120 protein-coding genes and 1 riboswitch (2 of these 121 cut by a window edge) are annotated in these 109,597 nt (G+C 61.5%); of the genes, 81 read left to right on the forward strand and 39 right to left on the reverse strand.

Features of this window, described 5'->3' with window-relative positions; genetic code table 11:
* Window positions 1-462: the 5' end (the start) of a cobaltochelatase subunit CobS gene (cobS, locus tag RA29_RS11790; protein WP_039686238.1), read on the reverse strand. 525 nt of this gene lie to the left of the window's left edge; 462 of the gene's 987 nt are visible here — the first part of the coding sequence; its start codon is at window positions 460-462; its stop codon lies beyond the left edge, outside the window.
* A gap of 291 nt (window positions 463-753) precedes the next feature.
* On the opposite strand from cobS, the gene RA29_RS11795 reads away from it, so the two are divergent.
* The gene (locus RA29_RS11795; protein WP_152613000.1) at window positions 754-1,122 is read left to right on the forward strand and encodes a hypothetical protein; all 369 of its coding nucleotides are present in this window, start codon (window positions 754-756) and stop codon (window positions 1,120-1,122) included.
* Here the strand turns inward: RA29_RS11795 and RA29_RS11800 are convergent.
* Window positions 1,115-1,741, reverse strand: a complete 627-nt coding sequence (locus RA29_RS11800; RefSeq protein ID WP_039686242.1) for a J domain-containing protein — start codon at window positions 1,739-1,741, stop codon at window positions 1,115-1,117. The two genes, RA29_RS11795 and RA29_RS11800, sit on opposite strands and share 8 nt — an antisense overlap.
* A gap of 88 nt (window positions 1,742-1,829) precedes the next feature.
* On the opposite strand from RA29_RS11800, the gene RA29_RS11805 reads away from it, so the two are divergent.
* Entirely contained in the window at window positions 1,830-2,087 is a 258-nt protein-coding gene (locus RA29_RS11805) for a BolA/IbaG family iron-sulfur metabolism protein (RefSeq protein WP_039686244.1), read from the forward strand.
* 6 nt (window positions 2,088-2,093) lie between these two features.
* Here the strand turns inward: RA29_RS11805 and RA29_RS11810 are convergent, their stop codons facing one another.
* Window positions 2,094-2,573, reverse strand: coding sequence for a hypothetical protein (locus RA29_RS11810; RefSeq protein ID WP_039687709.1), 480 nt, complete (start codon window positions 2,571-2,573; stop codon window positions 2,094-2,096).
* Between the two features lie 66 nt (window positions 2,574-2,639).
* A complete protein-coding gene (locus tag RA29_RS11815; RefSeq protein WP_039686246.1) occupies window positions 2,640-3,113 on the reverse strand; it encodes a thioesterase family protein in 474 nt (157 codons plus the stop codon).
* An 85-nt stretch (window positions 3,114-3,198) separates the two neighbouring features.
* Here RA29_RS11815 and RA29_RS11820 point away from each other — a divergent pair, with 85 nt between their 5' ends.
* Window positions 3,199-4,377 carry a class I SAM-dependent methyltransferase gene (locus RA29_RS11820; RefSeq protein WP_039686248.1) on the forward strand — a complete coding sequence of 393 codons (1,179 nt, stop codon included), beginning with the start codon at window positions 3,199-3,201 and terminating at the stop codon, window positions 4,375-4,377.
* A gap of 107 nt (window positions 4,378-4,484) precedes the next feature.
* Here the strand turns inward: RA29_RS11820 and gatB are convergent, their stop codons facing one another.
* Window positions 4,485-5,999 carry an Asp-tRNA(Asn)/Glu-tRNA(Gln) amidotransferase subunit GatB gene (gene gatB, locus RA29_RS11825; protein ID WP_039686250.1) on the reverse strand — a complete coding sequence of 505 codons (1,515 nt, stop codon included), beginning with the start codon at window positions 5,997-5,999 and terminating at the stop codon, window positions 4,485-4,487.
* Between the two features lie 120 nt (window positions 6,000-6,119).
* Between gatB and RA29_RS11830 the strand changes: the two genes are divergently transcribed.
* Window positions 6,120-6,608: a hypothetical protein gene (locus RA29_RS11830; protein WP_052249630.1), complete on the forward strand. Its 489-nt coding sequence runs from the start codon at window positions 6,120-6,122 to the stop codon at window positions 6,606-6,608.
* Here the strand turns inward: RA29_RS11830 and RA29_RS11835 are convergent.
* Window positions 6,596-7,906 carry a hypothetical protein gene (locus RA29_RS11835; RefSeq protein WP_241462596.1) on the reverse strand — a complete coding sequence of 437 codons (1,311 nt, stop codon included), beginning with the start codon at window positions 7,904-7,906 and terminating at the stop codon, window positions 6,596-6,598. The genes RA29_RS11830 and RA29_RS11835 overlap by 13 nt on opposite strands.
* A 233-nt stretch (window positions 7,907-8,139) precedes the next feature.
* Between RA29_RS11835 and RA29_RS11840 the strand changes: the two genes are divergently transcribed.
* A complete protein-coding gene (locus RA29_RS11840) occupies window positions 8,140-8,808 on the forward strand; it encodes a transglycosylase SLT domain-containing protein (protein WP_052249631.1) in 669 nt (222 codons plus the stop codon).
* Between the two features lie 109 nt (window positions 8,809-8,917).
* On the opposite strand, the gene RA29_RS11845 is transcribed toward RA29_RS11840, so the two are convergent.
* From RA29_RS11845 to pepN, 5 genes are all read right to left on the reverse strand, one after another.
* On the reverse strand, window positions 8,918-9,802 hold the full coding sequence (locus RA29_RS11845) for an alpha/beta hydrolase (RefSeq protein ID WP_039686252.1): 885 nt from the start codon (window positions 9,800-9,802) through the stop codon (window positions 8,918-8,920).
* Window positions 9,799-10,230 carry a hypothetical protein gene (locus RA29_RS11850; RefSeq protein ID WP_039686254.1) on the reverse strand — a complete coding sequence of 144 codons (432 nt, stop codon included), beginning with the start codon at window positions 10,228-10,230 and terminating at the stop codon, window positions 9,799-9,801. The genes RA29_RS11845 and RA29_RS11850 overlap by 4 nt, the downstream gene beginning before the upstream one ends.
* Entirely contained in the window at window positions 10,227-10,970 is a 744-nt protein-coding gene (locus RA29_RS11855; RefSeq protein ID WP_039687717.1) for an SDR family oxidoreductase, read from the reverse strand. The genes RA29_RS11850 and RA29_RS11855 overlap by 4 nt, the downstream gene beginning before the upstream one ends.
* 21 nt (window positions 10,971-10,991) lie before the next feature.
* Window positions 10,992-11,507 carry a DUF1993 family protein gene (locus RA29_RS21930; RefSeq protein WP_052249632.1) on the reverse strand — a complete coding sequence of 172 codons (516 nt, stop codon included), beginning with the start codon at window positions 11,505-11,507 and terminating at the stop codon, window positions 10,992-10,994.
* A 75-nt stretch (window positions 11,508-11,582) separates the two neighbouring features.
* Window positions 11,583-14,126, reverse strand: coding sequence for an aminopeptidase N (gene pepN / locus RA29_RS11865; protein WP_039686256.1), 2,544 nt, complete (start codon window positions 14,124-14,126; stop codon window positions 11,583-11,585).
* Window positions 14,127-14,285: 159 nt separating this feature from the next.
* On the opposite strand from pepN, the gene RA29_RS11870 reads away from it, so the two are divergent.
* The 4 genes from RA29_RS11870 (at window position 14,286) to RA29_RS11880 (ending at window position 17,575) form a co-directional block, all read left to right on the forward strand.
* Window positions 14,286-14,663, forward strand: a complete 378-nt coding sequence (locus tag RA29_RS11870) for a GFA family protein (protein WP_039687721.1) — start codon at window positions 14,286-14,288, stop codon at window positions 14,661-14,663.
* 64 nt (window positions 14,664-14,727) lie between these two features.
* Window positions 14,728-16,257: an FAD-binding domain-containing protein gene (locus tag RA29_RS11875; RefSeq protein ID WP_052249633.1), complete on the forward strand. Its 1,530-nt coding sequence runs from the start codon at window positions 14,728-14,730 to the stop codon at window positions 16,255-16,257.
* Window positions 16,257-16,409 carry a DUF2256 domain-containing protein gene (locus tag RA29_RS22430; protein WP_082029525.1) on the forward strand — a complete coding sequence of 51 codons (153 nt, stop codon included), beginning with the start codon at window positions 16,257-16,259 and terminating at the stop codon, window positions 16,407-16,409. Before RA29_RS11875 ends, RA29_RS22430 begins: the two co-directional genes overlap by 1 nt.
* Before the next feature lie 368 nt (window positions 16,410-16,777).
* Window positions 16,778-17,575: a glycosyltransferase gene (locus RA29_RS11880; protein WP_039686258.1), complete on the forward strand. Its 798-nt coding sequence runs from the start codon at window positions 16,778-16,780 to the stop codon at window positions 17,573-17,575.
* Here RA29_RS11880 and RA29_RS11885 read toward each other — a convergent pair.
* Entirely contained in the window at window positions 17,572-18,321 is a 750-nt protein-coding gene (locus RA29_RS11885) for an FkbM family methyltransferase (RefSeq protein WP_241462598.1), read from the reverse strand. The two genes, RA29_RS11880 and RA29_RS11885, sit on opposite strands and share 4 nt — an antisense overlap.
* Before the next feature lie 208 nt (window positions 18,322-18,529).
* A riboswitch (cobalamin riboswitch) is annotated at window positions 18,530-18,744 on the forward strand.
* Window positions 18,745-18,865: 121 nt separating this feature from the next.
* Here RA29_RS11885 and RA29_RS11890 point away from each other — a divergent pair.
* The 8 genes from RA29_RS11890 to RA29_RS11925 all read left to right on the forward strand — a co-directional run bounded on the left by RA29_RS11890 (window position 18,866) and on the right by RA29_RS11925 (window position 26,399).
* Window positions 18,866-19,261, forward strand: coding sequence for a DUF1636 domain-containing protein (locus RA29_RS11890; protein ID WP_039686260.1), 396 nt, complete (start codon window positions 18,866-18,868; stop codon window positions 19,259-19,261).
* Complete coding sequence (locus tag RA29_RS11895; protein ID WP_241462599.1) at window positions 19,258-20,076, forward strand: ABC transporter ATP-binding protein; 819 nt, start codon at window positions 19,258-19,260, stop codon at window positions 20,074-20,076. The genes RA29_RS11890 and RA29_RS11895 overlap by 4 nt, the downstream gene beginning before the upstream one ends.
* On the forward strand, window positions 20,073-21,008 hold the full coding sequence (locus RA29_RS11900) for an ABC transporter substrate-binding protein (protein WP_039686262.1): 936 nt from the start codon (window positions 20,073-20,075) through the stop codon (window positions 21,006-21,008). Before RA29_RS11895 ends, RA29_RS11900 begins: the two co-directional genes overlap by 4 nt.
* 34 nt (window positions 21,009-21,042) lie before the next feature.
* Window positions 21,043-22,068 (forward strand): iron ABC transporter permease, encoded by a 1,026-nt coding sequence (locus RA29_RS11905; RefSeq protein WP_039686263.1) that lies wholly within the window; start codon window positions 21,043-21,045, stop codon window positions 22,066-22,068.
* A 166-nt stretch (window positions 22,069-22,234) separates the two neighbouring features.
* Window positions 22,235-24,376 carry a malate synthase G gene (locus RA29_RS11910; protein WP_039687728.1) on the forward strand — a complete coding sequence of 714 codons (2,142 nt, stop codon included), beginning with the start codon at window positions 22,235-22,237 and terminating at the stop codon, window positions 24,374-24,376.
* 104 nt (window positions 24,377-24,480) lie between these two features.
* The gene (locus RA29_RS11915) at window positions 24,481-24,906 is read left to right on the forward strand and encodes a heme-binding protein (RefSeq protein ID WP_039686265.1); all 426 of its coding nucleotides are present in this window, start codon (window positions 24,481-24,483) and stop codon (window positions 24,904-24,906) included.
* Window positions 24,907-25,017: 111 nt separating this feature from the next.
* Complete coding sequence (locus tag RA29_RS11920) at window positions 25,018-25,797, forward strand: gamma-glutamyl-gamma-aminobutyrate hydrolase family protein (protein ID WP_039686267.1); 780 nt, start codon at window positions 25,018-25,020, stop codon at window positions 25,795-25,797.
* Between the two features lie 35 nt (window positions 25,798-25,832).
* Window positions 25,833-26,399: a transposase gene (locus tag RA29_RS11925; protein WP_193743525.1), complete on the forward strand. Its 567-nt coding sequence runs from the start codon at window positions 25,833-25,835 to the stop codon at window positions 26,397-26,399.
* Between the two features lie 34 nt (window positions 26,400-26,433).
* Here the strand turns inward: RA29_RS11925 and RA29_RS11930 are convergent, their stop codons facing one another.
* Window positions 26,434-27,201, reverse strand: a complete 768-nt coding sequence (locus RA29_RS11930; protein WP_241462600.1) for an SDR family NAD(P)-dependent oxidoreductase — start codon at window positions 27,199-27,201, stop codon at window positions 26,434-26,436.
* Window positions 27,202-27,378: 177 nt separating this feature from the next.
* Between RA29_RS11930 and RA29_RS11935 the strand changes: the two genes are divergently transcribed.
* From RA29_RS11935 to RA29_RS21940, 6 genes are all read left to right on the forward strand, one after another.
* Entirely contained in the window at window positions 27,379-27,831 is a 453-nt protein-coding gene (locus tag RA29_RS11935) for a methyltransferase (protein WP_039686270.1), read from the forward strand.
* A 146-nt stretch (window positions 27,832-27,977) separates the two neighbouring features.
* Complete coding sequence (locus RA29_RS11940; RefSeq protein ID WP_039686272.1) at window positions 27,978-29,552, forward strand: Re/Si-specific NAD(P)(+) transhydrogenase subunit alpha; 1,575 nt, start codon at window positions 27,978-27,980, stop codon at window positions 29,550-29,552.
* Between the two features lie 15 nt (window positions 29,553-29,567).
* Entirely contained in the window at window positions 29,568-31,064 is a 1,497-nt protein-coding gene (locus RA29_RS11945; protein ID WP_039686274.1) for an NAD(P)(+) transhydrogenase (Re/Si-specific) subunit beta, read from the forward strand.
* A 287-nt stretch (window positions 31,065-31,351) separates the two neighbouring features.
* On the forward strand, window positions 31,352-32,107 hold the full coding sequence (locus RA29_RS21935) for a hypothetical protein (protein ID WP_152613001.1): 756 nt from the start codon (window positions 31,352-31,354) through the stop codon (window positions 32,105-32,107).
* Window positions 32,108-32,226: 119 nt separating this feature from the next.
* Entirely contained in the window at window positions 32,227-33,510 is a 1,284-nt protein-coding gene (locus RA29_RS11955) for a DUF3422 domain-containing protein (RefSeq protein ID WP_039686276.1), read from the forward strand.
* Between the two features lie 118 nt (window positions 33,511-33,628).
* Complete coding sequence (locus tag RA29_RS21940) at window positions 33,629-34,438, forward strand: transporter substrate-binding domain-containing protein (protein ID WP_082029527.1); 810 nt, start codon at window positions 33,629-33,631, stop codon at window positions 34,436-34,438.
* Window positions 34,439-34,458: 20 nt separating this feature from the next.
* Here RA29_RS21940 and RA29_RS11965 read toward each other — a convergent pair whose 3' ends face one another.
* From RA29_RS11965 to RA29_RS11975, 3 genes are all read right to left on the reverse strand, one after another.
* On the reverse strand, window positions 34,459-35,430 hold the full coding sequence (locus RA29_RS11965; protein ID WP_039686278.1) for an ABC transporter permease: 972 nt from the start codon (window positions 35,428-35,430) through the stop codon (window positions 34,459-34,461).
* A complete protein-coding gene (locus RA29_RS11970) occupies window positions 35,423-36,430 on the reverse strand; it encodes an ABC transporter permease (RefSeq protein ID WP_039686280.1) in 1,008 nt (335 codons plus the stop codon). The genes RA29_RS11965 and RA29_RS11970 overlap by 8 nt, the downstream gene beginning before the upstream one ends.
* Before the next feature lie 88 nt (window positions 36,431-36,518).
* Window positions 36,519-38,216 (reverse strand): peptide ABC transporter substrate-binding protein, encoded by a 1,698-nt coding sequence (locus RA29_RS11975; RefSeq protein ID WP_039687735.1) that lies wholly within the window; start codon window positions 38,214-38,216, stop codon window positions 36,519-36,521.
* A 294-nt stretch (window positions 38,217-38,510) separates the two neighbouring features.
* On the opposite strand from RA29_RS11975, the gene RA29_RS11980 reads away from it, so the two are divergent.
* On the forward strand, window positions 38,511-40,343 hold the full coding sequence (locus RA29_RS11980) for an ABC transporter ATP-binding protein (protein WP_039687736.1): 1,833 nt from the start codon (window positions 38,511-38,513) through the stop codon (window positions 40,341-40,343).
* Here the strand turns inward: RA29_RS11980 and RA29_RS11985 are convergent.
* Window positions 40,340-40,786 carry an HIT family protein gene (locus RA29_RS11985; RefSeq protein ID WP_039687737.1) on the reverse strand — a complete coding sequence of 149 codons (447 nt, stop codon included), beginning with the start codon at window positions 40,784-40,786 and terminating at the stop codon, window positions 40,340-40,342. The genes RA29_RS11980 and RA29_RS11985 overlap by 4 nt on opposite strands.
* 87 nt (window positions 40,787-40,873) lie before the next feature.
* Between RA29_RS11985 and argE the strand changes: the two genes are divergently transcribed.
* From argE to RA29_RS12005, 4 genes are all read left to right on the forward strand, one after another.
* A complete protein-coding gene (gene argE / locus RA29_RS11990; RefSeq protein WP_039686282.1) occupies window positions 40,874-42,028 on the forward strand; it encodes an acetylornithine deacetylase in 1,155 nt (384 codons plus the stop codon).
* A gap of 105 nt (window positions 42,029-42,133) precedes the next feature.
* Complete coding sequence (locus RA29_RS11995; RefSeq protein WP_039686284.1) at window positions 42,134-43,477, forward strand: FAD-binding oxidoreductase; 1,344 nt, start codon at window positions 42,134-42,136, stop codon at window positions 43,475-43,477.
* Between the two features lie 13 nt (window positions 43,478-43,490).
* Window positions 43,491-44,657, forward strand: a complete 1,167-nt coding sequence (locus RA29_RS12000) for a M20 aminoacylase family protein (protein WP_039686286.1) — start codon at window positions 43,491-43,493, stop codon at window positions 44,655-44,657.
* A gap of 15 nt (window positions 44,658-44,672) precedes the next feature.
* Window positions 44,673-45,839: a M20 aminoacylase family protein gene (locus tag RA29_RS12005; RefSeq protein ID WP_039686288.1), complete on the forward strand. Its 1,167-nt coding sequence runs from the start codon at window positions 44,673-44,675 to the stop codon at window positions 45,837-45,839.
* Window positions 45,840-45,889: 50 nt separating this feature from the next.
* Here the strand turns inward: RA29_RS12005 and RA29_RS12010 are convergent, their stop codons facing one another.
* The 3 genes from RA29_RS12010 to moaA are packed head-to-tail and all read right to left on the reverse strand — an operon-like array spanning window position 45,890 to window position 49,242.
* Entirely contained in the window at window positions 45,890-46,939 is a 1,050-nt protein-coding gene (locus RA29_RS12010; RefSeq protein ID WP_039687738.1) for a glycosyltransferase family 4 protein, read from the reverse strand.
* Window positions 46,932-48,227: a 3-deoxy-D-manno-octulosonic acid transferase gene (locus RA29_RS12015; RefSeq protein WP_039686290.1), complete on the reverse strand. Its 1,296-nt coding sequence runs from the start codon at window positions 48,225-48,227 to the stop codon at window positions 46,932-46,934. The genes RA29_RS12010 and RA29_RS12015 overlap by 8 nt, the downstream gene beginning before the upstream one ends.
* 7 nt (window positions 48,228-48,234) lie before the next feature.
* A complete protein-coding gene (gene moaA / locus RA29_RS12020) occupies window positions 48,235-49,242 on the reverse strand; it encodes a GTP 3',8-cyclase MoaA (protein ID WP_039686292.1) in 1,008 nt (335 codons plus the stop codon).
* Between the two features lie 77 nt (window positions 49,243-49,319).
* Between moaA and RA29_RS21945 the strand changes: the two genes are divergently transcribed.
* The gene (locus tag RA29_RS21945; RefSeq protein WP_152613002.1) at window positions 49,320-49,766 is read left to right on the forward strand and encodes a hypothetical protein; all 447 of its coding nucleotides are present in this window, start codon (window positions 49,320-49,322) and stop codon (window positions 49,764-49,766) included.
* 105 nt (window positions 49,767-49,871) lie between these two features.
* Here the strand turns inward: RA29_RS21945 and RA29_RS12030 are convergent, their stop codons facing one another.
* From RA29_RS12030 to glmU, 3 genes are read right to left on the reverse strand one after another with little or no spacing between them, the layout of a single operon-like run.
* Window positions 49,872-50,546, reverse strand: coding sequence for a DNA alkylation repair protein (locus RA29_RS12030; RefSeq protein ID WP_039686294.1), 675 nt, complete (start codon window positions 50,544-50,546; stop codon window positions 49,872-49,874).
* On the reverse strand, window positions 50,543-52,363 hold the full coding sequence (glmS, locus tag RA29_RS12035; RefSeq protein WP_039686295.1) for a glutamine--fructose-6-phosphate transaminase (isomerizing): 1,821 nt from the start codon (window positions 52,361-52,363) through the stop codon (window positions 50,543-50,545). Before glmS ends, RA29_RS12030 begins: the two co-directional genes overlap by 4 nt.
* Complete coding sequence (gene glmU, locus RA29_RS12040) at window positions 52,364-53,719, reverse strand: bifunctional UDP-N-acetylglucosamine diphosphorylase/glucosamine-1-phosphate N-acetyltransferase GlmU (protein WP_039686297.1); 1,356 nt, start codon at window positions 53,717-53,719, stop codon at window positions 52,364-52,366.
* A 126-nt stretch (window positions 53,720-53,845) separates the two neighbouring features.
* Here glmU and RA29_RS12045 point away from each other — a divergent pair, with 126 nt between their 5' ends.
* From RA29_RS12045 to RA29_RS12070, 6 genes are all read left to right on the forward strand, one after another.
* Window positions 53,846-54,511 (forward strand): HAD-IIIA family hydrolase, encoded by a 666-nt coding sequence (locus RA29_RS12045; protein ID WP_039687740.1) that lies wholly within the window; start codon window positions 53,846-53,848, stop codon window positions 54,509-54,511.
* Window positions 54,512-54,589: 78 nt separating this feature from the next.
* Window positions 54,590-55,789: an aminotransferase class I/II-fold pyridoxal phosphate-dependent enzyme gene (locus tag RA29_RS12050; RefSeq protein ID WP_039686298.1), complete on the forward strand. Its 1,200-nt coding sequence runs from the start codon at window positions 54,590-54,592 to the stop codon at window positions 55,787-55,789.
* 131 nt (window positions 55,790-55,920) lie between these two features.
* A complete protein-coding gene (locus tag RA29_RS12055; RefSeq protein WP_039686299.1) occupies window positions 55,921-56,649 on the forward strand; it encodes an EF-hand domain-containing protein in 729 nt (242 codons plus the stop codon).
* Window positions 56,650-56,728: 79 nt separating this feature from the next.
* A complete protein-coding gene (locus RA29_RS12060; protein WP_039686300.1) occupies window positions 56,729-57,892 on the forward strand; it encodes an isovaleryl-CoA dehydrogenase in 1,164 nt (387 codons plus the stop codon).
* Window positions 57,892-58,167, forward strand: coding sequence for a hypothetical protein (locus RA29_RS12065; protein ID WP_039686301.1), 276 nt, complete (start codon window positions 57,892-57,894; stop codon window positions 58,165-58,167). The genes RA29_RS12060 and RA29_RS12065 overlap by 1 nt, the downstream gene beginning before the upstream one ends.
* Complete coding sequence (locus tag RA29_RS12070) at window positions 58,164-59,630, forward strand: AMP-binding protein (protein ID WP_039686302.1); 1,467 nt, start codon at window positions 58,164-58,166, stop codon at window positions 59,628-59,630. The genes RA29_RS12065 and RA29_RS12070 overlap by 4 nt, the downstream gene beginning before the upstream one ends.
* A 14-nt stretch (window positions 59,631-59,644) precedes the next feature.
* On the opposite strand, the gene RA29_RS12075 is transcribed toward RA29_RS12070, so the two are convergent.
* Window positions 59,645-60,250, reverse strand: a complete 606-nt coding sequence (locus RA29_RS12075) for an OmpW family outer membrane protein (protein ID WP_052249638.1) — start codon at window positions 60,248-60,250, stop codon at window positions 59,645-59,647.
* 137 nt (window positions 60,251-60,387) lie between these two features.
* Here RA29_RS12075 and RA29_RS12080 point away from each other — a divergent pair, with 137 nt between their 5' ends.
* The 38 genes from RA29_RS12080 to RA29_RS12255 all read left to right on the forward strand — a co-directional run bounded on the left by RA29_RS12080 (window position 60,388) and on the right by RA29_RS12255 (window position 91,005).
* The gene (locus tag RA29_RS12080; protein ID WP_039686304.1) at window positions 60,388-61,992 is read left to right on the forward strand and encodes a carboxyl transferase domain-containing protein; all 1,605 of its coding nucleotides are present in this window, start codon (window positions 60,388-60,390) and stop codon (window positions 61,990-61,992) included.
* Between the two features lie 3 nt (window positions 61,993-61,995).
* Entirely contained in the window at window positions 61,996-62,355 is a 360-nt protein-coding gene (locus RA29_RS22865) for a hypothetical protein (protein ID WP_152613003.1), read from the forward strand.
* Window positions 62,348-64,288 carry an acetyl/propionyl/methylcrotonyl-CoA carboxylase subunit alpha gene (locus tag RA29_RS12090; protein ID WP_039686308.1) on the forward strand — a complete coding sequence of 647 codons (1,941 nt, stop codon included), beginning with the start codon at window positions 62,348-62,350 and terminating at the stop codon, window positions 64,286-64,288. The genes RA29_RS22865 and RA29_RS12090 overlap by 8 nt, the downstream gene beginning before the upstream one ends.
* Window positions 64,285-64,569 (forward strand): hypothetical protein, encoded by a 285-nt coding sequence (locus RA29_RS12095; protein ID WP_039686310.1) that lies wholly within the window; start codon window positions 64,285-64,287, stop codon window positions 64,567-64,569. The genes RA29_RS12090 and RA29_RS12095 overlap by 4 nt, the downstream gene beginning before the upstream one ends.
* On the forward strand, window positions 64,566-65,231 hold the full coding sequence (locus RA29_RS12100; protein WP_039686312.1) for a glutathione S-transferase family protein: 666 nt from the start codon (window positions 64,566-64,568) through the stop codon (window positions 65,229-65,231). Before RA29_RS12095 ends, RA29_RS12100 begins: the two co-directional genes overlap by 4 nt.
* Window positions 65,232-66,092 carry a hydroxymethylglutaryl-CoA lyase gene (locus tag RA29_RS12105; protein WP_039686314.1) on the forward strand — a complete coding sequence of 287 codons (861 nt, stop codon included), beginning with the start codon at window positions 65,232-65,234 and terminating at the stop codon, window positions 66,090-66,092.
* A gap of 5 nt (window positions 66,093-66,097) precedes the next feature.
* Window positions 66,098-66,886 (forward strand): crotonase/enoyl-CoA hydratase family protein, encoded by a 789-nt coding sequence (locus tag RA29_RS12110; protein WP_039686316.1) that lies wholly within the window; start codon window positions 66,098-66,100, stop codon window positions 66,884-66,886.
* Window positions 66,887-67,244: 358 nt separating this feature from the next.
* Window positions 67,245-67,610 (forward strand): NADH-quinone oxidoreductase subunit A, encoded by a 366-nt coding sequence (locus RA29_RS12115; protein WP_039687742.1) that lies wholly within the window; start codon window positions 67,245-67,247, stop codon window positions 67,608-67,610.
* Window positions 67,601-68,146, forward strand: coding sequence for an NADH-quinone oxidoreductase subunit B (locus tag RA29_RS12120; RefSeq protein WP_039686318.1), 546 nt, complete (start codon window positions 67,601-67,603; stop codon window positions 68,144-68,146). The genes RA29_RS12115 and RA29_RS12120 overlap by 10 nt, the downstream gene beginning before the upstream one ends.
* Entirely contained in the window at window positions 68,143-68,352 is a 210-nt protein-coding gene (locus RA29_RS22435; RefSeq protein ID WP_082029530.1) for a DUF2158 domain-containing protein, read from the forward strand. Before RA29_RS12120 ends, RA29_RS22435 begins: the two co-directional genes overlap by 4 nt.
* A complete protein-coding gene (locus tag RA29_RS12125) occupies window positions 68,349-68,960 on the forward strand; it encodes an NADH-quinone oxidoreductase subunit C (RefSeq protein ID WP_039686320.1) in 612 nt (203 codons plus the stop codon). Before RA29_RS22435 ends, RA29_RS12125 begins: the two co-directional genes overlap by 4 nt.
* 91 nt (window positions 68,961-69,051) lie before the next feature.
* Window positions 69,052-69,225, forward strand: coding sequence for a hypothetical protein (locus tag RA29_RS23225; RefSeq protein WP_039686322.1), 174 nt, complete (start codon window positions 69,052-69,054; stop codon window positions 69,223-69,225).
* A 121-nt stretch (window positions 69,226-69,346) separates the two neighbouring features.
* On the forward strand, window positions 69,347-70,561 hold the full coding sequence (locus tag RA29_RS12135) for an NADH-quinone oxidoreductase subunit D (RefSeq protein ID WP_193743544.1): 1,215 nt from the start codon (window positions 69,347-69,349) through the stop codon (window positions 70,559-70,561).
* A 76-nt stretch (window positions 70,562-70,637) separates the two neighbouring features.
* Window positions 70,638-71,789, forward strand: a complete 1,152-nt coding sequence (locus tag RA29_RS12140) for an NADH-quinone oxidoreductase subunit E (RefSeq protein ID WP_039686326.1) — start codon at window positions 70,638-70,640, stop codon at window positions 71,787-71,789.
* 26 nt (window positions 71,790-71,815) lie between these two features.
* Window positions 71,816-72,574 (forward strand): hypothetical protein, encoded by a 759-nt coding sequence (locus RA29_RS12145; protein WP_039686328.1) that lies wholly within the window; start codon window positions 71,816-71,818, stop codon window positions 72,572-72,574.
* Window positions 72,575-72,577: 3 nt separating this feature from the next.
* Window positions 72,578-72,796 carry a DUF5337 domain-containing protein gene (locus RA29_RS12150; RefSeq protein ID WP_039686330.1) on the forward strand — a complete coding sequence of 73 codons (219 nt, stop codon included), beginning with the start codon at window positions 72,578-72,580 and terminating at the stop codon, window positions 72,794-72,796.
* Between the two features lie 40 nt (window positions 72,797-72,836).
* Complete coding sequence (nuoF, locus tag RA29_RS12155) at window positions 72,837-74,117, forward strand: NADH-quinone oxidoreductase subunit NuoF (RefSeq protein WP_039686332.1); 1,281 nt, start codon at window positions 72,837-72,839, stop codon at window positions 74,115-74,117.
* A 149-nt stretch (window positions 74,118-74,266) separates the two neighbouring features.
* Entirely contained in the window at window positions 74,267-74,494 is a 228-nt protein-coding gene (locus tag RA29_RS22870; protein ID WP_152613004.1) for a hypothetical protein, read from the forward strand.
* Between the two features lie 9 nt (window positions 74,495-74,503).
* Window positions 74,504-74,947 carry a DUF3291 domain-containing protein gene (locus RA29_RS12160; protein ID WP_052249639.1) on the forward strand — a complete coding sequence of 148 codons (444 nt, stop codon included), beginning with the start codon at window positions 74,504-74,506 and terminating at the stop codon, window positions 74,945-74,947.
* Between the two features lie 29 nt (window positions 74,948-74,976).
* Entirely contained in the window at window positions 74,977-75,366 is a 390-nt protein-coding gene (locus RA29_RS12165; protein ID WP_241462602.1) for a hypothetical protein, read from the forward strand.
* Between the two features lie 122 nt (window positions 75,367-75,488).
* Window positions 75,489-75,887, forward strand: coding sequence for a DUF5333 domain-containing protein (locus RA29_RS12170; RefSeq protein ID WP_039686334.1), 399 nt, complete (start codon window positions 75,489-75,491; stop codon window positions 75,885-75,887).
* A 3-nt stretch (window positions 75,888-75,890) separates the two neighbouring features.
* Window positions 75,891-77,909 carry an NADH-quinone oxidoreductase subunit NuoG gene (gene nuoG / locus RA29_RS12175; protein WP_039686336.1) on the forward strand — a complete coding sequence of 673 codons (2,019 nt, stop codon included), beginning with the start codon at window positions 75,891-75,893 and terminating at the stop codon, window positions 77,907-77,909.
* Complete coding sequence (locus RA29_RS12180) at window positions 77,906-78,286, forward strand: hypothetical protein (protein ID WP_241462603.1); 381 nt, start codon at window positions 77,906-77,908, stop codon at window positions 78,284-78,286. The genes nuoG and RA29_RS12180 overlap by 4 nt, the downstream gene beginning before the upstream one ends.
* Window positions 78,283-78,663, forward strand: a complete 381-nt coding sequence (locus tag RA29_RS12185) for a hypothetical protein (protein WP_039686338.1) — start codon at window positions 78,283-78,285, stop codon at window positions 78,661-78,663. The genes RA29_RS12180 and RA29_RS12185 overlap by 4 nt, the downstream gene beginning before the upstream one ends.
* Window positions 78,664-78,669: 6 nt before the next feature.
* A complete protein-coding gene (nuoH, locus tag RA29_RS12190; protein ID WP_039686340.1) occupies window positions 78,670-79,707 on the forward strand; it encodes an NADH-quinone oxidoreductase subunit NuoH in 1,038 nt (345 codons plus the stop codon).
* Between the two features lies 1 nt (window position 79,708).
* Window positions 79,709-79,903: a hypothetical protein gene (locus tag RA29_RS12195; RefSeq protein WP_152613005.1), complete on the forward strand. Its 195-nt coding sequence runs from the start codon at window positions 79,709-79,711 to the stop codon at window positions 79,901-79,903.
* 2 nt (window positions 79,904-79,905) lie between these two features.
* Window positions 79,906-80,400 carry an NADH-quinone oxidoreductase subunit NuoI gene (nuoI, locus tag RA29_RS12200; RefSeq protein WP_039686343.1) on the forward strand — a complete coding sequence of 165 codons (495 nt, stop codon included), beginning with the start codon at window positions 79,906-79,908 and terminating at the stop codon, window positions 80,398-80,400.
* Window positions 80,397-80,780 carry a carboxymuconolactone decarboxylase family protein gene (locus tag RA29_RS12205; RefSeq protein WP_039686345.1) on the forward strand — a complete coding sequence of 128 codons (384 nt, stop codon included), beginning with the start codon at window positions 80,397-80,399 and terminating at the stop codon, window positions 80,778-80,780. The genes nuoI and RA29_RS12205 overlap by 4 nt, the downstream gene beginning before the upstream one ends.
* A complete protein-coding gene (locus RA29_RS12210) occupies window positions 80,773-81,192 on the forward strand; it encodes a carboxymuconolactone decarboxylase family protein (RefSeq protein WP_039686347.1) in 420 nt (139 codons plus the stop codon). Before RA29_RS12205 ends, RA29_RS12210 begins: the two co-directional genes overlap by 8 nt.
* Window positions 81,189-81,791, forward strand: a complete 603-nt coding sequence (locus RA29_RS12215) for an NADH-quinone oxidoreductase subunit J (protein WP_039686349.1) — start codon at window positions 81,189-81,191, stop codon at window positions 81,789-81,791. Before RA29_RS12210 ends, RA29_RS12215 begins: the two co-directional genes overlap by 4 nt.
* A gap of 35 nt (window positions 81,792-81,826) precedes the next feature.
* Complete coding sequence (locus RA29_RS12220; RefSeq protein WP_052249697.1) at window positions 81,827-82,294, forward strand: hypothetical protein; 468 nt, start codon at window positions 81,827-81,829, stop codon at window positions 82,292-82,294.
* Window positions 82,295-82,340: 46 nt separating this feature from the next.
* Window positions 82,341-82,646: an NADH-quinone oxidoreductase subunit NuoK gene (gene nuoK / locus RA29_RS12225; RefSeq protein WP_039686350.1), complete on the forward strand. Its 306-nt coding sequence runs from the start codon at window positions 82,341-82,343 to the stop codon at window positions 82,644-82,646.
* A gap of 6 nt (window positions 82,647-82,652) precedes the next feature.
* On the forward strand, window positions 82,653-84,719 hold the full coding sequence (nuoL, locus tag RA29_RS12230; RefSeq protein ID WP_039686353.1) for an NADH-quinone oxidoreductase subunit L: 2,067 nt from the start codon (window positions 82,653-82,655) through the stop codon (window positions 84,717-84,719).
* Window positions 84,719-86,260, forward strand: a complete 1,542-nt coding sequence (locus tag RA29_RS12235) for an NADH-quinone oxidoreductase subunit M (RefSeq protein ID WP_039686354.1) — start codon at window positions 84,719-84,721, stop codon at window positions 86,258-86,260. Before nuoL ends, RA29_RS12235 begins: the two co-directional genes overlap by 1 nt.
* A gap of 11 nt (window positions 86,261-86,271) precedes the next feature.
* Entirely contained in the window at window positions 86,272-87,708 is a 1,437-nt protein-coding gene (nuoN, locus tag RA29_RS12240) for an NADH-quinone oxidoreductase subunit NuoN (RefSeq protein WP_039686356.1), read from the forward strand.
* Between the two features lie 87 nt (window positions 87,709-87,795).
* Window positions 87,796-88,545, forward strand: a complete 750-nt coding sequence (locus RA29_RS12245; protein ID WP_039686358.1) for a biotin--[acetyl-CoA-carboxylase] ligase — start codon at window positions 87,796-87,798, stop codon at window positions 88,543-88,545.
* 11 nt (window positions 88,546-88,556) lie between these two features.
* Entirely contained in the window at window positions 88,557-89,330 is a 774-nt protein-coding gene (locus tag RA29_RS12250) for a type III pantothenate kinase (RefSeq protein WP_039686360.1), read from the forward strand.
* Window positions 89,331-89,334: 4 nt separating this feature from the next.
* Window positions 89,335-91,005 (forward strand): ribonuclease J, encoded by a 1,671-nt coding sequence (locus RA29_RS12255; RefSeq protein ID WP_039686362.1) that lies wholly within the window; start codon window positions 89,335-89,337, stop codon window positions 91,003-91,005.
* 42 nt (window positions 91,006-91,047) lie between these two features.
* On the opposite strand, the gene RA29_RS12260 is transcribed toward RA29_RS12255, so the two are convergent.
* The 5 genes from RA29_RS12260 to RA29_RS12275 form a co-directional block, all read right to left on the reverse strand.
* Window positions 91,048-92,448 (reverse strand): DEAD/DEAH box helicase, encoded by a 1,401-nt coding sequence (locus RA29_RS12260; protein WP_039686364.1) that lies wholly within the window; start codon window positions 92,446-92,448, stop codon window positions 91,048-91,050.
* A gap of 124 nt (window positions 92,449-92,572) precedes the next feature.
* On the reverse strand, window positions 92,573-93,217 hold the full coding sequence (locus RA29_RS12265; protein ID WP_241462604.1) for a hypothetical protein: 645 nt from the start codon (window positions 93,215-93,217) through the stop codon (window positions 92,573-92,575).
* Window positions 93,184-93,525 (reverse strand): glycosyltransferase family 2 protein, encoded by a 342-nt coding sequence (locus RA29_RS23580; protein ID WP_241462605.1) that lies wholly within the window; start codon window positions 93,523-93,525, stop codon window positions 93,184-93,186. Before RA29_RS23580 ends, RA29_RS12265 begins: the two co-directional genes overlap by 34 nt.
* Complete coding sequence (locus RA29_RS12270; protein ID WP_039686366.1) at window positions 93,522-94,259, reverse strand: hypothetical protein; 738 nt, start codon at window positions 94,257-94,259, stop codon at window positions 93,522-93,524. The genes RA29_RS23580 and RA29_RS12270 overlap by 4 nt, the downstream gene beginning before the upstream one ends.
* A 4-nt stretch (window positions 94,260-94,263) precedes the next feature.
* Window positions 94,264-95,874, reverse strand: a complete 1,611-nt coding sequence (locus tag RA29_RS12275) for a peptide chain release factor 3 (protein ID WP_039686367.1) — start codon at window positions 95,872-95,874, stop codon at window positions 94,264-94,266.
* Window positions 95,875-96,044: 170 nt separating this feature from the next.
* Here RA29_RS12275 and RA29_RS12280 point away from each other — a divergent pair, with 170 nt between their 5' ends.
* Window positions 96,045-96,419, forward strand: a complete 375-nt coding sequence (locus RA29_RS12280) for a BrnA antitoxin family protein (RefSeq protein WP_039686369.1) — start codon at window positions 96,045-96,047, stop codon at window positions 96,417-96,419.
* Window positions 96,420-96,487: 68 nt separating this feature from the next.
* Window positions 96,488-96,853, forward strand: coding sequence for a SnoaL-like domain-containing protein (locus RA29_RS12285; protein WP_039686372.1), 366 nt, complete (start codon window positions 96,488-96,490; stop codon window positions 96,851-96,853).
* On the opposite strand, the gene RA29_RS12290 is transcribed toward RA29_RS12285, so the two are convergent.
* Together RA29_RS12290 and RA29_RS12295 are read right to left on the reverse strand one after the other, a co-directional pair.
* The gene (locus RA29_RS12290; protein WP_039686373.1) at window positions 96,854-97,693 is read right to left on the reverse strand and encodes a universal stress protein; all 840 of its coding nucleotides are present in this window, start codon (window positions 97,691-97,693) and stop codon (window positions 96,854-96,856) included.
* An 84-nt stretch (window positions 97,694-97,777) separates the two neighbouring features.
* Complete coding sequence (locus RA29_RS12295; protein WP_039686376.1) at window positions 97,778-98,779, reverse strand: Hint domain-containing protein; 1,002 nt, start codon at window positions 98,777-98,779, stop codon at window positions 97,778-97,780.
* A gap of 135 nt (window positions 98,780-98,914) precedes the next feature.
* Here RA29_RS12295 and RA29_RS12300 point away from each other — a divergent pair, with 135 nt between their 5' ends.
* Together RA29_RS12300 and RA29_RS12305 are read left to right on the forward strand one after the other, a co-directional pair.
* Entirely contained in the window at window positions 98,915-99,694 is a 780-nt protein-coding gene (locus RA29_RS12300) for an SDR family oxidoreductase (protein WP_039686378.1), read from the forward strand.
* 181 nt (window positions 99,695-99,875) lie between these two features.
* The gene (locus tag RA29_RS12305) at window positions 99,876-101,003 is read left to right on the forward strand and encodes a DNA alkylation repair protein (RefSeq protein ID WP_039686380.1); all 1,128 of its coding nucleotides are present in this window, start codon (window positions 99,876-99,878) and stop codon (window positions 101,001-101,003) included.
* 58 nt (window positions 101,004-101,061) lie between these two features.
* Here the strand turns inward: RA29_RS12305 and RA29_RS12310 are convergent, their stop codons facing one another.
* The 6 genes from RA29_RS12310 to RA29_RS12335 form a co-directional block, all read right to left on the reverse strand.
* Complete coding sequence (locus RA29_RS12310) at window positions 101,062-101,403, reverse strand: Lin0512 family protein (protein WP_039686382.1); 342 nt, start codon at window positions 101,401-101,403, stop codon at window positions 101,062-101,064.
* Entirely contained in the window at window positions 101,396-101,743 is a 348-nt protein-coding gene (locus tag RA29_RS12315) for a Lin0512 family protein (RefSeq protein ID WP_039686384.1), read from the reverse strand. The genes RA29_RS12310 and RA29_RS12315 overlap by 8 nt, the downstream gene beginning before the upstream one ends.
* Window positions 101,740-102,828, reverse strand: a complete 1,089-nt coding sequence (locus RA29_RS12320) for an ABC transporter ATP-binding protein (RefSeq protein WP_082029559.1) — start codon at window positions 102,826-102,828, stop codon at window positions 101,740-101,742. The genes RA29_RS12315 and RA29_RS12320 overlap by 4 nt, the downstream gene beginning before the upstream one ends.
* Before the next feature lie 36 nt (window positions 102,829-102,864).
* Window positions 102,865-104,220: a sodium:proline symporter gene (locus tag RA29_RS12325; protein ID WP_039686387.1), complete on the reverse strand. Its 1,356-nt coding sequence runs from the start codon at window positions 104,218-104,220 to the stop codon at window positions 102,865-102,867.
* 104 nt (window positions 104,221-104,324) lie between these two features.
* Window positions 104,325-104,996, reverse strand: a complete 672-nt coding sequence (locus tag RA29_RS12330; RefSeq protein WP_039686389.1) for a YafY family protein — start codon at window positions 104,994-104,996, stop codon at window positions 104,325-104,327.
* A gap of 1 nt (window position 104,997) precedes the next feature.
* Window positions 104,998-105,300, reverse strand: a complete 303-nt coding sequence (locus RA29_RS12335; RefSeq protein WP_039687747.1) for a hypothetical protein — start codon at window positions 105,298-105,300, stop codon at window positions 104,998-105,000.
* 212 nt (window positions 105,301-105,512) lie between these two features.
* On the opposite strand from RA29_RS12335, the gene RA29_RS12340 reads away from it, so the two are divergent.
* The 4 genes from RA29_RS12340 to RA29_RS12355 are packed head-to-tail and all read left to right on the forward strand — an operon-like array spanning window position 105,513 to window position 107,965.
* The gene (locus RA29_RS12340) at window positions 105,513-105,731 is read left to right on the forward strand and encodes a twin-arginine translocase TatA/TatE family subunit (RefSeq protein ID WP_039686391.1); all 219 of its coding nucleotides are present in this window, start codon (window positions 105,513-105,515) and stop codon (window positions 105,729-105,731) included.
* Between the two features lie 3 nt (window positions 105,732-105,734).
* A complete protein-coding gene (gene tatB, locus RA29_RS12345; protein ID WP_039686393.1) occupies window positions 105,735-106,199 on the forward strand; it encodes a Sec-independent protein translocase protein TatB in 465 nt (154 codons plus the stop codon).
* Window positions 106,200-107,126, forward strand: a complete 927-nt coding sequence (locus tag RA29_RS12350) for a twin-arginine translocase subunit TatC (protein WP_039686395.1) — start codon at window positions 106,200-106,202, stop codon at window positions 107,124-107,126.
* Window positions 107,123-107,965 carry an ATP-binding protein gene (locus RA29_RS12355; protein WP_152613006.1) on the forward strand — a complete coding sequence of 281 codons (843 nt, stop codon included), beginning with the start codon at window positions 107,123-107,125 and terminating at the stop codon, window positions 107,963-107,965. Before RA29_RS12350 ends, RA29_RS12355 begins: the two co-directional genes overlap by 4 nt.
* Here the strand turns inward: RA29_RS12355 and RA29_RS12360 are convergent.
* Together RA29_RS12360 and RA29_RS12365 are read right to left on the reverse strand one after the other, a co-directional pair.
* On the reverse strand, window positions 107,962-109,002 hold the full coding sequence (locus RA29_RS12360) for a Hint domain-containing protein (protein ID WP_039687749.1): 1,041 nt from the start codon (window positions 109,000-109,002) through the stop codon (window positions 107,962-107,964). The two genes, RA29_RS12355 and RA29_RS12360, sit on opposite strands and share 4 nt — an antisense overlap.
* A gap of 162 nt (window positions 109,003-109,164) precedes the next feature.
* Window positions 109,165-109,597 carry the final stretch of a LysM peptidoglycan-binding domain-containing protein gene (locus tag RA29_RS12365; RefSeq protein WP_039686396.1) on the reverse strand. It continues 758 nt past the right edge of the window, so the window shows 433 of its 1,191 coding nt (coding positions 759-1,191); its start codon lies beyond the right edge, outside the window — the gene reads right to left on this strand; it ends in the stop codon at window positions 109,165-109,167.

Below are 109,597 nucleotides of genomic sequence, written 5' to 3' on the forward strand. Positions count from 1 at the left end.
GATGACAAACATCACATCGGCGCGGCCCGCGTCGTATTCATCGAACACGATGGCGGTGGGGTTGCGCAGGGCCCAAGGCAGGATACCCTCTTGGAAATCAGTGACTTGCTTGCCATCCTTCAGCTTGATGGCGTCCTTGCCGATCAGGTCGATCCGGGAGATATGGCTGTCGAGGTTCACGCGCACAGCGGGCCAGTTCAGGCGCGCGGCGACCTGTTCGATGTGGGTCGATTTGCCCGTGCCGTGATAGCCTTGGATCATCACTCGGCGGTTGTGGGAAAACCCTGCAAGGATCGCCAGTGTCGTGTCGGGATCGAACTTGTAGGTGCTGTCGAGGTCCGGTACGCGGTCGGTGCGGTCTGCAAAGCCCTTGACCACCATGTCGGTGTCGATGCCGAACACCTCGCGGACCGAGATCTCTTCGGTTGGTTTTGCATTGATGTCCATCGCGCCGTCCGCCATCTCAACTGTCCTTCAACATAGAAAACGCGCCCCGGATGGGCGCGTGGATCGTGGTGCAACATATGGCGGGAAAGGGCAAGGGGAAGGGGGGCATGTCTTAAACCCTATTTGCACAAATCCCCGGCCACTGCTGCACGCCATCTGCACAATTGCAGGGCCATCATGGGGCATCGGTCCAGAAGAGGAAAGCAGTGATGCCAGTTTTCAGTTCAACCCGGTGTGCGTGCGCCGTGGGCAGCATGTGTGCGGGGCTTTCCGTCGCAATTGCGATGCCAGGCCGCAGGCGGCGATTTGGCGCGGTTTCTGCCAGACGCTCCGCTGTTTCACGTGTCGGCAGCGTCTGGCGCCGCTTTGGCGGGTTTTCTGCTTGCGGACGGTTTTGGGCGGCGGCGATGGCGCGGGCATCTCATCGGCGGTCTGACATGTGTTGCTGTGACACTCCTGGGGGCGTGGTTTGGCGCATCCATTGCGCTTGCATTCACTGCAAGCGGACATGCCGGTGCGACTTTGTCAGATGTTGTCGGAAACGCACCGTTTCTTGGTTTTATCGCAATCGCCGATGCGCTCAGCACCAGCTTGCCTGTCGCCGCAACCTGGGCGATCGCGATGACGCTTGTTCAGCTTTGGATGCGCAGGCGGCGCGGCGCACAGCCTACTTAAAATTCCGGCTGTCCTTGATCTGATCCCAGGCCCATACAACCTCCTGCAGCTGCTCTTCCTGGCTGCGATCCCCGCCATTCATGTCGGGGTGCAGCACCTTGATCAGCTTCTTGTAGGCTTTGCGTACGTCGGCCTTGGTGTCATCAGCCTTGGCATCCAGGATTTCGATGGCGCGCTTCTCGGTTGGGGGCAGGCGGCGGGCGGCGGCTGATCCACCGCGTCCGGGGTTTTGGGTCGCGTTCTTGCCCAGCACTTGATGGGGGTCTTCGATGCCCAAACGAGCCCAGGCGCGCGCTTCGGGATCACCCAGCGGTTTGGTCTGGCGCTCCCACACCTTGTCTTTGGATTGCTGCGCATTGATCTCGGCCTCGGTCGTGCCGTCGAAGAAATTCCACTTGTTGTTGTATTCGCGCACGTGCTGCTGGCAGAACCAGTAGAAATCATCCAGCACATCGGGCGCTTTGGGCGCGCGGAACTTGCCGGGCTCGTTGCAACCTTCGTGGTCACAGATGCGTGTCGACGTCTCTGACGCCCCTGACATACCCCTCCGTCCGCGCGGATTTTTCTTTTTCGCAGACGACACGGACATATCGAAACCGAAGGGGTCAGGCTTGCGCATGGGAAGGGGTCCTTTCCGACTCAGGCCCACAAGTTTAGAGTCTGGTTCCAGAGATTGAAGAGGGTGGGCGAAAAAAATGTCAGGCGAGATGACCGTTCGGCAAGAAATCGAAGACAAATTGCGGGCCGCATTCGATGCGCGCGAAATCGAGGTTGTGGACGACAGCGCCAGTCATGCGGGCCACGCTGGTGCGCCTGCGGCCGGTCAAAGCCACTTCAATGTCATGCTCCGAAGCCCTGAATTTGAAGGAAAAAACCGGATTGCACGCCATCGATCTGTGCATCAGGCACTTGGACCGGACCTTATCAACCGCATTCACGCGCTGGCACTGGACCTTGACGTCTGAGGCGGTCTAGTTCTCGGTGTTTTTAACCCTGCGCTGGTCTGCCAGCTTTCTCAGCGATGCGGTCATCCCGGACACCGGGCTTGTCTCTTCGACGCCATCGTCCTTGGCCATATGAGTGGCCCCCGGCCCGGGCACGAAGTCGTCCTTTTCATGGGCGTCTTCTTGCGCAGAATCCGATGCCGCGTCGGGCGAAACATGCGGCGTTTCGCTGGGGGCAGGCAGCAGTTCAGGTTCGAAGTCATCCATGGGTTCGTTCACGGGTCTGCGGAACACCAGCATATTGCGCCATTCGGTTGTGCTACCCGTCAGGCCGGACCTTTCGATTGATGGCAATGTCTCGGCGCGCTGAAACTCCCATCCCTCGCGACCCATGTCGTTCATCAATGTCTCAAGCGCAAAGGCAAAGCGCGCCTCGGCGCTCTTGATCCCCTTGGCCTTCTGTCCCTTGGTGGGGGCAGGCATGACCTTGTATTCCCAACCCGACATGTCGCGTCCCTTCATCTTGCTTCGGGCGGATATATCCGCGCTGTGAACCAGAGGAAAGGGTTGCCCCTACGGCCGCCGGATACCGATGCGCGCATGCACCGCATCGGGCTTGGGCAGCGTGGCGTGGGCTTCGGCCACCGTTTGTACGCGGGACAGGACATCGGCAGGCATCGGAGCGACGCGCGGACCGGACTGATCCACATGCAGCGTCATCGTCTCGCCCGTTGCAGCCAGCCATCCATCCGTATGGCGCAGCTCCTGAAACGAGTGCAGCCGTTTTTCGTCATGATCCACAAGGTGATAGGTCACGATCACCGGATCGTTCACATGCAACTCGCGCACATATCGGACGTGGAATTCGGCGGCATAGGTCGTGTTGCCCGTGCGCGACTGATAGCCGGGGCCAAAGCCGAATTGCTCGAACATCTGGTCGGCCCCCATGTCAAACAGCACACCGTAATAGGCCATGTTGAGATGGCCGTTGAAATCGATCCACTCCGGTTTGACCGTCATCACGGTCGATTGAAACGGCGCCTGCATCGCGGCCTCCTCTTGGTAACCTGTTCCGGATTGCACGCAGGCGTAAGGCTGGTAAAGGTCAAACCATTGTCTAAGTGGATTGATTATGACTGATATCGTGCGCGCCCAGTACGAGGCGTTTCCGTATCCCGACCGCAAACCGACCGACGAACGCAAACGGCTTATCACCGGCTCACCGTCGCTGCCGGTCGAGATGGACCACTGGCTGTGGGGCGGAGCACGCGACTGGTCGCAGCCGCTCAAGGCGCTGGTGGCGGGCGGCGGGACGGGTGACGCGCTGATCCAGCTTGCGCAGAAGCTGACTGATGCGGGGCGGCCCTATGACATTACGTATCTGGATCTGTCGCAGGCGTCGCGGCGGATTGCAGAAAAGCGGGCCGAAGTGCGCAAGCTCATGGGCATCACCTTTGTCACCGGCTCACTGCTGGATGCGGGGGCGTATGGCTCTTTCGATTACATCGACTGCTGCGGCGTGCTGCACCATCTGCCCGACCCGCAGGCGGGATTGGATGCGTTGGCTGGCGCGTTGAAGCCAGACGGAGGCATTGGCCTGATGGTCTATGCGCCGCATGGCAGATCCGGGGTCTATCCGTTGCAGGCGGCCTTCAACGCGCTCTTCGGGGATCTGCCGCCCGAAAAGCAACTCAAGGCGGCCAAGCGCATATTCGACCGGCTTCCTGACGCGCATCCGTTCAAGCGGAACGCCCGTGTGGTGGATCACACAAACGGAGATGCCGGGTTCTACGACTTGCTTTTGCACTCTCAGGACCGGCCCTTCACAATCACTGAACTGGTTTCGGCACTGCATGCCGCCGATCTGGACTATGCAGGGTCGCCCGAGCCTATGCTTTACGATCCGACACCCCTGCTGGATGCCGCCTGTGACCTTGATCAAGTTGCCCAGATGCAATTGGCCGAAGACCTGCGGGGCACGTTCAAGACACATGTCGCTTACGTTCGTCCCAAGGGTGCAGTGATTGCGCCGCCCTTGGGCAAGCCCGATGCTATTCCTCACCTGCGAGACGTGGACGCGAACGCGCTGGCCAACCATGTCGCGCAGGGCAAAGGCATCACCATCGACACGGCGGGTGAAGCGTTTCGCTTTGATGTGTCTGCGCAGGCAGCGTCGTTAATTCAGCGGGTGGACGGTGTGCGTCCGCTTTCTGACATTACCCGATCTGATGTGGAGCGTGAGGCTTGGTCATCTGTGGAAACCGCGCTTTGTAGCGCGGGCATGATGCACTATTCGCGACTGCTGGCGTAGGGTGTGCATTCACTGCGCACCGCACGGGGCGTGACATTGCCACCGGGTGTCGCTCTCGCGCATCCCCCAAAGGGGATACGCTGCCGCGCACTCAATCCAAAAGCCGTTTAACCGTTGAGCTTTTTCGCGACGATCTCGTTCACGGCTTTTGGATTGGCCTTCCCACCCGTCGCCTTCATCACCTGACCCACGAACCAACCCGCCAGTTTCGGGTTCTCCTTGGCCTTTTCAACCTGCGCTGGGTTGGCCGCAATCACTTCGTCCACGGCCTTTTCAATCGCGCCGGTGTCCGTCACCTGCTTCATACCGCGGGCTTCGACCACCTCGGCCGGATCGCCGCCTTCGGTGTAGATGATCTCGAACAGGTCCTTGCCAATCTTGCCGGAAATGTCGCCCTTACCGATCAGGTCAATGATGCGGCCAAGCTGTGCGGGCGATACAGGGCTTTCGGTGATGCCTTTGTCGCCATCGCGCTTTAACCGACCAAACAACTCGTTGATCGTCCAGTTCGCCGCCTGCTTGCCATCGCGGCCTTCCGCCACCGCTTCGAAATAGGCGGCCGTGTCCACGTCCGCCGTCAGCACGGATGCGTCATAGTCGGTCAGTCCGAAGTCACCGATAAAGCGCGCCTTCTTGGCGTCGGGCAACTCGGGCAGGGAGGCCGCGATGTCGTCGACCCAACCCTGCTCGATCTCCAACGGCAGCAGGTCGGGGTCGGGGAAATAGCGGTAGTCATGCGCCTCTTCCTTGGACCGCATCGACCGTGTCTCGCCCTTGTCGGGATCATAGAGGCGGGTTTCCTGATCGACCGTTCCACCGCCTTCGACGATGGCGATCTGACGCCGTGCTTCGACCTCAATCGCCTGCTGGATAAAGCGCATCGAGTTCATGTTCTTGATCTCGCAGCGCGTGCCCAGATGCGAAAAGTCCTGTGTCTCCTGATATTTCTCGTAGTCGCCGGGCCGACATATCGACACGTTCACGTCCGCGCGCAGGTTACCGTTCTGCATGTTTCCGTCGCAGGTGCCGAGATAGCGCATGATCTGGCGCAGCTTGGCGATATAGGAGGCAGCTTCTTCCGGCCCACGGATGTCGGGGCGCGAGACAATCTCCATCAGGCAGACGCCGGTGCGGTTCAGATCCACAAAGGACATGTTCGGGTCCATGTCGTGGATCGACTTGCCTGCGTCCTGTTCCATGTGGATGCGTTCGATGCGCACCATCCGTGCGGTCCCGTCACCGAGTTCGACCAATACTTTGCCTTCGCCCACGATGGGGTGGTAGAGCTGCGAAATCTGGTAGCCCTGCGGCAGGTCCGGGTAGAAATAGTTCTTGCGGTCAAAGGCTGAGTGCAGATTGATCTCGGCCTTCAGGCCCAGCCCCGTGCGCACGGCCTGTTCCACGCAGTATTCGTTGATGACTGGCAGCATTCCGGGCATGGCCGCGTCCACGAAGGCCACATTCGAATTGGGCTCGGCCCCGAACCTGGTCGATGCGCCCGAAAACAGTTTGGCATTCGACGACACCTGCGCGTGCACTTCCATCCCGATCACCAGTTCCCAATCGTGCTTGGCACCGGCAATGGTTTTGGGTTTCGGCAGGTCGTAGGTCAGGTCAAGCATGGTCTCACCGCGTCAGGATCATGGGGCTTTTTGCCGTGTAATGCGCCACCGCACCGCTCGCAAGAGGGCGCGACGATGCAGCACCTGTGCAGCAGGCGTGTTGCGTGCATTCTGAGCGACATGAAGATTGACGAAATCCCCGTCCCGCCCGGCTCCCTGATCGCGCCCTTTGCCGAGAAAGAGGCGCATTACACCGATTGTTTTGAGACACCGGTGTCCAGGCCCATATCGCTTGGTGCGTTCATCTATGCCTTCTACACCCAGCCCCTGTTCAAGGCGGAACGGCTGGTCCTGCGGATCGCAGCGCGGCAACCCTCCACCGATGGTGAGGCGCGGGCCCTGGCCGATGGGCAGACGGACGGGTTTGCCGTCTGGGCCGTCGCGGGCCGCTCGGACAGCGAGCTTTTGATGGCGGACCGGTCCGGGCGGACGATGTCCTGGCTGATGGCGGATGCCGGGCATCTGCGGTTCGGATCGGTTGTGGTGCCTGCGCGCACAAGATCGGGCAAGCTGACGCTTGGCCCTGTCTTTCACAGCCTTCTGTCGGCGCACAAGGTCTATTCCCGTGCGCTTCTGTCCGGGGCGGTTCGGCGGGTTCAGAAGGACTGAAGCTCCGGCCCGTCCTGTGTGAAGACGACACTCTTGCCCGTTGCCAACTCGCGTCGGAACAACTGGTTGAGATAGCGCAGCGCATCCGCATGGCCCGAGGCCGCAAACTTGTCGGCGCAGCGCACGCGCAACCCGTTGTCAAAGCCGCGCGCGGCATGGGCCCAAAGCATCGGGTGCAGCTCGGTCAGATGCTCGCGCACGATCTCGTCTGCGGCAGCGGCGATCTGGATCCGGATGTAGTCAGTCTCGTCATGGCCCGTGGGCGTCGCCCCCATGGTGTTGGTGCAATAGGCGGCCAGCAGATTGACAGTGTGCTGATCGTTGGTGCGCTTCAGGATGTCGTTCAGACCGTCAAGGAAGAAGTCGAGGTCGAGACGGGCGCAGGCCGCGCTGTCCTGTGCGATGGCATCGAACATCACCCAGGCATATGCGCCCGTGCCCCATAGGTCATAGGTGCGGCCCGCGGCGCGGCGGGCCTCCAGTTCCAGCCGCTCATAGCTGCCGTGCCAGCGGGGCAGCAGGTGGGTGCCCATGGCGCGAAAGGCGCGGGCATTGTGGGGGTCCAACTCGATCCATGTCTCGTAGCGGGACACAACCTCGCGCGGGGAACCGCCACGACCTGTGATCAGCGCGCAATCTGCGGCGGCGAGCATAGGGCAGTTTTCGCCCCGGGCGTCATGTTCTATCAGGATGTCAGCGGCCCGGTCGAAATGCGCGGCAAAGGCCTCGCGATTGCGCGCGGGAACCTCAACTTCCCAACCAGTGCCGCGCCAGGCCCAACCGATGTCCATATGGGCATTGGCCACAATAGCGGCGATCACAGGCTCGTCGGGATGCTCGGCCAGCACTTGTTCCAGCGCTTCGATGCCATCCAGAAGCGGTGCCTTGGGGTCGGGGCGGCCCAGCAAAAGCGCGTGTTCGGCTGCACCAACGACATCGGCCCGCGCGCCATAGGCTAAAAGCTCCGCCACCGGGGTTCCGCCCAGTGTCTTCTGCCGCGCGCCACTTGTGCGCCGTATTTCGGCGCTCAAACGGGTCCAGTCATCAAGACGCGCCAGTTTCAGGCCGCGCGCCCGGTGCATGTCGCAGGCGCGGTCTTCGGCCGTCGGGTCGGGGCAGGGGATGGTGACGTCGCCGCGACGCGGTGCGGCGGGCGTTGCTGGAACGCAGGGCTGCTCTGCCGCGCGCAACTTGCCTGGCCCCTGCAAAACGCCATCCGGCGCCATCGTTACATCCGGTCGCGCCAACTTGCCGCGAAGTTGCACCAAAGGGGCCATCAAGCGCTCTGCAAAAGCCATCGTTACACATCCACTACTAACTACAGGTTCCATAATGACCGGCAAATGGGACACAAAAGGGGCAAGGCCGGGACATGTTCGGGCCGCGCATCGGTTCATTTTCCGGTTTTTCGCGCCAAGATTCCGACAATGCCTGCGCCGCGTGCGCATTGTCGCCGATCCGTGTAGAAGTCGCGGTTTCCCGCCGGCCAAACAGGTGGACAGCCGGGCGGCGCGATTTGCATAGTTAGGCCATGTTTGGCTGTCGTCTGCTCTTGTGCGCCGTGCTTTGCGTTATCGCCCCGTTGGCTTTTGCCGAGGACAGTCCGGACCCCTATGACGGGCTGCGTCCTCCGGCACGGTCAGGCGACGTGCCCCGGACCCGCTGGACCCACCAGCCGGGGCACATGCTGTGGAACCGTGCGGCGCTTTCTGCGCTCAAGACGCATGGTCGGCCGTTGGTCGATCTGGTGCCCGCAGATATCGAGGACTGGTGCCCGCGCTATCCCCAGGCCAATGACGCGCAGCGGCGGGCCTTTTGGCTTGGCTTTTTGTCGGCGCTGGCCAAACACGAAAGCACGTACCGGCCGCGTGCGGTCGGCGGGGGCGGCAGGTGGTACGGTCTGTTGCAGATCCTGCCTGCGACGGCGCGCGGATATGGCTGCAATGTCGGCACGGGCGAGGAACTGAAGAACGGCGCGGCGAACCTGAGTTGCGCCATTCGCATCATGGCAGTGACGGTGCCGCGGGACGGCGTGATCTATGGGCGTGGCGGCAAGGGTGTCGCGGCAGATTGGGGGCCGCTGCGGTCTGCATCGAAACGGGCCGATATGGCGGCCTGGTTGAAGCGGCAGCGCTATTGCGCGCCCCTTGATGCCGTGCGGCCTGTGTCCAGGCCCGCAGCGCTTCTGGCACCTGACTGAATTGCGCGCCCCTGAAGGGGCGCACGAGATGTTTTGCATCTGCCTTCGCCAGATGCGGTGATGCGAGGCTCTGCCTCGCGCTCCGAGGTGTTTTTCGCCAGAAGAAAGGCTATTGGAGGGTCGCGCCGATCTGGTCCCAGACCTGCGGATAGGTCAGCAGGATCAGGTGGCCGTGTCCGTCGATGAATGTGATGTTTGCCCCCGGCAAGCTGTTTACGAAACGCTGGGTGGGGCGCGGGGGGAAGACCGGGTCGACAGCGCCGTGGTAGAAGGTGATCTGCGCTCCGCTGAGGGCTTCGGGATCGGGGTTCGTCCAGCGGCGCAGATCGCGTGTGTGGCGGCGGTAAAGCCCGTCTTCTGGCAGCTCGATTCGGGCGGTGTTGGCTTCGACCAGCGCGTCGGCGGCCTGTGCGCGTTCCGGGACAGTCTCCACATCCGGGCCATAGGCCAGACGCCGGTAGTATTCGAGCCAGACGGTTCGCGGGTTCAGGCTGCGCGTCCGGGCCGCTGCAGCGACCGTTCCAGCCGCGCCGCGCAGACCTGCGAGGATCGGTTGCGGGGCGGGCAGGGCGGTTGAGATGCCGCTCACCCGCACCTCCGTATCCGGGCTGAGGGCGCGAATGTCCTTGGCCGCTTCCAGCGCGATGACGGCACCTGTCGAGTGGCCTATGAGGTCGATCCATTTCAGCTCGTAGGTCTGTACAAGTTGTGCGATGCGTGCTGCCGCGCGGTCGAGATCGACGCTTTCGGCACTCGGGCGGCCATCGAAGCCCGGCAGGCGGAAATAGGCAATCGCGCGGTCGCGTGTCGCGAAGCGCTCGATCGGTGTCAGCACCCGGATCGAGGTCATGGCGCCGGGAATGGCAAGGACTGCGCTGTCGGCCCGCGCCATGGCTCTTGCATTGTAGATGAGCGGATCGCTGAGGGATGACTCCTTGGGTGCCGTGCAGGCGGTGAGCCACAGCGCGGCAGCAATTGTCAGAAGCCACCTCATCCCAACAAAGAGAAATGATGCCGTTTTACCGTCACGCCGCGCTCTGTGAGCACCTGTTCGAACGTGTCGGCAGGGGGTGTCGCTTCGAGCGGGATGCGGACCTTGCGTCCGGAGGTCAGCATGGCTGAGGCCCGGACCGAGAAGTCGAGCCGTGTGTCGAGGCGGATATGGTCGATCTTGTTCCACGCAATCTCTCCGGTGCGGCGCCCTGCGAACCATGCCAGGCCCTGCGTCCCCAAGGTCAGGCCTGACATGCGGCCCGACATCAGGTCATAAAGCGCCGGTGCCGTGCATAGGGCGATCAGGCCCATCAGGATGGGCGAGGCATCGATCAGGGCGATGGCGGCAAGGATCAGCGCCCAGATCACAACCAACGCAATTAAAGTCCGTCGGTTCCGGCCTGTTGTTTCGAACCGGTAGGGCGTCATCGCCCGCCCGTCACCTCAAGAGCGGATCCCGTCACATAGCTCGCATCGTCGGAGGCCAGCCACAGGATGGCCTTGGCGACCTCCTCTGCTGATCCTTCGCGCCGCATGGGCACCATATGGGCAAGCTTCTGGGCGCGGCCCGGTTCGCCGCCCTTGGCGTGGAGTTCCGTGTCGATCAGGCCCGGGCGCACCGACATGACGCGGATGCCATCGGGTGCGACCTCGTCCGACAGCCCCTTGGTGAAGGTGTCGATGGCGGCCTTGGATGCGGCGTAGTCGATGTACTGGTTGCCGGACCCCAGCCGCGCCGCGGCGGACGAGATGTTTATGATGGCACCGCCCGTGCCTTGGGCCTGCATCCGGATCACCGCCTCTTTCGCGACCAGCATGGCACCGATGACATTGACGTTCATCATGCGGGTCAGGCGGGCGTGTGTGATCTCGGTCAGCTTGGCCGTCTGGTCCACGATCCCTGCGTTATTGATCAGCACGTTGAGGCGGCCAAAGGCATCGTCAGCGGCCTTGAAGATTTGCGTGATGTGGTCCGGGTTGGCAACGTCGCCCTGCACGGTGATGGCTTTGGCGCCTTGGGCTTCGACGGCGGCCTTGGCTGCGTTGGCGCCATCTGCGTCGCTGCGGTAGGCCAGTACGAAGTCATAGTCGGCGGCACCCAACCGGGCGCAGGCGGCACCGATGCCAGCTGATGCGCCTGTGATCAGGCAAACGGGGCGTTGGGACATGGAATGACCTTTCAAGTTCAATCAGTTCAAGGGCGTATCGGAGACGAAAGACGTGCCCGGGCTGTAGATATGAAACCCGTCGAGGTCCCCTTTGCCCACCTTCGCCCCTGCCATGCGTACCGTCGCATAGGCAAGCGTCAGGTGAAACTGCGCATTGGGCAGCGCGTAGAGCAGGGCATAGTCGCGGCCCGATTGGGTCAGTTCGGCCTCGCCCGCTATATGGGTAATCTTGCGGGTGTCGGCACCGTTCAGTGCAGCGCGGTCAAGCTGGTCGAGCAGAAAGCGCATGTCATGGGCAAGGGCGAGGATCGCACCGGGATCGGTATCCATCGGCATCTCGGGCACCTCGTCGCCCGTCAGGGGCATCACCGTACGCGCCACATATCCCAGCGCCACGCAGAAATGCTCGGCTGCGGAAAAGCTGTCGGCGGCAAGCCGCGCCTCAAGCTGCGCCGGATCGTCGAGGCATGCCAGCAGGCGCGGCACAGCGTCGGTCAGGCGTTTGAGCGGTGGGATCGTGGCGTCGTAGAGGTCCATGGGTGGTCTTGTGGCACGGGCAGGACCGGGGGTTCTACCCCCGGACCCCCGTGGTATTTTCAGTCAGAAGAAACATCAGGCTTCGCGGATGCGCGTGATCATCTCGGTCGTGTCCCGGCTGAGGTTTGGGGTGGAGGCGATGCGCTCAAGCTCCTTCCCGATCATGGACTGGCGGATGGCGTCGTAGCGCCGCCAGGTTTGGAAGGCCGAACACATCCGTGCCGTGGTCTGGGGATTGACCGGGTCAAGTTTGATCAGCCAGTCGGCCAGCAAGGTGTAGCCTGATCCGTCCTTGGCATGAAAGCCTGCGTGATGGCCCGAGAAGGTGCCCAGCGTGGCGCGGAAGCGGTTGGGGTTTTTCCAGTTGAAATCCGGATGCTGGGTCAGCGCCTTGGCTGTGTCGGCGGCGTCGTCCGGTTCGGCTTCTATCACCTGCAACCCGAACCATTTGTCCATGACCAGCCGATCATGCTTCCACTGCGCTTCGAACTGGGCGAGGGCGGCGTCACCCCGGCCCGCGCGGATCAGATAGGCGAGGGCGGCCAGCTGCTGGGTCATGTTCGTGGCCCCATCAAACTGCGCCTGAGCCGCGTCGCCACCGTCGAGGATCGTCAACAGTGACAGAACGGAATTGCCAAGCGCGCGCTGCCCAGACTGCTTAGCATCGGGGGCATAGGGGGCGTCGACCTGATGTCGGGCGTAGACGTCGGGCAGGGCGTGTGCCATTCGCTCTGCCAGCGCCTTGCGGTGCGCCTCGCCTGCGTCCCAGATGGCATCAGGGTCCGGCGTCGTGCCTGCCTCATGCAGATCTGCAGCCAGTTGCGACTGGCCCGGCAGGGCGAACGTGTAGGCGCGGTAGGCAGGATCAAGGCTGTCGTCGGTCAGCAAGCCCGCCACGCCGTCTAGCCAGGCGGTATCAGGCGCGGTGCCATCGGTGATCGTGCGCAACAGCGACGCCTTCGCCAGATTGCGCGCCGCTTCCCACCGGTTGAACGGGTCGGTGTCATGGGCAAGCAGAAAGGCGTGATCCGGCGTGTGATCAAGAACCACAGGCGCCGAAAACCCGCGCAGGATCGACGGCACCGGCTTGTCGCCCAACCCCGGGAAGCTGAAACTTTGACTGTCTTCGGTCAGCTCCAACACCTGCGTCGGCAGCACCTCGTCCCCATCAGAACCCAACAGGCCAACGGCAATTGGGATCACCTGCGCCTTCGGGTCCGGCGATGCAGCAGAGGGCGGTGTGTGCTGCGCAAAGTGCAGGCTGTAGGTGCCATCCTCGAAACTGTCGGTGACAGAGACCCGGGGTGTGCCTGCCTGACTGTACCAGCGCTTGAACTGGGTCAGGTCGCGGCCTGTGGCATCCTCGAACACCTGCAGCCAATCCTCGATCGTTGCTGCATCGCCATCATGGCGGTCAAAGTATAGAGTTAACGCTTTTTGGTAGGCATCGTCGCCCACGAGCGTTTTGAGCATCCGGATGACTTCCGCGCCCTTTTCATAGACGGTTGCCGTGTAGAAGTTGTTGATTTCCTGAAAGCTTTCAGGCCGCACCGGGTGGGCCAATGGCCCCTGATCCTCAGGGAACTGATGGGCGCGTAGCACGATCACATCCGAAATCCGCTTCACTGGCTCCGACCGCATGTCTGCGGTGAACTGGCTGTCCCGAAACACGGTCAGCCCTTCTTTCAAGCACAGCTGGAACCAGTCCCGGCAGGTGATCCGGTTGCCTGTCCAGTTGTGGAAATACTCATGCGCGATGATCGCCTCGATCCGCTCGAAATTGCTGTCCGTTGAGGTTTCGGGCGAGGCGAGCACGGCAGAGGCGTTGAAGATGTTCAGCCCCTTGTTTTCCATCGCGCCCATGTTGAAATCGTCCACGGCCACTATGTTGAACACATCGAGGTCATAGGCGCGGCCGTAAACGTCCTCGTCCCATTTCATGGAATCCTTCAGCGCCTGCATGCCAAAGGCGCATTTGCCCTCGTCCCCGGGGCGAACATAGAGGGCTAGATCGACATCGCGTCCCTCCATTGTCTTGAAGCTGTCGCGATGGGCGACAAGCTCGCCGGCCACCAGTGCAAAGAGGTATGCAGGCTTGGGCCAAGGATCATGCCACTCGGCCCAGCCATCGCCCGAGGCCACCGGGTTGCCGTTCGACAACAGCACAGGATGCGGACCATTCATGCGCACCGTGAACACGCTCATCACATCCGGCCGGTCGGGGTAGTAGGTGATCTTGCGAAAGCCTTCGGCCTCGCATTGCGTGCAGTACATGCCGTTTGATTGGTACAGGCCCTCAAGTGCGGTGTTGGCCGCCGGGTCGATCTGCACCTCCGCTTCCCAGGTAAAGGGCACGTTTGGCACGTCGTAGGTCAGACCATCCTCAGTCAGCTTGGGCTTGATCGCCTCACCGTCGATTTTGGCAGAGATCAGCGACAGGTTCTCGCCATGCAGAAAGAACGGCTTGTCCGTCGCCTCGGGGTTCGGGGCAAAGCGGATGCGTGACGTGACCCGCGTGGCCGATGGGGCCAGATCAAAGGTCAGGTGCACCTCTTCGACGGTGTAGCCAAAGGGCGTGTAATCCTTGAGGTAGATGGTCTGGGGGGCAGCGTCGCGCATCTGGGCTCTTTCCGTGTTGGGGCACCGTTCAAGCCTAGGTCTGCGGTGGGGGGACTTCAATGCCGCGCGGGATGATTGAAGGGCGGGAGGCCGCCGGTTGTGCGTTTGCGTTCCGCATGTCACGCTCGTTGATGATCTGTGTCGTGCGAGGGGGTGGTCATGCAGCGCATTGCAGGCGGATGTCTGTGCGGAGACGTGCGGTTTGAAGCACTAGGCGCGCCTGAACGCGTGGGCATTTGCCATTGCCTTGATTGCCGCAAGCATCATGGGGCGCTGTTCTATGCCGCTGCCATCTATCCTGCCGATGCCGTCCGGGTCGAAGGGGAGACCGCAGCCTATGACGGGCGCGTTTTTTGCCCGCGCTGCGGCAGTTCGGTCCTGTCTTTGAGCGAGGGCGAGGTTGAGTTGCATCTGGGTGCCCTCGATCATCCCGATCAATTTCAACCGACTTACGAGTTGTGGACCAAGCGGCGCGAAGGGTGGTTGCCGGAGTTTCAGGGCACGACGTGTTTCGCGCGCAACCGACCAGAGGACTAGGTACAGCTGCGTCACGGCGCAACACCACCTTGGCGCTGGCGCGTTGCGCTCTAGCTCGCCCGACATGAGAACGGTTGTTTGGTTCAAAAGGGACTTGCGGGTGAGTGACCATCCCGCGCTGGCGCAGGCCGCAGCGCAGGGTGAGGTGATCCCGCTTTACGTGTTCGAGCCGGACTATTGGGCGCAGCCGGATGTGTCGGGGCGGCAGTTCGATTTTGTTGTGGAGAGTGTCCGCGAATTGGGTGCCGAGTTACAGGCGCTGGGCGTGCCACTGGTGGTGCGTGTTGGTTCGGTCGTGGATGCGTTGCAGGACCTCAAACGCAGTTTTGCGTTCGACGCCATACTCAGCCACGAAGAGACCGGCAGCGCATGGACCTATGCGCGCGACCGCGATGTTGCTGCCTGGAGTGCGGCAAACGGCATCGTGTGGTCCGAGCTTGCGCAGTCCGGTGTGGTGCGGCGCCTGAACGGTCGGGACGGCTGGGCCAAGCAGCGCAACGCTTTTCTGCGGCAACCGCAGGTCGATGTCCCGGCGGGGCTAACGGGGCCGGTCCTGCCCTCGGATGACGTGCCGCGATTGGTGGCAGAGGATCACTGCCCTGATCGCCAGCGCGGCGGGCGGCAGATGGCACTGTCCTTGTTGGGGTCGTTTCTGATCGAACGCGGGCAAAGCTACCGCAAGGATATGTCCTCGCCAGTGACCGGTGAGTGGTCCTGTTCGCGCTTGTCTCCGTATTTGGCGTTTGGATGTCTGTCCGGGCGCGAGGCGTCGCAGGCCGCCGCCGCCCGGCAGCGCGAGGTGAAGGGCACGCGCGAAGGGTGGGGCGGGTCGCTCAAGTCTTTTCAGGCGCGCCTCGCGTGGCGTGATCATTTCATGCAGAAGCTTGAGGACGAGCCGGTGCTGGAGCACCGCTGCCTGCACTCGGCGTATGAAGACATGCGTCCCAAGGTGCCGGATGAGGAGCGCCTTGCCGCTTGGGAGAAGGGCGAGACGGGCATGCCGTTTGTTGACGCCTGCATGCGGTATCTTGCGGCGACGGGGTGGATGAACTTCCGGATGCGGTCGATGCTGATGGCGGTAGCGTCTTACCACCTCTGGCTTGACTGGCGGGTGACGGGTCTACATCTGGCGCGGCAGTTCACCGACTTTGAACCGGGCATTCACTGGCCGCAAAGCCAGATGCAATCCGGCACGACGGGGGTGAATACGGTGCGGATCTATAACCCCGTCAAACAGGGTAAGGATCAGGATCCGACGGGGGTGTTTACACGGCGCTGGTGTCCTGAGTTGGTGGACGTTCCGGATGAGTTCCTGCAGGAGCCTTGGGCATGGGACGGGGCCGATACTGTGCTGGGCAAGCGCTATCCGGCTCCGGTCGTTGATGTTCTGGATGCGGCCCGTCAGGCGCGGGAGAAGGTGTGGGCCGTGCGGCGGGGGGCTGCGTTTCGGGACGAGGCGAAACGGGTCATTCACAAACATGCCAGCCGGAAGGACAGTCAGGGACATTTCGTGGACGACCGAAACCCGCGCAAGCGGTATAAGGCGGGGGTGTCCCCCGCCCAGGATACGCGCCAGATGGGGTTTGATTTCTGATGGGGCGGATGCGGAAAAAGGCGGACCTGCCCGAGAAGACCTGCCCCACCTGCAACCGCCCGTTCACGTGGCGCAAGAAGTGGGAAAAGGTTTGGGACCAGGTCAAATACTGTTCGGAACGGTGCCGACGAGACGCCAAGAAACGGGCCTGACCCGGCAGGGACGGGGATTTGTCCCCGCGGGGACAAGCTGTTCGATCCGGCAACGGTTTCTTGACCGGTTTGTGAAACACCGGACAATTCAAAGTGCTGACCCAACGCACGCCGTATTTGCGTGATTTTAACCGGTCCGATCACATGCTGCTGACCGACGCGGATCGGTCGATTGAAACGCTTGCGTGCAGGCCTAGATCATAGCCTCTTGGCTTCCTCAGAGACCAGTCCCGCTCCATCACAGCATACGCCGCGCCACGCCCAAATCGCAGGCAGACCGGACACATGTTCGGACCCGTTCGGCGCAAATCCTCTGCCGAGTCCAAAAGCCACTATTCAACCTGTGGTTATTCAAATATTAACGCCGCATGCAGATCATTTTTCAGATGCGGTACTCCTATTTCGGCAAATCTGGCTGGCGATCCCGCGCAAGCCGTGACCCGGAGCGGCTGTTTGGAGAGGAGCGTTTGCAAAAGCGGTCCTACTTCTTTGAAAAGATCGCGCTGGCGAGCCTGGCCGCGCAACAGGACGAGGATTTCAAGCTGATCCTGTTGTCGTCCGCAGGGCTGCCGGACAAGCAAAAGACGTATCTGAACGAGATGTGCAAGGACGTGTTGGGCGACAGCCGCGCGCATGTAATCTTTCGTGCGCCGCAGCGGGCCGGGAACTGTTTTCGCGCCTACCAGCATCAGGTGCTGAACACTGAGGATTATACGGCGCAGATCGTGCTGGACGACGATGACGCGGTTTCAAGCGACTTCGTGGATGTCATGCGCCGCGAAGCGATGGCGTTGCAGGGTCTGTTCCAGTCGGATGATGAATACTGCTATGTGTCGCAGGCACAGGGGCTGTCCGTGGTGTTTGAGGACGGCGAGTGTCGGCTGTTGCACCGCACGGTTCCGTTCAACACCCAAGGCCTGATGCTGGTGGCCCGCACTCTGACCCGGCGCAACCCATTCTTTACCGCGCACAAGCGCATCCCGCAGCGCCATCCGGCCCGCGTGCTCTACGGCCAGACACCTTACTATATCCGGGCTGTGCATGACACGAATGACAGCCGGTCGATGTTTGGTGAGGATGTGCTGGAGCCGCAGGAGATTGGCGATCTCAGCGGGCGCTTTCCGCTGCTGGATACCCTTTTGACCGAACACGCACCCGCGGCCTAGGCTGGTTTCAGCATGTAGTTCCGGTTTTTTCGGTAGCGTTGCGTGCTGGATGCCACGGCATAGCCCATGTCCTTGCACCAGCCATGAAAGGCGGTGTCGTTTTCAAGATCGACCTCGACCAAGAGGCTGGGCTTGCAGCGTGTGGCCGTTTCTTTGAGCCCATTCAGCACTTTGAGTTCCATGCCTTCGACGTCGATCTTGATGAAGTCGGGGGTTTCCTCTTTCAGTAGATCATCGGCGGGATGCACGGCGAGTCGTCCCTTGCCCGTCTTGGTCAGTTGCGCTGCCCCGAGGTTTCGGGTGCGTTTTTGCACCGCGTATCCGCTGTCCGCGCTGTCAGACAGGCCCACGCCCAGATGCGACAGGTCTACAATGTCGTCCAATCGGTTGAGCAGGACGTTCTGGATCAGCAGGCGGTAGGCCAGCGGGTTTGGTTCGATCGGGATGACCCGCGCGGCGTTCAGGAATGCGGCGGCGAAGAGCGTGTGATTGCCCACATTGGCGCCGATGTCGACGAAGGTGCCACCATCGGGAAACGTCTCTTCCATCGCTGTGAGTTCAGCCAGCTCGTAGAAGGATCCCTTGCGGTGTTTGCGTTGGATCGGGTCGTTTTCCATATTCGTGCAAAAGACGAGTCTGCGGTCGCGAAAGGATGTGTGCGTCAGTTGGACATTCTCGGCCTGAATCGGGCGGCCCAGTCGCAGACGTTTCAGAATGCGTTGGATGTCCGGTGTCATCTCGGGCATGGCGGTCCTGCGCTGTGGCGTTGGGTGGTCGTCCCTTTGTGACAGCAGACGCAGGGGTGATCCATCCCGTTTTGCGTGTATCGGCGTTGACCGAGGTCTCGTCGATCAAACCCGTCGCGGCCCGCCGGAAAATACGGAGCGATCCGCCGCCCTTGGTCGCTTGCGACCGGATGATGCACGATTTTGCATTGACCTGGTCCTGCCATTTGGGTCACGTGGCGGGGATGGTTCTTGGACGGCAGAGACCGGACGAGATGAAAAGGGAACGCGGTGCGGTGTCATCATGCCACCAAGTCCGCGACTGCCCCCGCAACTGTGAGCGGAGAGCGACCCCGACAGGGACCACTGGGCAAAGCGCCCGGGAAGGTTCGGGGAAGCCGTGACCCGCAAGTCAGGAGACCTGCCATCACCGGCGCGCGGTGTGCGTCGGCAACTCAACTCGATGCAGGCGGGGCGCCTGGTCAGGAGCACAAGATGGCACAGCGGTTCTTGCCGCCACGACATGGTTCTGTTTCCTCCGCCCCTCCCATAGTCGGAGGGACTTATGGAACATCGCATAACGATTTGTACATCCTGCAAGCATAAAGGCACCGAATGTCGTCCCGGCTATGAGTTGATCGAGCGCTTGCGCGCGGCGATTGCCGATGCGGGCGACGCGGTGACCGATGATTTCGAGATTTCGGGTGTTGCGTGCATGGCCGGGTGTGACCGCCCCTGTACCGTTGCCTATCACGGCACGCGCAAGGCGACCTATCTGTTTGGCGATATTGATCCGGAGACGGATATTGGTGATCTCCTGGCCTTTGCTCGGCAATATGCTGCGCTAGAGGACGGGTGGTGTTCGTCGCTCGACCGGCCAGGAAAGCTGCGAAAGACCACGCTGGCCCGCGTGCCTGCCGCCATCGTCGCCATTGAAAAGACCGAGGCGCGCGCGTCTTGAGCATTGGCGCCAATAGCAGTGGGGCCGATCTGTCGGTGCGCGATCTGTCCTGGGCACCTGCGCGCGGCGGCACGCCGTTGCTGCATCCGGTGTCGTTTGAGGTGCAGGCGGGCCGGGTGATGGGTGTGGTCGGCCCCAATGGGGCCGGGAAGACCACGTTGCTGCGCCTGCTTTACCGGTTTCACAAGCCGCGGACCGGGAGCGTGTTGGTCGGCGGTGAAGACATCTGGCATTTGTCTGCACGCGATGTCGCCTGCCGAGTGGCTGCCGTGTTGCAGGAACATCCCAGTGACTTTGCGCTCACCGTGTCCGAGATCGTGGCGTTGGGCCGCACGCCGCATCGACGCGGGTTTGGCGGAGCGGCCGGGTCGCGTGATCGGGACATCATTCATGCGGCCTTGGCCCGGTTGGAGTTGCATCATCTGGGTGATCGGCATCTTGGCACCTTGTCCGGTGGCGAACGGCAGCGGGTCATGGTGGCCCGTGCGCTGGCGCAGGAGCCGCATCTGCTGATCCTGGACGAGCCGACCAATCATCTGGACATTCGGCACCAATTGGAGGTGCTGGAGCTGATCCGCACCCTGCCGTTGACCATTGTGACATCGCTGCACGATCTGAACCTTGCCGCAGGCGTGTGTGATGACGTGCTGCTGCTTGAGTCGGGGAGCTGCATAGGCTTTGGGCCGCCCCGCGACGTTCTGAGCGAGGCGGCCCTCTCCGGCGTGTTCGGCGTTGAGGCTCGGCGCGAGCGTCTGGCGCCCAGCAATACCGACCATCTGACCTTTCATCTTTCACACAAGGAAACCCATCTATGAAAACCGTTCTTTTGGCATCTGCCGCCGTGGCCTGCCTGGCGTCTGTTGCTGCGGCAGAAACCACCGTGCAAAGCTGCGACCGGACCGTCACATTCGACGCGCCGCCGGAGCGGGCGATTTCCAATGACGTCAACCTGACCGAGATGATGCTGGTGCTGGGACTGGCCGACCGGATGGTGGGCTACACCGGCATTTCCGGCTGGAAGACGCTGGACGAGGAGATGCGCGCGGGGGTCGAGGAACTGCCCGAACTGTCTGAGAAATATCCGTCGAAGGAGGTGCTGGCGGGTGCGGATGCCGACTTTTTCTTTGCCGGGTGGAATTATGGCATGAGGGTGGGCGGAGAGGTGACGCCCGAGACGTTGGAGCCCTTTGGCATTCAGGTCTACGAGCTGACCGAAAGCTGCATCCACATTATGGAGAAGGACAAGGCCAGCATCGAGGACATGTATGCGGACCTGATGAATCTGGGTCGTATCTTTGACATTGAGGACCGCGCAACCGAACTGGTTGACGGCTACCGGGCGGAGCTGGCCGCATTCTCTGACGGGCTGGAGACCGGGGAGCCGCTGCGTGTCTTTGTCTACGACAGCGGAGAGGATGCGCCCTTTACCGCGGGTCGCTATGCGATGCCGACGGCGTTGATCGAGGCGGCGGGCGGCGTGAACATCATGGATGATTTCGAGAAAAGCTGGGCCACCGTCACATGGGAAGAAGTGGTGGAGCGGAACCCCGAGGTGATCGTCATCGTCAACTACGGCGAGGTGACGGCGGAGCAGAAGCGCGACTTCATGATGTCGAACCCGGCCTTTGCCGATCTGGACGCGGTCAAGAACGACCGGTTCGTGACGCTGGAATATGTCGAGGCAACACCCGGGCCGCGCAACATCAACGCCATCAAGACGCTGGCTGACGCCTTCTGGGGCGAGTGAGGAAATGACGGCGGACGTGGGTACTCCGGTTCCGATGCGGCGCAAGGGCGGCACCGTCGCCTTTGTCCTGTGCGGTCTGACCCTTTTGCTCGCGTCGCTGTCTTTTGCGATTTCCGTGGGTGCCGTTGCGGTGCCTGCGGGCACGGTGTGGGGTGTCTTTCTGAACCGGCTGTCGCCGGGGTTTGTCGAACAGACATGGTCACAGGGGCGGGAGGCGATTGTTTGGAACATCCGGTTTCCCCGCGCGCTTCTGGCGATGATGGTGGGGGCAGGGCTGGCGCTTGTCGGCGCGAGCCTGCAGGCTGTGACCCGCAATCCGCTGGCCGATCCGCATCTGCTGGGCATCTCATCCGGTGGTGCGTTTGGAGCTATTCTGGCGCTGTTGCACACGGGGCTGTTTCTGGGGCTGCTGACGGTCCCGCTTTTGGCCTTTGCGGGGGCTCTGGGCGCGACCGCTATCGTACTGGCCGTGTCGCGCTTTGCCGATGCGACAAGCGCGGACCGGTTGGTTCTGGCGGGGGTCGCCGTGTCGTTCATCGTGATGGCGGCGGCCAATGTGCTGATCTTTCTGGGCGATCCGCGCGCCACACACACGGTGGTCTTCTGGATGCTGGGGGGCTTGGGCCTCGCCCAGTGGGACCAGTTGATCTATCCGCTGGTCATCCTGTGTATTTGCGGCGCTTGGCTGGTGTCGCGGTCTGCTGCCTTGAATGCCATGACCGTGGGGGACGAGACTGCGTCGACCCTGGGCATTCCTGTTGCCCGGTTTCGCCTGGTTGTCTTTGTGGTGGGGGCGCTGATCACCGGCGTGATGGTCGCATTTTCCGGGATCATCGGGTTTGTCGGCTTGATGGTGCCGCATGTGGTGCGAATGCTGGTTGGCGGGGATTACCGCCGAGTTCTGCCAGGCTCGGCCCTTGTGGGCGCCATTCTGCTGCTCTGGGCCGACATCGCAGCACGCACCGTCATGGCACCGGAGGACATGCCGATTGGCATTGTGACCGGGCTGGTCGGCGGTGTCGGCTTTATCTGGATTTTGGCGCGCAAGCGCGGGGCATGACTGTCGGGTGAATTTGCCCACGGGCCGCTGGGTATGTGGCGGCGGATTTGGCACGTCTTTGCGTGATTGTGCATTTTGGTAAAAATCTTTGACCAATGATGTTTACGATAGGAAACTTATTCTCTAAGTCTTGCGCAAAGCTCTGTTTCAGGACCCGGAGACCCCAATGACAGCCTACGTAGACCGCAGCGATCTGAAGGTCGCAGACAGCCTTGCACAGTTCATCGAAACCGAAGCTTTGCCCGGCACAGGCGTAGCCTCGGCCGACTTCTGGGCGGGGTTTTCGGCACTGGTGCACGATCTGGGGCCCAAGAACCGCGATCTGCTGGCCAAGCGCGAGGACATACAGGCGCAGATTGATGCGTGGCATGTTGCGCATCGTAGCGAGGACCATGACGCGACCGCCTATCGCGCGTTTCTGGAAGAGATCGGCTATCTCGTGCCTGAGGGCCCGGATTTCGAGATCGAGACAGTCAATGTCGACCCCGAGATCGCCGCGACCCCCGGCGCGCAGCTTGTGGTGCCGATCATGAACGCGCGCTTTGCCCTGAATGCGGCAAATGCGCGGTGGGGGAACCTTTATGACGCGCTCTACGGCACGGATGCGCTGGGCGATTTGCCGAAGGCGGGCGGGTATGATCCGACGCGTGGGGCGCGCGTGATTGCGTGGGCCAAAGCGTTCCTGGACGACGCGCTGCCGCTGTCCGGCGGGAGCTGGGCCGATGTAACGGCGCTGTCCGTTGTTGATGGTGCTCTGGTGCTGCAAGGGGCAACACTGGCGGATGCGTCGCAATTTGTTGGCTACGGCGGGGATGAGGAGGCGCAGACCTATCTGTTCCGCAACAACCACCTGTCCATCGAGATTGTCGTGGACCGCAATGATGTGATTGGCGGCGATGATCCCGCGGGTATTGCGGCGGTGAACCTCGAATCCGCACTGTCCACGATCATGGATTGCGAGGACAGCGTGGCCGCTGTCGATGCCGAGGACAAGGTGCTCGCCTACGGCAATTGGCTGGGCCTGATGCGGGGCGATCTGGAAGAAAGCTTCGAGAAGGGCGGTAAGGTCATCACGCGCCGGATGGCCGGTGATAGAAGCTACACCGCGCCTGATGGGTCGGCTCTGACCATGAAGGGGCGCAGCCTGATGCTGGTCCGGAATGTCGGCCACCTGATGACAAACCCCGCCATTCACGACCGGGACGGCAATGAGGTGGGTGAGGGGCTGATGGATGCCATGATCACCACGCTTATCGCCATGCACGATCTGAAAAAGACCGACGGTTTGCGCAACTCGGTCTGCGGCTCGGTCTATGTGGTGAAGCCAAAGATGCACGGGCCGGAAGAGGTGGCCTTTGCCGATGAGATTTTTACCCGCGTGGAGAAGGTGCTGGGCCTGCCGGCCAACACGGTCAAGCTGGGCATCATGGATGAGGAGCGGCGCACGAGCGCCAACCTCAAGGAGTGTATCCGGGCGGCAAAGGCACGGGTTGCCTTTATCAATACTGGTTTCCTCGACCGGACGGGGGACGAGATTCATACCTCAATGGAGGCCGGGCCGATGGTGCCCAAGGGCGAGATGAAGGGGGCGGCCTGGATCGGCGCATACGAGGATCGCAATGTGGACATTGGGCTCGCTTGTGGGCTGAAGGACAAGGCCCAGATCGGCAAGGGGATGTGGGCGATGCCCGACCGCATGGCCGAGATGCTGGAGGCCAAGATCGGCCATCCGCAATCCGGTGCCACCTGCGCCTGGGTGCCGTCGCCCACTGCCGCCACGCTGCACGCCACGCATTACCACAAGGTCGATGTGCTGGCCCGTCAGGATGTGCTGAAAGCTGGCGGCGCGCGCGGCACGCTTGAGGACCTCTTGAGCATTCCAGTGGCCACGGGCCGCAATTTCTCTGACGCTGAGATTGCGCGGGAGCTGGAGAACAACGCGCAGGGCATCCTTGGCTATGTGGTGCGTTGGGTCGATGCGGGTGTGGGCTGTTCCAAGGTGCCGGACATCAATGACGTGGGTCTGATGGAAGACCGCGCCACCTGCCGTATTTCGGCGCAGGCGATGGCGAACTGGCTGCACCATGGTGTTGTGAGCGAGGATCAGGTGATGGCCGCCATGAAGAAGATGGCAGAGGTCGTGGACCGGCAGAATGCAGGGGATGCAAGCTATATTCCGATGGCGCCAGGCTATGGTGGCGTGGCGTTTCAGGCGGCCTGTGACCTGGTGCTGAAGGGGCGTGTGCAGCCCTCGGGCTATACTGAGCCGGTGCTGCATGAGCGCCGTTTGGAGTTCAAGGCCGCGTGAGCCGCCGGTTGAGAGTGCGGGCGTGAGGGGCCAGCCCTTCACACTCCCCGGGATTTTTTGAAACAGGGAAGAAGACCGGGTTCCGGTCTGTCAGGAGAAGACACATGGCAATTTCATTGCGCAAGGCGCGGACCATCATTCGCAAGGCTTTGGAGAAGGGCAGGGAGATGGAGTTGAAACCGCTCACTGTCGTCGTGCTGGATGCGGGCGGGCATGTGCAGGCCTGTGAGCGCGAGGATGGGGCAGCACCCGGTCGGTTCGCGATTGCGCAAGGCAAAGCCTATGGCGCGGTGATGCTGGGCATGGCGGGGACGGCGCAGATGGCGCGGGCGGAACAGCAGGCCTATTTCATGACGGCGGTGAACGGGGTTTACGGCGGGCAGGTGGTGCCGGTGCCGGGCGGCGTGCTTGTGCGCGACAGGAAGGGGGCCGTGATCGGCGCCGTGGGCGTCACCGGTGATACATCGGACAACGATGCTGCGGCGGCCGTGGCCGGGATCGAAGCGGCGGCCCTGACGGCGGAAATTTAGGCATCCGGCTCACCTGCGGCTTTTTGCACAGGGGCTTGCGCGCCCGTTCCTCTGGCCTGGGCGCGCTTGCATGGCTTATATCCTTTGAAACGCAGCGGCGCAGAGGAACATATGGCCCGTCCCATCATCGGTATCTTTTCGAACCATCACGTCATTCACGACAGCTACGAGGTGCAGGCGACGGGCCTGATCAACATCTCTGCCGTGGCGGATGTGGCCGAAGGCGTGCCCATGATGATCCCCTCCGAGCCGGACAGTGTGCGCGTCTCGGACCTTTTGGAGCACTGTGCGGGCTTTGTGTTCACTGGCGGACGGGCCAATGTGCATCCCGAGGAATATGGCGAGGAGCCGACCGAGGCGCATGGCTTTTTTGATCGCAACAGGGATCGATTGACCCTTCCGCTGATCCGGGCGTGCGTGGAGCGTGGACAGCCGATCCTTGGCATTTGCCGTGGTTTTCAGGAGGTGAATGTCGCGATGGGCGGGTCGCTCTACCCCGAAATCCGGGATCTGCCGGGGCGCGACAATCACCGGATGCCGCCCGATGGCACGCTGGAGGAAAAGTTCGCCCTGCGCCACGACGTGACTTTTTCCGAGAATGGTGTCTTTCATCAACTGATGGGCCGTCAGAGCGTGCCGACCAATACGTTGCACGGACAGGGCATCAAGACGCCTGGTCCGCGTGTGGTTGTCGACGGCCATGCGCCCGATGGCACGCCTGAAGCCATCTATGTCGACGGCGCGCCTGGATTTACCCTGTCGGTACAGTGGCATCCGGAATGGAAAGCCAAATGCGATCCCGTTTCCCGGCCGCTGTTCGAAGCCTTTGGGGCAGCCTGTCGCGACTGGGCTGACGGGGGTCGCGCGCGGCCTGTGCTCCGCTCGGCTTAAACGGGTGTTAACCATGGCGCGGGCACAGTCGTGCCATGCCTCGCTACATTCGCTCAGACCGCCCCGATGTTACCTATTTCTTCACTGTGCGTGCCGCGCGGCGCGGTACAGACCTGTTTGTCAGAGAAATTGACCCGCTGCGTGCGGCGGTGCGCAAGGCCAAGGATCAGCACCCGTTCGAGATTTCGGAAATCGTGGTTCTTGGGGATGTGATCCATACCCTGTGGCACCTGCCGCCCGGGGACGCCGACTTTTCCATCCGCTGGCGCATGATCAAAAGCCTGTTTTCACGCAGCGTCGATGCGCCGGCCGATGTTGCAGCACGCCGCTTGCGCCCAGGCGAGAAGGGGCTGTGGCAGCGGCGTTTCTGGGAACACGCCATTCGCGATGCGGACGATCTGGCTGCGCATCGGCACATGATTTGGACGGCGCCCGTGCAGGCGGGCCTGGTGAGCAGACCCGAGCAATGGGCGCATTCCTCGATCCACCGTGCCATAGCGCAAGGTCATTTTGTACCCGGAGGCCCGGTTGGGCCCGCTTACTTGCCCTTGAGTGGGCGCACGACACGTGCGCCTTACGCTGCTGGCGCGCAAGCTCGCTAGCGTGCGACAATCGTAAGGCGGATCCTGGTCCGCCTTAAGCGGTTTGCCCTCCTGCGATCTGAATGGCCTGTCCATTGATGCTGTGCGATCCCGGGCCCACCAGCCAAAGCGCTGCCGCGGCGACTTCGTCGGCATCGATCAGGCGCTTGTGGCGATTTGCGTCGATCATCAGTTGCCGTGCGTTTTCTTTGGTCATCCCTGTGCGCTGCGCGATGGTGTCTTGGTTCCGGTCGACAATCGGCGTGTCGACATAGCCCGGACAGAGCGCGTTGAAGGTATAGGGCTGCCCCATATACTCTTCGCTCAGCGACCGGATCAGGCCGATGAGCCCGTGTTTCGATGCGGAATAGGCCGCAGCGCCCGGCAGGCCGCGCAGACCTGCGATGGAGGATATGGCGATCACACGCCCCCAGTCCGTGTCGCGCATGCCCGGCAGGCACGCCTTGATCGTCAGGAACGCGCCGTCGAGGTTCGTGGCCATGATATTCCGCCAAAAGGACAGGTTGGTCTTGTGCACTGAGTGCCCCTCCGCGATGCCAGCATTGGGCACGCAGATCTGCACAGGGCCGCGTGCAGAGATGGCATTGGCCACGGTGTCATTAACCGAGGCTTCGTCGCGCACATCCATTGCGGCACCGTGTATCCCCGCACCTGATACGGCATCGAGGACGTCCTGACCTCGCCCGGTGATCGTGACCTTGGCCCCTTCATTGGCGAGCGCCCGCGCGATCGCGAGGCCGATACCCGTTCCGCCACCCGTCACCAGCGCATGTTTGCTTGTAAGCATTGCATCATCGGTCATGTCGCGCTCTCCACATTGTGCTTTTGTTGCGGCAGGTTGGGACGCCGTTGCCAAACGATCAATCAGAATGTGCCGATTAAGGTGGCCATTGGTCGCGGTCATACCGCGTGCCGTTGACACTGTCGCTGCCACCACTTTCTATCATATGACAATCAGGCGATCCGCTTTCATTTTACCATGACCAATCTGTTGCACATACCACCGGTTTGGCTCGCGATCTGCGTGTTCCTTGCATGGTGCCAGGGGCGGTATTTTCCGCTGGGTCTGAGCGTTGACCATCCTTTGACGCATATGATGGCGGGTATGATGATTGGTGCCGGTCTTTTGCTGATGGCGGCCGCCCTACTGGCGTTTTGGCGTCACAAGACCACGGTCATTCCGCACAAGACCCCGGACCGATTGATCACAAACGGTATCTTTGCGCGGACCCGAAACCCCATCTATCTTGGTGACGCCTTGCTGCTGGCAGGGCTCACCCTGCGCTTTGACGCGGTGCCGTCGCTTGTCCTGGTGCCGATCTTTGTCTGGTGGATCGAAAAGCACTTCATCGTGCCGGAAGAGGACCGGATGCGGCGCACCTTCAAGGCCGAATTTGCGCGCTACGAACAAAAAGTGCGCAGGTGGGTCTGAATTTTTGCAGATGTTACCTTAATGACGCAGGGGCGCTTCTTGTATCTTCGGTATGCCTTGGGTAGTGGACACCTTCAGGCGCTGCGCCACATAGCCTTTGGGTCTTGCCCGAAATTGACTGCCACGAACGGACGGGGGTTCTTCGAATGAAGATCGGAACACCAAAAGAGATATTTGAGGGAGAGCGCCGCGTTGCCATGACGCCCGAAAGCGCTGCGGCCCTGCAAAAGCTGGGCCATGAGTGTGTGGTCGAGACGGGCGCAGGGGCCGAGGCGGGCTTTGCCGATGCGGACTACAAGGCGGCAGGCGTCGAGGTGGTCAAGACCGCTGCGGCGCTTTGGAAAGCGGCTGATGTTGTGGCCAAGGTCCGTGTGCCCGACGCGACCGAGATGAAGCGGCTGCGCGAAGATCAGACGCTGATCTCCTTCTTCAGCCCTGTCGCGGATGAGGACAAGATGCAGGCGGCCGCCAAGAAAGGCGCGACCGTCATCGCAATGGAGATGATCCCCCGGATCAGCCGTGCCCAGAAGATGGACGCGCTGTCCTCCATGGCAAACATCGCGGGCTACCGTGCTGTGATCGAGGCTGGCAACAACTTTGGCCGTTTCTTTACTGGTCAGATTACCGCTGCGGGTAAGGTGCCGCCTGCCAAGGTGCTGGTTGTCGGTGCAGGCGTGGCGGGTCTGGCCGCGATCGGCACATCGACGTCGCTGGGCGCGATAACATACGCTTTTGACGTGCGCCCCGAAGTGGCGGAGCAGGTTGAATCGATGGGCGCCGAGTTCGTCTATCTTGATTTCGAAGAAGAGCAGCAGGACGGCGCGTCGTCTGGCGGCTATGCCTCTGTGTCGTCGCCGGAATTCCGCGAAGCTCAGCTGGCCAAGTTCCGTGAATTGGCGCCCGAGATGGACATCGTCATCACGACCGCTCTGATCCCAAACCGCGAGGCGCCGGAGCTGTGGACCGAGGATATGGTGAAGGCCATGAAGCCCGGCTCCGTCATCGTGGACCTTGCAGCTGAAAAGGGCGGCAACTGCAAGCTGACCGTGGCTGACGAGAAGATCGTGACAGAGAATGGTGTGACCATCATTGGCTACACCGACTTCCCCAGCCGGATGGCGACGCAATCTTCGAGCCTGTATGCCACCAACATCCGTCATCTGATGGCTGACCTGACGCCCGAAAAGGATGGTGTCATCAACCACGACATGGAAGACGACGTGATCCGGGGCGCGACCATTGCGCATGCCAAGGATGTCACCTTCCCACCGCCGCCGCCCAAGGTCGCAGCCATTGCGGCCGCACCCAAGAAGGACGCGCCAAAGGAGCTGACCGCCGAAGAGAAGAAGGCCAAGGAACTGGCCGACTTCAAGGCGCAGACCAAGAACCAGGTCACTTTGCTGGCCATCGGTGGTGCGTTGGTGCTGCTCGCAGGGCTTTACACGCCCGCAAGCTTCATGCAGCATTTCATCGTCTTTGTGCTGAGCGTGTTCATCGGCTTCCAGGTGATCTGGGGCGTCGCGCACAGCCTGCACACACCGCTCATGGCGGTGACAAACGCCATCTCATCCATCGTGATCCTTGGCGCACTCATCCAGATCGGATCGTCTTCGGGGGTCATCACCTTCCTGTCGATATTCGCGGTCTTCATGGCGGCCATCAACATTTTCGGTGGCTTCCTCGTGACACGGCGCATGCTCGCCATGTTCCAAAAATCGTAAGTAGGGGCGGGAACTATGGAACTCGGATTTACGACTGCCGCGTACGCTGTTGCGGCTGTTCTTTTCATCCTGTCGCTGGGCGGCTTGTCGGGCCAGGAAAGCGCGAAGCGAGCCGTCTGGTACGGTATCGCGGGCATGTTCATCGCCGTTGTGGCGACGCTGGTCGGTCCCGGCGCGGGCCTGTGGCTGCTGTCGCTGGTGCTGATCGCGGGCGGTGCTCTCGTTGGCTACCAGCTTGCGACCAAGGTCGAGATGACCCAGATGCCCGAGCTTGTGGCTGGTATGCACGCCCTTGTGGGTTTGGCTGCGGTCTTCATCGGCTTCAATGCGCACATCATGATCGGCTACGTGGACAACCATCTGGCCGAGAACGGAGCCGTTCTGGGTGGCGCTCTGGTCGATGGGCAATGGGTGCAATCGGTCGAGAAGTCGGTGCTGGAGCCGCTTTCGTCCTTCGGCCAGCTGATCGCCAAGAAGACGACGGTTGAGATCACCATCCTCAAGATCGAACTGGTGCTGGGCGTCTGGATTGGTGCGGTAACGTTCACCGGCTCCTACGTTGCCTGGGGCAAGCTGTCGGGCAAGGTTGACTCGGCCGCCACCAAGCTGCCCGGCGGGCACATGCTGAACGCGGCTGCGGCGGGTGCATCGCTGATCCTCGCCATCATCTACTTTGCCTCTGGCGGTTTGATCCCGCTGGTTCTGTTGACGTTGCTGGCGCTGTTCATCGGTTGGCACCTGATCATGGGCATCGGCGGCGCCGACATGCCGGTGGTGGTGTCGATGCTGAACAGCTATTCCGGCTGGGCCGCTGCGGCCATCGGCTTCTCGCTTGGTAACGACCTGCTGATCGTTGTGGGTGCGCTTGTGGGCTCCTCCGGTGCGATCCTGTCCTACATCATGTGTAAGGCGATGAACCGGTCCTTCATCAGCGTGATCCTGGGCGGCTTTGGTGGCCCCGCAGGCGAGCAGATGGCGGTCGAGGGTGAGCAGGTCGCCATTGAGGCGGACGGCGTGGCCACGGCCCTGAACGAGGCCGAAAGCGTCATCATCATCCCCGGTTACGGCATGGCTGTGGCGCAGGCCCAGCAGGGCGTGGCCGAACTGACCCGCAAGCTGCGCGCGGCGGGCAAGGAGGTGCGCTTTGCCATCCACCCCGTTGCGGGCCGTCTGCCCGGACACATGAACGTGCTTCTCGCCGAAGCCAAGGTGCCCTATGACATCGTGCTGGAGATGGACGAGATCAACGACGACTTTCCGGACACGGATGTGGCCATCGTGATCGGTTCCAATGATATCGTGAATCCCGCGGCACAGGACGATCCGAACAGCCCCATCGCCGGTATGCCGGTGCTGGAGTGCTGGAAGGCGAAACAAGTGTTCGTGTCCAAACGTGGCCAGGGCACAGGCTATTCGGGGATCGAGAACCCGCTGTTCTTCAAAGAGAACACCCGCATGTTCTATGGTGACGCAAAGGCCTCTATCGACAAACTGTTGCCCATGGTTGAGTGATCTGAACCGGTTGCTGGAATTGTGAAAGGGCGCCCTCGTTGGGCGCCCTTTTTGTTTTGGAGGTGTGCCTGACGCTATAGAGAGTCAGTTTTGCAACAGCGCGGCAAAGACCTGTTTGCTCATTCCCGAGTTATGTTGCTCCGAGCATCTCATCCCGCACATATCGTGGCATGGAAGTACGCCACAGATTCAAACACGCGGCAGCAACGGCTGAACAATCCGGTTTCGTATGCAAGATGACGCGCCATGTTGCGATGCATTTTAGGCGCTCGAACCGGCGTCTTGTGGTGACTTTTGACAACATGAAAAGCCGAGATGCCGTTGGGCAGCAGTTTCCATGGGGCTATCAATTTCTTGAAAAGATGGGTGTGTCCCATCTTGGCCTGATGATGTCACTCCGAAACGACTGGTTTCGCCATGCGGATGTGTGGGCATTTTTCGACTTGTTGCAGCAGCAGTGTTTTTTCGACCGCTTCGACGACGTGGTCTTCTATGGCAGTTCGATGGGTGGGTACGGTGCGCTGACATATTGCCGCGCAGTGCCGGGCGCACGGGTGGTTGCATTCATGCCGCAGACTCATCTGGATCAGACCGTGGTCCCGTTCGAGAACCGGTTTCGTCGCGCCTTTGAGCGGGGGCGTTGGAACGGGCGTTATGTCGATGGGGCCGATGGTGCGCAGAGTGCAGCGCAGGTTTACGTGCTTTATGATCCCTATCACGCCGAAGATGCCGCTCATGTTGCACGGCTTGCGCCTGAAAACCTGACACGTCTGCATTTGCCGTGGGCTGGGCATCAGGCGGGCCGTGTGCTTCACCTGCTGGGCGTATTGCCGACGGTGGTAGGGCAAGCCTTTGACGGAACACTGACCGAGGCGGGTTTTCGCGCGCAGGTTCGGGCGGCGAAGCGGTGCAAGCTGCATACGCGACTGTGTCTCACCGCCGCTGTTGAGCGCGGCCATGAGGCGTTGGTGGTACGCACGCCTAGAACGGTTGAAGCAATCGCATCCCACCTGGTGCTTCCCATCCGTCGAGACGAGCGTTGAATGCTACAGGTGACGCTGTATACTGTTGCATGCGCCTAACGCGCTGATTTAAAAACATAAATTTATTGGATATCGGTGGCATATGGGCTACCCTGCTCGACATCGGAATTGGAGCAGTCATGGCCCCCATCGAAGATCATCCGCTGCGGTACAAGCTGGCGAACGAGCTGCACGCGCGGCCCTTTCCGTCGATGCGCGCACCCTGTGCGGCGGCCTATGTGGCGTTCAAGCAGCAGGAAATGGCCGCGAACCGGGACAGGGCGCAGGATCTGGCGCATTTGCAGGCGCTGCTGGACCGTCACGGGGCACCGCATCCGCAGCCGGGGGCAACGCATTACTACGGTCAGATCGGGCGCCATTGGCTGAAATGGGAACAGCACACCGAATTCGTTACCTACACAATCTTTTCCGAAGGGGTGGAGGACCGCCCGTTTGATCCGCGCGCCTTTGATCCCTTCCCGCAAGACTGGTTGGAGGCCGCCCCCGGCCAACGGGTCACGTCGATCCTGATCCGGGTTGAGACGCGCCGCAAGGATGCCGAAATCCGCGAGTGCCTGAGCGAGTGGTTCGTGCCCGAGAGCCTTGCCGCCAGTTCGGTGCTGGACGATGCGGCGGTGATGGCCGGGGATTTCCGGATCGACCAGAACGGGCATATGCGCTTTGCCGTTTTCGCCTCTGAAGGGACCGGGCAGCGTCGGGTGGGCCGCATCGTGCAGCGGCTTTGCGAGATCGAGACATACAAGTCGATGTCGATGCTGGGCTTTGCCCGTGTGCGGTCCATGGGCGCGCAACTGACGGCGCTGGACACACGGCTGATTGAACTCGTTGAAACCATGTCGGGCGAGCGGTCCGAGGCGGAGACGACGCTGAAGGCGCTGTTGGAGATTTCGGCAGAGCTGGAGACACTGGCCGCGCAATCCTCCTTTCGCTTTGGCGCGACCTGGGCCTATGAGGCCATCGTGAACGAGCGGATCGAGGCGCTGCGCGAGGACCGGTATGAAGGGCGCCAGACCTTTGCCGAGTTCATGATGCGCCGCTATCAGCCTGCCATGCGCACGGTGCGGTCGGCCGAGGATCGGCTGGCTGCCATGTCCAGTCGGGGCGTCCGTGCCGCCAACCTGCTGCGGACCCGGGTGGATGTCGAACGATCTGCGCAAAACCAGGCGCTGTTGGAAAGCATGGACAAGCGGTCGGACTTGCAACTGCGCCTGCAGCGCACGGTCGAGGGGCTGTCGGTTGTCGCTATCAGCTACTACGCTGTGTCGTTGGCGGGATATATCCTTTATCCCCTGGAAGAGCCGACCGGACTGTCCAAGGGGTTCCTGACCGCCCTGGTGACGGTACCGGTGGTTTTGCTGGTTTGGGCGCTGATCCGACGTCTGCGTCGGGCGGTAGAAAAGTAGAGCCGCGCGAAAGCGTTGGCGAACACACCCGAATACTTGCCTTGGGGAAACGGTTTTTTAACCCTGTCTTCGCAACTGTTACAGCCGTGAGGTAAGCGGCACCTCGAACGTGAGGTGTATGGAGGGTCAGGTTATCGGGCGGTCGGAACATCGTGCTTTTGCAGGAATGCTGTGCTGCGCTTTTCTGTCTGTGCTGCTTGCTTTTGCCAGTGCGGCGCGGCTGCGGGCCGCGGAGGTTTCGGTTTGGATCTATCACAACTACCCGCCCTTCATCATCGACATGACTGGGGAACGTGGTCTGAGCTACGATCTTGCCCGGATGCTTGGCGATATGTCTGACGGTGCGTTCGACTTTCAGGTGATGGTATTGCCCCGCCAGCGGCTGAACCAAAGACTTGAGGCGGGGCAACCGGGATTGGTGATGTGGGCAAATCCGGCCTGGTTTGGCGACACTGGCCGCACAAGGTATCGTTGGACCACGCCCATTCTGAAAGATCGGAATGTCGTTATCTCACCCACGGATGTTGCGTTTGAGTATAGCGGTCCGCGTTCACTGACCGGTGCGATGCTTGTGGGCGTGCGTGGCCATCGCTATCAGGATGTCGACCGCCTTGTCGCTGGCAGGCTGGTGGACCGCATGGATGTGAGGTCAGAACGCAGTCTGGTTCAGTTTATCGCCAGCAACAGGGGGCGTGTCGCTATTGTGGCCGAGTCCGCGATGACCTATTACATTCAAAACCTTGGGTTGGGTGATGCCATTCATATCTCGGACCAACCCCATTCCAACTATCACCGTTACATCATGGTGCAGCCTGATTTGGAAGATGTACGCGACTTTCTGGAAGACGCAGTGCCGAAATTGATCGCGTCACGCGCGTGGCAGAAGATCATTTCCGACTACGGCCTGATCCGTCCGGACAGCCCGTAGTCGCGGTTTGAAACAATGGTCTAGCGCCCACGAATACGCGGATCGAGCGCATCACGCAGACCGTCGCCTAGGTAGTTCACCCCCAACACGGTGAGCGAGATCAGGATACCCGGCAGAACGACCCGCTCGGGGTACTGCTCCATCCGCTGCACTGCGTCCGCCAGCAGCTTGCCCCATGTCGGGAAGTCCGATGGGAAGCCCACGCCAAGAAAAGACAGCGCGCTTTCCGTGATGATAGCGGTTGCAAGGCCCAGTGTGGCTGACACCATGATGGGCGAGATCACATTGGGCAAAAGGTGCCGGCGGATGATCTTGCCCGATGTCGTGCCGATGGAACGTGCGGCCAAGATGAATTCCCGTTCCTTGAGGGCCAGAATATCGCCCCGCACGATCCGTGCGGTCTGCATCCAGGAGGTGAGGCCAACCACGGTTACGATCAGGATGAACATGCCGCCTTCGGGGCCGAAGTTTTGCCGGAGTGGTTCGCGAAACAGTGTCACCGCCACCAAGAGCAAGGGCAGGATGGGCAGCGACAGAACCAGATCGGTAAAGCGCATCAGCCAGAAGTCTAGCTTTTTGAAGTAGCCCGCCAGCACACCGATGGTCGTGCCGATGATAAGGGCCAGCAACATCGCCGCCCAGCCGACCGCCATGGAGGCCCGACCGCCTGCAATTAGATTTGCCATGATGCAGCGCCCGAGGTTGTCGGTTCCCAGGGGGCGAAACCAGCCCACCTTGGCCGAGCCGTCCCACAGCGCAACGTAGATGGGCCGCATGTCCTTGTTCCGGATGTCCAGCTTTTGCGGGTCCACCTGCCAGACATAAGGTCCAAGGATCACCGCGAGGGTAATGAACATAAGAAACCCACCGCCAAAGAGCGCGCCTTTGTGCCGTTTGAACTGGTCCCATACATCCTTCCACTGGCTGCGCGGGGCTTTGGGCGGTTCCTTGTCCTGGAGGGCCGCATAGGGGTCGAGGGCTTGATCAGTCATAGCGGATCCTCGGGTCCAGCACGCCGTAAAGCACGTCGGCGATCAGGTTGAAGAGCACGATCAGGATCGCGAAGATGAAGGTCAGCGTCATCACCATCGGCAGGTCACTGGCGAACAGCGCGGTGAGCAAAAGCTGCCCGATGCCGTTCACTTTGAACACGTTTTCGGTGATGATCGCGCCGCCGAAGATGGCGGGCACGCCTAGTGCGATAACCGTGACCACGGGGATCATCGAGTTGCGCAGCACGTGGACCATGACGACGACCCCTTCACGAAGGCCCTTGGCGCGGGCGGTGCGCACGTAGTCCTGGTTCAGGTTGTCCAGCATGGACGAGCGCATGTAACGGCTGATCTGGGCCGTCGTTTGCAGTGCAAGCACCATCACCGGCATGACCATCTGCATGAACTGCACTTTGAAGCTGGCCCAGTCACGCACCACATGGGTCGTGTCGTAAATCGACGGCAACCAACCCAGTTGCACCGAAAAGATCACGATCAGCAATGGTCCGGTGAAGAAGGGCGGGATCGAAAAGCCGATCATCGTGATGAATGTGCCGGACTGATCGAAGACGGAATATTGCTTGTAGGCGGAGTAGATGCCAATCGGCAGGGCGATCAGGATACCGACAATGTAAGACAGGCCAACCACCCAGAGCGTTTGCGGGATGCGCTGGACGACGATGTCCATCACCGGGCTGCGCGTCTGCCATGAGATGACCCGCTGTTTGCCTTCGGCAAAGGATGTGCCGAACCAGTGATCTATGAGCACCTGCGGCTCGATCCAGAAGAACTGCACAAGCCATTTCCAGTATTGCACAAGCGGCGGTTGACCCAGGCCAAGGGCGGCGCGCATGCGTTCCTTGACCTCTGGCGGAACGGTCAGGGGCACCTGGGCCATCGGGTCGCCGGGGGCGAGTTGCAGCAGCATGAAGATCGCAAGGCTGATCAGGATCAGCGTGGGGATCGACAGAAACAGTCTGCGGATCGTGAAGGTGAGCATGAATATGTGTCCGAACAGGTAAGGTGCGCTATGGTCGCGCACCTTACGATGTGGGGGTAGGGTGCGCCCTTACGGCGCACCGCTATGCTTACTCGGAGCGGCTCCAGTCCGCGATGTTCCAAAGCTCACTGTCCCAGGAGTTCATGCGAACGCCTTCCAGCGACGTTGCCTTGGCCGAGATGTCACCACGGTGGGTCAGCGGGATCATGGCACCATTGGACACGGCCATGTCGTTCAGCTGACGCCCGATGCTTGCACGCTCATCCAGGTCGGACGTCTGGGCCAGCGTGTTCCACAGCGCATCATACTCTTTCATGCAGAAGCGCGAGATGTTCTCACCCTGCCACTGGCTGGACGGGCTTGGGGCCTTGTCGCACAGCATGTTGGCCAGATACGCCTGCGGGTCGGTGCCCGAGAACGTGTTGGTGTACATCTCCACGTCTGCATAGAAGCGCTGGAACGTGTCCGGGCTTCCGGCGTCACCGCCGAAGAACACCGAAGCGTCGATGTTGCGCAGTTCCGTTTCGATGCCGATCTGGCTCCACCATTCCTTGATCAGCGCCTGATAGTCCTGGCGGATCGAGTTGGTCGATGTCTGGAACAGGATCGAGAGCGGCACGCCATCCTTTTCGCGCACGCCGTCGCCATCTGTGTCGACGATGCCTGCCTCATCGAGCATTGCATTGGCGGCGTCGATATCCTGCGTGTCGCAGGTGAACGTGTCGGAGTTGTATGCCGCAGGGGCGGGCACCCAGTTGCAGGTCACCTGACCGCCAGCGCCATAGCCGATCTCGGCCAGCAGCACACGGTCGACGGCCAGCGACATGGCGTTATACACCGCCGGATCCTGCAGGAAAGGGTGCGGGCGGATCACGGCGCGCTCATCTGGGCCAAGCGCCGGGTCCGGGTTTGTGTTGTTCAGCATGATCCGCTCGACCGAGGGGCCGAAACTGGTCATCAGCTCACCGCGACCGGAGCCTTCCATCTCGGCCAGCACATCGGGTGCGACCTGCAGGTTCCAGGCATAGTCGAATTCGCCGGTTTCCAGCACGGCGCGCGCGGCACCGATGGCATCACCGCCGCCTTTGAAATTGATGCTGGCAAAGGCAGGCTTGGCCGGGTCGCGGTAGTTCGGGTTCGCCTCAAGCGTGATCACGTCGTTGGGGCGGAAGTCGGTGACGACAAACGCGCCTGTGCCGATCGGGTTGAAGTTCTGTTCGGTGCAGGTCGGGGCCGCCGGGCCGATACAGTCGGCAAATTGCGCGGCCTGAATGATCGGGCTTTCCGCGCCACCAAAGGCTGCAAACGGGTAGGGGGTCGGTGCATCAAAGGTGATGACCACGGTCAGGTCGTCTGGCGTCTCGATGCTGGAGATGCCTTCGAACTTGGTGATCTGGGCACAGCCGGCTTCCGGGTGCGTGCAATATTCGTAGGTGAACTTAACGTCCGCCGAGGTAAATGCCGTGCCATCCGACCACAGGATGCCGGGCGTCAGCTTCCATGTGATCGTCGTCAGATCTTCGGAGATGCCGCCGTTCTCGACTGTCGGAATCTCTTCGACCAGCCAGGGCTGGATGGCGCCGGTTTCGTCAAAGCGGGTCAGCGGCTCAATGACCATGGACGAGGCTTCGATCTCTTTGGTGCCGCCGGACAGGAACGGGTTCATCGTCGATGGCGCTTGCCAGTAGATGATGCGCAGCGCGCCGTCCGAGCCACGCTCGGCAAAGGCGGCGGGGGCCAGCGCGGTCGCGGCCACAGCACCCATCAAAACGGTTTTAAGGGACATGTCATACTCCTTGTTGGACCGCAGGTTTGTCCTGCGCGTCAGTTTCGCACCACGCAGAACGCGGCGCAGGTCCAGCCAGGGGGGATGACAGAAACACATGTTAACCCACGGTTTCCCCGTGGTTTTTACTCTTGGCCCCCCAAGCGCACGACAATATCGAAACAGCTTTTGTCGAAAATGCAAGCGTTGCGTGCAGTCAACGAACAATTTCGTAGGTCAATGTTTGACAGTGCCTGTCCCTTCGCCCACTGTTTGGAAAATTCGAGCCGCAAAGGCTCAATCGCGGGGATAAAAATGCTGGATCAGACTGAAACGTCGCCGATTGCCAACATCCAGAATCTGCGGGTCGAATTTCAGACCAAGGATGGGCCTGTTGTGGGGGTTGAGGACGTCTCATTCGTTGTCAATGCCGGAGAAACGGTGTGCGTCGTGGGGGAATCCGGGTCCGGCAAATCCGTGTCCTCCCTGTCGCTGATGCGTTTGGTCGAGTTTGGCGGGGGCGAGATCGCCGGTGGCAGTCTGGTATTTGACCGCAAGGATGCCGATGCCGTCGATCTGGCTGCGACGGACCAGGAATTGATGCGGACCATTCGTGGCAATGAGATCGGCATGATCTTTCAGGAGCCGATGACCGCGCTGAACCCGGTCTTTACCGTCGGGCGTCAGTTGACCGAAGGCCTTCGACTGCACAAGGGGCTGAGCAAGGCGCAGGCCGAAGAACGTGCGCTGTCGCTTTTGCAGCAGGTCCGCATCCCCGAGCCACAGCGCCGGATGAAGCAGTTTCCGCACGAGCTGTCGGGCGGCATGCGCCAGCGTGTGGTGATCGCCATGGCGCTGGCCTGTGAGCCGCGTCTGCTGATCGCGGATGAACCGACCACGGCCCTTGATGTGACCATTCAAGCCGAGATCCTGGCCCTGATGGACCGCCTGAAACGCGAAACCGGTACGGCTGTGATGTTCATCACACACGACATGGCCGTTGTCGCGCAAATGGCGGATCGGGTCGTCGTCATGTTCCGCGGCAACAAGGTCGAAGAGGGCCCGGTCGCAGAGATTTTCGAGAACCCGCAGCACCCCTATACCAAGGCGCTTCTGGCAGCGGTGCCCAAGCTGGGGGAAATGCGCGGCAAGGCGCATCCCGAACCCATGAAGTTGCTGGGGCGCGACCAGGGCAAGATCGCACCGATCCCCGGAACCGAGGAGAAGCTGCTCGAAGTGCGTAACCTGACCACGCGCTTTCCTGTCAAGGGCGGCTTTTTTCGCAGGACCGTTGCCAATGTCCACGCGGTCGAGGATGTGTCCTTTACCCTGAACAAGGGCCAGACGCTCAGCCTTGTGGGCGAGTCGGGATGCGGCAAGTCATCTGCCGGGCGTTCCATCCTGCGACTGGTCGAGCCGCAGTCGGGCGAGATTGTTCTGGATGGTCGTGACATCATGGCGTTGAACGAGCGTGATCTGCGGGACGCGCGCCAGGACATGCAGATGATTTTTCAGGATCCGTTTGCGTCCCTCAACCCGCAGATGCAACTGGCCGATCAGGTTGCCGAGCCCATGCAGAACTACGGCATGTTCCAGGGCGACGAGGGCAGGAAGCGGGTCGAGATGCTGTTTGACCGTGTGGAGTTGCCGCGCAGCTTCATGCGCCGCTATCCGCACGAGTTGTCGGGCGGCCAACGTCAACGGGTTGCCATCGCCCGCGCGCTGGCCCTGAACCCCAAGCTGATCATCGCGGACGAGGCCGTATCGGCCCTCGACGTGTCGGTGCAGGCGCAAGTTCTGAATCTGATGATGGAATTGCAGGCAGAGATGGGCCTGTCGTTCCTGTTCATCTCCCACGATATGGCTGTGGTGGAACGTGTCAGCCACCATGTGGGCGTCATGTATCTGGGCCGCATCGTCGAAATGGGACCACGTGCCCGCGTCTTTGAGAACCCGCAGCACCCTTATACCCAGGCGTTGATGAAGGCGGTGCCCATCGCCGATCCGCGCCAGCGCAAGGCCGAGAAGGACCTGAATTTCAAACCGATCCCGTCACCGATCCATCCGATTGATTACGTACCGGCTCCGTCGGAATACAGGGAGGTCGAGCCCGGGCATTTGGTACTCACGACCGACAGCGGTTACTAGCCACCCCGGAGCCTGGCCGCATCCGCGTCCAGATCCGCGCGGGAGCGCAAGGGCACGGCGTCATGCGCGATGCGGAACCCGGTGTCAGTGTGCACGATGTGCTTGGCGGACATGATGTCGCCACTGTCCCGCAGCGGCACAACGTTCAGATGCGCATGGGGTACACCGAACCCGTGCACCACATAGCCCACGCGCTTCGGCGCATAGACCTGCATCATCCGACGACCCAACCGCTGACCGACGACCATGATATGTGCTGCCAGATCGTCCGGCATGTCGGTGAAGTGGTCGATATGCTCCAGTGGGATCACCATGAACTCGCCAGGATGCAAAGGCCGCAGGTTCATAAAGGCCATGCACCTGTCATCGCGGTACACCACACTGGCGGGCGCCTCGCCCGATATGATCGCGCAGAACACGCATTGGGCGCTCTCATGCTTCATATTGCTTCTCTGTCGTGTCTTCTGCGTTTTGCGCTGGAGGTGGTGCATCACTAGGCCTAAGCTGAACAGGCTTCAAACGGGATCCATATGACACGCAAGATGACGCCGCTTGAGCTCATGACGCAGCTCATCAGTTTTCCGACCGTGAGCCGGGACACGAACCTGCCGCTCGTGGATTGGGTCGAAGAGTACCTGAACGGCCACGGCATCACAGCACACCGTTACTATCATCCGGACCAGCCCAAGGCCGCCCTTTTTGCGCATGTCGGGCCGGAGATTGAGGGCGCGGTCGTGCTGTCTGGTCACACGGATGTCGTGCCCGTCGATGGGCAGCCGTGGGACACCGACCCGTTCACGGTGACCGAGAAGGACGGCAAGTATTTCGGGCGCGGCACCTGCGATATGAAAGGGTTCGATGCGCTGGCCATCTGGGCGCTCGTCGAAGCGCACTACGCTGGCAAGCCCATGCAGCTTGCGCTCAGCTTTGACGAAGAGATCGGGTGTCTTGGCGCGCCGCCCATGATCGCGGCGATGCAGGGTGTCGTGCCCAAGGGCGGCCCGGTCATTGTCGGCGAGCCGTCGATGATGAAAGCGGTCACCGGACACAAGGGCGGGCAGGGGTTCGACACTCATGTCGTTGGGTTCGAGGTACACTCGTCCCTACTGCCGCAGGGGGTCAGTGCGATTCTCGAAGGGGCCAAGATCATTGATTTTGCCAACCACCGGAATGCCGAAAACAGGGCCGCCACGCCATCCGCGTTGGCGGCAATGTTCGATCCGCCTTTCACCACCTGGCATGTGGGGCAGGTCGCGGGCGGTACGGCGCACAACATCACGGCCAAGGATTGCCGCTTCTCCATGGATTTCAGGGCCGTGCCAGGCGACGACGTGGTGGCCTTGAAAGAGGCGTATCTGGCCCATGTAGCCGAGATCGAACGCGGCATGCAGGCGGTGCATCCCGACACCCGGATCGACATTGATGTCCGGTTCGAAGTGCCGCCGCTCACGCCAGAGAAGGACGGCGCGGCCGAAGGCCTCGTGCGGTCGATCACCGGGGACAATGGCACCCATGTTGTAAGCTACGGCACCGAAGCCGGTCAGTTCCAAGCGGCGGGCTACTCCGCAGTCGTTTGTGGACCGGGAAACATTGCGCAAGCACATCAGCCCAACGAATACATCTCGGTCGCGCAATTTGAGGCGGGCCATGCTTTCATGCGTGATCTGGTGGCGCGCGTTGCGTAGCGGGTCGTTTTGTGACATACAAAACGTCTGGAAACCGGCGCGGTTTCCAGGACGTCGCGGCTTTCCGCGTCGGAAAGCTGACGCAAACCGCGTCGGTTTGCGGTGATGGCCTTTCCCATCCATGATGCCACGCCCGTCACGTGGCCCGGCCCGCCGCCCGCCACAGCGGATGTGGTTGTGATCGGTGGTGGCGTCATTGGCGTCTGCACCGCTCTCTATCTTGCCGAAGCGGGGCATTCCGTCGTTCTGCTGGAAAAAGGACGGATCGCGGGAGAGCAATCCAGTCGCAATTGGGGCTGGATCCGGCAGCAGGGGCGTGATCCGGACGAATTGCCGATTATGGTCGAGGCGAATGCGCTATGGCGTGATCTGGCGCAGCGGACAAATGTGGACATCGGTCTGACACAGGGCGGTGTGACCTATCTGGCCAAAACCCAGGACGAAATCGCCCGCTATGCCGCGTGGCTGCCCCATGCGCAGGCGCATGGTGTGGACAGTCGCCTTTTGAGCACACCGCAGATCGCTGATCTGATCCCCGGACTAAGCCGACCCTACGCGGGTGCGCTCTATACGGCATCGGATATGCGGGCCGAACCATGGGTTGCCGTGCCTGCCCTTGCGGGTGTCGCGGCCCGCGCCGGGGCAACGGTGGTCGAGAACTGTGCGGTCCGTGCGCTCGACATCGAAGGCGGGCGCATCGCCGGCGTGGTCACCGAGGCGGGGCAGATCAAGTCGTCACAGGTGGTACTGGCGGGCGGTGCTTGGTCATCGCTGTTGCTGCGTCGCCATGGCATTGCGCTGCCACAGTTGTCGGTGCGTGCGACAGTTGCCGCGACCGAGCCGATGCCGATGGTCTACCCCGGCGGCGCCGCAGATGATCGCATTGCCTTTCGCATGCGAAAGGATGGGGGGTATTCGCTTGCGGCGGGCGGCTTTCACGAACTCTTCATCGGACCGGACGCATTTCGGGCCTTGCCCAAGTACCTGACGCAATTGCGCGCCGATCCCTTCGGCACCCGTTTTATGATCAAGGCCCCCAAGGGCTACCCCGACGCTTGGTCCACGCCGCGCACATGGGACGCCGATGGCCCAAGCCCATTCGAGGCGATGCGCATCCTCAATCCAGCCCCCAACAGGCGGAAAGTCGATCAATTGACGCGCGACTTTCACGAAATATTGCCTGGGCTTGGGCCTGTGCGGATCAAAACCGCATGGGCCGGGATGATCGACACGATGCCCGATGTCGTGCCCGTTGTTGACCGCGTAGACGCGCTGCCCGGCCTGACCGTTGGCACCGGAATGAGCGGTCACGGATTTGGCATCGGGCCCGGGATGGGAAAGGTGCTGGCCGCTGTGGTCTCTGGCAACGATCCGAGCCATGATCTGACACGGTTCCGCCTGAGCCGTTTCTCCGATGGCAGCAAGATGCGCCTCGGCCCCTCTGTCTGACAGGATCTGCCCTATGCCCATCAAGAACCGACTTGCCGAAACCCATGCCGAGATCACCGGCTGGCGCCGCCACTTGCACGCCCATCCCGAACTGGATTTCGATGTGCATAAGACGGCCGCCTTCGTAGTCGAACGGCTGCGCGAGTTTGGCGTTGACGACATCACCACGGGCATCGGCAAAACCGGTGTGGTCGCCGTGATCAAGGGCAAGACCGACACGAAAGGGCGCGTGGTTGGACTGCGCGCCGACATGGATGCGCTGCCGATTGAGGAGGCGACGGGGCTCGACTATGCCTCAAAATATCCCGGCAAGATGCACGCTTGCGGCCACGACGGGCATACGTCGATCCTGTTGGGCGCCGCGCAGTACTTGGCCGAGACGCGCAATTTCGACGGCACTGTGGTGCTGGCCTTCCAACCCGCCGAAGAGGGCGGTGGCGGTGGCCGTGAGATGGTCAATGACGGGTTGATCGAGCGCTGGGGCATTCAGGAGGTGTACGGCCTGCACAACATGCCCGGTCTGCCCACAGGGCAGTTTGCCATCCGGTCCGGCGCACTTCTGGCCGCGGCCGATGAGTTCAAGCTGACCGTCACCGGCAAAGGCGGGCATGCAGCCGCGCCGCACCAGGCCATCGACCCCAATGTGGCTGCGGCGCATATCATCCTCGGCCTGCAAAGCATCACGAGCCGGAACGTGGACCCGCTTGCCTCTGCGGTCGTGTCCGTCTGTGCGCTGCATTCCGACATCGACACGCACAACATCATTCCACATGTCACCCGCATGACCGGTACGGTCCGTGCTCTTGACCCAGAGGTGCGCGACTATGTCGAAGCACGGGTGAAGGAGATCGCGACGGCAATGGCACAGGCCCACCAATGCGAGATCGACGTGGACTATACCGTCGGCTACCCCGCGACCATCAATCACGAAAAGCACACCGAATACGCCGCCGCCGCTGCACGTGCTGTTGCAGGCGATGTAATCACCGATATTCCGCCGATCATGGCGGCCGAGGACTTCTCGTTCATGTTGAATGCCTGTCCGGGGGCCTACATCATGCTGGGCAATGGGGACGGGCCGATGGTCCACCACCCCGAATACCAGTTTGACGACGACGCGATCCCTGCCGGGGCAAGCTGGTTCGTCGAACTGGTCGAACAGCGGATGCCCGCGCAGTAACCACAGGATTTACGCATGCCCATCAAGAACCGTTTTGCCGAAATGCACGCCGACATCACCGCGTGGCGGCGCGACATCCACCAGCACCCCGAGATCCTGTTCGACACCCATCGCACCAGCGCGCTGGTGGCCGAAAAGTTGCGCGCCTTTGGTTGCGACGAGGTGGTCGAGGGGATTGGCCGCACGGGCGTTGTCGGCGTGATCAAGGGCAAGGCCAGCGGATCGGGCAAGGTCATTGGCCTGCGCGCAGACATGGACGCGCTGCCGATCCATGAACAGACGGGCTTGGACTATGCCTCGAAGACGCCGGATGCCATGCACGCTTGCGGTCATGACGGGCACACCGCGATGCTGCTGGGTGCGGCCCAATACCTAGCCGAGACGCGGAATTTCGACGGCACGGTCGTTGTGATCTTTCAGCCCGCCGAAGAGGGCGGCGGCGGTGGTCGCGAGATGTGCAATGACGGCATGATGGACCGATGGGGCATTCACGAAGTCTATGGCATGCACAATTGGCCGGGGCGGCCCGTGGGTGAATTCTCTATCCGGTCGGGGCCGTTCTTTGCCGCCACCGATCTGCTGGAGATCGAATTCGAGGGGTTGGGCGGTCACGCTGCCAAGCCACAGGAAACGATTGATACCACGCTGATGGCATCGCACGCGGTGACCATGCTGCAATCCATCGTCAGTCGGAATGCCGATCCCATCGACCGGATCGTGGTGTCGATCACGGCGTTTGAGACCTCATCCAAGGCGTTCAATGTGATCCCGCAGAAGGTGCAGATCATGGGCACGGTCCGGACCATGAGCGCTGAGGCACGCGATCTGGCCGAAAAGCGCGTGGTTGAGATTTGCGAGGGCGTTGCCAACACCTTTGGCGGGGTGGCGCGTGTGAACTACAACCGGAACTATCCGGTGATGGTGAACCACGACGAACAGACCGAATTTGCGGCCGAGGTCGCCCGGTCTGTGTCCGGTCAATGCGAGGAAGCACCGCTGGTGATGGGGGGCGAGGATTTCGCTTTCATGCTCGAAGAGCGCCCCGGGGCCTACATCCTCGTAGGCAATGGTGACACGGCGATGGTCCATCACCCGGAATACAACTTCAATGACGAGGCAATTCCGGCGGGTTGTTCTTGGTGGGCCGGGATCGTTGAACAGCGGCTTCCCTTGGTGTCGTGACGGTCGGGTGACGCTCCTGCCGGTGGCAGATCGCCCCACCCACCGTCCCGTCAGACGCGTAGAAGATCCCGGTAGATCGAAATGATTGCTTCCGCTTCCTGCAGAAGCTGGAAGTGGTCGATCATGCGCTGCCGGGCCTGCGCTGACCAGAGGGCGAGTTTTTGGGGTTCTGACAGCAGGGCGTTGGTTGCAGCCACCATCTGATCGACATCACCGGGGTCAATCAAAGTCCCCGTTTCTCCATCCTTTACCAGCTCCTCGAACGCTCCAACCCGGGTGGCAATCGCGGGCGCGCCGCAGGCCATGGCCTCGAGGGGTGTCAGCCCGAAACCCTCCCACCGCTGGGGGGCTATGTAGACATCCAGTGCCTGATAGAAGCGCGGTGTGTCCCAAACGGGCACTTCGGGCAGAAAGCGCAGGCGCTCCGTAAGGCCCGCTGCCGACACATGCGACTTGAGGTCTTCAAGAAACGCCTGATCCTTGTCGACCGCGCGTCCCATGACGATGGCAGCAGCGTCCTGATGATTGCTCAGGACCCGGATCATCGCGTCCACGAATACATCCGTGCCCTTTTGCGCCCGGATGCGGCCAAAGCAGCCCATCAGGGGACCGTCGGGCAGTCCAAGCTCTGCCCTGAGCGCGGCTTTGTCCGGGTGCGGCGCAAAGACGTCCGTGTCGATCCCATGGTGGATGACCGTTGCAGGCCGTTCGAGGTAGCCCGCGGTTTTGGCTGAGGTCGCGATGACGGCGTCCATACGCCGGATCAGCGCTTTGGTCAGACCGGTGTGATGCCGCTGGCTGGCGGACGTAAACAGCAGCTTGAGCCGCTTGCCCAGGAGACCGCGCAGCGCAAGACCCGCGATCATCTCGACATTGCGGCGGGCGTGCCAGACGCGGGGGCCGGATGGGCCACGGCGCGGCATGATAAGCAGCCTGGACCAGTGCACATTCGGAACATCCTCGGGCATCTCGGGTGCGCAGGCCGTGATGGCGATGGACTGCGCTTGCAGCGGTACAAGGCGGGCCACCGTCGATGTCACACCTGACAGCCGGCGTTTGAAGTTCGGAGCGATGACGTCGATGTGCGGCAGATTAGGCATGGCGGTCCATACCGTGATCATCCATCAGCGAAAAGAGCCGCTGCGCGATCTGATCCAGCGCTTCGGTGCCCGTGGGTGCGAGCGGGCGCGCGTTGCTGGCCAACTGCGCCGCGCGGCTGGGATGGGTGAGTAGCGTGTGCACTTCTTCGGCAAGCGCTGGGCCATCCCGAACCTCAACACTGGCGTCCTGCAATTTGAAGGCGGCGTAGGCTTCGGCGAAGTTGGCGTAGTTCGGCCCGTGCAGGATGGCGGTATGCGCTGCTGCCGGTTCAAACGGTGTGTGCCCGCCGACATCCGAGAACGAGCCGCCAAGAAAGACGATGGGGCTGAGTGCATACCAAAGGTCTGTTTCGCCCATGGTGTCAGCCAGATAGACCTGCGCCTCGCTGTCCAGACCCTCGCCTGTGCTGCGTTGCGCGGCGCTCAGCCCGGCCCCGCGGATCAGCGCAAGGATATCTTCCGCCCGTTCCGGGTGGCGCGGCACGAGGATCAGGGACAGGTTCGGATGTGCTTCCAGCAGTGTTCGATGGGCTGCAAGCACCTGTTCTTCCTCGCCGGGGTGGGTCGATGCCGCGACCCAGACGGGGCGCCCGGCCAATGCGTTGTGCGCGGCGTCTAACGTTTGCGAGGTCAGGCGCGGTGCGCTCTGGATGGATTTCAGGTTCGTTCCTTGTTCGGCTGTGGTGAGCCCCATGTCGCGGAGGTGATCGCGGCTGCGCCGATCCTGACAATGGGCCCAAACAATGCTGCGCAGAATGTAGGCCGCGGTATCGGGATATTTTTTCCAACCGGCGGCACTGCGATCAGAGAGCCGGGCGTTCAGGAGTGCCACAGGCAAATCACGGGCCGCACATGTGTCGAGCAGGTTGGGCCACAGCTCGGATTCGACAAGAACGCACAGGTCAGGGCGCCAATGGGTCAGGAACCGGTCCAGCGGACCGATACCGTCCAAGGGACTGAACTGATGCACAGCGGCATCGGGCAGACGGGGGGCGACAGCCTCTGCCGACGTAGCGGTGCCGGATGTCAGAAGAACCTGCACATCAGGTGCCACATCGCGGATACGGGCGAGCAGAGGCAGAACGGATTTTGCCTCGCCCACAGATGCGCCGTGAAACCAGATCAGGCGTCCAAGCGGGCGCTGTGCGGTGGCGTGCCCCAACCGCTCATGCGCGCGGGCTACCGGAACCCCCGCCTTGCGTAGCTTTTTGACAGCAGAGCGCGCAGCAAATGGCAGAGCGACCGCGCTGAGCGCGCGGTAGAGCCGGTAAAGGGCCGTGGGCCGCATTGTGAGATTAGCCGCCCGTGTGGCTCATGTGGCGTGGCATCTGCCCGTCCAGCCGTTGGCGGGAATAGTCGAAATCATGCCCCTTGGGCTTAAGCGCGATGGCGGCGCGAATGGCCTCTTCCAGCGCGCGGTCGTCATTGGGGAAGTCCCGCAGCGGCGCGCGCAGGTCGGCCATGTCCTCCTGGCCAAGGCACATATAGATCTCGCCCGTGCAGGTGATGCGCACGCGGTTGCAGCTTTCGCAGAAATTGTGGCTGAGCGGCGTGATGAAGCCGATCTTCTGGCCCGTTTCCTCCAGCCGCACATAGCGGGCCGGTCCACCTGTGCGTTCTGCAAGGTCGGTGACGGTGTAGTGCTCTGCATACCGCGCGCGCACGTCCTTGAGCGACCAGTACTGTCCCAGACGGTCCTCGTTGCCGATGTCACCCATGGGCATGACCTCGATCCAGGTCAGGTCCATGTCACGCTCCGCGCACCATTGGGTGATCTTCGGCAACTCGTCTTCATTGAAGCCCTTGAGCGCCACAGCGTTCAGTTTTACGCGCAGGCCTGCGGTTTGCGCCGCATCAATGCCGCGCAGCACTTGGGGCAAGCGGCCCCAGCGTGTGATATCCGCGAATTTTTGTTCATCAAGAGTGTCGAGCGACACGTTCACGCGGCGCACGCCCGCAGCGTAAAGATCCTTGGCAAAACGCTCCAACTGGCTGCCGTTGGTGGTTAGGGTCAATTCCTTCAGCGTGCCTGCGTCCAGATGGCGACCCATGCTGTTGAAAAACGTCATGATGTCGCGCCGCACCAGCGGTTCCCCGCCGGTGATGCGCAGCTTTTGAACACCGAGGCCCACAAAGGTCGAGCACATGCGGTCCAGTTCTTCGAGGGTCAGAAGCTCTTTCTTCGGCAGGAACGTCATGTTTTCCGACATGCAGTAAACGCAGCGGAAATCGCACCGGTCGGTGACGGACACGCGCAAATAGGTAATCGCGCGCTGGAAGGGGTCGATCAAAGGAGCGGTCATATTATAGTGGTAGGCATGCTGCGTCCTGCTCGCAAGAGGAGATCGCGGAATAAGGGACCAAAGTCGAGGTGTGAGCGATGCGATGGATGATGTTGGCTGTGTGCGGTCTGGCCCTTGCTGCCTGTGATGTCGTTCCCCAATGGGCTGGCGGTACAAGACCTGCGGCAGGTGTGACGGATGATGTCGCATCGGAGAACCCGGATAGTGCAGTCGAAACGGTAGAAGAAGTTCCAGAGGATCCTGTCGAGGATACACCGGAGGCGGAAGTGTCCATTGGCACACTGGGCCGTACGGTTGCGTCACTTGGCAATGCCGCAGAGCCGGGACTGTGGTTGAAGACGCCGCTTGTGTCGGTCGAGCAGTCGGGGCGAGTATACTATGACGCAACCAACACGACGGTGGATGTGACCTTGATCCCGATCGATGGGCCCGCCACGGCTGGCAGTCGGTTGTCGCTGGCGGCGATGCAGGCGTTGGGTGCGCCTCTGACTGGGTTGCCTGAAGTGGATGTGTTTGGCGCATAACGGTTTTCTGACGCAGAAAACCTGTGGAAACCGGCGCGGTTTCCAGCGCAGTGCGGTCCCGGCTTTCTGCGCCGGAAAGCCCACGGAGTTCGCGTTGAACTCCGCCTAGAGGTACTTCCCGGCCTCTTTCCGCGCGAAGGATTTCATCGCGTGGCCGTGTTTGTTCAGGAACGCTGTTGCGCGCGGCCCATCGTGCTTTGACAGTTCACGCAGCCACCACGCGATGGCCTTTTGAATGAACCACGTGTGGTCGGGCACGTAGCCGGCCGCCCACTCCAGGACCTGTTCTCTGATGGCGATGTCCTGCGGTTTGGGGTTATTCTGCTTGGTCCACGGCAGGGTGATGACAAGGGCCGCGCGCCGGGTCCACATGTGATCGGAACTGGTCCACAACGCGACCTGATCAACGCGGGCAGGGTCGGCCACCAGCCGCTTTTGACCTGCCATGCAGGCGTGATCGGCAATGGCCCAGCTGTCGAAATCGGGCACCCAGGATGTGATCAAACCCCAAGCCGCCTCGTCCGGTCGTATGCGCGCTTGTGTCAGCAGTTTCGCGGCAGCCACCCGCGCCTCGTAAATGTCGGTTTGCCAAAGACTATCCGCAAGCGCTACGCGATCTGGCACATCCAGACTTTGACGCCAAGATTTTGTCAGATCATTCAACACTGGGTTCGGCACCCCCAGATGCAGGCGGTCCGATTTGTGATAGGCTTTGGCCCCTTTCGCCCGCTCTGCGTCAGCGTGTGCGGAGATCTCCGCCATCGCCTCCTCGGGTGTCATTCCACCGTCACGGATTTGGCGAGGTTCCGGGGCTGATCGACATCCGTGCCCTTAGCCACCGCCGTGTGATAAGCCAGCAATTGCGCGGGCAGAGCATAGAGTATGGGTGCCACGATGTCCGGACAATCCGGCATCGCAATCTCGGCCCAGACGCCATCACCAGCCTCTGTTATCCCATCAGCATTCGACACCAGAACAACCTTGCCCTTGCGCGCCATGACCTCCTGCATGTTCGACACCGTCTTGTCGAACAGGCTGTCCTTGGGCGCCATGACGACCACCGGAACATGCTTGTCGATCAGCGCGATGGGGCCGTGCTTGAGTTCGCCTGATGCGTAAGCTTCGGCGTGTATATAGCTGATTTCCTTGAGCTTCAGCGCGCCTTCAAGTGCGAGGGGGTACATCACGCCACGGCCTAGGAACAGGATGTCGCGCGCCTCGGCCAGCTTGCGGGCTGTCGCCTGCATGACGCTGCTACGCTCGATCCCATGCGTCATCAGGGCCGGAAGGCTGCGCAATGTCGATACGTGATCGGCAAAGGTCTCGGTATCAATCGCGCCCCGACCTTTGGCCGCGCGCAGGGCGAGCATCAGCAGGACCGTAAGCTGGCAGGTGAAGGCCTTTGTCGAGGCCACACCGACCTCGACACCTGCGTGGATCGGCAGGGCCAGATCGCTTTCGCGGGCAATCGAGCTTTCGGGGACGTTGATGACCGACACGATCTTGTCCGCCTTGCCCTCGCAATAGCGCAGGGCGGCGAGCGTATCGGCGGTTTCACCCGACTGGCTGACGAACAGGGCCAGCGTGCGCTCTGGGATCGGGGGCTCGCGGTAGCGGAACTCGGATGCCACATCGACCTCGACCGGCAGGCGGGCGATCTGTTCGAACCAGTATTTCGCTGTCAGACAGGCATAGTAAGCGGTACCGCAGGCGACCATGGTCAGGCGGTCGATGGCGGTGAAGTCGATGCCGGGATCGGGCAGGGTGATCTCGCCATCGGTGCCCAGATAGTTGGCCAGCGTCGTGTTCAGCACGCCGGGCTGTTCAGCGATTTCCTTGGCCATGAAGTGCTTGTGCCCGGCCTTGTCCACGCGCGCCGCGTCAACCTGGATTTGGCGGACGGCGCGGTTGGCGAGGGTGCCGTTGGCGTCGCGGATCTCAACACCTTGCCGGGTAACGACGGCGCGGTCGCCTTCTTCCAGATAGGTGATGCGGTCGGTCAGGGGCGCCAACGCGATGGCGTCGGAGCCGACGAACATTTCCCCATGCCCGTGCCCGATGGCGAGCGGGGATCCCTTGCGCGCGGCCACGATCAGGTCGTCCTGCCCATCAAAGAGAAAGGCGAGGGCGAAAGCGCCCTCAAGCCTGTCTATGGTTTTGAATGCGGCTTCGACGGGCTCCATACCCTGTTGCATGTGGTGCTGCGTCAACAGCGCGACGGTTTCGGTGTCGGTTTCGGTCTCGAACCCAATACCGGCCTCGGCCAGTTCGGTGCGCAATTCGCGGAAGTTCTCGACAATGCCGTTATGCACCACAGCCACGCCGCCCGAGCGGTGGGGGTGCGCGTTGCCTTCCGTGGGCGCGCCATGTGTGGCCCAGCGGGTGTGGCCGATGCCTGCCTTGCCGGCCAGCGGCTCATGCACCAGCTTGTCGCTCAGGTTGACGAGCTTGCCGACGGCCCGGCGACGGTCCAGCGCACCACCGTTGATCGTCGCGATGCCCGCGCTGTCATAGCCGCGATATTCAAGGCGCTTCAGCGCCTCGACCAGAATGGGCGCGACCTCGTGGTTGCCCAGAACGCCTACAATTCCACACATCTAACTGCCTCTGCTCTGACGGGCCTTTTTGGCCTTCAATATCTCAAATAATTTGCGGGCCATGCCCGGCTTTTCGACCTGCGGCGCCCGCGCAATGGCCAATGCGCCATCATCCACATCGGACGTGATGACCGAGCCAGAGCCGGTCATCGCCTCATCGCCGACGGACACGGGGGCCACAAGCATGGTGTTCGACCCGATGAAGGCGCGCGCGCCGATCTCGGTCCGGTGTTTCATCACGCCATCGTAGTTGCAGGTAATAGTGCCTGCGCCAATGTTGCTGGCCTCGCCCACCGTGGCGTCGCCGATATAGGATAGGTGGTTGACCTTGGCTCCTGTTGCCAGTGTGGCATTCTTGACCTCAACGAAATTACCGATGCGCACGTCCTCGGCCAATTCCGCGCCGGGGCGCAGCCGCGCATAGGGGCCGACGATTGAACCGCGCGACACGTGGCACCCTTCCAGATGCGAAAATGCGCGGATCATTGCGCCGCTTTCGACCGTGACACCGGGGCCAAAGACCACGTTGGGTTCAACCAGCGCATCGCGCCCAATCACTGTGTCGAATGACAGGTAGACGGTTTCGGGCGCCATCAGTGTGACCCCGCTGTCGAGCAATTCTGACCGCGCGCGGTTCTGAAAAATAGCGTCGGCGCCGGCAAGGTCCGTGCGGCTGTCGACACCTAAGGTTTCAGCCTCGTCGCATTTGATGGCGGTTACCTTCAGACCCTTGGCATTCGCCAATTCCGGCACCGCTGTGAGATAGTATTCGCCGGACTCATTGTCGTTGGTGACCTGCGACAGCATTTCGAACAACACTTTCGCGTCACAGGCGATCAACCCACTGTTGGTGAAGCGGATGCTGCGTTCCTCTTCGGTTGCGTCCTTGTATTCTATGATCTTGACCAGCCGGTCACCGTCCATGACCAACCGTCCGTAACGTGGCTGGATCTCTGCAATGTCAAAGCCCAAGACCACGACGTCATGGGTTTGCCGTGCCTCTACCATACGGGACAGTGTTTCGGGCTGCAGAAAGGGTGTGTCGCCGAACAGAACCACCACATCGCCTTCGAACCCGTTCAGCGCAGCGCGGGCCTGATCGACGGCATGGCCGGTGCCAAGCTGTTCTTCCTGGATGACGACTTCGATCGTCTGGTCATAGGACAGCGCAGCAGCCTGTACCTGATCAGTCCCATGACCGGCCACAACGATAGTGCGCGCAGGCTCAAGGGCCGCGCCCGTTTGCAGCGCGTGGTGCAGCATCGGCGCACCGGCAATGGGGTGGAGGACCTTTGGCAGGTCCGATTTCATCCTCGTGCCCTTGCCCGCGGCCAGGATGATGAGTGCGACGCTCATGGCTTTCTCTTTGTCTTTTTGTTTGGCCCTGTTTATCCGCTGGGGGCAAAGGCGCAAGCGGGCGGGCCATCAAAGATGGTTTCGGCCTGCAACAGAAAAGGGCGGTCATCCGCCGGAAAGGCGGGTATGGCGGCAGTGATTTTCGACCTCGACGGGACCCTGGCAGACACCAGTGGCGACCTGCTGGCGGCGGCCAACCACTGCTTTCGCGACATGGGGCTGGGCGATGTGCTGGGGCCGCAGGACGCAGGCGTGGCCCTGCGCGGTGGGCGGATGATGCTGCGCACCGGCCTGACGCGCGCGGGCCGGATGGATGACGCAGTCGTGGATCGCTACTATCCCGTTTTGCTCGACGCCTATGCCGCCGACATCTCCAGCCGCACGATTCTGTATCCCGGCGTGATGGACAGCATCGCGGTCCTCAAGGATCACGGCTATGCCATCGGGATCTGCACCAACAAGCCCGAGGGGCTGGCCGAGCAATTGATGCAGGACTTGGGCGTGCGCGATGTGTTCGGCAGCCTCGTCGGCGCAGATACGCTGCCTGTCCGCAAGCCGGATCCCGAACCGCTGTTCGAAGCCACGCGCCGCCTTGGCGTTGATGCAGACGCCTGCGTTCTGGTCGGCGACAGCGACACAGATCGTAACACGGCGCGGGCCGCAGGCGTGCCGTCGATCCTAGTGACTTTTGGCCCGTCTGGCGAGGATATGGCGGCACTTGAGCCGGAGGCGCTGCTGGACGACTTCACCGCGCTGCCGACTGTCGTCGCTGCACTGCGCCCGCTGCGTTAAACCGCAACCCCAATTTCAGAACCCGAAATCCGCCGACGCTCTCTTGACGGGTCGTCCGCCGCATTTCACAAACAGCGCATGACAGAGCGTTTCACAGGCAATTTCACCCAGCAGGAACCCATCCCCGAAGCCGGGATCGAGGCCGCCATCGCCGTCATGCGGCACGGGCGACTGCACCGCTACAACACCGGCCCGGATGAGCAGTCCGAAACCGCGCTTCTGGAACAGGAATTCGCGGCGATTGTCGGATCGCAATACTGCCTCGCAGTCGCCTCGGGCGGGTATGCTATGGCCACGGCGCTGCGCGCCGTTGGCGTGAAGCCGGGTGACAAGGTACTGTCCAACGCTTTCACCCTCGCACCGGTGCCGGGCGCGATTGCGTCGCTGGGCGCTGAACCCGTGTTTGTAGGCGTGACAGAAAGCCTGACCATCGATCTGGATGACCTTGAGGCCAAATTGAGCGAGGCCCGCGTCCTGCTGCTCAGCCACATGCGCGGGCATATCTGCGACATGGACCGGCTTATGCGGATGTGCGACGCCGCGGGCGTCACGGTGATTGAAGACTGCGCGCACACGATGGGTGCTGCGTGGAACGGCACGCCCTCGGGACGGCACGGAGCCATTGGCTGCTATTCCTGCCAGACCTACAAACACGTCAACTCGGGGGAGGGCGGCTTTCTGGTCGCAGACGACCCGCATCTCGCAGCCAAGGCGGTGATGCTGTCGGGCAGCTACATGCTCTACGAGCGCCACCTCGCTGCCCCGCCGAAAGAGGCGTTTGACGATATCAAGTACCACACGCCCAACATCTCGGGCCGCATGGACAACCTGCGCGCCGCGATCCTGCGTCCGCAGATCGCGGACCTTGCGGCACAATGCCAACGCTGGAACGACCGGTATTACGCACTCGAAGAGGGGTTGCGCGACACGCCGGGTCTGACGGTCATAGACCGGCCCGAACAAGAAATCATCGTTGGCTCTTCCTTCCAGTTCCTGCTGCTCGACTGGGCGGCGTCTGCGGTCCGCGATGTGGTCGCCAAATGCGCCGCGCGCGGCGTCGAGTTGAAATGGTTCGGCGCCCCCGAACCCGTCGCCTTCACCAGCCGTTACGACAGTTGGCGCTACGCGCCGTCGAAACCCATGGCCGCAAGCGACCGGGTTTTAGCGGGCATCGTGGATTTGCGCGTGCCGCTGACCTTCAGCCTCGAAGACTGCGCGCTGATCGCCCGTATCATTCGGGATGAAGTGTCGCGCGCCCACAACCGCAGCCTTGCCTGACCCAACGCATTTCCGCTGAAAACACGTGTCCGGACACGAAATCCCGTGCGTCCGGGCACGGCGATGGTAGAAATTGATGCATCACATGCCGCCTGTGTCGGGCAGCACGTCATTTAATCAAGTTATCAATCATGCGCCAAGAAAAGAAATCCGAAACGCTCGAAGTCCGGGTGAGCCTCAGCGAGAAATCCGCCTTTGCCGCCCGCGCGGCGGCGCGCGGGGAATCCATGAGTGCAGCCTTGCGCCGCCTGATTGCCGAAGATGCCGTGCCTTGTCTTGTATCCAAGGAGGCCCCCATGAGAATCAGATTAACCTTTGCCAGCGCGCCGGTCGTGCTGACTATATTGATCCTCGCCACCGTATCGCTTGTCGGGGCAGAGGCGGACACGCGCACCGACTTCAAAGGCAATTTTCGCGGAAAGGATACCAATCGCGATGGCATCCTTGACCGTGAGGAACTGATTGCAGTCATGGCCCACCGCATCGCGGAAGTCGACGTGCCGCCCGTCTGCAAAGGCACGCAGTGGGAAGAACGCTGGAACGCCACGCCCGAGATGCTCGCGGACGGTCATATGCAGTTTTACGACAGCAACGGCGACGGCATGGCCACGCTCAGCGAATACATCTCTGCCTATGAAGCGAAACGCGGCGCCGAATTTACCGAAGCTGACGCCGATGGCAGCGGATATATAGATGCCCAGGAAATGGTCGCCGCATACAAAGTGGATGAGGTCAAGATTCACACCAAATGTCGTGCGGCCATTGGAATGCATGGGTCCGAAACGGTGCCCGAGATCATCGAGTTTCTCGACACCGACCAGGACGGCAAAGTCAGCATGCGCGAATTCATGGATCACTGACCGGGACTGGACACATTAACCCTTCCCTACTATTTATGAACAAGCGTTCAATTTACGGGTGAATATCGGGGGAGGGCCCATGTTCCATGCATCCATGACATTCGATCTAGGCGACGAGATCGGCGCGTTGCGCGAGATGGTGCATCGCTGGGCGCAAGAGCGCGTCAAACCGATGGCGGCCAAGATCGACAGCGACAACGACTTCCCGCCCGAGCTATGGCCCGAGATGGGCGAGCTGGGCCTGCTTGGCATCACCGTCGATGAAGAAAACGGCGGGGCAGGGATGGGATACCTCGCCCACACCGTTGCCATCGAAGAAATCGCGCGCGCGAGCGCCTCCGTCTCTCTCAGCTACGGCGCGCATTCAAACCTGTGCGTCAACCAGATCAAGCTGAACGCGACGCCTGGGCAAAAGGCGAAATATCTACCCGGTCTTGTCAGCGGCCAGCATGTCGGCGCGCTTGCCATGTCCGAAGCGGGCGCAGGCTCTGACGTGGTGTCGATGAAGCTGCAGGCCGAAAAGCGCAACGACCGCTTCATCCTGAACGGCACGAAGTATTGGATCACGAACGGCCCTGATGCAGACACCCTAGTCGTCTACGCCAAAACGGATCCGGAGGCCGGACCGCGCGGCATGACCGCCTTCCTGATCGAAAAGGAGATGAAGGGCTTTTCCACCTCGCCCCATTTCGACAAGCTGGGCATGCGGGGGTCGAACACCGGCGAGTTGATCTTTGAAGATGTCGAAGTGCCGTTTGAAAACATCCTGGGTGAAGAGGGGCGCGGCGTTGCCGTGCTCATGTCCGGGCTCGATTACGAGCGGGTCGTACTGGCGGGCATCGGTCTTGGCATCATGGCCGCCTGTCTTGACGAGGTCATGCCTTACGTTACCGAACGCAAGCAGTTCGGCCAGCCCATCGGGAACTTCCAGCTGATGCAGGGTAAGATCGCGGACATGTACGCTGCCATGAACTCGGCCCGTGCCTATGTTTATGAAGTGGCCAAGGCGTGCGACAGGGGCGAGGTCACGCGCCAGGACGCGGCGGCCTGCTGCCTCTACGCCTCTGAAGAAGCGATGAAGCAGGCGCACCAGGCGGTGCAGGCCATGGGCGGTGCAGGGTTCCTGAATGACGCACCCGTCGCCCGCATCTTCCGCGACGCCAAGCTGATGGAGATCGGTGCAGGCACGTCCGAGATCCGGCGCATGCTTGTGGGCCGCGAACTGGTTTCGGCAATGATGTGATGCCGCGGCAGGTCATCATCACCACGGCTGTGCTTGTCGTCTTGGCCGCCCTTGGTGGGTTCTGGCTGGGCCAGCGGCAAGTGACCCTCGACGCGAGCGGCGTGATCGAAGCCGTGGCCGACGCCCATGTGGCCCAGCACGGTGGCGACCGCAGCCAGTGCGTCGGCTGGCCGGGTGAAGATGGGGCGGTGTTCTATGTGCGCTGTGCCGGGATCCTCTATGCCGTCGACCGCTGGGGTAGTTTGTCGGTGGTGGATCAGGAGGGCGGCATATGAACATGGCCGCCCAATGCCTTGATCACGCGCCGGAGCAGGTTGCGATCATTGACCTTGGGTCTGGCGCTCCCGTCAATGTCACTTATGGCGCATTGGCCGACATGGTGGACGGTTTGGCGCGCGTACTTAGCGGGCAGGTCCACCCGGGCGACCGTGTTGGTGTCCTTTTGTCGCAAACACCATGGTGTGCCGCCGCCCATCTCGCAATCTGGAAAATCGGCGCGATTTCAGTGCCTTTGTTCAAGCTCTTCAAGCAGGATGCCTTGCGCGCGCGGCTCGAGGACTCAGGCGTGATGCTGGTTCTGACAGATACTGAAGGGACAGCGTTGGTTGGCGACCTCGCGACCTGTTGGATCGCCGAGACAGCGGGTGCCCCCGGTGAGCCGGTGCCGTTTGTACCCACAAAACCAGAGAAGCCAGCGGTGCTGATCTACACCTCTGGCACGACCGGCACGCCCAAGGGTGCGCTGCACGGGCACGGGGTGCTTGACGGGCATCTGCCGGGCGTGCGCCTCAGTCATGATGAGTTGGGCCAACCGGATGATTGCCTGTGGATACCCGCCGACTGGGCCTGGATTGGCGGGCTCTTTGATGTTCTGATGCCGGGCCTTGCGTTGGGCGTGCCCGTGGTCGCCTCGCGTATGCGCCGGTTTGATGTAGAGGAATGCGTCAGGATCATCTCCCAAGCCTCTGTCAAAAATGTCTTTTTCCCACCGACCGCACTTCGCATGCTCAAGGCGGAAGGGGCACGGATCATCGGCTTGCGCTCGGTCGCAAGCGGTGGGGAGCCGCTGGGTGCAGAGATGCTCGCATGGGGGAGCGCCGCGCTCGGTGTGACCATCAACGAATTCTACGGTCAGACCGAATGCAATATGGTCGTGACGTCGTGCGCCGCCCGCTACGACACAAAACCGGGGTGTATGGGGCGTGCGGTTCCGGGCTTCGACGTGGCGGTGATTGATACCGCGGGCAATATAACGGAAGGTGAGGGCGACATAGCGGTCAAGCGCGGTGCGCCGTCCATGATGCTGGAATACTGGAACCGTCCTGATGCGACGGCAGAGAAATTTAGGGGCGACTGGATGCTCACGGGTGACCGCGGCCAACAAGACGGAGAGGACATCCGTTTCGTCGGACGGGACGATGACGTGATCACCTCGGCCGGTTACCGCATCGGCCCGGCAGAGATAGAAGACTGCCTGCTCACCCATCCGGATGTGGCGACGGTAGGTGTTGTCGGAAAGCCCGACCCACTGCGGACCGAGATTGTCAAAGCCTACGTCGTGACCAAACCGGGACGCGCGCCGACGGGCGAAGCGCTGCGGTCCTACGTCAAGGATCGCCTCGCAAACTATTCATACCCAAGGGAAATCGAATTTTTGGATGCCCTGCCCATGACAGTCACGGGCAAGGTCATCCGCAAAGAATTGAAAGCCCGCGCCGCTCAGGAGGCGCAGGCTTGATGTTGGCGTGCCTATCAGAACTTCCGCACGTAAGCGAAGTTGAGCACGATGGGATCAATCTCGGCAGTGCCGATTTGCGCGCCGTTCAGGGTCACATCGGTGTCGATGTCGATCCAGCGGATGTTGGCCCGGAAGGCGTCCTGCGGGCTGAAGGCATAGTCCACGCCGGCCTGCACGGCGACACCCCAGCTGTTGTCCAGTTCAAGGGTCCCGAGTTCCGACTGCTCATCGAAGAAGGTGGTGTAGTTCACGCCAAGGCCAACATAGGGCTTCCACTTGGTGTCCGTCGGGAAGTGATAGTTGACCGACAGGGTGGGTGGCAGGTGCTTGACCGACCCGGCAAACCCTACACCGGCAAGGTCGATGTCATGCTCGAACGGGGTGGCGGCCAGCAGTTCGATGCCCACGTTGTCCCAAATAAAGTATTCCCCGGTGATCGTCAGGGCGTAGCCGTCATCAATGTCAGCCTCTGCGCCGGCCAGGGTGCCGTTCCCGGATTTGGGAAAGACGCCGCCGACACCGACACCCAAGGTCCAATCGCCCTGATTCTGCGCGAACGCGCCCGTTGTCAGGGCGGCAAGGGTCAGGGCAGCGGTGGTGATGCGGAGAGTGTTTTTCATGTTCTTGTCCAATCACGTCGTTATGTGGGGGCAAGTCTCTCAGACCGTTGGATGATCCGCGTTGATGCAGGTCAAACGACGTATCGAAAACGCGGTGTTTATCCCCTTAGATCAAGACCGAACGCAGGAGACCCACAATGCGCCTGACCTCCTCCGCCTTGCCGGGGTCCGACCAGTTCCGCAGCAACCGCGAGGCGCACTTGGCCGCGCTCGAGCACGTGCGTGCCGCCGCGGCCCATGCCGCTGCAGGTGGGGGGCAGAAATCCCGCGACCGGCATGTGAGCCGCGGCAAGATGCTGCCGCGGGACCGTGTGGCCAACCTGCTCGATCCCGGTTCGCCTTTTCTTGAGGTCGGCGCAACGGCCGCCCACGGGCTCTACGGCGATGCTGCGCCATGTGCGGGTGTGATCGCAGGTATCGGTCGCGTCATGGGGCACGAGGTTATGGTTGTCTGCAACGACGCCACGGTGAAGGGCGGTACATACTATCCCATGACCGTCAAAAAGCACCTGCGCGCGCAGGAGATTGCGGAGCAGAACCATCTGCCTTGCATCTACCTGGTCGACAGCGGCGGCGCGAACCTGCCCAACCAGGACGAGGTGTTTCCCGACCGCGACCACTTCGGCCGCATCTTCTTCAACCAGGCGCAGATGAGCGCCAAGGGCATCCCGCAGATCGCAGTCGTGATGGGGTCGTGCACGGCTGGCGGGGCCTATGTTCCGGCCATGTCCGACGTCACGATCATTGTGAAGGAGCAGGGCACGATCTTTCTGGCTGGTCCGCCGCTGGTCAAGGCCGCGACGGGTGAGGTGGTCAGCGCCGAAGACCTCGGTGGCGGCGATGTCCATACGCGCCTGTCTGGTGTGGCCGACTATCTGGCTGAGGATGATGCGCACGCCCTGGCGCTTGCTCGCCGGGCCGTGGGCAACCTGAACCTGCGCAAGCCCGACACCGTGGTTCTTCAAAGCCCCGAAGACCCGGCCTACGATCCCGAAGAAATCCTCGGCGTCGTGCCCGCCGATCTGCGCACGCCCTACGATATTCACGAGGTCATCGCCCGCATTGTCGATGGCTCACGATTTGACCCGTTCAAGGCGCGCTTTGGCGAGACGCTAGTCTGCGGCTTTGCCCATATCAAAGGCATCCCTGTCGGGATCATCGCCAACAATGGCGTGCTGTTTTCGGAAGCGGCCCAAAAGGGCGCGCATTTCGTCGAACTGTGCAGCCAGCGGAAAATCCCACTGGTTTTCCTGCAAAACATCACCGGCTTCATGGTGGGCCAGAAATACGAAAATGAAGGCATCGCACGCCACGGGGCCAAGATGGTCACGGCGGTGGCGACCACATCCGTACCCAAGGTCACGATGCTCGTCGGCGGCTCCTTTGGCGCGGGCAATTACGGCATGGCGGGCCGCGCCTATTCCCCGCGCTTCTTGTGGTCGTGGCCCAATTCCCGCATCTCGGTCATGGGCGGCGCGCAGGCGGCAGGTGTGCTGGCCACCGTCAAGCGCGACGGGATCGAGCGGGCAGGGGGCACATGGTCGGCAGAGGAAGAGGCCAGTTTCAAACAACCGACCATCGACATGTTCGAGGAGCAATCCCACCCGCTCTACGCCTCTGCCCGGCTCTGGGACGACGGCGTGATCGACCCGCGCAAGGCACGCAACGTGCTGTATCTGAGCCTGAGTGCCGCGCTGAATGCCCCGATCGGCGAGACACGCTTTGGTGTGTTCCGGATGTAATCCATGCCACAGAAGAGACGTAAGAGCCCGCAGGAAAAGAAGAAACTGTCTTACAGCAAGGACAGAAGAAACACCTACGGCGAAAATGACAAAGCATCCCGTAGGATCATTCCGCTACGCAAAAAGCTCCGAAACAGAGCTGAGCGCAAAGCAGGGCAGCATTTTTTGGCGGAAAATCCCGACATGGCCGAGGCGCAGTTTCAACAGAAGCGCAGGCGTGCATGGAAGAAAGCGCCTGACGAGGCTTTGGGTGCCGTTGTCTCCAAGCGGATGAATGCACGCAAAGAGCGCTTTGATGCAAAGCGCAAACGGCGCATGGCAACTCAGGAATTTGGGAAAAAGCTCAATGACAGCGATGTTTGATACAATCCTGATCGCCAATCGGGGCGAGATTGCCTGTCGGGTTATGGAAACCGCACAGGCCATGGGCGTCCGCTGCGTGGCCGTCTACTCCGACGTAGATGCCAGTGCCAAACACGTGCAAATGGCCGACATGGCTGTGCACATCGGCGGCTCGGCCCCGGCAGACAGCTATCTGCGCGGTGACGCGATCATCCGCGCCGCCCTCGACACAGGTGCACAGGCGATCCATCCCGGCTATGGCTTTCTGTCCGAGAACCCCGACTTCGTCGAAGCGGTAGAGGCGGCTGGCCTGACCTTCATTGGGCCGTCTGCCAAAGCGATCCGCGCCATGGGACTGAAGGATGCGGCCAAGGCTCTGATGGTCGAGGCGGGCGTACCTGTCGTGCCCGGCTATCACGGTGCGGACCAGTCCGACGATCTGCTAGCGGCCGAAGCGGACCAGATGGGCCATCCTGTTCTCATCAAGGCCGTCGCAGGCGGCGGCGGCAAGGGCATGCGTTTGGTTGAAGCGCCCGGTGATTTCGCCGATGCGCTGGTGAGCGCCCGCAGCGAGGCGCAGACCGCCTTTGGCAACCCCGACGTGCTGGTCGAGAAATTCGTGACCCAGCCAAGGCATATCGAGGTGCAGGTCTTTGGTGACGGCACCCGCGCCTTGCATCTCTTTGAACGCGACTGCTCGCTGCAACGCCGCCATCAGAAGGTGATTGAGGAAGCTCCGGCCCCCGGCATGACCGACGCGATGCGCAACGCCATGGGCAAAGCTGCCGTGCGCGCGGCGGAAGCCATCGGCTACAAAGGGGCGGGGACGGTGGAGTTCATCGTAGACGGCTCGGGCCCGCTGCGCCCCGACGGGTTCTTTTTCATGGAAATGAACACGCGATTACAGGTCGAACACCCGGTGACAGAGGCGATCACTGGCATCGATCTGGTGGAGTGGCAACTGCGCGTCGCCGCAGGTGAGCCGCTGCCCATGTCACAAGAGGATCTGACCATCACCGGTCACGCTTTCGAGGCGCGGCTTTATGCAGAAGATGTGCCCGCAGGCTTCCTGCCTGCCACGGGCACGCTCACACATCTGCAGTTCCCGGCATCTGCCCGTGCCGACAGCGGTGTGCGTGCCGGGGACGAGATCAGTCCGCATTACGACCCGATGATTGCCAAGGTGATCGTCCACGGACCGACGCGCGCCGTGGCGCTCAAGCGGCTGTCGCAAGCTCTCTCGGACACGCAGGTGGGCGGTACGGTCACGAACCTCGCCTTTCTCGGTGCTTTGGCGGGGCATGCGGGTTTTGCGGCGGGTGAGGTGTATACCGGTCTGATCGCACGCGACATCGACACGCTTGTGCAACAGCCGGACATCGCACCGCGCAATTCGGTGGCGGCGGCAATGGCTGTTTCCGGCCTCGATAGTCCAGCGGCAGATGCCGGGTTTTCCCTTTGGCAGCCTCTACGGCGCACGATACCGTTGATGCGGAACGACACGCCCGTGCTCTGCACTGTTGAGGTGCTGGACGCCAACACTCAACGGTGGGACGTCGATGGCACACCTGTTCTGGCCGAGCGCCGTCAAAACCAATGGCACATCGATGGGCATCCGGCAGCGGATGTGCATGTGGCGGGCAGTGTTGCCACCGTCTTTGACGCTTATGGCATCCCGTTCCAAATCGTTGATATACTCGATGTGGCGGCTAGTGCGGCAGGTGACGGCAACGTGGTCGAAGCCCCCATGCCGGGCCTCGTCAAAGCCGTCTTTGCCACCCCCGGCGCGGTTGTGGCCGAGGGCGACAGGCTTGCCATTCTCGAAGCGATGAAGATGGAGCACGTGCTTCTGGCCGCGCGAGACGGGACCGTGGCCGAGGTTCTGGCTGCCGAAGGGGATCAGGTCGTAGCAGGTGCCGCGCTTGTGCGGCTGGAGGAGCAGGTGGACGCATGAGCGATCTGTGCCTCATCGGCTATCGCTACAGCGCCTACACCCGCGCCGCGCGCATGGGACTGCAGCTGGCAGAGTGTGACTACGCCTATGAAGAGTTCGATCCCTTCGATGCGGATACGGCCCCGAGCTCAGCACACCCCATGATCGACGCATATCGGAGAGTACCCGCAGGTGCCGCCGCACTTGCCAAACGGCCCGCTCTGTCGGCATGGTTTGAGGCGGTCAAGTCCACACGAGCCTTCACAGAAACGGCGCAAGGTGCGTTCCCGGAGGCCGCATGATCACACTCCACCACTGCCCGCAGACCCGGTCCATGCGCACGCTTTGGCTGCTGCACGAGTTGGATGTTCCGTTTCAGGTGCAGGTGCACCCCTTCGACAAATCCCTGCGCGCGCCCGAGTTTCTGAGCCTTAGCCCCGCAGGCCGCGTGCCCGCGGTCGAAATCGACGGCGAACGCATGTTCGAAACGGGGGCCATCACGGAATACCTGTGCGACCGCTTCAGCCCCGATGGCTTAGGCCGCTCTCCTGGCAGTCCGGACCGAATGGCGTGGCTGGTCTGGGTGCATTTTGCCGAAACCGTCAGCCAACATGCCGCGGCCCTGACCCAACAACACATCGTGCTCTACGACGACGCGATGCGCAGCCCCACCGTGATGAAGCTTGAAGCCGCGCGGCTGGGCAAATGCTACGACGCGATTGAGGCGCGGTTGTCCACGCCGGTCGAAAACCGCGACTATCTCCTGACCTCGGGCTTCTCTGCGGCGGACATTTCGGTCGGGCAGGCGGTCTATATGGCGCGACACTTCCGCGATTTCGATGATCACCCGGAACTGGCCCGCTGGTTTGCGCGCATCAGCGCACGGCCCGCCTTCCAAGCCAGTTTGCCGGAACCAGCGACGCGGCTCTATGATCGGGATTTCTATCCGGCGTGGGAGGGATAAATGGATACGGTTGAAATCTATGAAGTGGGCCCGCGAGACGGGTTGCAGAACGAGGCGCGCGACATCCCTGTCGCGGAAAAGGTGGCGCTGATCGACACGCTCAGCACCGCAGGCTTCCGCCGCATCGAATGCGCGAGCTTCGTAAGTCCCAAATGGGTGCCGCAAATGGCCGGCAGCGCCGACGTGCTGGCAAGGATCACCCGCACCCCGGGCATCCGCTATGCAGCACTGACCCCGAACATGCGCGGCTTTGACGACGCGCGCGCGGCAGGCGCGGACGAGGTGGCCGTGTTCGGCTCTGCCAGCGAAGGGTTCAGCCGCGCCAACGTAAATGCCAGCGTGGACGAGGCGCTGGAGCGCTTCGCACCGGTGATCGAGGCAGCGCGCGCCATTGACCTGCCCGTGCGCGGCTACGTGTCCTGCGTGGTCGATTGCCCCTATGACGGTGCCGTCGCACCCGACGCAGTCGCGCGCGTGGCTGACCGGCTGTTCGCCATGGGCTGTTACGAGATCAGCCTCGGCGACACGATAGGGCAGGGTACCCCCGATGCCATCGCCCGGATGCTGCTGGCCGTGCGCGATGTGGTTCCGGTTGGTCGGCTCGCCGGCCATTTCCACGACACAAGCGGGCGGGCGCTCGACAACATCGACGCGGCCCTGTCCCTTGGGCTACGCGTCTTCGATGCGGCTGTCGGCGGTCTGGGGGGGTGCCCCTATGCCCCTGGCGCCGCAGGCAATGTCGCGACCGAGGCGGTGGCCGCACATCTTGCGCGCCTCGGCTACGACACCGGCCTCGACCTCAACGTGATTGCAGAGGCCGCAGAGATGGCCCGCGCCATGCGCGGCGCACAGAAGGACTGAGATCAGTGACCGACACCATTTCCATCACCACAGACGCACGCGGCGTTGCCACGCTCACGCTCGACCGGGCCGACAAGCACAACGCCATGAACGCGCAGATGATTGCAGAGCTGCATGACGCCGCACGCACCCTCGGCGCCGATGATGCGGTGCGTGTCGTCGTGCTGGCGGGCGCGGGCAAAACCTTCTGCGCCGGAGGGGACCTGGGCTGGATGCGCGACCAGATGCAGGCGGACGCCGAAACACGCGCGTCCGAAGCAGGCAAGCTTGCGCACATGCTGCAAGCCCTCAACACGATGCCCAAACCGCTGATCGGCGCGCTGCATGGAAATGCGTTTGGCGGCGGTGTCGGAATGGCCTCGGTCTGCGATATTGCCATCGGTGCGGACCACATCAAACTGGGCCTCACCGAAACACGGCTTGGGATCATCCCGGCCACCATCGGCCCTTATGTTGTAGCGCGCATGGGCGAGGGACGCGCACGGCGCGTCTTCATGTCGTCCCGTATTTTTGACGCAGCAGAGGCGGCGGTCGAGCTTGGCCTGCTCGCGCGCGCCGTTCCGGCAGATGACCTTGCGGCTGCGGTCGAGGCGGAAGTCGCACCCTACCTGAATTGCGCACCGGGGGCCGTGGCGGCAGCCAAGGCGCTGGCCCGAAGCTTCGGCCCATGCATAGACGAGGAGACTATCGCCACCTCCATCGCGGCGCTCAAGGCGCGTTGGGAAACCGAAGAAGCGGCCGAGGGGATCGACGCCTTTTTCGCCAAGCGCAAGGCGGCGTGGGCGCAGGGGTAGAGCGAAGCGCTACATCACGACGGGGTGAACCCCGCCCGACATCCCGTTCAAACCGCCCGATCTAAGCGATAGGGCGGGCTTCAGCCCGCCCTCGATCGATAAAAGCTGTTCTAAAACCGCGTTCTGCACCCGTGAACGCTGGGTTGAGTGGCACGCTATGTTGCCAAACAACCTGACCCCGCTCCCCCTGCGTCAAGCCGCAAACCTTTCCAAACTGCGTCGAAATCACCCGGAATTTCCACCGCTTCCATACCCGCCCTTTATTGACCCCGCCGGGCAGCAGGCGTAAGTCAAGGTCCAGTCAACTTTGCCACTTGACCTGGCGCGGCACATATCGCGCCAAGAAAAGGAGCCCAACGTGGAAGAGATGTTGCGGGAGTATCTCCCCATTCTCGTGTTTCTGGCCGTCGCCATTGGCCTCGGTCTTGTTCTGATCCTTGCTGCTGTCGTCCTTGCTGTCCGCAATCCGGACCCGGAAAAAGTGTCGGCCTACGAATGCGGGTTCAACGCTTTTGACGACGCGCGGATGAAGTTCGATGTGCGGTTCTATCTCGTGTCGATCCTCTTCATCATCTTCGACCTCGAGATTGCCTTCCTCTTCCCCTGGGCCGTCGCCTTCCAGGACATCAGCATGGCCGGATTCTGGTCCATGATGGTCTTCCTAGGCGTCCTGACCATCGGCTTTGCCTATGAGTGGAAAAAGGGAGCATTGGAATGGCAGTAACTGACACCGGATCGCTCGGCGCTGCCTATGCAGGCGGCGACAAGGACCACGCCACGCAAGCCCTAAATGCCGAGTTGCAGGACAAGGGTTTCCTGCTCACCTCGACCGACGACATCATCAATTGGGCGCGCACCGGCTCGCTGCACTGGATGACCTTTGGCCTGGCCTGCTGTGCGGTTGAGATGATGCACACCTCCATGCCGCGCTACGACCTCGAACGGTTCGGCACCGCGCCTCGCGCCTCCCCGCGCCAGTCCGACCTGATGATCGTGGCCGGTACCCTCACGAACAAGATGGCGCCCGCCTTGCGCAAGGTCTACGACCAGATGCCCGAGCCGCGCTACGTGATTTCCATGGGCTCCTGCGCCAATGGCGGTGGCTACTACCACTACAGCTACTCTGTCGTGCGCGGCTGCGACCGCATCGTGCCGGTCGACGTCTACGTCCCCGGTTGCCCGCCCACGGCCGAGGCGCTGCTCTACGGCATCATGCAGCTGCAACGCAAAATCCGCCGCACTGGGACAATTGTGCGATGAATGCAGCGCTCCAAGCAGGAGATGTCGTCCGCCTGAGGTCAGGTGGGCCAGCGATGGTGGTCGAGAGCCTTTTGGGCGACGGCGCTGCGACATGCGTTTGGATGACCTACAATTTGCAGCGTTATAACGCCGTGTTTGCCCTGCATACGCTTGTGCTAAGTGAAGCGGACACAGAGCGTTTCGAACGTGAAGGGACCGACCAATGAGCGAAGCAATGACCGAACTTGGCACCTATCTCGAAGCCAAGCGCCCCGATTGTGTGCTGGCCTGGGACGTCACCCACGGCGAATTGAACGTCGATGTGGCACCATCCAGCCTCACCGGCTTTGTCGAGTTCCTGACCACCGACAGCACCTGCAAGTTCTCCACCCTCGTGGACATCACTGGCGTTGACTACCCCGGTCGGGCCAAGCGCTTCGACGTCGTCTACCACTTCCTGTCGATGTACCAAAACCACCGCATCCGCCTGCGCGTGTCGATCCGCGACGATCAGATGGTGCCCTCGATCACCGACATCCACCCCTCCGCCAACTGGTTCGAGCGCGAAGTGTTCGACATGTTCGGCATCCTGTTCTCCGGCCACCCTGACCTGCGCCGCATCCTCACGGACTACGGCTTCCGCGGCTACCCGCTTCGCAAGGATTTCCCGACAACCGGCTACACCGAAGTCCGCTATGACGAAGCGGAAAAGCGCGTCGTCTACGAACCCGTGAGCCTCGTGCAGGAATACCGCCAGTTCGACTTCATGTCGCCTTGGGAAGGGGCCGAATACATCCTTCCGGGTGACGAAAAGAAAGAAGAGGGCGCCGCATGACCGCCCTAACGCGCGCCTTCTGGATCGTTGCCATCGGTCCTCTTGCGGTGCTGGCGCCCGGTTTTTTCCGCGTAAAGGCGAAGGGGGCGTAATGGATATGCTCTGGTGGCTTCTGGTCGCAGCGGCAAGCATCATCCCAATGTTCAAGCTGCTGCCCCATTTCGGGATCAACCAGTACTGGGCGGCGTTCTGCATCCTGCCCGTGGGCACGATCGTTTTGCTGTGGGTTATGGCGATGAAGCTGCAAGAGCTGGAGAAGCGGTGATGTGGTTTGAACTGATCAACACTGCGATTGCGGCTGCTGGCTTGGGTTTGGCGTCTGTTCCCCTTTTTAAAAAATCTTGTGAGTTCGCAATTTGCGAACTGAACAATGGAGAAAACCAATGATGGACGGCTCCAAATTCGACGACGCCCTCACGGGCGAACAGAAAATCCGTAACTTCAACATCAACTTCGGCCCGCAACACCCTGCGGCGCACGGGGTGCTCCGCCTGGTCCTCGAACTCGATGGTGAAGTCGTGGAACGCTGTGACCCGCATATCGGCCTTCTGCACCGTGGCACCGAAAAGCTGATGGAAAGCAGGACCTACCTGCAAAACCTGCCCTATTTCGACCGGCTCGACTACGTGGCGCCCATGAACCAGGAACACGCCTGGTGCCTCGCCATCGAAAAGCTGACAGGTGTCGAAGTGCCCCGCCGCGCTTCGCTGATCCGCGTGCTGTTCTGCGAGATTGGGCGCGTCTTGAACCACCTTCTGAACATCACCACGCAAGCGCTCGACGTCGGCGCGCTCACCCCACCGCTCTGGGGCTTTGAAGAGCGTGAAGAGTTGATGATCTTTTACGAACGGGCCTGCGGCGCGCGCCTGCACGCGGCCTATTTCCGTCCCGGCGGCGTGCATCAGGACCTGCCGCCCGAACTGCTTGACGATATCGAGGCGTGGTCTGAAAAGTTCATGTCCGGCTTCATGGTCGACATCGACGGGCTGCTGACCGAAAACCGCATCTTCAAACAGCGCAACGCCGACATCGGCATCGTGACCGAGGATGACATCCAGAAATATGGGTTTTCGGGCGTCATGGTGCGGGGCAGTGGCTTTGCATGGGACCTGCGCCGCGCGCAGCCCTATGAATGCTACGACGAATTCGACTTCCAGATCCCTGTGGGCAAGAATGGCGACTGCTACGACCGCTACCTCGTCCGGATGGAAGAGATGCGCCAGTCGATCTCGATCATCCAGCAGGCCATCGCCAAACTGCGCGACTGCCCCGGCGATGTGTTGGCCCGCGGCAAGCTGACCCCGCCCTCGCGGACCGACATGAAAACCTCGATGGAAGCGCTGATCCACCACTTTAAACTCTACACCGAAGGGTTCCACGTGCCCGAGGGCGAGGTCTATGCCGCCGTCGAGGCCCCGAAGGGCGAATTCGGCGTCTACCTCGTCGCAGACGGCACCAACAAACCCTACCGCGCTAAACTCCGCGCGCCGGGCTTCTTGCACCTGCAGGCGATGGACTACATCTCTAAGGGGCACCAGTTGGCCGACGTTGCCGCCATCATCGGCACCATGGACGTGGTGTTCGGAGAGATTGACCGCTAACCCGATCCTTCATCTTGCCAAATAAACTCCCGCCGGAGGCTCCCGCAGTCTCCAAGCAGACCAAGGGAAGACCCTAATGCTCCGCCGCCTCCACCCCGATCAGCCTGACAGCTTCGCCTTTACACCGGATAACCAAGCGTGGGCCGAAGCGCAGATCACCAAATATCCCGAAGGCCGTCAGGCCTCCGCCATCATCCCGCTTCTGTGGCGCGCGCAGGAACAAGAGGGATGGCTGACCCGCCCCGCGATCGAAGCTGTGGCCGACATGCTCGACCTCGCCTATATCCGCGCGCTGGAAGTGGCGTCTTTCTACTTCATGTTCCAACTGCAACCCGTTGGATCCGTTGCGCATATTCAGGTCTGCGGCACGACATCCTGCATGATCTGCGGGGCTGAGGACCTCGTGGCCGTGTGCAAGGACAAGATCGCGGCCAAAGCGCACCAGCTCTCCGCCGATGGCAAGTTTTCATGGGAAGAGGTCGAATGCCTCGGCTCCTGCGCCAACGCGCCCATGGCCCAGATCGGCAAGGACTACTACGAGGATCTGACCGCTGCCCGCATGGGTGAGATCATCGACGAACTCGCAAAAGGTGAGGTGCCGACACCCGGCCCGCAAAACGGTCGTTACGCCTCCGAGCCGCTCAGCGGGCTGACCAGCCTCAAGGATTTCGACAGCGGCCACACCAAGTACAACGCCTCTGTCCAGCTTGCGACGGATATCGGCGACACGGTGAAACGGATCGACGGCACCGAGGTGCCATTGCTCGCCCCATGGGGTAAGGCCAACGCCGCGGCTGGCGCGAGCAACGCAAACGAAGAGCCTGCGTCCAAGGCCCCGCCGAAGAAAACGAAGTCCAAGGCCAAGCCCAAACCCAACGCTCCGGTAACGGAAAACAAATCGCAGCAAAAACAATCGGATGAGGCTGTCCCCGCGGGGACAAAACCCGCGCTTCTGACCGAAGCCCGCGAGGGTGGTGCCGACGATCTGAAGCTGATCAAGGGCGTTGGTCCGGGCCTTGAGAAAGAGTTGAACGCCGCGGGTGTCTACCATTTCGATCAGATCGCGTCGTGGACCGAAGACGAAGTGGCGTGGGCCGACCAGAACCTTGTCCGCTTCAAGGGACGGGTGAGCCGTGACAATTGGGTCACGCAGGCGAAAGATCTCTCAGAAGGCAAGCAAACAGAATTTTCCCAACGCGCGAAAAAAGACGGTATCTATAAGGAATAATATCTGCAAACGGGGGAGATATCCTTATGGACAACAACGAGGGAATGATCAGCTGCACGATCGGCTGCTGGCTTGTGGCGCTTTTGGGGGGCGCATTGGCTGCAGTTTTGCTGATGGTGCTCGGCGGTTGGAGCTTTATGCAGGGCGCCTTCATGGGCCTCGTCGTGGCTGTGGTGGCAGGCGCGTTGCTCAGCTGGATCATGTGCAAACCGCTGCCTGCGATTGGTGAAGCGACGGCTGAGGCGAAGTCCACCGAACCGGCCCCTGCTGCAAAGGTGACTCCGGCTGCGGCCCCTGCAACAACATCGGCCGCATCGCCCGAGATCAAACCTTCAGCTTCGTTGCCGGGTGAGGAAGACCTTGCTGCGCGTAAAGGCGAGTGGAAGTACGAGGCGGAGCCAGAGGTTAAGGAAAAGCCGAAGGACAAGCCAAAGGGCAAGCCTGTCGCCAAGAAAAAAGCGGCTCCAAAGGCGGACGCTCCCGCTGCTGCAGGTGAAGGCACGAAGCCTGAGACGCTTTCTGCTGCGCGCGAAGGTGGTCCGGATAATCTCAAGGAGATCAAGGGCGTCGGGCCGAAACTTGAAGCGCTTTTGCATTCGATGGGTTTCTACCATTTCGATCAGGTTGCAAGCTGGGGCGCGGATGAGGTCGCATGGGTCGACCAGAACCTCGAAGGGTTCAAGGGCCGCGTGACGCGTGATGATTGGGTGGCGCAGGCCAAGATTCTTGCTGCCGGCGGCGACACCGAGTTCTCCAAGAAAGTCGACAAGGGCGGCGTTTATTAACGCATGTCGGCGCCCCTTGATCCGAAACTGGCCCGTCAGGGCCGTATCGCGGCCCTTGTGATTGCAGGGGCCGCTTTGCTGTCGATCTTCGCGCCGGTGATTGTGCAGGCCCTTGGCTTGCCCGCCCGGTACGAAATTCTTATTTTATTGTTTGCGCTGGCTGCGTTCATTTGGGCACTGGTGGTGGCCCTCAGGATTTGGCAAAAGAGCCGCGACAACTGACGGCCCCGCGCGCGGGCCGATATGGCAAAGGATAACACCCATGCTGGCTGACAAGGATCGTATCTTTACCAACCTTTACGGGATGCACGACCGCACGCTGAAAGGCGCGCAGGCGCGTGGCCATTGGGACGGGACGGACAAGCTGATCCAGAAGGGCCGGGATTGGATTATTCAGGAGATGAAGGACAGCGGCCTTCGCGGTCGGGGCGGCGCGGGCTTCCCAACAGGCCTCAAGTGGTCCTTCATGCCAAAGGAGTCGGATGGGCGTCCGGCTTACCTCGTTGTAAACGCAGACGAATCCGAACCCGGCACCTGCAAGGACCGCGAGATCATGCGCCACGATCCGCACACGCTGATCGAAGGGTGCCTGATCGCCAGCTTCGCGATGAACGCGCATGCCTGCTACATCTATATTCGCGGCGAATACATCCGTGAGAAGGAAGCGCTGCAGGCGGCCATTGATGAAGCTTATGACGCGGGTCTGGTTGGTCCGAACGCCGCTGGCTCTGGCTGGGATTTCGACATTTACCTGCACCACGGGGCAGGGGCATATATCTGCGGTGAGGAAACCGCGCTGCTCGAGTCGCTTGAGGGCAAAAAGGGTATGCCGCGGATGAAACCGCCATTCCCGGCGGGTGCGGGTCTGTACGGTTGCCCGACGACTGTTAACAACGTTGAATCCATTGCCGTTGTGCCGACGATCTTGCGTCGGGGCGGGTCGTGGTTCTCGTCCTTTGGTCGTGCGAACAACGCGGGCACCAAGCTGTTTGCCATTTCCGGCCACGTGAACAATCCGTGCGTTGTGGAAGAGGCGATGTCGATCAGCTTCGAAGAGCTGATCGAGAAGCATTGCGGTGGTATCCGCGGCGGCTGGGACAACCTCAAGGCCGTGATCCCCGGTGGGTCGTCCGTACCCTGCGTGCGCGGGGAGAAGATGAAAGACGCCATCATGGACTTCGACTATCTGCGGAACGATCTGCAGTCGGGTCTGGGCACGGCGGCGGTGATCGTGATGGATCAGTCCACCGACATCATCAAGGCGATCTGGCGTCTGTCGAAATTCTACAAGCACGAATCCTGCGGTCAGTGCACACCCTGCCGCGAAGGCACGGGTTGGATGATGCGCGTGATGGAGCGGCTGGTCCACGGCGAGGCGGAGGTCGAGGAGATCGACATGCTGCTCGACGTGACCAAGCAGGTTGAGGGTCATACGATCTGTGCGTTGGGTGATGCGGCGGCGTGGCCGATCCAGGGGTTGATCCGGAACTTCCGGGATGAGATCGAGGACCGGATTGCAGGTAAGCGGATCGCTGCGGAGTGATGCGGTCGATTACGTTTGGAATAGTTGCGTTCGCCGTGAGCACGACCCCGGCTCATGCAGAGCCTGCGCAATTGGAGGTGGACTTTGGGTCCTTCCCGTCAGGCACGTCCTGTCAAGTACATGGCACGCAGGGTAAGGTATCGCTTCGTGTGGGGCGCGAGATCGAGTTCAAGGTGCGCGGTGATACCAGCAATGTGTCTTTTACATGCACTCAACCAGATGGTCGTGTTTTCAAGGTTCGCACTGGTTCATTGCTGCCGCCGGATAGCTTTCGCAAAGTTGCTGTCCAAATAAACCAGGATAATCATGCGCATATCTTTTGGGATCAAGGCGGTTTGCGTCGCAAGACGATCCCCGGAATTCTGCAATGGCAATGATACTGGTTCGTGCACCTCGCTGAATTCAACATCGGCACCCTTAAATATGACTGGGAAGACCCACGCGTCGTGGACTTCCTGAACAATCTCGACCGTGTCTATGACATCGCGCGCCGCAGCCCTGGCTATGTCTGGCATCTGGAAGGCGACGATATGGAGGCCGCGCAGCTTGATCCGGACGGCCCGCTGGGGGGCAATCCGCGCACGGCAAGCACGCTGTCCGTCTGGAAAGACGTCGAAAGCCTGCACGCCTTCACCTTCAACACCGTTCACAAGCAGTTCTATGACCGCAAGGGCGAATGGTACGATCCGGATCAGGGATTGCGCTTTGTCATGTGGTGGGTGCCTGCAGGGCATATACCCACGATTGAGGAGGCACTTGACCGCTTCCATCATCTTGAAAACCATGGCAATACGGATCACGCCTTTGGCTGGGATCATGCCCTGACCTGAGGCCCTAGACCGGTGTGGAGGAGACCGCAGTGACCAAGACCAAGAGCCGTGCTGAGGCAAATCGCTTGACCGACATGCGCCCGATGCTTTTGACAGGTTTTCTTCTAAGTGCCGCGTTGGTTTTGACGGCGTGTTCGGGCGAGCGGCGGTCGGAACGTGTTGCCTTTGACGGTCAGTTTTTCCGCGCCAGTTCCAGCAAGGTCGACAGGCAGCGCGATCAGTTCGAGATTACGGTATCGCCGGTCTCGGCCTCGCTTGAGGGCGCGCGCGAGGCGGGGCGGTACGAGGCTATTCGCTATTGCATTACGCAGTTCGGGTCGTCGGACATTTCGTGGATCGAAGGGCCCGACGCTGAGGACGGAACGTTGCGCACCAATGGTGACAGGTTGCTGTTGCGCGGCACCTGCACGCCAGCGTGATCACAAGCGCTGATTAAGGCGACATTTTGCGATGTAACGGGTTGTGTCGCCCCGTGTTATTGCATAGCACGAACCTGCTTTCCCACATGGCATCAATGTGATGCTCAAGGTGGAGAGAAAAGATGCGCGCAATGACCATGGCCCTGATCCTTAGCCTGACTGCCGGGATAGCCTCGGCGAAGCCCCATTTGCGGGATGTGCCCGAGATTGATGGCACCCTTCTGGCTGTCGGGATCGCGGATGAGATTCGGAAAAACTGCCCTGACATTTCGGCGCGGATGTTGCGCGCCTATACGCTTGTCACCGGGCTGAAGGATAAGGCCCGCGCGATGGGCTACTCCGACGCCGAGATCGATGCTTATCGCAAGTCGGACGCCGAAAAGAACCGGCTGAAGGGTGCGCGTAAAGCATATCTTGACGCTGCGGGCGTTACGCCGGGCCAACCCGCCGGCTACTGCGCGCTGGGACGCGCCGAAATTGAAAGAGGCGGCCAGATTGGCGCCCTATTGAGGATGAACTGACGCATGAGTGACCTTCGCAAGATCATCATCGACGGTAACGAGGTCGAGGTCGACGGGGCTATGACCCTGATCCAAGCCTGTGAAGAGGCGGGGATCGAGATCCCGCGTTTCTGCTATCACGAGCGTCTGTCGATCGCGGGCAACTGCCGGATGTGTCTTGTGGAAGTGGTGGGTGGCCCGCCGAAGCCTGCGGCGTCCTGTGCCATGCAGGTGCGCGATTTGCGCCCTGGTCCCGAGGGCCAGCCGCCTGTCGTGAAAACGAACTCGCCCATGGTCAAGAAGGCCCGCGAAGGGGTTATGGAGTTCCTGCTGATCAACCACCCGCTGGATTGCCCGATCTGCGATCAGGGCGGCGAATGCGACCTGCAGGACCAGGCCATGGCTTATGGCGTTGACTTCTCCCGCTTCCGCGAGCCGAAGCGCGCCGTCGACGATCTGGATCTCGGGCCGCTGGTCGAGACCCACATGACCCGCTGTATTTCCTGCACCCGCTGCGTCCGCTTCACGACCGAGGTCGCGGGCATCACGCAGATGGGTCAGACGGGGCGTGGTGAGGACAGCGAGATTACTTCCTACCTTGGCGAAACGCTCGATTCGAATCTGCAAGGCAACATCATCGACCTGTGCCCTGTGGGCGCGCTGGTGTCGAAGCCATATGCATTTACCGCGCGGCCTTGGGAGCTGACCAAGACCGAGAGTGTGGACGTGATGGATGCGCTTGGGTCTTCTATCCGTGTGGATACGAAAGGGCGCGAGGTGATGCGCTTCTTGCCCTTGAACCATGATGGCACAAACGAGGAATGGATTTCGGACAAGACCCGCTTTGTCTGGGACGGACTGCGTCGGCAACGTCTGGACAAGCCGTACGTCCGTGAGAATGGCAAGCTGCGGCCTGCGTCTTGGGGCGAGGCCCTCGGCAAGGCATCTGAGGCGATCAAGGGCGCGTCGTCGCTGGCCGGTTTGGTCGGGGATCTGGCGCCGGTCGAGGCGGCTTACGCGCTGAAAGAGCTCATCGAAGGGCAGGGCGGCATTGTTGAATGCCGGACCGATGGGGCCAAGCTGCCGTCGGGCAACCGCGCAGCTTATGTCGGTACCGCAGCCATCGAGGATATCGAAACCGCCGAGGCCATCATGCTGATCGGCACCAATCCGCGTCTGGAAGCGCCGGTGCTGAATGCGCGCATTCGCAAGGCTTGGGCCCGTGGCGCGAACGTGGGTGTGATCGGCGAGATGCCTGATCTGACCTATGAGGCGAACCATATCGGGACCGAAGCCACGATCATCAACGAGTTGTTGAAGCGTGACCATTCCGCGGTGCAGGAGAAGCCGTCGATCATCATCGTTGGTATGGGCGCGCTGACCCGTGGTGACGGTGCTGCGATTCTGGCGGGTGCGCAGGCGCTGGCCGAAAGCACAAAGTCCGGCCTGATGATCCTGCACACGGCGGCAGGTCGTGTGGGTGCGATGGATGTTGGCGCGACCAACCCGGATACCATGGCTGCTGTCGAGAAGGCCGATGTGATCTATAACCTCGGCGCGGATGAGGTCGAGATCGATGACGGTGCATTTGTCATCTATCAGGGCAGCCACGGGGACCGTGGTGCGCACCGGGCGGACGTGATCCTGCCGGGCGCTGCTTACACCGAAGAGGGTGGGCTGTTCGTGAACACCGAAGGACGTCCGCAACTGGCCCAACGCGCGAGTTTTGCGCCCGGTGAGGCCAAGGAAAACTGGGCGATCCTGCGCGCGCTGTCGGGCGAGATGGAGGCGACATTGCCCTATGACAGTCTGGCCGCGCTGCGCCAGAAGCTGGTCAAGGACCACCCGCATCTGGGTGATATTGATGTCGTGGCCGAAAACACAGGCGACGCACTTGAAGCAGGTAAGGTTGAAGGCGGTGTGCTGACCTCGACCGTTAATGATTTCTATCTGACCAATCCAATTGCCCGCGCCAGCCAACTGATGGCGGAACTCAGCGCGAATGCGAAGGCACGCCAATCTCAAGCTATGGCAGCAGAATGATTTATCGCGAAACTACTCAAGCGCTGGCCTTGGGTGCGGTGCTCACCCTGTCGGCCTGCGCGTCGCAGGTGATGGAAGGCTATGTCGGCAAGTCCATCACCGAACCGATGCTGGATTATGGCCAGCCCGCGGCGGTGTTTGACCTGCCGGATGGCCGCCGCGCTTTTCAGTGGTCGATCAGTTCGTGGGGGTCTGTGCCTATTGTCAGCACCGACACGCGAACTTCGGGCGGCGTTGGTGACTGGGCGGACGTTACCAGGACGCGGACCATCAGCATCCCGGTCGAGGAGACCTGCCTTTACACGCTCTATGGCGTGCCACGGGGCAACGACTGGATCGTGACCGGGTATCGGCAACCGTCGCTGGACTGCGAATGAAGCCTGCCTGGATCATAACGGCGCTGCCGCTTGCGGCGTGCGAGCCTGTGCCAACGGCTGAGCGCTTCATCCCTGACTATCGGGGGGTGGAGACGCAGCTTTTGGCGGATGATCTGGTGCAGTTTGACGTTGAAATGACCAACGCCATCACGACGCGCGACGTCGAGGATTATGCCGAATGTGCAGCCGCCGGATACACGCTGATCCGGGGCTGGGGCTTTGCGCGTCATTTGCGCACAAATGTATACGAAGAGGCTGGCGTGTGGAAAGCAGATGCTGTTTACACCATTTCGCCAGCCCTCCCGCGTGGCATACGGACCATCGACGCTGAAGTCGTGGCTGCTGCCTGCGCGGAGAGGGGAATACCGACGGTGTGAGGGCTGATGGCTGATTTCTTTACCACTCCTGGCGGCATCGCCGTCCTAGTTCTGGCCCAGGTGCTGGCCGTCGTGGCGTTTGTCATGATCTCGCTCCTGTTCCTGGTCTACGGCGACCGCAAGATCTGGGCGGCTGTCCAGTTGCGTCGTGGTCCTAACGTGGTTGGAGCGTACGGCCTGCTTCAGACCGTTGCGGATGCGCTGAAATACGTCGTGAAAGAGGTTGTCGTGCCTGCGGGTGCGGACAAGACCTTATTTATGCTGGCGCCTATGACCAGCTTCGTACTGGCGATGGTGGCGTGGGCGGTGATCCCGTTCAACGACGGCTGGGTGCTGTCGGATATCAACGTCGCGATCCTCTATGTCTTCGCGATCTCATCGCTTGAGGTGTATGGCGTCATCATCGGCGGCTGGGCGTCGAACTCGAAATATCCGTTCTTGGGTTCGTTGCGGTCGGCGGCGCAGATGATTTCCTATGAGGTCAGCATCGGCCTGATCATCATCGGTGTGATCCTGTCCACCGGGTCGCTGAATTTCGGGGCTATCGTGAACGCGCAGGACACCGGTTACGGCTTCTTTGGCTGGTACTGGCTGCCGCATCTGCCCATGGTGTTCCTGTTCTTTATCAGCGCCTTGGCCGAGACGAACCGGCCACCGTTTGACTTGCCTGAAGCGGAATCAGAACTCGTCGCGGGCTACCAGGTCGAATACTCCTCCACCCCGTTCCTGCTGTTCATGGCTGGTGAATACATCGCCATCTTCCTGATGTGCGCGCTGATGTCGCTGCTGTTCTTCGGTGGCTGGCTGTCGCCCATCCCCGGCCTGCCAGACGGCGTGCTGTGGATGGTGGCGAAGATGGCGTTCTTCTTCTTCCTCTTCGCCATGGTGAAGGCGATCACGCCCCGCTACCGCTATGACCAGTTGATGCGCTTGGGCTGGAAAGTGTTCCTGCCGTTCAGCCTGGTCTGGGTCGTGTTCGTGGCCTTTGCCGCCAAGTTTGACTGGTTCTGGGGCATCTATGCCCGCTGGGCCGTGGGGGGCTGATATGGGATTGGCCACCGCCATCAACGAAGCGCCTGAACGGCATCTGGACGATCTGGTGTCCTACCTGTCGTCCGAGTTTGCCATCGGCACTTTGGACAGTGAAAAGACCTTTGAACAGGCTGATCAGGGAGAGGTCGTCTCGGCCCTGAAAGCTTGGGCGTATATGCACCTTAACGACGCAACACAGGGAGACTAGCAATGACGCAGATCGACTACGGCCGCGCCGCCAAATACTTCCTGCTTCAGGATTTCTGGGTCGGTATGAAGCTGGGGCTGAAGTACTTCTTTGCCCCCAAAGCAACGGTGAACTACCCGCATGAAAAGGGGCCCTTGTCCCCACGCTTCCGGGGCGAGCATGCGCTGCGCCGTTACCCCAATGGCGAAGAGCGCTGCATTGCCTGCAAGCTGTGCGAGGCAATTTGTCCCGCGCAGGCCATCACCATCGATGCGGAGCCGCGCGAGGATGGCAGCCGCCGCACCACCCGCTATGACATCGACATGACCAAGTGCATCTATTGCGGCTTCTGTCAGGAAGCCTGCCCGGTGGATGCCATTGTCGAGGGACCGAATTTTGAATTCGCCACCGAGACGCGGGAAGAGCTTTTCTACGACAAGGAAAAGCTGCTGGAGAACGGCGAGCGGTGGGAAGCCGAGATCGCACGCAACCTGGAACTGGATGCCCCTTACAGATGAGCCTTGATACCGCATATGAGCGTGGCAAGGCGCTGTCCGAGCAGGTGAACCCGGGCATGGAAGATGCCCTGGCAGCCCGCTATGACGCGCTGGTGCCGGGCTTGTCGCGCATGGTCGTGGAGGTGCCTTATGGCACCTTCTACACGCGCGGTGTCGTGGACGAAAAGACGCGGCTGTTGGCGACGATTGCTGCCTTGGCCGCGTTGGGCGGGCACACCCGCCCGCAGTTGAAGGTCAACATTGCCAACGCCCGCGCTGTGGGTGCTAGTCGCGAGGAAGTGTGTGAGATCATCTACCAGATGACCCTCTATGGCGGCTTCCCGGCCATGATCAATGCGATGAATGCCGCCATCGAGGTGTTTGAGGCCGAAGATGAGTGACGACAAGAACCCCTTTGCTGCGATGATCGCCCAGATGCACGAAATGACGAAGGCGTTTCCGCATATGGCTGCGTTCGATCCATCCAAGGGGTTTGATCCCAAGATGTTCGAAGCGCTGTGGCCAACCATGCCCAAGGATCTGATGGAGACGTGGTTCGGCAACACGTTCAATGAGAACGGGCTCGATGCCAAGACAAGGCTGCTGATCACGCTTGCCGGTCTGACCATGCAGGGCGCGCAGGCCGACACGGCCATTCGCCAGACCGTGCGCCACGCGCGTGAGGCGGGCGCGACGGACCAACAGATTTCCGAGACCCTGGGCATGATGGCGATGTTCGCCGGGGTGCCCGCCATGACCCGCGCCATGGGATTGGCGCAGGAGGTCATGGGTGACGACGAGGACGAGACATGACTGTATTTGCCTTCTACCTGTTCGCGGTCAGCGTGATCGCCGGGGGCCTGTTCACTGTGATCAGCCGCAACCCGGTGCACTCGGTCCTGTGGCTGATCCTGGCGTTTCTGAGTGCTGCGGGTCTGTTCGTGCTCTTGGGTGCCGAGTTCGTGGCGATGCTGCTGATCATCGTCTACGTGGGCGCGGTCGCGGTGCTGTTCCTCTTCGTGGTGATGATGCTGGACGTGGATTTTGCCGAGCTGAAGGCGGAGATGGCGAAGTATATGCCGCTGGCACTTCTGATTGGTGTCGTGATCCTGATGCAGTTCGTGATGGCCTTTGGCGCTTGGGAATCGAATGCGGCCGCGGAAGGGTTGCGCGCGCAGGTGACGCCGATGGATCGACATAATACCGAAGCGTTGGGGATGATCCTCTATGATCAGTACTTCCTGCTGTTCCAGCTGTCGGGGCTGATCCTGTTGGTCGCGATGGTGGGGGCCATTGTCTTGACCCTGCGCCACCGCTCGGATGTAAAGCGTCAGGATGTGGTGGCCCAGATGATGCGCGACCCGGCCACGGCGATGGAGCTGAAGGACGTCAAACCGGGGCAGGGGCTCTGATGCCGTTTTCTTTCAAAGAAAACGGGCCGGAATTTTTGAAAAATTCCGTTTGCGCGGCAGTGACAGCGGTGGCTCTGGTTGGGTCAGCGTCGGCTGTGACACTCATGGAGTGCGACCGGACCACGCACATCTCGCATGGGGGCGAAGCGGATCACATGGATCTAGGCGATGGCCGTGTGATGTGGCGCGATTGGTGGAGCCAGGAGGGGTCGGCAACGTCGTTTACCCTTGTCGACTGTGTGCCCGGTGCTGCGCTGACCTTCCGGACGCAGGAAGAGAACATGGGCAATCGCTTGCCCTTTGACCGCACCGACGCCGCACTGCAAGTGATCAATCGACACGAAAGCGGCGCACGCGCTTTTGCCACCTTTGACCGCATGGCCGCCGATCTGGACGGGATCGCGCGGGACATCGACATCATCACGCTGGATGCAGAGCCTTGCGCATGCGCCGCACTCTACCCCGAGGCTCGGGGCGACAAGACAGAATTCATGCTGGGCTGAGGCCCGGTAACAGACGACAAGCGGGGATATGCCCCGGAGGGACGACATGATAGGACTTGAACACTACCTGACGGTCGCGGCGACGCTGTTCGTCATCGGCATCTTCGGGCTTTTCCTGAACCGCAAGAACGTGATCATCCTGCTGATGAGCATCGAACTGATGCTCTTGGCGGTGAATATCAACCTCGTGGCGTTCTCCAGCTTCCTGGACGACCTCGTCGGGCAGGTGTTCACCCTGTTCGTGCTGACCGTTGCGGCGGCCGAGGCGGCCATCGGTCTGGCCATCCTGGTCTGTTTCTTCCGCAACCGCGGTACCATCGCCGTCGAAGACGTCAACGTGATGAAGGGCTAAGTCACAATGGAAACCATCCTTCTCTTTGCCCCGCTTGTCGGCGCGCTGCTCTGCGGCTTTGGTTGGCGTGTTTTTGGTGAGGTCGCGGCCTGCTGGATCGCCACGGGCTTGCTGTTCCTGTCGGCTATCCTGTCGTGGATTGTGTTCATCACCTTTGACGGCACGACCGAGACCATCCAGATCCTGCGGTTTATCGAAAGCGGCAGTCTGAGCACGGACTGGTCCATCCGTCTGGACCGGCTGACCGCGATCATGCTGATCGTGATCACGACGGTGTCGAGCCTCGTCCACCTCTATTCTTTCGGCTACATGGATCACGATCCGCAGTGGCGTGAAGGCGAAAGCTACAAACCCCGCTTCTTTGCTTACCTGTCTTTCTTTACCTTCGCGATGCTGATGCTGGTGACAGCTGATAACCTCGTGCAGATGTTCTTTGGCTGGGAAGGCGTGGGCGTCGCATCCTACCTGCTGATCGGGTTCTACTACCGCAAGCCTTCCGCAAATGCGGCGGCCATCAAGGCGTTTGTCGTGAACCGGGTTGGTGATTTCGGCTTTGCCTTGGGCATCTTTGCGCTGTTCTTCCTGACCGACAGTATCAACTTCGACGACATCTTTGCCGCTGCACCTGAGTTGGCTGAGACGCAGCTGACCTTCCTCTGGAGCGAGTGGAACGCGGCGAACCTTGTGGCTTTCCTTCTGTTCATTGGCGCGATGGGCAAGTCGGCGCAGCTGATCCTGCACACATGGCTGCCGGACGCGATGGAGGGGCCGACGCCTGTGTCCGCGCTGATCCACGCCGCCACCATGGTGACGGCAGGTGTTTTCCTTGTGTGCCGCATGTCGCCGGTGATGGAGTTTGCGCCTGAGGCGATGGCATTTGTCACTGTGTTGGGTGCGATTACGGCCTTTTTTGCGGCGACCGTGGGGCTGGTGCAGACAGACATCAAGCGTGTGATCGCGTACTCTACCTGTTCGCAGTTGGGCTACATGTTCGTCGCTGCGGGCGTTGGCGTCTACTCGGTCGCGATGTTCCACCTGTTCACGCACGCTTTCTTTAAGGCGATGCTGTTCCTTGGTGCCGGCTCGGTCATCCACGCCATGCACCATGAACAGGACATGACCAACTACGGCGGGTTGCGGAAGAAGATCCCCTATACATTCTGGGCCATGATGATCGGCACGCTGGCCATCACTGGCGTGGGTATTCCGCTGACGGGCTGGATAGGCTTTGCGGGCTTCGCATCGAAGGATGCGGTGATTGAGAGCGCCTATGTTGGTTCGACCTTCGCCTTCTGGGCGTTGGTGATCGCGGCGCTGTTCACGTCTTTCTATTCGTGGCGCCTGATGTTCTTGACCTTCTATGGTGAGGCGCGCGGCGACAAGCACACGCATGAGCACGCGCATGAAAGCCCGATGGTCATGCTGATCCCGCTGGGTGTGCTGTCCCTGGGTGCGATGTTTGCTGGGGCGATCTGGTACTCGTCTTTCTTTGGCAAGCCGAACGAGGTGATCAAGTTCTTTGGCGGTCATTACGAGGTACCTTCGGAAGAGATCAAAAATGCCGTGGCCGAGCGCAGCCCGAAAGCATCCGAGCTGAAGTATGTGATGGAAGATGCGCCGGGTGAGGCAGGGATCTACATCGCGCCTGAAAACACCGTCCTGCATGAGGCCCATTACGTGCCAACTTGGGTCAAGCTGTCGCCCTTTGTGTCGATGCTGCTGGGATTTATCGTGGCGTACTGGTTCTACATCAAGAACCCCGCGCTGCCGGGACGTTTGGCCGAGAACCAGCGCCCGCTCTACCTGTTCCTGAAGAACAAGTGGTACTTTGATGAGCTCTATAACTTCATCTTTGTCGGACCTGCCATGTGGCTCGGCAAGAAGCTGTGGAAGCGCGGCGATGGTGACGTGATTGACGGCACGATCAACGGGTTGTCGATGGGCGTTGTGCCCTTCATCACCCGCCTCGCGGGCCGTGCGCAGTCCGGCTACATCTTTACCTATGCCTTCGCCATGGTGATCGGGATTGCTGTCCTTGTCACCTGGATGACGCTCAGCGGAGGAGCGAACTGATGGACAATATCCTTTCCATCACCACTTTCATGCCTGCGCTGGCGGCCTTGATCCTGGCCGTGTTCCTGCGGGGTGAGGATGAGGCGGCGCAGCGCAATGCCAAGTGGGTTGCGATGGCGACGACCATCATCACCTTCATCGCATCGCTGTTCATCCTGTTCGACTTCGATCGCAACGACACCGGCTTCCAGATGGTGGAGCAGGGCGAGTGGATCATGGGCCTAACCTACAAGATGGGGGTCGATGGGATCAGCGTTCTGTTCGTGATGCTGACCACCTTCATGATGCCGCTTGTTATCGCGGCGTCCTGGTCCGTGACGGACCGGGTCAAGGAATACATGATCGCCTTCCTGCTCTTGGAGACGCTGATGCTCGGCGTGTTCATGGCGCTGGATCTGGTCCTGTTCTACCTGTTCTTCGAGGCCGGCCTGATCCCGATGTTCCTGATCATCGGGATCTGGGGCGGGGCGAACCGGATCTACGCGAGCTTCAAATTCTTCCTGTACACCTTCCTCGGCTCGGTGCTGATGCTGGTGGCGATGGTTGCGATGTATGCTGATGCGGGCACCACGGATATTGAAGCGCTGCTCAACCACCAGTTCGGGAGCGAAACGTTCAGCCTGCTGGGTATGCAGATCGTCGGCGGGATGCAGACGATCCTGTTCCTCGCCTTCTTTGCCAGCTTTGCTGTCAAGATGCCGATGTGGCCGGTCCACACCTGGCTGCCTGATGCGCACGTGCAGGCCCCGACGGCGGGTTCAGTCGTGCTGGCGGCCATCCTGCTGAAGCTGGGTGGCTACGGGTTTATCCGCTTCTCCTTCTCCATGTTCCCGGTTGGATCAGAGGTGATGGCGCCGCTGGTTCTGTGGATGTCGGCGATCGCGATTGTCTACACATCGCTCGTGGCGCTGGTGCAGGACGATATGAAGAAGCTGATCGCCTATTCGTCCGTTGCCCACATGGGCTTTGTGACGATGGGCATCTTCTCGGCCAACCAGCAGGGCCTCGATGGCGCGATTTTCCAGATGCTGAGCCACGGCTTCATCTCCGGCGCGCTCTTCCTGTGCGTTGGCGTGATCTACGACAGGATGCACACGCGCGAGATTGATGCCTATGGCGGTCTGGTGAACCGGATGCCGGCCTATGCTCTGATCTTTATGCTGTTCACCATGGCCAATGTGGGCCTGCCGGGCACCTCCGGGTTCGTGGGCGAGTTCCTGACGCTGATGGCGGTGTTCCAGGTCAACACGTTGGTGGCGGCTGTGGCGACGACCGGTGTGATCTTCTCTGCCGCCTACGCGCTTTGGCTTTACCGTCGGGTGGTCATGGGCGATCTGATCAAGGAGAGCCTGAAGTCGATCACTGATATGACGCGGCGGGAGAAGGCGATTTTCGCACCGCTGGTGGTGATGACGCTGCTGCTGGGTGTGTATCCGGCGCTGATCCTCGACATCATCGGGCCGTCGGTGGCCGCCCTTGTGACACAATACGATACGGCGCTCGCCGCAGCTGAGGCTGCGACGATGGTTGCCGAGAATTAAGGAGCCGACGGATGTCTGCTGATCTGACCATCATCCTGCCCGAGATCCTGCTGGCTGTGTTTGCCATGCTGGGCCTGATCGGCGCGGTCTATACGTCCAAGGACGATCTTGCCTCTCCGCTCCTCTGGGCAACCTCTGCCGTGTTTCTGGCTGTCGCGGCGTGGATCGGATTTACGGGCGAGGGCACGAATGTAGCCTTTGGCGGGATGTTCATCGACGACGGGTTTTCGCGCTTTGCCAAGGTGACGATCCTTGTTTCCGCGGCGGCCGTTCTGTTGATGAGCGAAGGGTATATGTCGCAGCGCGGCCTCTTGCGCTTTGAATACCCGATGCTGGTGGCACTGGCCGCTGTCGGCATGATGACCATGGTGTCGGCGGGTGACCTGATGGCGCTCTACATGGGCCTCGAACTGCAGTCGCTGGCGCTGTACGTCGTGGCATCGCTGCGCCGTGACAGCGTCAAATCGACCGAGGCGGGCCTCAAGTATTTCGTCTTGGGTGCGCTGTCGTCGGGCCTGCTGCTCTATGGTGCATCGCTCGTCTATGGCTATGCCGGCACTACACTGTTCTCGGGCATCGTTCAGGTTGCGGAAGAGGGTGTGTCGCTGGGCCTCCTCTTTGGCCTCGTGTTCCTGATGGCGGGTTTTGCGTTCAAAGTCTCTGCCGTGCCGTTCCACATGTGGACGCCGGACGTCTACGAAGGCTCACCCACGCCCGTCACGGCCTTCTTTGCGACGGCCCCCAAGGTGGCTGCCATGGCGCTTTTTGCGCGCGTGATGCATGATGCCTTTGGCGGAGCGGTCGCGGACTGGCAACAGGTCATGGCGCTCTTGTCGGTGCTGTCGATGTTCCTTGGTGCCTTCGCTGCGATTGGCCAGACCAACATCAAACGCCTGATGGCGTTTTCGTCCATTGCCCATATGGGGTACGCGCTGATGGGCCTTGCCTCCGGCACCGCGCTCGGGGTTGAGGCGATGCTCGTCTACATGGCGATCTATGTCACTATGAACATTGGCACATTCGCCTTCATCCTGATGATGGAGAAGGACGGCCAGCCGGTCGTCGAAATCTCATCGCTCAAGATGTATGCCAAGCGCGAGCCGGGCAAGGCGTGGGCGATGCTGTTCCTGATGTTCTCGCTCGCCGGCGTGCCGCCGATGCTGGGGTTCTTCGGTAAGTTCTATGTGCTGCGCGCGGCCTATGAAGGCGGGCTGGTGTGGCTGGCCATCGCGGGTGTGATCGCTTCGGTCATTGGTGCCGTCTATTACCTACGGATCGTCTACTACATGTTCTTTGGCGAGACGCAGGATGAGGGGCTGAATGGCGGCAAGTCTCCGATCCTTTGGGCGATGTTGATGGGGTCGGCGGCGGTCATGCTGTTTGGGATCATAAATATGTTCGGTGTGGATACGGCGGCGGCGGCTGCGGCGCTGACATTGGTGAACTAGGCGCTTGATGGCAAATCAGCCCTTCCTTCTCGGTGGCAAAGCCACCTGTCAGGCAATGGGGCAGGATTTTTTGGCAACAGGAAAGTCATGAGCGCTTGGCCTTCAGGCTACGGGCGGCGTGTGTTGCCATCGGTGGACTCGACGCTCAGCGAAGCGGCGCGTATCGCATCCGATCTCTCGGGCCCTGAATGGATTTTGGCGCTGACCCAGACAGCGGCACGCGGTCGGCGTGGTCGGGCGTGGTCGATGCCCGAGGGAAACTTTGCTGGCACGCTTGTGTTGCCCCTGGACGAGACGCCGGGGCAGGCGGCCCTGCGATCCTTTGTCATGTCACTTGCCTTGCGGGACGCTTTTGTTGCGGCGACGGGGCGAGAGGATGCCTTTGCCCTGAAGTGGCCCAATGATGTGCTTCTGCGCGGCGGCAAGGTTGCCGGCATCCTGCTGGAAAGCATTGGCAGCGGTGCCGGTATCACGCATCTGGCGATCGGGATTGGGGTCAACCTGGCCGCGGCTCCCGCGGTGAGCGAGGTAGAGCAAGGCGCCGTGCGGCCTGCTGCGCTGAAAACGGCCCTTGGTACGGTCATCTCGCCCGAAGACTTTCTCGACCTCTTGGCCGCGGCCTATGCCCGATATGAGGATCAGCTCCGCACCTATGGCTTTGCGCCGATCCGGACAGCGTGGCTTGCCCACGCGGCGCGTCTGGGGGAGCCGATCAAGGCCCGGACCACGCGGGACGAATACATCGGCACTTTCGTGGACGTGGACGGGGATGGCCAACTTGTTCTAGAGACGGCCAAGGGCCGGATCACCATCCCGGCGGGTGACGTTTACTTCTGAGGGGGCAGGCCATGCTTCTGACCATCGACTGCGGCAACACGAATACTGTGTTTTCGATCTGGGACGGGACCAAGTTCCTGGCCACCTGGCGCACCTCGACCGAATGGCAGCGGACAGCGGATCAGTATTATGTCTGGCTGTCGACACTGATGGAGTTCCAGAAGCTGGATGTGGAGATCACGGATGTGATCATCTCGTCCACCGTTCCGCGTGTGGTCTTCAACCTGCGCGTTCTATGCGACAGGTACTTCAATTGCCGCCCTTATGTCGTTGGCAAACCCGATTGCCTGCTGCCCGCGCCGCCGCGCGTGGACGAGGGCACGCAGATTGGCCCGGACCGTTTGGTAAACACGGCCGGAGCCTATGACCGCTGCGGGGGCGACCTGATCGTGGTTGATTTCGGCACCGCAACGACTTTTGATGTGGTGGCCTCGGACGGGGCCTATGTCGGTGGTGTGATTGCCCCCGGTGTGAACCTGAGCCTTGAGGCGCTGCACTCCGCCGCTGCCGCCCTGCCGCATGTGGACATCACCAAGCCGCAGGCCGTAGTGGGTACCAACACGGTCGCCTGCATGCAGTCCGGCGTGTTTTGGGGTTACGTGGGCCTTGTCCGTGAGATATGTGCCAGAATTAAAGCGGAGCGCGACCGCGACATGCGCGTGATTTCGACAGGGGGGCTGGCCCCTCTGTTCCAACAGTCCGAAACGCTGTTTGACGACTTTCAAGACGATTTGACGATGCATGGCCTGACGGTCATTCATCGCTTTAACAAGGAAAACACCTAAACTTATGAGCAGTGAACGTTTGATCTACCTGCCCCTCGGGGGGGCGGGTGAAATTGGTATGAATGCCTATGTCTATGGGTACGGGCCGCAGGATGCCGAGCGGCTGATCGTGGTCGATCTGGGCGTGGCCTTTCCCGATATGGACGGCACACCGGGCGTGGATCTGATCCTGCCCGACATTGCCTGGCTGGCAGAGCGGAAGGACCGGATTGACGGTATCTTTGTCACCCACGCGCACGAGGACCACGTCGGCGCTGTGGCCCACACCTATGAGCAGCTTGGCGCACCGATCTATGCACGCCCCTTCACCGCGAACATCGCGCGGCGGAAGATGGACGAACACGGGCACCCCGACAATGCCGTGCGTGTTGTGGCGGGCTGGCCCGATCAGGTGCAGGCGGGGCCGTTCAAGGTGGGCTTTCTGCCGATGTCCCACTCGATCCCGGAAAGTGCAGGCCTGATCATCGACAGCCCCGAGGGCCGCGTGATCCACTCCGGTGATTTCAAGCTGGACCCGACCCCTGTGGTGGGTGAACCCTTTGACCCGGACCTGTGGGCCGAGGTCAGCAAGGACGGGGTCAGGGCGCTGATTTGTGACAGCACCAACGTCTTTTCGCAGCATCCCGGTCGGTCTGAACTGTCCTTGGGACCGGAGATCGAGAAGCTGGTGCGCGGGCACGAGACGGGGATGGTTGTGGCGACGACCTTCGCCTCCAACGTGGCGCGGGTGAAGACGCTGGCTGAGGCTGGTGTCGCTGCTGGGCGGTCTATCGTTCTGCTGGGCCGCGCGATGCGCCGGATGATTGAGGCTGCCATTGAGACGGGCGTGCTGACTGATTTCCCGACCGTTGTCAGCCCCGAGGATGCAAAGAGCATTCCGCGCGAAAACCTGATGTTGTTGGTGACTGGTTCGCAGGGTGAGCGGCGGGCAGCCTCTGCCCAACTGGCAAATGGCAAGTATATGGGGTTGGAGCTGAAGGAAGGGGACCTGTTTTTGTTCTCCTCCAAGACCATTCCGGGCAATGAAAAGGGTGTGATCCGCATCATCAACCAGCTCTCTGAGAAGGGTGTGGATGTTGTTGATGATTCCTCTGGCCTCTATCACGTGTCGGGCCACGCCAATGGCCCTGATCTGGAGCGGTTGCAGGACATCGTGAACCCGCAGATCGTTGTGCCGATGCACGGCGAACACCGGCACTTGCGTGCGCATGTTAAGCTGGCCGAGGGCAAGGGCCGTACGGGTGTGCTGGCTGTGAACGGGATGATGATTGATCTGTCGGGTAACGCGCCGACCGTGGCCGAATATATCGAAACCGGACGGACGTATCTGGACGGTGCGGTCCAAATTGGCGCGCTCGACGGTGTTGTCCGCGACCGTATCCGCATGGCGCTGAACGGGCATGTGCTGGTGACACTGATCCTCGATGAAGAGGATGAGCCATTGGGCGAGCCGTGGTGCGAGCTGATGGGACTGGCGGAGACGGGGCGGTCGAAGGCCGCGCTGGTCGAGGTGCTGGAAGAAGATCTGGGTCAGTTCCTGGGCCGGGCCGATGCCAAGACGCTGCGCGACGACGACAGCCTGACCGAAGCATTGCGCCGGATCGTGCGCAAGTCAGCGCAGGACGAGATTGGCAAGAAGCCGGAAGTGACCGTGGTGATTAGCCGGATGCATTGAAAAAGGCGGACCAGGGTCCGCCTTACAATTGCGTGGCGCCCGTTAGCTGGCCATGCGCTCTTCGAAGCTCAGGCCGATGAAGCTGGGGGTGTGATCGCCCAAGCCCACGACCTTGTTCGTGCTGCGATCATCGCGTGACGACGACGAACGGCTGCGGCTGGAAGAGGAGCGGCTGCGGGATGGCTTCGTCTCTTCGCTGGTCGCTGTGGTTTCTACCGTCTCTTCGGTTTTCGAAGAGGACCGGCTGCGTGTGGACTTCGGTTTGTCTTCTTTCTCGTCTGCCGGTTTCGACGATTTCACCGGGTTGTCGAGGCGCGGGATTTCCTTCTGGATCAGCTTTTCGACGGCATCGAACTGCTTTTCATCGCGCGGCACGCAGATGGTGATCGCCTTGCCCTCACGACCTGCGCGGCCCGTCCGGCCAATACGGTGCACGTAGTCCTCGGGGTGGCCGGGGACGTCGAAGTTGAACACGTGACTGACCGACGGCACATCAAGCCCGCGAGCGGCCACGTCAGAGGCCACCAGGATACGCAGCTCACCATTGCGGAACCCTTCGAGCGTGCGGGTCCGTTGTGACTGGTCGAGATCGCCGTGGATCGGGGCCGCGTCATATTTGTATTTTTTCAAAGACTTGGCTACGATATCTACATCCGTCTTGCGGTTGCAGAAGATGATCCCGTTGGTCAGCTTCTCGCCCTCGGCGTCGATCAGGCCGCGCAGCACTTTGCGCTTTTCCGATGCCTCGCGGTCCTTGCGCGAGCCTTTGAACATGACCACACCCTGTTCAATCGTCTCGGATGCGGTGGCTTGGCGGGCCACTTCGATGCGTTCGGGGTTCGACAGGAAAGTGTTTGTGATCCGCTCGATCTCGGGCGCCATGGTGGCGGAGAAGAACAGGGTTTGGCGGGTGAACGGCGTCAGGCCGAAGATGCGTTCGATGTCGGGGATGAAGCCCATGTCGAGCATCCGGTCGGCTTCGTCCACGACCATGACCTTTACGTCGTTCAGGATCAGCTTGCCACGCTCGAAATGGTCAAGCAGGCGGCCGGGGGTGGCAATCAGAACGTCGACGCCCTTGTCGATCAGGATGTCCTGTTCCTTGAAGCTGACGCCGCCGATCAGCAGCGCCTTGGACAGCTTCACATACTTGGCGTAGGTGTCGAAGTTCTCGGCCACCTGTGCTGCCAGTTCGCGCGTGGGACACAGCACAAGGCTGCGCGGCATGCGCGCGCGAGCGCGGCCACGTGCAAGCGCGGTGATGAGAGGCAGGGTGAAGCTGGCGGTTTTGCCTGTACCAGTTTGGGCGATGCCCAAGACGTCGCGCCCTTCGAGGGCGGCGGGAATCGCGCCTGCCTGAATGGGCGTCGGGTTTTCATACCCGGCTTCTGCGATGGCTTTCAGGACCTTTGTGTTCAGGTTCAGATCAGAGAATTTTGTCATGTATGTCCGTAGGTTGCGGACACTGACTTGGCCCGCTGCGTCTGGTGATGTCGGCCCGATTGGCCCAAGTGGAGGCACCGTGCCCCGACATGCTGCGCGTGCATAGCAAAGGTGCCGCGTTCCGTCAAACGGGCGCGTCGGGGAAGTGTTTTGCCAACAGGGCGTCGAGGTTCAGGTCAACCTCGCGCAGCGCCCCGTGTGCTTGAAGCCGTGCGCGCATGTCCGGGCTATCGCCGATCACTTCGTCGTAAAAGGCGCGCAGGCCGCTCTCTCCGTCGTTGGCTTCGAGATAGTGAAAGAGGTCATGCAAGGTCATGCCCCCGTTTTCGGGCTTCTTGGCCGGTTTCAACTCGGCGCGGTAAGAGCCCTTGCTGAGCCTGTAGTCGTACGCAGCGCGCCATGCGGTCCATGATGTTGCATGACAATGCGCAAGCGCGATGTCCGGCAATTCGACTGCGTTGGGGATGATCTGGTCGTTTTGAAAGGCGTTGTGAATCCGGATCTGGACATCGGGCAGGCTCGTGCGGACAAAGAGTTTTCCGGCCACGTGACTGAGAAAGCCGCCCGTAAGGTAATCACCGAATGTGGGGTAGATGGCGCGGACCGTTTTTGCGCGGTTTGGCCCTGCTGGAAGAAACGTCTTGAAGGCGGTGTCTGATCCACCCAGCAACTCCATCGGCCTGACCCGGGCCAGTGTTTGGCCACGGTCCAGAGCGGCCAGGGACTGCCCGACTGTCAGGTCCGACACAAGGAACTCGTCGGCATCCATGTGAATTCGTCGGCATCCATGTGAATGAGCCAATCAACCTCCGCCCGTCGGTGGTAAGCATGCGTGGCATTCATGGTTTGCCGGGCCTGATGCTTGACGGGCCGACGTCCGCCCAGCTTTTTCCAATGTGCTGCATCGCAGGTCTGAACGCGCACTTTAGGATGATCTTTCAGTGGGTTGAAGGCAGCCGGGTTGTCATCATCGAGGTAGATATAGAGCCGATGCGCACCCAGCTCGATGTGATAGGCCGCAAAGCGCAGAATGTCGGCTGCAGGTGCCAGGATGGTTGCGGACAGTCCCCAGTTCATTCAATTGCCTTGTATGCTTGCATACGCGCGAAGACGGTTGCGCGGTCGTTCATCAGCATGCGGAGCATGCGCATGGCGAGGGGCCGCATCGTCCTTTCGCGTTCCGCGAGTTGCCACAGGCGGGCCAACAGAACCTTGTCGAGGTCGCCCTTTTCGATGGAATAGGGCGGCATGTCGAGGCCGAGAGGCGGGCGGTGTTTGTGGCGGACGAATTTCATCTTTTCATGCCCTGGCTTGCCAGTGCACCTGCGTTCGCTGTCGTGCAATTTGATCAGATCAAACAGGGTTGACAGCCCCATGCCAAGTGCGCGTTGATCCCCGGTTTCGCCGCAATCCGCGAAAGTGGTGGTTGCAGAGATCAGCCACCTGACACTTAGCGTATCAGCGAGTTTTCTGCCTTCCTCGCGCCATATGCGGAAGAACAGAGGCATGGCGGCGGGGGGTGGTTTATTGCGCCGTGATATTGCGATGAGCAGCGCGTGAAGGTGAAGAATTTGCGGCGCACCTTCGAATTCTTTCTGCAATTCCAGATGCTTGCGTCGAATGTCGTAGCGAGGCGTATCCGAGTATTTCAGCGTTGCGGCTGGTACGGTGCGGTCCCAGAGTGGTGTCAGATCAGAGGTCAGAGGCGGCAAAAGATCAGCGGCATTTTCAAAGGGACGCTGCCGCCTTTCCAGGAACCTCATGAGCGAGACATAGTCGCCAGGATAGATTGAGCTTTCGTCTGCGCCCATCCGCCTAGACCATCATTTCCTTTGTGGCACTGAGCGTAATGTCGGGGTAATCCCGCGCCACGCGGTCGATGTCCCATTGCAGGCGGGTGAGGTAGACGATGTCGCCATCGTGGTCGTGACTGATGTGCTGCTTGTTACTTTCTGTAAATTTATCAACGGCTTGTTTGTCACCGCTCACCCAGCGGGCAGAGGTGAATTGAGATTGTTCGAACCGCACGGGCAGTCCGTATTCCAACTCGATCCGGCTGGCGAGCACCTCGAATTGCAGCGCGCCCACGACGCCGACGATAAAGCCCGAGCCGATGGACGGTTTGAAAACCTTGGCAGCGCCTTCCTCTGCAAATTGCATCAGCGCCTTTTCCAGATGTTTCGCCTTGAGCGGATCACCGGCACGGACGCCTTGCAAGAGTTCAGGCGCAAAGCTGGGAATACCCGTAACACGCAAAGCTTCACCTTCGGTTAACGTGTCGCCGATGCGCAGTTGGCCGTGGTTCGGGATGCCGATGATATCGCCGGCCCATGCTTCTTCCGCAAGCTCACGGTCGGAGGCGAGGAACATGACCGGGTTCGAGATCGCCATGGGTTTTTTGGACCGGACATGGGTCAGTTTCATGCCTCGTTTGAAGTGGCCCGACGCCATGCGGAGGAAAGCTACGCGGTCGCGGTGCTTGGGGTCCATGTTGGCCTGCACTTTGAAGACAAAGCCGGAAACCTTTGATTCTTCGGGCGAAATCTGGCGGGGCTCCGCGGATTGCACCTGCGGTTCGGGGCCGTAGTTCGCGATGCCATCCATCAGTTCCTTGACGCCGAAGGAGTTGATGGCGGAGCCGAACCATATGGGAGTGAGCGTGCCCTGGAGCATCGCCTCAGGGTCCAGCGGGGGCAGCAGCTCGCGCGCCATTTCCAGCTCTTCGCGGAGTTGGTTCAGTTGTGCTTCGGGCACGTGGTCAGCGAGCTTGGGATCGTCCAAGCCATTGATTTCAATGCTTTCCGCGACCTTGTTGCGGTCGGCGCGGTCCATCAGCTCCAGCCGGTCGCGTAGGATGTCGTAGCAGCCGATGAAGTCGCGGCCCATGCCGATGGGCCATGACGCAGGCGTCACGTCGATGGCCAGGTTTTCCTGAATTTCGTCAATGATCTCAAAGACGTCGCGGCTTTCGCGGTCCATCTTGTTGCAAAACGTCAGGATCGGCAGGTCGCGCAGGCGGCAGACCTCGAACAGCTTTTGGGTCTGGCTCTCAACCCCCTTGGCCCCGTCGATGACCATGATCGCGGCGTCCACTGCGGTGAGCGTGCGATAGGTGTCTTCGGAGAAGTCGGAGTGGCCGGGCGTATCCACAAGATTGAACCGGAACGTGTTGGTTTTACTTGTGAAATCGAAGGACATGGCGGAGGCGGAGACCGAGATGCCGCGGTCTTTTTCCATCGCCATGAAGTCAGAACGGGTGCGCCGTGCCTCGCCCTTGGCCCGCACCTGTCCGGCCATCTGGATGGCGCCGCCAAACAGAAGGAATTTCTCGGTCAGGGTCGTCTTGCCCGCGTCGGGGTGCGAGATGATCGCGAAGGTGCGGCGGCGGGCGATTTCGGGGGGCAATGCGGGGCGATTGTCTAGCATGAGCGCCGTATATCGGGGGGCGTCAAAGGGGGCAACACCGGGGTGTCACCCCCTGTGCACCATGCGTACACCCCCTGTGCACCGGGAGCGCACGCATGGCTCAGGATGCATTAAGGATTTGGTGACAGTCTTGCGCGTGACCGACACGACCCAACGCATGAGGTGTAGCAATGTGGGGACCAAAGAATAAGGCGCAGCTTGATCTGCAAGTGACCCTGGACCGTCATCAGGACGCGATGCGTCGCACGCATATCGAGGACTCGATCCCGATGGCCTGGAACGGACTTGACAGTTTTGATGGTGTGGCACCGCACAAGACGCGGGTGACCATTCGGCTGGATGCCGACATGGTGAAGTGGTTTCGCAAGCTGGGTCCAAATTATTCGCAACGGATGAATGATGTTTTGCGCATCTATTGGTCTGCGCTGATGGGCGGCCAGATCAGCGCGTATATCGGAGATGATCCGATGCCGCGGATGCAGTTGGAGATGAACGATTTGAACCGTCGGCTGAAAGAGCAGAACGCGGAAATGGGGATTACCTGACGGTACTGCCAAAAACTGACAGTGGGTAGGCGTAGGGTGTATCCTGTCACCAACGGAAAGGACACCCCATGTCACTGAACGATGTCGCCAAGGAACTGGTTGCAGGTTGCCGCGAGGGTCGCGAGACCGAAAACCTTGAAAAGCTTTATGCCGCTGATGTGGTGTCCGTCGAGGCCATGGATATGGGGCAGGGGCGCGAGACCCATGGCCTTGATGGGATCCGGGGCAAACACGCCTGGTGGGACGGCACCTTTGAGGTGATCGAGGCGGACGTGTCCGATCCGTTCCCGCATGGCGACGACCGCTTTGCCGTGACCTTTGCCGTGAAGGCCAAGAACAAGGAAACCGGCGAGGTCACCGATATGAACGAGGTGGCCGTCTATCACGTTGCGGATGGCAAGATCACCCGTGAGGAGTTTTTCTACGGGCCGTGATCAGGGCCGCGCGATCAGCACGTCGCAGGGCGGATCGAGCATGAGGTCCGTGGCCAGCGATCCAAGCAGGCTGCGGGCCGATCCGACCCGCCCGTGGGCGCCCACGGCAAGCAGGTCGACATCGCCCAGTTCCACCTTGCTGCGCAGGATGGGCATGGGCGCACCGGGCAGGATTTGGATGTCGCTCATGTGCGATGTGGGCAGCGTTTCGGAGGCGAGCCAGCTTCGGGCCGAGGCTTCGGCTTCCTTGCGGAAGGATGCTTCGATTGCGTCGCCTGCCGCCTGGGTGCGCGACAGCCGCCCGGCATAGGGCACGTTGAGCGCGTGGACGGGGTGCAGCTTGGCCTCTGGCGCGATGGAATGGGCCATGCGCAAGGCCGCGCTGCTGGCCGGTGAGAAGTCGCAAGCAGAAACTACGTTTTCATAGTGGTGGTCGGCCCGGTCTGTGACCAGCAGCACAGGTGTCGAGGTGTGCCGGACGATGCGCTGCATCGTCGTCTCGCGCAAGAGGTCGAGGAAGGGGCGGACGCGGTGCGTGCCCATGACCAGCAGGTCCACATCCGCAGTACACGCGTGCAGGATGTCGGTGGTTGGGTCGCCGGGTTCGGCCCGGACCGTGACATTCACCCCCACGCAGACAGAGCTCACGAACCGGTCGAGGGCGGCGCGTGTTTTGGCGTGGAGCGTATCAATGACCTCGGCCGGCATGGCGTCGTCCATCACCGTCAGCACCGTCAGCGCGGCGCCATGCGCGCGCGCGATATGGGCCGCCCGGCGCACGGCCCGGTCCGAGCGCGTGGACAGGTCGGTTGCCACCAGGATCGAGGTCAGTTTGGTCATCGAAGTCTCCGTTCCAGATCGTTAAATCCGGTATGGAGCAACGCCCGTCAGAACGGGTTGATCTGCGTCAACCGTGCCGCGATTTCAGCGGGTGGATGCACGCTTGAGCAGTTCGGCCGCATCGGGCCGGTCGAGAAGTGTTTCGGTCACGTCGAGCCCAGACAGCCCCCCGTCCATATGCGCCGTGAGACGGGCCGACATCTCGATCGGGACGACCGGTGCGGTGCGGGTGTCGATCAGCAGGGATTCCGCGGCGATCCCCTCGGCATAGATGATCTGGTGGGTGTCAAAGAGCAGTTCGAAATAATCGACAAAGCCGCCGTCCTGGACCGTTACGCTGTCGCCGTTCACGAGGTGCCGCGCCTTGACCAGCAGTTCGGAGCGTCCGGCCCCCAGCCGGTCCTTGCGCTGGTAGATGAAGAGCCGGTGGTCGGGTGAGACGATCAGGTCGCGGTCGTTGTTGAGCGTGCCCGCCCGGATGCGGATGGGGGCGAAGTCACCCGTCGCCCGCACGGTGGACTGGCCGACCCAGCGCACCTCTTGTACGCCGTCATTGCGGGTGAGGACCCGGTCGCCGACGTCCAGCTCTTCGATCGGTTTCTGGGCTCCGGAGGCCATCGTGATATGGGTGCCGCGGGTGAACCGGGCGCAGGCGAGGTGGGCGAATTTGGTGCGCGCCTCCTCCCGGTCGATGCCTACGAGGTTGTAGGGTGTGCGTGGGGCGAGTGCCGCGAGCGGCAGCAAGTAGATGTCGGCGATATGGCCGTCGGCATCCACTTCGACCAGCACGATGGCGTCGGTGATATGCCCATCCGGCGACATCAGTGTCAGCGCGCAGTCGAGGTGGATGGCCGCTCCCGGCATGCCGCATTCGCTGCCGCCTGCCACGACCATGTGTGTGGCGTCGCCTGCATGCAGGGCCAGACGTGTGAGGTGGGTATGCGGCGACAGGGTATAGACGTCGTCGAGCATCAATTCGCCGGCGGGTGCCAGCGCGTCGCCGAGATTCGCACCCTGGCTCACCACAAAGCCGCCGCCGCGATAGACGGGCATGCTTTGCGCAGGCGTGAGGGCGGTGTCGGTCATGTGGAGGCTCGGTGTTACGTCTATGTCTTTTAACGTAGAATTGTGGCGGGGGTCGGTCAACGGTTCGGCGTTTTGCTGGCGCATTGGTGAGCGGGCCGTTACCTGTTGGGATCAGACGAGACTGGGAGAGTGATCATGGATCTGGGAATTGCTGGCAAGCGGGCGGTTGTGTGTGCGTCGTCCAAGGGATTGGGCCTGGGTTGTGCGGAGGCGTTGGCTGCGGCGGGTGTGCATCTGGTGATGAATGCGCGCGGGTCGGATGCGCTGGAAGCATCGGCCGAGGCCATTCGCGCGGCCCATGGGGTTGAGGTTGCGACCGTGGCAGCTGATGTGACGACGGCCGAGGGGCAGGCTGCGTTGATCGAGGCCGCAGGTGACGCGGACATCCTCGTTAACAATGCGGGCGGGCCGCCTCCGGGCATGTGGCATGACTGGGACCGGGACGATTTTATTGCGGCCCTTGATGCAAACATGCTTGCCCCCATTGCGCTGATCAAGGCGCTGGTGCCCGGCATGATGGATCGCGGCTGGGGCCGGGTGGTCAACATCACCTCGCAATCGGTGAAGGCGCCCATTCCGGTGCTGGGCCTGTCCAATTCGGCACGTGCGGGGCTGACGGGCTATGTGGCGGGCACGTCGCGTCAGGTGGCGAACAAAGGGGTGACGATCAACAACCTGTTGCCGGGCATTCATGCCACTGACCGGGCTGATGCGCTCGATGGTGGTGTGATGAAGGCCAAGGGGATCACGCTGGAGGAGGCGCGGGCAGAACGCGCGGCCACGATTCCGGCGGGGCGCTATGGGACGCGGGAAGAGTTTGGCGCGGCCTGTGCGTTCCTGTGTTCGCAGCATGCCGGGTTCATCGTTGGGCAGAACTTGCTGCTGGATGGCGGGGCGACTGTCGCCACGATTTAGGAGGCCGCGACTGCGCAGGCACACGCGGCCAGTGGCAACGACTGCTTTTGTTTGCAAAAGCTGTCAGCCACACCGTGGAGTATCTGAGCGCCCCGGTCTGCGATTGCTGTCAAATTCTGTCAGTTTCCCGGGTGTATTCGGGGCGCTGACGCAACCCGTTTTGAAGTGAAGGATAGACCGCATGGCCAAGGCGCAGCCGACGTTTTCGTTAAAAGATCAGCTCTTTAATGCAGAGAGTTTAGGTGATCTGGCGGATGAGTTTGCGGCAGGTGTGTCGGGGTTTGACCGGGAGGCGTTTCGCGCGGCGGCGTTGTCGGGGATTGCGGATCGGTCTTTGATGGAATGTCTGGATTGGTTTGCCGATTGTCTGGAGCCGCATCTGGCGTCTGACTTTCCGACCATGGCGGATCAGTTGGAGGCGGCGATGCCGCCCCGCTTGGACCCGTCTTTGCGCGATGATGATTTTGGGCGGTTCATTCATGCGGTTCCGGGTGTGCTGGCGGTGCGCCATGGGCTGGAGGATCATCGGGAGCGGGCGCTGGACCTGCTTTATGAGGCGACGCAGCGGTTTTCGATGGAGTTCTACATCCGCGCGTTTTTAAACCGGTGGCCGGAGAAGACACTTGCCCGGCTGGAGGCGTGGGCGGGGGATGAGAACTACCACGTGCGGCGTCTGGTGAGCGAGGGCACGCGGCCCAAGTTGCCCTGGGCACGGAAGGTGGAATTGACGCTGGACCAGACCTTGCCCCTGCTGGACCTTTTGCAGGCGGACGGGACGCGGTTTGTCACGCGGTCGGTGGCGAACCATCTGAACGATGTGGCGAAGACGGAGCCGGACGCCGTTTTGGGCCGGTTGGAGGCTTGGGAAGCAGACGGTTCGCAGGATGCGAAGGAGCGGACGTGGATGCAGCGCCATGCCTTGCGCACGCTGGTGAAGGATGGGCATCCGGGGGCGATGGCGATGCTTGGCTATCGCGGGGATGCGCCGGTGGATGTGTCTTTGGACATTGGTACGCCGACCGTCGCTTTAGGCGATGCGCTGGAGTTTTCGGTGACCCTTGAGGCGGATGTGGCGTTGCCGGTGTTGGTGGATTACCGCATCCGTTTTGCCCGCCCGAACGGCAAGAGCGGGGAGAAGGTGTTCAAGCTGAAGGTGGCGGAGGTGAAGCCGGGTAAGCCGCTGGTGCTGAAGAAGGTGCACAAGCTGAAGGCCAATGCGACGACCTTTGAGCTGCATCCGGGTCCGCATGGGCTGGTCGTGCAGGTGAACGGCGTGGACCGGGTGGAGGCGTCGTTCGAGATTGTGTGAGGTCGGTCGGGTGCTCTGTTTTGCGCTTGTGCGCAAAAGGCGCCCACCCGCCGACCCTTTAGTCCGTGCGTTTCGGTAGGAAAACCTCGATGGCTGCCACGGCCATGAGGGCTACATCGCCCGCGACTGGGACGTCTAGGCCGCCTTTTTCAGCGATGACCTCTACCGTGCCGTAGGGCAGCAGGTCTGCGATGGCGTCCGTGTCCACGTTCTCGGGCCGTGGGGTTGAGACGTGAACAACCACGCGCATCGTGTTCCGATCTACGTCGAGCGTGTTGAAGATCGGCAGGGACGCCCCTTGCAGCGCCTGTTCGACGGCGCGGCGCGCGGCCTTGGTGTCGTCGCGCCCGTGCAGGTCCACGCCTTGGGCCATTTCGATGATGAGCCGTTGTTCAGGCATTTGGCACCTCCACCGAGACAATCAGCGCGGCTTGGGCCATCACTGTTGGGTTGCCGGTCCCTTCGGGGCGGGCGACGTCGAGGCCGCCTTCGGACACGGTGAAAGACGTCTCTCCGTAAGGAAAGACCTCGGCCAGCACCGAGGTGTCCACGAGGTCGGGGCGGGCGCAGCCGATATGGACGTCGATCACCATGTCCTCTTTGCCGACGCCCATGTATTCGGCGAGGTTGATCGAGTTGCGCCAGAGAGCGGCGCGCACGGCGCGGGCCGCGGCCTCGGTATAGCTGCCGCGGCGGAGCGAGGTGCCGAGGCCAAATTCAACGATCATCGGTCCGCTCATTCTGCGACCTCCTGTCTGGGGAACACATAGCATTTGTCGCGGCGTACGCGCAGCCACATCACGGTTTGCGGCTGCGGCAGGAAGACGCCCGGTACGGTGCATTTGATCACCGCACCGCTGTCGTCGAGGCGGAATTCCACGAGGCTTTCATTGCCCATGAAACGCGCGCGCAAGACTTGGGCGCGGGCGGCGGTGCCCTCGGTGGCTGTGGGGGCGGGGCCGACGCCTGCGCGGTCGAAGTCGATTTTGACGTGCTGGGGGCGGAACACGATGTCCACAAGCGTGCCGTCGGCCACGCCGGGGGCGAGGAAGGGGCCGAAGGGGGTGACGGCGAGTGCGCCATCGACCACAGCGCCGAAGCGGTTGGCGTCGGAGAAGAAGGCAACGGAGGCGCGGTCGACGGGCCTTGTGTATACGTTGTAGGGCGCGCCCTGTTGCACGATCTGGCCGTCGCGCATGAGCGCGATTTCGTCGGCCATGCGCATGGCTTCCTCGGGCTCGTGGGTGACGAGCAGGACGGCGGTGTCCTCTTCCTTGAGGATGGCGAGGGTTTCGTCGCGGATGCCGTCGCGCAGGCGGTTGTCGAGGCCGGAGAAGGGTTCATCCATCAGCATGATGCGGGGCCGTGGGGCGAGGGCGCGGGCGAGCGCGATGCGTTGCTGTTCGCCGCCCGAGAGCTGGTGGGGGTACATGTCGATGAAGCGGGACATGCGGACGCGGTCGAGCATTTCCTCGACCCGGGCGCGTTTTTCGTCGCGGGAGCCGGTGAGGCCGTAGGCGATGTTGCCCTCGACACTCAGGTGCGGAAAGAGCGCGAAGTCCTGGAACATCAGTCCGATTTCGCGCCGTTCGGGGGGCACGCGGAAACGGGTGTCGCAGATAAGCGCGCCGTCGACGTAGATTTCGCCGGTGTCCTGCATCTCGACCCCGGCGATCATGCGCAGGGTCGTGGACTTGCCGCAGCCTGAGGGCCCCAGCAGGCATGTCACCTGGCCCGGCAGGATCGACAGGCTAACGCCATCGACCACGCGTCGCCCACCAAAGCTGCGCACAAGGTTGCGAATTTCCAGCCGAGGCGTTGTCACGGCATCCCCATTCCCGATCAAAACAGTCGGGAGGTATCAGGCCCGGCGCGCGCCCGCAAGCACTGCGGCAAAGCCTGCGACAAGAACGAACACGCAGATGATGAGGAGCTGTTCGTATTTGTGCCCATCGGGGAGGATGGCGGAGAAGGTGGGCCAGCTGCGTCCGAAATACGCGAGTGCGCCCAGTATGGCGGCGGCGAAGGCGGCGAGGTAGGACCATGTGGGGATGCTGCGGCCCATGACCAGTCCGACGATAAGGACGGGGGCGAGGAACATGGACGCTGTGCCACTGACAGCGACGGCGTCGAAGAGCGTGGCGTTGCCCCAGAGCGTGAGCACTGTGCCGAGGACCATGAAGACCAGCATGACGGCCCGTCCGCCCATGAGTGTGCGGGGTGCCAGCGACAGTTCTTCGACCACAAGTCGGGCGGACGAGGAGAGGGCGGAGTCTAGCGTTGAGAGGGCCGAGACCAGAAGCGACAGCATCAGAAGGGCGAAGACCCATGTTGGGAACATGCCCGCCCACGTGGTGATCAGCTCGCCTTCGTATTCGGCGCCTATGAGGCTCGCCTGGATGCCGAAAAAGCCGAAGCCGATGATGCAGAGAACCGAGAGCCAGAAGGCGTGGAGGAAGGAGCGGCGTGTCGTGTCTTCGTCCGCGATGAAGCCGCGGTCCATCATCACAGGATCGTGGGCGGGGTAGGAGAAGACCTGGAGCGCTGCGACCGCCAGCAGGACCCAGCCGTTCCATGCACCCGAGGTGCCGGGGGCTGTGAGGACGGCGCCGAGCGAAAAGCCGGGGCTGAGGATGAGGAAGACGAAGGCCACGCCGAAGACGGCGAGGAAGACCAGCATTTGTACGACGTCGGTGCGCAGGGCGGCGCTGAGCCCGCCCCAGGCGGAATAGGCGAGGCCGACGATGGCGACGATGAGGATGGCGGCCGTGCCGCTGCCCTCGATCACCGCGCTGGCGATCAGGCCGACGACGAGGAGGTTGGCGAAGACCTCGGACAACAGGCGGAGGGCGATGACGAGATTGTAGGCCGTGGTGCCGGTTGCGCCGAAGTGGTTCGACAGCCAGTCCTGCACCGATCCGGCCCCTTGGGCACGCAGGCGCGCGACGATGAAGCCGCCGGTGAGGAAACTGCCGTAGTAGGCGGCGTAAGCCAGTGTGCCCGCGATACCGTAGAAGTAGCCGAGGATGGCGGCGTTCATCAGCGACCGGGCGAAGATCCAAGTGGTGACCTGGCTCAGCACCAGCACCCAGAGGCCCGGTGCCTGTCCCGCGATGTGGCCGGCATAGAACCCCTCGACCGTGGCGCGGCGGGGGGCGGCGAGCACGCTGGCCCCGATCAAAACGACAAACAAGGCGACGAGGGCGGCAGGGGTCATGGCGGGCCTTTCGGTTCGGGGGTTTTCTTGAGGGTTAGCAGGCGGTTGGGCGGGCTGCCACCCGGCCTGACAGCTTTGTGAACCGTGCGGTTCCTTACGCTAGCTCAAAGGTTCGGATCGTAGTCCGACAGACGCTTGCCCGGCTCGTCCACGAACATCTCGGGCAGGGCTTCGGCGCTTTGGATAAGGTCGACGCGGAAGACGCGGAAATCGTCGCGCAACTCGCACCATGAGGTGAGTGTCCAGACGCGGCCCCAGTATTCCATGTGCAGGGGGCGGATGGTGCGAGTGGTGATCCGGTCGCCTTTGGAATGGTAGGTGAGCTGTAGCTTCTGCTTGGCCCGGATGGCGGCGCGCAGGGTGGGCATCTGGGCAAAGCCGCGCACAGCATCGGCAAAGGGGTAGACCGCGAATTTCCATTTGTCGGCCTCTGCCACCGTGCGTTCGGGCAGGATGGCGTCGATCTTGTCCGCCAGCGTGCGGGCGGCGGATTTGAGCGTGTCATCCGCCGCCTCGGCCACGATGGCCATGCCGAGGTTGAGCGCCTCAAGTTCTTCGGTCGTGAGGGTGAGGGGGGGCAGGCTGATCGCCTCGGTGATCATGTAGCCGACGCCGCGCTCGCCCTGTACTGGCACGCCCGAGGCGACTAGCGTGTCCATATCGCGGTAGATGGTGCGCACCGACACCTCGCAGGCATCCGCGATCTCTTGCGCCCGATGCAGTTTGCCGTCGCGCAGGATCTGGATGATGTCAAAGAGGCGGTCGGTGCGGCGCATGTTACTCCTGTTGCAGATGGACTTGGGCGTGCCGCATGCTCGCGCTGGGCCCGTCGATCATCTTGACGAATGGTTCGGCGGCAGGGTGTTGCCTGATCTGTGCCGCTGCGCTCTTGGCCGCCTCCAGCGAGGTCCAGAGGATGTGGTCGGTCCAGAGGCCGTCATCATCTACGCTGAGGTGGCGGCTGATCATGCCGCCGGTTTCCTGCAGGAACGGCTCCATATCTGCCGCGGCCTTGGCAAAGGCGTGCGGGTCGGAGCCCGGCAAGAGGCGGAAGGTGACGATTTCTGCGGTTGTGGTCATGGTTTCAATCTCCATCGGGTTGCGATGGGGTGGGTATGGCAAGGCGCTACTGACACTAACCTGTCAGTTGAGTGGGGGCTATCGGAATTTTTCTGAAAAAGTCCCGGTCTCGTGATCGCCACGGGCCTCCGTGCCCTTTTCGCAGCCGCAGCACGCCCATAGAACAGGACGCGACAGGCGGCACTGCGTCGCCAGAGACATGGGAGAGACCAATGGGAATTGGAAATATCGGACTTCCGGGCCTGCTGCTGATCGCCGTTGTGGTGCTGGTGCTGTTTGGCCGGGGCAAAATCTCGAGCCTGATGGGTGAGGTCGGCAAGGGCATCACCAGCTTCAAGAAGGGCATCAATGAGGGCAAGGAAGAGCTGGAAGCGGCCAAGGCGGAAGAGGCCAAGGACGTGACCCCCGAGGCCGACAAAGACAAGGTTTAAGCCATGTTTGACCTTGGCCTGGCCGAGCTGCTGATCATCGGGATCGTGGCGCTTATCGTCATTGGCCCCAAGGAGCTGCCCGTTGTCTTCCGCAATGTGGGTCGCTTTGTGGGCAAGGCCCGCGGTATGGCGCGCGAGTTTTCGACGGCCATGAATCAGGCGGCGGATGAGGCGGGCGTGAAGGACATTCAGCGCACCATCAATACAGCCGCCAATCCGATGAAAAGCGCGATGGATGGGGTGAAGGAGGCGACGCGGGACATGACGTCGTCGCTGACGGACCTTGATCCGGAGAGTGAGACGGGCAAGCTGGCGGCCGAAAAGGCTGAACGGGCTGAGAATGCGCGGAAAATTCAGGCCGCAACCGCACGCGCCCAAGCCGAGCGCAAGGCCAAGGAGGCCGCCGATGCGCTGGCCAAGGCAGAAGAGTTGGAAGCGCAGGCCCCCGCGGCCCCGAAAGAGAGCTAGATGAGCCAGACTGAAGAGTTAGACGACAGCACGGCACCGCTGATCGAACACCTGGCCGAGCTGCGCACGCGGCTTATCCGGTCAGTGATCGCGTTCATCATAGCGATTACTGTGTTCTTTATCCCCATTCAGGGGGATTTTATTGCCGTTCACGTGCTGAACTTCCTGATGGAGCCTATTGTCGAGACGCTGCGCGATCTTGGGGATCCGTCTCCTACGCTGCAATACACGTCTCCGCAGGAATACCTGTTCACGCTGTTCCGCATCTCGATGGTGTTTGGGTTTGCGCTGGCGTTTCCTGTGATCGGGTTTCAGATGTGGCGGTTCGTGGCGCCGGGGCTGTACCGGCAGGAGAAGAACGCCTTTCTGCCGTTCCTGATTGCGTCGCCGGTGATGTTTTTGCTCGGTGCAAGTTTTGCCCAGTTCGTGGTGACACCGCTGGCCATGGCGTTTTTCCTGGGCTTTGCCGACGTGTCGTCGGTGCTGGCGATTGTTTTTGGGGAGCCGGAAACATTGCCCGATGGTGCGGTCATCACGCCAGAAGCGAGTGAGGGGCCGACCATCACTTTCTTCGGGAAGGTGAACGAAAGCCTTGATATCACTCTGAAATTCATCATGGCTTTTGGGCTGTGCTTTCAGCTTCCGGTGCTCTTGACCCTGATGGGCAAGGCGGGGCTGGTGAGTGCAGAGGGCCTCGCCAATGTGCGTAAGTACGCGATGGTGGGCATTCTGGTGCTGGCCGCTGTCGTGACGCCGCCCGATGTTATCACTCAGTTGATCTTGTTTACTGTGGTCTATGGCCTTTACGAGGTGTCGATTTGGCTTGTGCGCAGGGTGGAGAACAAGCGCGAGGCGAAGCTGCGCGCTGAAGGGTACTATGACGACGAAGACGATCTGGGCGATCTGCCTGAGGGTGACGCCAAGTGATCAACGACCCTTTGGACCGCATTGCAGCGGCGTTGGAGCGTATGTCCCCTGCGCCGCTGGAGGCCCCTGATTTCAGCGCCGCATCAGCTTTTGTCTGGCAGACAGATCCGGACCGGCTGGAGCCTGTGCCGCAGGTGAGCCGCGTGCCTTTGGATTTGTTGCTGGGTGTGGACCGGTCGCGTGATACGCTGCTTGCGAATACCCGGCAGTTTGCCAAGGGATTGCCTGCGAACAATGCTCTCTTGTGGGGTGCGCGTGGGATGGGGAAATCAAGCCTTGTCAAAGCAATACACGGCGCACTTGAAGTTGAACATGAGGCGCTGAAGATCGTAGAATTGCACCGTGAAGACCTGCCGTCGGTCGGTCGGTTGCTCTCCGTGCTGCGCGAGGCACCGGATGCCCGGTTTATCCTGTTTTGCGATGATCTGAGCTTTAGCCATGACGATCAGCACTACAAATCGCTCAAGGCGGTGCTCGATGGCGGGATCGAGGGGCGACCGGACAACGTGATCCTTTATGCCACGTCGAACCGCCGGCATCTGATGCCGCGCGACATGATCGAGAACGAGCGGGGCAGTGCCATCAACCCGTCCGAGGCGGTGGAGGAGAAGGTGAGCCTGTCCGACCGCTTCGGCCTGTGGCTGGGCTTTCACGCCTGCGATCAGGACCAGTATCTGGGCATGATCCGGGGCTATTGCGCCGCCTACGGTGTCGAGATTGACGATGACACGCTGTGGGCCGAGGCCATTGAATGGCAGGCGACACGCGGGTCCCGCTCGGGCCGGGTGGCGTGGCAGTATTTCTGCGATCTGGCTGGGCGGCGCGGCGTCGCGCTTTAGGCGGCTAGAAGCTGAGCCTCGTATCCTTTGAGGCAGGGGGCGCACATCGGACCGTAGGCGGTCAGATCGGGGAAGAGCCGTTCGATCTCATCCCGCGCAGGATCGCCCACTGTACCCATGGCGATTGCGCCGGGGTAGAGTGTTTCGCTCCAGATGCCGTGGGAGTGCACGACATTGTGCCGTTCCAGCAGGATGTGGTGATAGGTCACAAGCCCGCCTGACTTGCGATATACACCATCCATGCACAGCAGATCCTTGGCCCGCACAAGCACCTCGTCCTGTCCGTAGAGCAGCTGGGCCCGCCAGTCGGTCAGCAGGATGGCGTGCTGTGGCGAGACGATCAGATCGCTGTCATTGTGCAGCGTGCCTGCCGTGATGACGATGGGGGCGAGGTCATCTGTGGCGACAACGGTTGTGTGGCCTGTCCATAGGATGGGTTGGGGGCCGTCCTCTGCGGTCAATACGAGGTCGCCTGCGGCAAGTGTTTCGATAGCGCGGGGCCCATAGGGCGTGTCGATCATCATCCCCGACGCAAAACAGACAACCGTGCCGCCGAGGCTGGTATGTGGCACCAACTCGCCGTTGTCGGTGATGCCGCCGACGGTGAGGTCGGTATCGGCGGGCGGAAAGCCATCGGGGAAGATCAGGAAGTACCCGTCTTCGTCCGTAGCGCCCGCATCCGCGCCGTCGTTGAGATCATTGTCGTTGTTGAGGTCCACGTCGATGACAGCGACTTCCCACGTCGTGGTCCCGTCGGTGACGGTAAAGGTGTAGTCCCAGATCAGTTGCCGGTCGACGCCGTCGATGGTGACGGTCTGTTCGCCGATCTGGCCGATCCGTTCCTGGTTCTGCACCGTTTCATTGTTGGCGCCGTCGCCGTTGAAGTTCGTGGCGCCGTCATTCTCATTCACAACGAAGTAGGTGGTGTCGCCCGTGTAGCGCCATGTGCCGGAGGGGGCGAAGGCGTAGTTGTTGGCACTGCCGTTGACTGTTGTCTGAGTGCCGCGCAGTGCGCTGTAACCATAGAAAACGGGCATATTTCCGAACCAGTCCAAGTCTTTTTGTTGGATTGGTTCTGAATCCGAAACATGGCAATCTTGCGGCCAATTTCGCTGAATTAAGGCAAAATTGAGGCAAATTTGCAGAGAATGTGGCAGCGCTGCCCGCGCAGGTTGAGGCGGGCGCGCCTTGCCTGGCTGTTATTCGAAGAAGGGGTTTGGATTGACGCTGTCGAAGCCGTCCCGCACCTCGAAATGCAGGTAGGCCGTGTCGGCCGTGTCGCGCAGTTTTGCGATGGATTGCCCCCGCGACACGCTGTCCCCTTTGGCCACGGTCACATCCGCGACATTGGCATAGACGGTCAGCAGGTTGTCGGGGTGGCGGATCACGATGATCGGCACACCGTCGGCGCTTTTGGTGATGGCGGCCACGGTGCCATCTGCGGCGGCGCTGACTGCGCTGCCGGGGGCGGCCTGGATGTCGATGCCTTCGTTACGGCCTTTTGCGTAGTCCCGGATGATTGTGCCCTGCAGCGGCAGTGCCATGTCCGTCGCGCGGGTCGGAGCGCTGGGTTGACCGACATCGGCCACCGGCTCGTCAGGCACGGGCGCGGCCTCGGTCGGTGCGGCGGTG

The sequence above is a fragment of the Tateyamaria sp. ANG-S1 genome (assembly GCF_000814025.1).
In the GTDB taxonomy this organism is placed as follows: domain Bacteria; phylum Pseudomonadota; class Alphaproteobacteria; order Rhodobacterales; family Rhodobacteraceae; genus Tateyamaria.

Excerpts from the sequence above, each read along its gene's own strand:
- RA29_RS11800 (WP_039686242.1), bottom strand. The coding sequence starts at position 1,741 with ATGCGCAAGCCTGACCCCTTCGGTTTCGATATGTCCGTGTCGTCTGCG.
- RA29_RS11805 (WP_039686244.1), top strand. The coding sequence starts at position 1,830 with ATGACCGTTCGGCAAGAAATCGAAGACAAATTGCGGGCCGCATTCGAT.
- RA29_RS11810 (WP_039687709.1), bottom strand. The coding sequence starts at position 2,573 with ATGTCGGGTTGGGAATACAAGGTCATGCCTGCCCCCACCAAGGGACAG.
- RA29_RS11815 (WP_039686246.1), bottom strand. The coding sequence starts at position 3,113 with ATGCAGGCGCCGTTTCAATCGACCGTGATGACGGTCAAACCGGAGTGG.
- RA29_RS11820 (WP_039686248.1), top strand. The coding sequence starts at position 3,199 with ATGACTGATATCGTGCGCGCCCAGTACGAGGCGTTTCCGTATCCCGAC.
- gatB (WP_039686250.1), bottom strand. The coding sequence starts at position 5,999 with ATGCTTGACCTGACCTACGACCTGCCGAAACCCAAAACCATTGCCGGT.
- RA29_RS11830 (WP_052249630.1), top strand. The coding sequence starts at position 6,120 with ATGAAGATTGACGAAATCCCCGTCCCGCCCGGCTCCCTGATCGCGCCC.
- RA29_RS11835 (WP_241462596.1), bottom strand. The coding sequence starts at position 7,906 with ATGGCTTTTGCAGAGCGCTTGATGGCCCCTTTGGTGCAACTTCGCGGC.
- RA29_RS11840 (WP_052249631.1), top strand. The coding sequence starts at position 8,140 with ATGTTTGGCTGTCGTCTGCTCTTGTGCGCCGTGCTTTGCGTTATCGCC.
- RA29_RS11845 (WP_039686252.1), bottom strand. The coding sequence starts at position 9,802 with ATGAGGTGGCTTCTGACAATTGCTGCCGCGCTGTGGCTCACCGCCTGC.
- RA29_RS11850 (WP_039686254.1), bottom strand. The coding sequence starts at position 10,230 with ATGACGCCCTACCGGTTCGAAACAACAGGCCGGAACCGACGGACTTTA.
- RA29_RS11855 (WP_039687717.1), bottom strand. The coding sequence starts at position 10,970 with ATGTCCCAACGCCCCGTTTGCCTGATCACAGGCGCATCAGCTGGCATC.
- RA29_RS21930 (WP_052249632.1), bottom strand. The coding sequence starts at position 11,507 with ATGGACCTCTACGACGCCACGATCCCACCGCTCAAACGCCTGACCGAC.
- pepN (WP_039686256.1), bottom strand. The coding sequence starts at position 14,126 with ATGCGCGACGCTGCCCCCCAGACCATCTACCTCAAGGATTACACGCCC.
- RA29_RS11870 (WP_039687721.1), top strand. The coding sequence starts at position 14,286 with ATGCAGCGCATTGCAGGCGGATGTCTGTGCGGAGACGTGCGGTTTGAA.
- RA29_RS11875 (WP_052249633.1), top strand. The coding sequence starts at position 14,728 with ATGAGAACGGTTGTTTGGTTCAAAAGGGACTTGCGGGTGAGTGACCAT.
- RA29_RS22430 (WP_082029525.1), top strand. The coding sequence starts at position 16,257 with ATGGGGCGGATGCGGAAAAAGGCGGACCTGCCCGAGAAGACCTGCCCC.
- RA29_RS11880 (WP_039686258.1), top strand. The coding sequence starts at position 16,778 with ATGCAGATCATTTTTCAGATGCGGTACTCCTATTTCGGCAAATCTGGC.
- RA29_RS11885 (WP_241462598.1), bottom strand. The coding sequence starts at position 18,321 with ATGCCCGAGATGACACCGGACATCCAACGCATTCTGAAACGTCTGCGA.
- RA29_RS11890 (WP_039686260.1), top strand. The coding sequence starts at position 18,866 with ATGGAACATCGCATAACGATTTGTACATCCTGCAAGCATAAAGGCACC.
- RA29_RS11900 (WP_039686262.1), top strand. The coding sequence starts at position 20,073 with ATGAAAACCGTTCTTTTGGCATCTGCCGCCGTGGCCTGCCTGGCGTCT.
- RA29_RS11905 (WP_039686263.1), top strand. The coding sequence starts at position 21,043 with ATGCGGCGCAAGGGCGGCACCGTCGCCTTTGTCCTGTGCGGTCTGACC.
- RA29_RS11910 (WP_039687728.1), top strand. The coding sequence starts at position 22,235 with ATGACAGCCTACGTAGACCGCAGCGATCTGAAGGTCGCAGACAGCCTT.
- RA29_RS11915 (WP_039686265.1), top strand. The coding sequence starts at position 24,481 with ATGGCAATTTCATTGCGCAAGGCGCGGACCATCATTCGCAAGGCTTTG.
- RA29_RS11920 (WP_039686267.1), top strand. The coding sequence starts at position 25,018 with ATGGCCCGTCCCATCATCGGTATCTTTTCGAACCATCACGTCATTCAC.
- RA29_RS11925 (WP_193743525.1), top strand. The coding sequence starts at position 25,833 with ATGCCTCGCTACATTCGCTCAGACCGCCCCGATGTTACCTATTTCTTC.
- RA29_RS11930 (WP_241462600.1), bottom strand. The coding sequence starts at position 27,201 with ATGACCGATGATGCAATGCTTACAAGCAAACATGCGCTGGTGACGGGT.
- RA29_RS11935 (WP_039686270.1), top strand. The coding sequence starts at position 27,379 with ATGACCAATCTGTTGCACATACCACCGGTTTGGCTCGCGATCTGCGTG.
- RA29_RS11940 (WP_039686272.1), top strand. The coding sequence starts at position 27,978 with ATGAAGATCGGAACACCAAAAGAGATATTTGAGGGAGAGCGCCGCGTT.
- RA29_RS11945 (WP_039686274.1), top strand. The coding sequence starts at position 29,568 with ATGGAACTCGGATTTACGACTGCCGCGTACGCTGTTGCGGCTGTTCTT.
- RA29_RS11955 (WP_039686276.1), top strand. The coding sequence starts at position 32,227 with ATGGCCCCCATCGAAGATCATCCGCTGCGGTACAAGCTGGCGAACGAG.
- RA29_RS21940 (WP_082029527.1), top strand. The coding sequence starts at position 33,629 with ATGGAGGGTCAGGTTATCGGGCGGTCGGAACATCGTGCTTTTGCAGGA.
- RA29_RS11965 (WP_039686278.1), bottom strand. The coding sequence starts at position 35,430 with ATGACTGATCAAGCCCTCGACCCCTATGCGGCCCTCCAGGACAAGGAA.
- RA29_RS11970 (WP_039686280.1), bottom strand. The coding sequence starts at position 36,430 with ATGCTCACCTTCACGATCCGCAGACTGTTTCTGTCGATCCCCACGCTG.
- RA29_RS11975 (WP_039687735.1), bottom strand. The coding sequence starts at position 38,216 with ATGTCCCTTAAAACCGTTTTGATGGGTGCTGTGGCCGCGACCGCGCTG.
- RA29_RS11980 (WP_039687736.1), top strand. The coding sequence starts at position 38,511 with ATGCTGGATCAGACTGAAACGTCGCCGATTGCCAACATCCAGAATCTG.
- RA29_RS11985 (WP_039687737.1), bottom strand. The coding sequence starts at position 40,786 with ATGAAGCATGAGAGCGCCCAATGCGTGTTCTGCGCGATCATATCGGGC.
- argE (WP_039686282.1), top strand. The coding sequence starts at position 40,874 with ATGACACGCAAGATGACGCCGCTTGAGCTCATGACGCAGCTCATCAGT.
- RA29_RS11995 (WP_039686284.1), top strand. The coding sequence starts at position 42,134 with ATGGCCTTTCCCATCCATGATGCCACGCCCGTCACGTGGCCCGGCCCG.
- RA29_RS12000 (WP_039686286.1), top strand. The coding sequence starts at position 43,491 with ATGCCCATCAAGAACCGACTTGCCGAAACCCATGCCGAGATCACCGGC.
- RA29_RS12005 (WP_039686288.1), top strand. The coding sequence starts at position 44,673 with ATGCCCATCAAGAACCGTTTTGCCGAAATGCACGCCGACATCACCGCG.
- RA29_RS12010 (WP_039687738.1), bottom strand. The coding sequence starts at position 46,939 with ATGCCTAATCTGCCGCACATCGACGTCATCGCTCCGAACTTCAAACGC.
- RA29_RS12015 (WP_039686290.1), bottom strand. The coding sequence starts at position 48,227 with ATGCGGCCCACGGCCCTTTACCGGCTCTACCGCGCGCTCAGCGCGGTC.
- moaA (WP_039686292.1), bottom strand. The coding sequence starts at position 49,242 with ATGACCGCTCCTTTGATCGACCCCTTCCAGCGCGCGATTACCTATTTG.
- RA29_RS21945 (WP_152613002.1), top strand. The coding sequence starts at position 49,320 with ATGCGATGGATGATGTTGGCTGTGTGCGGTCTGGCCCTTGCTGCCTGT.
- RA29_RS12030 (WP_039686294.1), bottom strand. The coding sequence starts at position 50,546 with ATGACACCCGAGGAGGCGATGGCGGAGATCTCCGCACACGCTGACGCA.
- glmS (WP_039686295.1), bottom strand. The coding sequence starts at position 52,363 with ATGTGTGGAATTGTAGGCGTTCTGGGCAACCACGAGGTCGCGCCCATT.
- glmU (WP_039686297.1), bottom strand. The coding sequence starts at position 53,719 with ATGAGCGTCGCACTCATCATCCTGGCCGCGGGCAAGGGCACGAGGATG.
- RA29_RS12045 (WP_039687740.1), top strand. The coding sequence starts at position 53,846 with ATGGCGGCAGTGATTTTCGACCTCGACGGGACCCTGGCAGACACCAGT.
- RA29_RS12050 (WP_039686298.1), top strand. The coding sequence starts at position 54,590 with ATGACAGAGCGTTTCACAGGCAATTTCACCCAGCAGGAACCCATCCCC.
- RA29_RS12055 (WP_039686299.1), top strand. The coding sequence starts at position 55,921 with ATGCGCCAAGAAAAGAAATCCGAAACGCTCGAAGTCCGGGTGAGCCTC.
- RA29_RS12060 (WP_039686300.1), top strand. The coding sequence starts at position 56,729 with ATGTTCCATGCATCCATGACATTCGATCTAGGCGACGAGATCGGCGCG.
- RA29_RS12065 (WP_039686301.1), top strand. The coding sequence starts at position 57,892 with ATGCCGCGGCAGGTCATCATCACCACGGCTGTGCTTGTCGTCTTGGCC.
- RA29_RS12070 (WP_039686302.1), top strand. The coding sequence starts at position 58,164 with ATGAACATGGCCGCCCAATGCCTTGATCACGCGCCGGAGCAGGTTGCG.
- RA29_RS12075 (WP_052249638.1), bottom strand. The coding sequence starts at position 60,250 with ATGAAAAACACTCTCCGCATCACCACCGCTGCCCTGACCCTTGCCGCC.
- RA29_RS12080 (WP_039686304.1), top strand. The coding sequence starts at position 60,388 with ATGCGCCTGACCTCCTCCGCCTTGCCGGGGTCCGACCAGTTCCGCAGC.
- RA29_RS22865 (WP_152613003.1), top strand. The coding sequence starts at position 61,996 with ATGCCACAGAAGAGACGTAAGAGCCCGCAGGAAAAGAAGAAACTGTCT.
- RA29_RS12090 (WP_039686308.1), top strand. The coding sequence starts at position 62,348 with ATGTTTGATACAATCCTGATCGCCAATCGGGGCGAGATTGCCTGTCGG.
- RA29_RS12095 (WP_039686310.1), top strand. The coding sequence starts at position 64,285 with ATGAGCGATCTGTGCCTCATCGGCTATCGCTACAGCGCCTACACCCGC.
- RA29_RS12100 (WP_039686312.1), top strand. The coding sequence starts at position 64,566 with ATGATCACACTCCACCACTGCCCGCAGACCCGGTCCATGCGCACGCTT.
- RA29_RS12105 (WP_039686314.1), top strand. The coding sequence starts at position 65,232 with ATGGATACGGTTGAAATCTATGAAGTGGGCCCGCGAGACGGGTTGCAG.
- RA29_RS12120 (WP_039686318.1), top strand. The coding sequence starts at position 67,601 with ATGGCAGTAACTGACACCGGATCGCTCGGCGCTGCCTATGCAGGCGGC.
- RA29_RS22435 (WP_082029530.1), top strand. The coding sequence starts at position 68,143 with ATGAATGCAGCGCTCCAAGCAGGAGATGTCGTCCGCCTGAGGTCAGGT.
- RA29_RS12125 (WP_039686320.1), top strand. The coding sequence starts at position 68,349 with ATGAGCGAAGCAATGACCGAACTTGGCACCTATCTCGAAGCCAAGCGC.
- RA29_RS23225 (WP_039686322.1), top strand. The coding sequence starts at position 69,052 with ATGGATATGCTCTGGTGGCTTCTGGTCGCAGCGGCAAGCATCATCCCA.
- RA29_RS12135 (WP_193743544.1), top strand. The coding sequence starts at position 69,347 with ATGGACGGCTCCAAATTCGACGACGCCCTCACGGGCGAACAGAAAATC.
- RA29_RS12140 (WP_039686326.1), top strand. The coding sequence starts at position 70,638 with ATGCTCCGCCGCCTCCACCCCGATCAGCCTGACAGCTTCGCCTTTACA.
- RA29_RS12145 (WP_039686328.1), top strand. The coding sequence starts at position 71,816 with ATGGACAACAACGAGGGAATGATCAGCTGCACGATCGGCTGCTGGCTT.
- RA29_RS12150 (WP_039686330.1), top strand. The coding sequence starts at position 72,578 with ATGTCGGCGCCCCTTGATCCGAAACTGGCCCGTCAGGGCCGTATCGCG.
- nuoF (WP_039686332.1), top strand. The coding sequence starts at position 72,837 with ATGCTGGCTGACAAGGATCGTATCTTTACCAACCTTTACGGGATGCAC.
- RA29_RS12170 (WP_039686334.1), top strand. The coding sequence starts at position 75,489 with ATGCGCGCAATGACCATGGCCCTGATCCTTAGCCTGACTGCCGGGATA.
- nuoG (WP_039686336.1), top strand. The coding sequence starts at position 75,891 with ATGAGTGACCTTCGCAAGATCATCATCGACGGTAACGAGGTCGAGGTC.
- RA29_RS12180 (WP_241462603.1), top strand. The coding sequence starts at position 77,906 with ATGATTTATCGCGAAACTACTCAAGCGCTGGCCTTGGGTGCGGTGCTC.
- RA29_RS12185 (WP_039686338.1), top strand. The coding sequence starts at position 78,283 with ATGAAGCCTGCCTGGATCATAACGGCGCTGCCGCTTGCGGCGTGCGAG.
- nuoH (WP_039686340.1), top strand. The coding sequence starts at position 78,670 with ATGGCTGATTTCTTTACCACTCCTGGCGGCATCGCCGTCCTAGTTCTG.
- RA29_RS12195 (WP_152613005.1), top strand. The coding sequence starts at position 79,709 with ATGGGATTGGCCACCGCCATCAACGAAGCGCCTGAACGGCATCTGGAC.
- nuoI (WP_039686343.1), top strand. The coding sequence starts at position 79,906 with ATGACGCAGATCGACTACGGCCGCGCCGCCAAATACTTCCTGCTTCAG.
- RA29_RS12205 (WP_039686345.1), top strand. The coding sequence starts at position 80,397 with ATGAGCCTTGATACCGCATATGAGCGTGGCAAGGCGCTGTCCGAGCAG.
- RA29_RS12210 (WP_039686347.1), top strand. The coding sequence starts at position 80,773 with ATGAGTGACGACAAGAACCCCTTTGCTGCGATGATCGCCCAGATGCAC.
- RA29_RS12215 (WP_039686349.1), top strand. The coding sequence starts at position 81,189 with ATGACTGTATTTGCCTTCTACCTGTTCGCGGTCAGCGTGATCGCCGGG.
- nuoK (WP_039686350.1), top strand. The coding sequence starts at position 82,341 with ATGATAGGACTTGAACACTACCTGACGGTCGCGGCGACGCTGTTCGTC.
- nuoL (WP_039686353.1), top strand. The coding sequence starts at position 82,653 with ATGGAAACCATCCTTCTCTTTGCCCCGCTTGTCGGCGCGCTGCTCTGC.
- RA29_RS12235 (WP_039686354.1), top strand. The coding sequence starts at position 84,719 with ATGGACAATATCCTTTCCATCACCACTTTCATGCCTGCGCTGGCGGCC.
- nuoN (WP_039686356.1), top strand. The coding sequence starts at position 86,272 with ATGTCTGCTGATCTGACCATCATCCTGCCCGAGATCCTGCTGGCTGTG.
- RA29_RS12245 (WP_039686358.1), top strand. The coding sequence starts at position 87,796 with ATGAGCGCTTGGCCTTCAGGCTACGGGCGGCGTGTGTTGCCATCGGTG.
- RA29_RS12250 (WP_039686360.1), top strand. The coding sequence starts at position 88,557 with ATGCTTCTGACCATCGACTGCGGCAACACGAATACTGTGTTTTCGATC.
- RA29_RS12255 (WP_039686362.1), top strand. The coding sequence starts at position 89,335 with ATGAGCAGTGAACGTTTGATCTACCTGCCCCTCGGGGGGGCGGGTGAA.
- RA29_RS12260 (WP_039686364.1), bottom strand. The coding sequence starts at position 92,448 with ATGACAAAATTCTCTGATCTGAACCTGAACACAAAGGTCCTGAAAGCC.
- RA29_RS12265 (WP_241462604.1), bottom strand. The coding sequence starts at position 93,217 with ATGGATGCCGACGAGTTCCTTGTGTCGGACCTGACAGTCGGGCAGTCC.
- RA29_RS23580 (WP_241462605.1), bottom strand. The coding sequence starts at position 93,525 with ATGAACTGGGGACTGTCCGCAACCATCCTGGCACCTGCAGCCGACATT.
- RA29_RS12270 (WP_039686366.1), bottom strand. The coding sequence starts at position 94,259 with ATGGGCGCAGACGAAAGCTCAATCTATCCTGGCGACTATGTCTCGCTC.
- RA29_RS12275 (WP_039686367.1), bottom strand. The coding sequence starts at position 95,874 with ATGCTAGACAATCGCCCCGCATTGCCCCCCGAAATCGCCCGCCGCCGC.
- RA29_RS12280 (WP_039686369.1), top strand. The coding sequence starts at position 96,045 with ATGTGGGGACCAAAGAATAAGGCGCAGCTTGATCTGCAAGTGACCCTG.
- RA29_RS12285 (WP_039686372.1), top strand. The coding sequence starts at position 96,488 with ATGTCACTGAACGATGTCGCCAAGGAACTGGTTGCAGGTTGCCGCGAG.
- RA29_RS12290 (WP_039686373.1), bottom strand. The coding sequence starts at position 97,693 with ATGACCAAACTGACCTCGATCCTGGTGGCAACCGACCTGTCCACGCGC.
- RA29_RS12295 (WP_039686376.1), bottom strand. The coding sequence starts at position 98,779 with ATGACCGACACCGCCCTCACGCCTGCGCAAAGCATGCCCGTCTATCGC.
- RA29_RS12300 (WP_039686378.1), top strand. The coding sequence starts at position 98,915 with ATGGATCTGGGAATTGCTGGCAAGCGGGCGGTTGTGTGTGCGTCGTCC.
- RA29_RS12305 (WP_039686380.1), top strand. The coding sequence starts at position 99,876 with ATGGCCAAGGCGCAGCCGACGTTTTCGTTAAAAGATCAGCTCTTTAAT.
- RA29_RS12310 (WP_039686382.1), bottom strand. The coding sequence starts at position 101,403 with ATGCCTGAACAACGGCTCATCATCGAAATGGCCCAAGGCGTGGACCTG.
- RA29_RS12315 (WP_039686384.1), bottom strand. The coding sequence starts at position 101,743 with ATGAGCGGACCGATGATCGTTGAATTTGGCCTCGGCACCTCGCTCCGC.
- RA29_RS12325 (WP_039686387.1), bottom strand. The coding sequence starts at position 104,220 with ATGACCCCTGCCGCCCTCGTCGCCTTGTTTGTCGTTTTGATCGGGGCC.
- RA29_RS12330 (WP_039686389.1), bottom strand. The coding sequence starts at position 104,996 with ATGCGCCGCACCGACCGCCTCTTTGACATCATCCAGATCCTGCGCGAC.
- RA29_RS12335 (WP_039687747.1), bottom strand. The coding sequence starts at position 105,300 with ATGACCACAACCGCAGAAATCGTCACCTTCCGCCTCTTGCCGGGCTCC.
- RA29_RS12340 (WP_039686391.1), top strand. The coding sequence starts at position 105,513 with ATGGGAATTGGAAATATCGGACTTCCGGGCCTGCTGCTGATCGCCGTT.
- tatB (WP_039686393.1), top strand. The coding sequence starts at position 105,735 with ATGTTTGACCTTGGCCTGGCCGAGCTGCTGATCATCGGGATCGTGGCG.
- RA29_RS12350 (WP_039686395.1), top strand. The coding sequence starts at position 106,200 with ATGAGCCAGACTGAAGAGTTAGACGACAGCACGGCACCGCTGATCGAA.
- RA29_RS12360 (WP_039687749.1), bottom strand. The coding sequence starts at position 109,002 with ATGCCCGTTTTCTATGGTTACAGCGCACTGCGCGGCACTCAGACAACA.